A 115,343-nucleotide genomic window follows, 5' to 3' on the forward strand; every position below is an offset into this window, starting at 1 on the left:
GACCGGTAAACTCATACAGACCGGGGCCATCGGTCTGTAAACGAAACTTGTTATGCACGCACCGCTCCGGATTAGGGATCCAAATTCTTGCGGTCCAGACAGTAGTTCCACGCAAAGACCGCCCCGAGGTTTTCGCCGATCCGATCCACCGAAAGCAAGAGACTGCTGCGCTGAGTCGCACCCGCAGGTTCTGTCAGTGAAAAACGAACCGTTTTGCGGCCGGTGGTCGGTGAGCGCGTCTCGCCGCGCGTGATGTAAATGCGCTGGGTGCCCGGCACGCCAAGAACGCTCAGCGCGTAATCACCCGCCGCACACCAGTAATCGCGCGGCGACGCGAATCCGGGCTTGCCCGTCACCTCGAATTCTCCACCCGAAAGAGCCGTCACCGTCAGCCTGTTATCCGCCTGCCAAGCGACGGCCTGTGTCGCAATCAGTGTGAGCGCGGAGACCGCGCCCAAGAAGGACCTATTCATCAGTACGCTCTCCTATCTATCGAAATCGTGAATTGGAAATTCAGTTCCACCTTGGAAAACGATCAAACGGATCGTCCCCATAGCAGTATTGCAGGGCCATTGCCGCCCGCATGTTGTCGCCCACTGCCTTGACCGACATGGTCAGGCGCGGTTCCAGATCGACATTCGGTGGCGGGGTCAACGAAAACTGCACGGCTTTCTTGCCGGGTCTGTTCACGCTGGGACCGATGGCGCCCCAGATATAAATGCGCTGATTGCCCCGCACGCGCAGTTGCGAAATTGCATAGTCGCCTGCCCCGCACCAGTAATCCTGCGCTCCGGAGCCGACAAGGCTGACCACCTCGAACACGCCTTTGGAAACCGGGAAAACCTCGTGCCGGTTCAGGGCCCGCCATGCCGAGCTGGACGCGGGCGCGACGGCAACTGCGGCCCCGACGGCAATCGCTAACAGATGTTTCATATCATGACCTTTCCGCTGGGTTGCCGGACAATCCCTCTATCGAACCGCAGGCAACGTTCAGGATAAAGATGCGCCAGTCGTTTGAAATTTCAACGCTTCGTAATCAACTGAACCATAGCGCAGGCTGCAAATCGCCGGTTTGAGGCATATCAATTACGGCCCTAATCCCCTGATCACATGCGATAAATTCACAGTGATGGGCAGCGTGCTCCAGTGTCGCCAAGCGGTGTTCACGTGAATGAATTTATCGGGGTATCGTCACAGACATCTTGCTTGCCACAAGTGTCGTCGAAGCAAAGAAAAAGGGCGCTCGGGTCAATGACCACCGAGCGCCCTGATCCTGTTTTACTGATCCAGGAAGCTGCGCAGCTTGCGGCTGCGGCTGGGATGTTTCAGCTTGCGCAGGGCCTTGGCTTCGATCTGGCGGATACGTTCGCGCGTCACGCTGAACTGTTGTCCGACCTCTTCCAGCGTGTGGTCTGTGTTCATGCCGATGCCGAAACGCATCCGCAGAACACGTTCCTCGCGCGGGGTGAGCGAGGCCAGAACCCGTGTGGTCGTTTCCTTGAGGTTTTCCTGAATGGCGCTGTCCAAGGGCAGAACGGCATTCTTGTCCTCGATGAAATCACCAAGCTGACTGTCCTCCTCGTCGCCGATGGGCGTTTCAAGGCTGATCGGTTCCTTGGCGATCTTCATCACCTTGCGAACCTTCTCCAACGGCATCTGCAGCTTTTCTGCCAGTTCCTCGGGCGTGGGTTCACGGCCGATTTCATGCAGCATCTGGCGACCGGTGCGGACCAGTTTATTGATCGTTTCGATCATGTGAACCGGGATACGGATGGTGCGCGCCTGATCGGCGATGGACCGGGTGATCGCCTGACGAATCCACCATGTCGCATAGGTCGAAAACTTGTAGCCACGGCGGTATTCGAACTTGTCCACCGCCTTCATCAGACCGATGTTGCCTTCCTGAATGAGATCAAGGAATTGCAAGCCACGGTTCGTGTATTTCTTGGCGATCGAAATCACGAGCCGCAGGTTCGCTTCGACCATTTCCTTCTTGGCCTGACGGGCCTCTTTTTCGCCCTTCTGAACCTGCTGGACGATGCGGCGGAATTCACTGATGTCGAGACCGACATACTGACCCACCTGCGCCATGTCCGAGCGCAGTTCCTCGACCTTGTCGGACGAGCGTTCAATGAACATCTGCCAGCCCCGGCCCGGCTTGTCCGCCATTTCGGACAGCCAGTTCGGGTCAAGTTCACGACCGCGGTATTCGTCGATGAATTCGCGGCGGTTGATGCGGGCCTGGTCGGCCAGCTTGACCATGGAGCTGTCGAGCGACATCACCCGGCGGTTGATGCCATAGAGCTGGTCGATCAGAGCCTCGATCCGGTTGTTGTGCAGGTGCAGTTCATTCACCAGCTCAACGATTTCCGAGCGCAGCGCCTGATAGCGGTCTTCGTCCCCCGAACTGAACGACCCATCCTCGTTCAGGGTTGCCGAAATCCGGCTGTCCTGCATTTCCGACAGTTGGGCGTAATCGTTTGCGATGCGCTCAAGCGTGTTGAGGACCTGATCCTTCAGCGCGGCTTCCATCGCGGCGAGGGACATATTGGCCTGTTCGTCCTCGTCGTCGTCATCATCCTTGGCAATGGGGTTGCCGTCTGCATCCAGCTCCGGAGTATCCTCGGTTTCCGCCTTGGGCTGTGCCTCGACTGCGCCGGGCGCGACGATGGGTTCCTCGACCTCGCCGTCCTCGTCCATCTGGTTGCCGAATGTGGTTTCCAGATCGATCACGTCACGCAGAAGAATATCTTCGCTCAAAAGTTCGTCGCGCCAGATCGTGATCGCCTGGAACGTCAGCGGGCTTTCGCACAGCCCGGCGATCATCGTGTTGCGGCCGGCTTCGATCCGCTTGGCAATCGCGATTTCGCCCTCACGGCTGAGCAGTTCAACACTGCCCATTTCGCGCAGGTACATGCGCACCGGATCATCGGTCCGGTCCAGTTTTTCGGCGCCCGAAGAGGCCAGCGTGACCTCGCGCGCGTCGGACTGGGCCACAACGTCGGTCGAGCCTTTCTGCTCTTCCTCCTCGGCCTCTTCGTCCTCGATGATGTTGATACCCATTTCCGACAGCATCGACATCACGTCTTCGATCTGTTCGGAACTGACCTGATCGGGCGGCAGAACCTGATTCAGCTGGTCATAGGTGATATAGCCCTTTTCACGCGCGTCGCCGATCATCTTCTTGACGGCGGCCTGGCTCATATCCAGCGAAATTTCTGCGTCCTGATCGTCAGGTTTGCGGTCGTCGTTATCTTTGGCGGCCATTAAATGCTCCTGCAGGGTCTTAAGGCGATTCGCGACTCATCCGAATCATTAGCGCGATCTGGTGATTCGGCCACCCGTTTAACCGTTTTTCTTTTGGTTTTCCTTACGAAAGCGCGTCACTGTTGCCGTTTGGCGCGCCCACCTTTTGTAAAGTCGATCGAATCGAGAATCGCCCGACTCTCGTCGACCTGTCGTTTATCCAGCCGCGCTCCGTTGTCGGCGACGACAAATTCCACGTCGTCACTGCCCATATCCCGCTCGGCGCGGATACGTTCCTTGGCGGCGTCGCCCAACCTCCAAGTGTCGGTCTCGTCTATCGCGCCGTCGGGTTGCTGCGCGACCTCTTCCAACTGTTCGACATGTCCCCGGTAGGCGGCAATCCGTTTCAGCCCCAGATCCACCGCGAGGCGGGCACGTTCCACGTCTCCGGGATGCAAAACGCAGGGGCTGATTGCCACATGGCCAATCGCATGCAGGTTTTCAAGGGCGTCGCCCCCCAGCGCTGCCCGTATTTCTTCCGCCAGGGTGTCAGGGGACATCCCACCGTTACGCAGGATCACATCGCGCATGCGCGCAAAGTCAGGATCGGCGCATTCCATCCGCTCGATCCCGGTTTCGAATTCGCTGATCACTTGCGGCGTCGCGATCAAACCCGCCAGGACAATTGCCTCGCGCAGGTGGTTTTCCGTGCGATCGCCGGCGGCGGCCAGCATCGAATTCCTGGTGCCAGGTGTCGCGGGCAGGATGGGTTTGCGGCCCGGCACCCAGGGCGTGCGCGATGATTGACGGCGCGGGTTGAACAGTTGCCAGCGCAGGTTCTTGATTTCCTGACCATAATGGCTGCGGATGCTGGGGTCGCGGATCAGCTTGATCTTTTCGCGCAAAACCTTGTCCAGCGCGGCCTTGCGTTCGGGACTGTCAAAGACCTTGCCGTCGGTTTCACGCTGCCACAACAGGCGCACCATCGGAATGGCCTGATCCAGCAGCTTCTGTACCGCACCCGCCCCCTGGGCGCGGATCAGGTCGTCAGGGTCCAGACCTTCGGGCATCAGCGCAAAGCGCAACGACTGTCCGGCCTCAAGCAACGGCAACGCCAGGTCGATCAGACGCATCGCGGCGCGCAGCCCCGCCGTATCCCCATCCAGCGCGATGATCGGCTCTGGCGCGATCCGCCAGAGCAGCTGCAACTGGTTTTCCGTGATGGCCGTGCCCAAGGGCGCAACCGCTGCCTCGAACCCGCCGCCGTGCAGGGCGATCACATCCATGTACCCTTCGGCAACGATCAGCGGCTTGCCCTTGCCGGCCGCCTCGCGCGCGGGGCCGTGGTTATAGAGGCTGCGACCCTTGTCAAAAAGCTCGGTTTCGGGCGAATTCAGATACTTGGCATTGTCATCGGGGTCCATCGCCCGGCCGCCAAAGGCAATGCAACGCCCCCGCGCATCGCGAATCGGGAACATGATCCGGTTGCGGAACGTGTCATAGGGTTTGCCGCCCTTGCTGGAGGGTTTGGCCAGTCCGGCCCCCAGGATCAGGTCCTCGGCGACATTCTTGCCGCGCAAATGATTCCACAGCCCCTGCCACCCATCCGGGGCAAAGCCGATTTCCCACCGTTCAAGCGTGGATTTGTCCAAGCCACGCCGATCAAGATAGGATCGGGCCGGTCCGGCGGCCCCTGTATTCAGTTGCAGGCGAAAGAACTGAACCGCCTGTTCCATCACCTCGGCCAGCTGCGTCCGCTTGTCGGCCTTTTCCTGTGCACGGGGGTCGCGGGCGGGCATCGGCATGCCGACCTCGCGCGCCAAAATTTCAACCGCCTCCATAAAGCTGACGTTCTCGGTGTCCTTGATGAACCCGATTGCGTCCCCTTTGGCATGACAGCCGAAACAGTAATAGAACCCCTTGCGATCATCGACGTGAAAGCTGGCGGTTTTTTCCTGATGGAACGGGCATGGCGCCCACATGTCGCCCTTGCCCTGATTGGACTTGCGCGTATCCCACATGACTTTTCGCCCCACCACCTGTGACAGGCTGGCACGGCTGCGTAGTTCATCCAGAAATCCGGGCGGAAGGCTCATGCCTTGCTATACCATGCTTGTTGGCGTGAATGCGACCCGACCTATTGGGCCAGACACAATTCTTTCCAGGCGTCTGACAAATCGTTGTTCCGCACGACGCGCATCTTCTTTTCATAGACCCACGGCGCGATCAGCGGAATCGCCGCGTTGTAATTCGCAGGCCAGGTCGGGTTTGTTGCGGCGATGGCCTGTGGTACATCTCGTTCCTTGACCCGGTCCAGTCGCGCCTTTTGGATCGCGGCGACGACATCGGCCTGATAGCCACAGCTTTGTTCCTTGGTTTCCTGTGCCCACACAGGGGTGGCCATAAGGCCGGCAGCAAGGGCAAGGCGAATGATCATGACAGTACTCCGGAATCAGTAAGTTCAGCGCAGAGTTTACCCCCGCGCGCCCACCGCTTCCATGGCCGTTTGCAAATCATGCAACAGTGTTTGCGCCATCGACCGGAACACCATGATCCAGAACGCCTGCGGCCCGACGCGGGTGACCGATGTCATCATGTGCACAAGCTGGGTGCGTGCCGTATGACCCCGTTTGAACACCGAACCGCGCAGGTCAACCGGAACCAGGCGGGCCAGCACCTCCTCGGCCCCAGCCCCTTCAAGGCGGACGATCGCCCAGGCATCGGACTGATCCGTCAGCGCGGCAAACTTCGCCAGACCCGCTTCGGGCTCTGGCCCCACAAGCATCGCCTGCCCCTGGCCAAACCAAATCGCGCGCGCGCCGGAACTGCCGGTCGCGCGGTTTGGGGCGGGAAAGGCCATTCCATGCGCCGCTGTCAATGCATCGCACAGGTTGGCATCGCCGCCCTTGAAGGGTGCAAGCGAGGTCAGCATTCCCGGTGTCTCTTCGCTCAGGGAAAGGGACCCGATCGTGATCGGGAGCAACCCTTCACAGGGCGTTTTTGCGATCAGTTCAGCCACGGACGCGCCCTCCTTCGGGGTCAAACACCACCGGGTCGGTGATCTGACACAGGGTTTCAATGCCGCGCAGATGATCGACCATTTTTACCGTGTCGCCATGACGTTGGCGGCCGTTCTTGAGAAACCCAAGGGCCAGCATATGGCCAAGGGTCGGCGAAAACCCGGCCGAGGTGATGTACCCCAGATCGTTTTCGCGTTCGGGTGCATCGTCGACCTCGAACAGATGCGCGCCAGCGATCACCTGCTTGACGGCCCCCACCGGGCGCAGACCGACCAGCTGTTCACGCTCGGGCCCGCTCAGACCGGGGCGCTCGGACATGGTTTTGCCGATGCAGTCCTTCTTGTCCGACACCATACGGTCCATCCCGATATCAAAGGCTGTGGTCCGCCCGTGAATTTCGCTGTGGGTGATGAATCCCTTTTCAATGCGCAGAACATTCAACGCCTCCATCCCGTAAGGTCCACCGCCCAGCGCCTCGGCCCGGGCGACGAGCAAGCGGAACAGGCTGTCGCCATAGCGGGAGGGCACAGCCAGTTCGTAAGCATGTTCGCCCGAAAACGAGATGCGGAACAGACGGCCGCCGATACCGGACACCGAAACCGGTCCACAGGCCATGAAGGGCCAGTCGGCAGGGTCCAGGGCTTCGTCGAGAAGGCCATCCAGCAATTCCCGCGATTTCGGGCCGGCAATGGCAAACTGTGCCCACTGTTCGGTGACCGAAATGAAACTGACGTCCAGATCCGGGCGCAGGCATTGATGAACGAATTCCATGTGGCGCATCACCTCGCCCGCAGCGGCGGTGGTCGTGGTCATCACGAAATGCTGCGCGCCCAGACGTGCGGTGGTGCCGTCGTCCATCACATGCCCGTCCTCGCGCAGCATCAGACCATAGCGCGCGCGCCCGACCTTGAGCGTGCTGAACGTGTTGCAATAGATGAAATCCAGAAAGACACCGGCATCCGGACCCTGAATGTCGATCTTCCCAAGGGTCGACACATCGCAGATTCCGACAGTGTCGCGCACCATGTTGACCTCACGGTCGCACGATTGCCGCCAGGTGGTTTCGCCGGGCGCTGGGAAATAGCTGGGGCGATACCACAGCCCCGCCTCGATCATCGGCGCACCGCGCTCGACCGAGGCCGTGTGGCTGGTAGTAAACCGTTGCGGCGCGAACCCCTTACCCTGTGCCCCTGCGCCCAGCGCGGCAATGGCTACCGGGCTGTAGGGGGGACGGAAAGTTGTCGTTCCGGTTTCGGGAATGCCCCGCCCGGTCACATCCGCCAGAATGGCAAGGGCGGCGACGTTCGAATTCTTGCCCTGGTCCGTTGCCATGCCTTGCGTCGTATAGCGTTTCATATGCTCGACCGAGCGGAAGTTTTCCGTCGCGGCCTGTTTGACGTCCTTCACGGTGACATCGTTCTGAAAATCAAGCCAGGCGCGCCCCTTGCCCGGCACGGCCCACAGGGGCGACAGGCGATAGGGCGCGTCCTCGGCATTGGGCACCGGAGTTTCCGGGGCCTTTCTCCCCAAATCGTCCAGCGCCGCGATGGCCGCAGCGGCCCCTTCGGCCAGACAGGACGCCGTTGAAAACGCGCCGTTGCATGCGCCTGCAGCCCGCAGTCCGGGCACGGCGCCCGGTGTCGGCACGAAACTGTGGATGTCCTCGCGCCAGGTCGGGCGGCCATTCAGGTGGCAGGTCAGATGCACCGTCGGGTTCCATCCGCCCGACATGGCCAGGCAATCGGTTTGCAGGCGCTCCTCGCCACTGACCGAGCGGATCGTGATGCTTTCAAGGCCTTGCCGCCCGCCGGTGTTGCTGATCTGGGCGCCCTTGTAAATGCGCACCCCCGGACAATCGGGCGCGTCATGGCGGCTGTCAATCAGGGCGGACACGTGCACGCCAGCGGCCTGCAAATCGCGGACTGTCCGATGTGCATCGTCATTGTTGCCAAACACCGTCACGTTGCGCCCTGTCGCAACCCCCCAGCGGTTGAGATATGAGCGCACCGCCCCCGCCGTCATGATGCCGGGGCGGTCGTTGTTGCGAAACGCGATCGGACGTTCCAGGGCACCTGCGGCCAGAATGCTGCGTTTGGCCGCGATCCGCCAAAAGGTTTCCCGCGGTGTTTTGGCCTGCCGCCCGGTGTGATGGCTGACACGCTCCAGCGCGCCATAGGTGCCCTGATCGTAGGCCCCTGTCACGGTTGTGCGGGGCATCAGGCGCACATTTTTCATCGACGCCAGTTCGTCAAGAACCGAGCCGACCCAGACCGGACCGGGCTGGTTGTCGATGTCATGGGTTTCGGCCAACAGCCGCCCGCCCATGCGCGAATCTTCGTCCGCAAGGATCACGTCGGCGCCGGCGCGCCCGGCCACAAGCGCCGCCATCAGACCGGCGGGACCGGCCCCGATAATCAGAAGATCGCAAAACGCATAGGCCCGTTCATAGCGGTCTTCGTTATGCTCACCCGACAGCGCGCCCAGCCCGGCGGCGTGGCGAATGACCGGTTCATAGAGTTTTTCCCAGAAGGCACGGGGCCACATGAAGGTCTTGTAATAGAACCCGGCGCCCAGAAACGGGGCGGCAAGGTCATTGACCGCCACCAGATCAAAGGACAGGTTCGGCCACCGGTTCTGGCTGCGCGCCTCAAGTCCGGTGTAAACCTCTTGAACGGTGGCGCGCACGTTCGGGTCCTGCTGCGCGCCGTTTCCGATGGTGACCAGCGCGTTGGGCTCTTCGCTGCCTGCGGTCAGGATGCCGCGTGGCCTGTGATACTTGAACGACCGCCCCACCATCCGAATGCCATTGGCCAGCAAGGCCGAGGCCAGCGTATCGCCCTTGCACCCAACGTATCGCACGCCGTCAAACGTGAAATGGACCGTTGACTGCCGGTCAATCAGCCCTTTGCCCGCAACCCTCATGTCCGGGCCTCCGACGCCAGTTCAGTGTTCAGGATTTCATGGGTGAGCGTGTTGCGGGTCACGACGATCCACGCGCTGCATCCGCTGTCGTGCTGCCACAGATCCCGCGTGACGCCCGCAGGGTTGTCGCGCAGGTGCAGGTAGCTGTCCCATGCGTCGTCCCCGGCCTCGGGGTCGGGCCTGGTCAATGCGACGGCATCGCCCTTGTAATAAAATTCGCGCCGGTCCCTTTCACCGCATATCGGACAGGTGATCCTCATCTCGCGCGCTCCTGAATTGTCGCCATCGGTACTGTCCTCAGTGCAGGTTGTGCTGGGCGCCGGTGCCCTCTTCGTCCATCAGGCCCACGCCGGTGCGGAACCGGTCAAGGCGGAACCCCTCGGCCACGGGGTGCGGGCGGTCGGTCGCCATCAGATGCGCAAAACAGTTGCCCGATCCCGGCACCGCCTTGAACCCGCCATAACACCATCCGCAATCCAGATAGAGCCCGTCGATCCCGGTCTTGTCGATGATGGGCGATCCATCGGGCGTCATGTCCATGATGCCGCCCCAGCTGCGCAGCACCTTGGCCTTGCCGATCATCGGCATCAGGGTCATGCCCGCTTCCATCACATGTTCGACCATGGGCAGGTTCCCGCGCGCGGCGTAGGAGGAATAGAAATCCAGATCGCCGCCAAAGACCAGACCGCCCTTGTCGGACTGGCTGATATAGAAATGGCCCATGCCGAAGGTGATGACCTGATCGATGCAAGGTTTCAGCCCTTCGGTCACAAAGGCCTGCAACACGTGGGATTCGATGGGCAGGCGCATCCCCGCCATGGCCGCCACCTGACCGGACCGGCCCGCCACCACGATCCCCACCTTTTTCGCGCGGATCGCACCGCGCGTGGTCTGTACGCCCGTCACGGCACCGTTTTCGATGTCGATGCCGGTGACTTCGCAATTCTGAAGCAGATCGACGCCGCGCTGATCGGCCCCCCGGGCAAAGCCCCAGGCCACCGCATCGTGGCGCGCGGTGCCCCCGCGCGGGTGATAGAGCCCGCCATAGATCGGGAAGCGCCCATTGTCGAAATCAAGGAATGGCGCATGTTTGCGAACGCCTTCGCGGTCCAGCAGGATCGCATCGTCGCCCTGGTTGATCATCGCGTTGCCCCGTCGGGCGGCATAGTCGCGCTGGCCATCGGAATGGAACAGGTTGATCACCCCCCGCTGGGAATGCATCACGTTGTAATTGAGGTTCTCTTCCAACCCCTCCCACAGCTTGAGCGAATGGGAATAGAATTCGGAATTGCCGGGCATGGCATAGTTGGCCCGCACGATGGTGGTGTTGCGACCGATATTGCCGCCGCCGATATAGCCCCTTTCCAGAACCGCGATATTGCTCAGCCCGTGCTCGGCGGCCAGGTAATAGGCCGTGGCCAGCCCGTGCCCGCCGCCGCCGATGATCACGATATCATATTCGGCCTTGGGTTCGGGGTCGCGCCAATGCGGCGTCCAGCCACGGTTGCCGGTCAGCCCCTCCTTCAGAACGCGAAGTCCGGAAAAACGCATGATACCCCCAGATCAAAGACAATTGGATAGAACCAAGTCTTTGCAGGAGTAGCAATGGCCAGAGCGCAGACCCCGGCCGATTTCGACACACACTGGTCCGTCCGCGACTGATCCGCGGATCGCAGGACAGTTCGGCACCGATTGTGCCGTTTGCGGATCCTCGCCCCTTGGACCACCCGCGCGACGCAGGCACAGGGGCTGGCGCGCCTTTCCTTACAGCCCCTTGGCCCGATAGCTGGCTGCGACCTTTTCTATACTCACGATATAGGCCGCCGTGCGCAGATCGATGACATCCTCGCGCCCATGCCAGACATCGCGCATCGACTGATAGGCAATGCGCATCGTGTCATCGAGGCCAGAGCGCACAAGCTCCAGTTCGCCGGCACCGCGCAGGTATTTCTGTTTGAAATCCGGGCTCATTGACCAGGCGTCTCCCAGATACTCATCCAGCCGTTCCAATTCAGTGATCACCAGCTGATGGCGGGTCTCTTCCTGACGCCGGCCCATCCTGCCGAACCGAATGTGGCTGAGGTTCTTGACCCATTCGAAATAGGAAACGGTGACCCCACCCGCATTGGCGTACATGTCCGGAATGATGACCGTTCCCCTGGCCCGCAGAGCATCGTCGGCCCCCGCAGTCACCGGGCCATTTGCCGCCTCGATGATCAGCGAGGCCTTGATCCGATCGACGTTGGACATGTTGATCACCCCTTCCAGCGCGGCGGGTATCAGAATGTCGCATTCTTCCTCGAGGACCGCGGCCCCTTCGGCGGCATGGGCCGCATCCGGAAAGCCCGACACGCCGCCATGTGACACGATCCATGCGTGCACCGATTCAACATCCAACCCGTCGGGATTGAACAGCGCACCATCGCGTTCGATGATCCCCGTGATCCTGGCGCCATCTTCTTCGGACAGGAATTTGGCCGCATGGTACCCCACGTTTCCAAGCCCCTGAACAATCACGCGTTTTCCATCCAGACTGCCGCCAAGGCCGGCCTTTTGCAGTCCCTGTTCATCGCGAAAGAATTCCTGCAACGCATATTGCACACCCCGGCCCGTGGCCTCGACCCGGCCAGCGATGCCGCCCGCGTTCAGCGGCTTGCCCGTCACACAGGCCCGCGCGTTGATATCGGTCGTGTTCATCCGCGCGTATTGATCCGCGATCCAGGCCATTTCCCGTTCCCCCGTGCCCATGTCGGGCGCCGGAACGTTCTGGGATGGGTTGATCAGGTCCCGCTTGGCCAGTTCATAGGCAAAGCGACGGGTAATCAGTTCCAATTCGTGTTCGTCGTACTGGCGCGGGTCTATCCGCAACCCGCCTTTTGACCCTCCGAACGGGGCCTCGACCAAAGCGCATTTATACGTCATCAGCGCGGCCAGCGCTTCGACCTCGTCCTGATTGACGCTCATGGCATAGCGGATGCCGCCCTTTACCGGCTCCATATGTTCGGAATGGACAGACCGATAGCCGGTGAACGTCTGGATCTGCCCACGCAGGCGCACGCCGAACCGAACGGTGTAAGTCGCGTTGCAGACGCGGATTTTCTCCTCAAGTCCCGGGGGCAAATCCATTAGGACAACCGCCCTGTTGAACATCAGGTCAACACTCTCCCGGAAACTGGGTTCTGGCTGCTGCGTCATTCCTGGTCCTTTCGCGGGCAAAATTCGACTGCATGGTGCCAAGTCATGGCTTGCAACCTATGACAAGACCTTTGCGGCAGGCCACTTTATTGTGCGAATTTTGTACGAGATGTTAACGAAGTCTTAAGGTTTTACCAAAACCATCGCAGCCTCGGCTTTGTGTCCAGGACGGAAACAACTGCGCAAATTAAGGAAAACCGTGCCGCAATTTGCCTGAAGTACCCACGAATATGAGCGGGTTCTGCCCCATTTCGGTCACGATTGTGGGTGAAATAGAATACATCAAATTGTATCGCAACAGTCGCTCGATTCTTCCGGGCGAAAGAGGTCACAATGTATCCGCGTACCGATCATATTTCGAAATCCAAGCGTCCGTCGCTTCCCCGGCTCCGCTCCGAAACGTCCGGAACCGTTTCGCGGTTTGCGAACAGCGAAGCGGGGTCGCTGACGATTTTCAGCGTTTATGTTCTGGTGATCATCCTCATGGTTGCCGGCATCGGCATCGACCTGATGCGCGTCGAGCGCGACCGGTCGCGGCTGCAGTACACGCTGGACCGTGCGGTTCTTGCGGCTGCAGACCTTGAACAACCTCTTGAGCCGCGCGCGGTGGTTGACGATTACTTCACCAAATCCGGTCTGAGCCAGTATTTGAAAAGCGTCGTTGTCAGCGAGGGTCTCGGCTTTCGCAGCGTCTCCGCCACAGCCCTGGCCGAGGTTCCAACGCAGTTCATGCACATGAACGGTGTTGATTCCCTTGCCGCCCCAGCCGCAGGCACCGCCGAAGAACGCATCGACGGCGTCGAGATTTCCCTGGTGCTGGACGTGTCGGGGTCGATGAACCGGAACTCGCGACTGACCAACCTCAAGGTTGCGGCCAAGGATTTCGTGGATGAAATGGTCGACAACACGGTCGACGGCAAACTGTCGATCTCGATCATCCCCTATGCCACGCAGGTATCCGTGTCGGACGCGATGATGAGCAATTTCAATGTGGCTGGCGAAAACGACTATTCCAATTGCATCAACTTCCAGGCCTCCCACTTCCAGGAAACCGGGATCAGCACCACCGAAGAGCTGGACCGGACCATGCACTTTGACCCGTGGACCCGCAGTTCGGACCAGCGCGACGACGACCCGGTCAAGACCGTGCTCGTCCCGGTTTGTGAAGACGATCCCAAGCGCGAGATCCTGGCGCTGCAGAAAAATCGCACAGTCCTGAAGAACTTCATCGATAACCTCTGGGCGGGTGGCAACACCTCGATCGACGTTGGGATGAAGTGGGGCACCGCCCTTCTGGACCCGGATCTGCGCCCGGTCGTCAATAACCTGATTGCCGCTGGCGAGGCTGATGCCAGTTTCGCGGCGCGTCCGACCGGCTTTACCAGCAACGACGCCCTCAAGATCGTCGTTCTCATGACGGACGGTCAGAACACGTCGCAGTACTATATCGACGACAACTATCGCAGCGGCGACTCCTACGTCTTCTGGAATGACGAGGCCGAGAGATACTCGATCCTCAACCCCAACTCTGGGCTCTATTACTGGCCGCACACCGGCAAATGGTACGATTATGCCTACGGTGAAGAAACAGACAATGGGTGCGAACACGCGTGGGGCAACGCCTATGGCTGCGGCAAACATGACGATCCGGGCGATCCGGTCCGTCTGACCTTTGCCGAGCTTTGGGCCTATACCCCGATGCAAACGAACGTGCGCAACAACTATTCCTGGGACGGAAACGGCTGGAACAACTGGTACTATTCCCCGCGCCGGTCTGTGAATTCCTCGACCAAGAACAACCGTGCGTTTGACATCTGCGACGCCGCCAAGGACGAGGACATCATCGTGTTCACCATCGGCTTTGAGGCCCCCAGCGCCGGCAAGTACGTTCTGCGCAACTGCGCCAGCTCGGACAGCCATTATTATGATGTGAAAGGTCTGGAAATTTCCGAAGCTTTCGCATCGATCGCATCGTCGATCCGCAAACTGAGGCTGACCCAATGACCCGACTTTTTTCACGCGCTTTTGCCCGTTTTCGTCGATCGGATCAGGGCAATGCGACCATCGAATTCGCCATCGTGTTCCCGGCAATTATCATCATCACCCTGTCGGGGATCGAACTGGGCATGATTTCACTGCAGCACGCGATGCTTGAACGGGCGATGGACATTACTGTCCGCGACATCCGCCTGAGCACAGGCACCGCGCCGCAGCACAACGAAATCAAGGACCTGCTGTGCGAACGCACCGGTTTTATCGACAACTGCCGGGACAACATGCTGCTTGAGATGGTCCAGGTGGACCCGCGCAACTGGGCCGGCGTTTCTGCCGACGCAACCTGCACGGACAAATCCGAAGAAGTCGCCCCAAAGACCGAATTCAAGAACGACGCCAAGGAAAATGATCTGATGATCCTGCGCGCCTGCGCCAAGATCGACCCTGTTTTCCCGACCGCCGGTCTGGGCCAGAACGTGGTCAAGGACGGCGCCGGTCAATTCGCACTGGTCTCCATTTCGGCCTTTGTTCAGGAACCGAGGTAACGCCATGCTGATGAATTATATCAAATCCCGGCTGCAATCGTTTTACCGCGATACATCCGGTGTCGTGACTGTTGAATTCGCGCTGGCCATGCCGGTCCTGTTCTGGGCGTTCATGGCATCCTACGTGTTCTTCGACGGCTACCGCCAGAGTGCGATCAACACCAAGGCCGCCTATACGATCAGTGACCTTCTCTCGCGGGAAACCGAAGGCGTCAACGACGCCTATATCGACAGCATGCTGGAACTGGTCAACCTGATGACCCGGACCCCGTCGGACGTTGATATGCGGATTTCCGTTGTCCGTTGGAGCGACAACGACGACCGGTACTATCTGGATTGGTCGGCCAACCGCGGGTTCCCGACCGAGCTGACCGATACAAACATCGGGGATATGGCCTCTCGCCTGCCGGTCATGCCCGATGGCGAGCGCGTCATCCTGGTTGAAACGCGCAACGTGTTCGTGCCGCTTTTCAATGTTGGTCTGGACGATATCAACCTGGACAATTTCGTCTTCACCCGCCCGCGTTTCGTGTCGCAGGTAGCCTGGGAAGAGCCGCCAGACAGCGCAGGCGCCGGGATCGAGGATGAACCCGAAGCATAATGTTTCTACCTCTGGAAACGTGAAAACGGCCCGCTCCCAAGGCGGGCCTTTTCATTTAGTCAGTCCGACACATCCTGTTGGCGCTGCATCAGCATGGCCGAGATGATTTCGGACACCATTTTGGTCTGGGCCGGGGACACCACGCCGCCGATCCCGATCCGCCGACCGATCCGCCACCACAAACCCGGTCGCCATCCGCGGGGGCCGTTGGTTTTCGCTTTGATCAGAAAACCATTTGAAGGTTTGAACGCAAAGACCCCGCGATCCAGAGACTCGATATCGTCGATTTTGACGATGATCTGCCCGCCCCTTTCGCGCAGTTCCGTTTCCGTCAGCTCCAGCGCCGTTTCCGTGGCCCGCCACAAGCGGCTGGCCAGAAATATCGTCGTCGTACCGACGACGAGAAGGAACATCTGCCAGGACAATGCCGGCGAAGACGCCAACGCGACGTAAATGGAAAGCCCGCCAAGGGCCGCCAGCATCACGATCCCGACCCACCGCCGTGCGATCGACGGCTCGATCGTGGCCAAGATTTCTTTGTCCATTGGTCTTTCCCTGCATTGCGCGACGCCGCACTTAGCGTGAATCGACCAGTGCGAACAGCCTAATCTGGTCGCGCGCGCGCCACGATCACCTCGGCGCCGGGTTCTTCGGGTTCGTCATCGACCATTTCTGACGGGAACCCCGGCGCGCGAATGTCCAATCCGGTCGCGTCTTCCAGGCGTCTGATAATGTTCGGGGACAATTCGCGCGGCCCGTATCGCGCGATGCCGTCCTGGAAAATCTCGATCAACAGTGGGTTCAGGTCCAGTGCAACGCCTGCACGGTCGGCGACGCTTTGAAACAGGCCGATATCCTTGGCCACCAGGTCCATCGTGAACGAGATATCCCGACTTCCATTCAGGATAACCTGGCTTTCGGTTTCATGGACGAAACTGGTGCCGGACGAAATGCGGATCGCCTCATAGGCCGTGGCCAAATCCATCCCCGCGCCACTCGCCACGGTCAGCGCCTCGGCGCAGCTGACCAAATTGGCGGTGGCAAGGTAGTTGGTGATGACTTTCAAAATGCTGGCACTTCCCAGATCGCCCGTGTGCAACACCCGGCGCCCCATGATCGTAAGCAGCGGCAATATCCGCTCGAACGTGGCACGATCACAGCCTGCAAAGATGCTGATATTGCCGGTATCGGCGCGATGACAGCCCCCCGAAACCGGGCAATCCACCGCCGCCCCGCCGCGCGCAATGACCTCGCTGCCCAAACGTTTCACTTCGGCCTCGTCCGTTGTGGACATTTCCATCCATATCTTGCCCGGGCCAACATGGGGCAGCATTTCCTGCACCACAGCGTCTGATGCGGCGGGACTGGGCAAACAGGTAATGACCGCATCACAGATCTGCATCATCTCGGCCGGGCTATGGCCATCCTGTGCACCGTTTTCGACAGCCACCTGAACCAGCGTCTGGTCGAGGTCATAGACAGACAGGGCCACCCCGTTGCGCAGCAGACTGCCCGACAGTTTGCCGCCCACATTCCCCAATCCGATAAATCCAACCCGCATCTTTTCCTCCCTGCTAGTCCGCCTTCAGACTTCGCCGCCTGAAACCGCGCGGTCGCCTTCGTTTGCGACATCGACCGTTGAAAATCTACAATCGGCATGAAAGACAAAAAAACTGATTTTATGTGTCTAAAATTAGCTTATCTAATCATCTTGCGCCCTCACAAGATCCCGCGCCGGCCGGAAGAACACGGCAAAAAAATGTCGGATGGAACGCCTCCGACTCGGCTTTGTTTCCTGAATCCGCGTATCAAAGCCTGCAAATCTGAAATTGTTTCCGTAGTGACGCGGAAAAGCGCCGATCTGTACCGGTTTTTGTCTAAATTATAGCGATTCAGCGTCAATCCTTTTACGTTGTATTCATGAGACACTGGAACGAAATGAAACTCTTCAAAACCGCATTCGGACGGCCTCAGGAAGACCGGCTGCCTTTGGCGTTTTCGGAGGAGTTCATGGAAGAGTACGCCGGTGAACTTATCGATGAGAGCCGCGCAGACAGTGCATGGCAGGATGTTCGCAGCGAATCCGACAAGGATTTGCTGGCCTCGGTCCTTGCGCAAACCCACGACCCGGCGGTTGACGAGAACGCCCGAGCCCTGTCAACCGGCATCGCGCCGGCCTATAAGTGCGACGTGGACTGGACCCTGCCGGGGTTTGGCGGAAAATGCCGGGTCACAACCATTTTCGGCGATCTACCGATTGAGGCACTGCGCCGTCGTGACAAGGTCAAAACGATCTCGGGCGCCTTTCGCGAGGTGAAGTGGATCGATGAAATCCGGCTGGATGCCGATTTCATGTCGCGCCATTCCGAAGCGTTCCCCATCTTGATCCGCGCCAAGGCCCTTGATGGCGTTCACCCGGTCAAGGACATGCTGGTGTCGCCCGGACAGGATGTGTGGATGCCGAAAATGACCGGCAAGTCCTGTGCCCAGACGGCGGCGCAACTGGATGGCCAACCCAACATCATGAAAACGCACAAACCCGAAATCACCTATTATCGGTTCCACTGTGGTGAACCGGAAAAGGTGAGTGTCGAAGGTGCATGGTTTTACGTTGCGCCCGAATCCGGCCGCTGAACAAACGCCACCGGAACCCCAACGATTTCCGCGAATGTTCGCCCCGTTTGCGCGGGCGACGGGGCGCATGGAATTTTTGTGCACGCGCGCACATCGGGCGTGTACCTGCGCTTCTAGATTTGCCCCGGAAACCGACTAAATAGCACTCCAACACGTTTTATCGGAGCATATCAAATGTCGATCAGGCCCACCCTTGAAACCCGCAAGGCCACCCCCACCCTCGAAGGGGCAGGCGTCAAGTTGCATCGCGCGTTCGGTTTCCAGGACCCAAGCGAGTTGGACCCATTCCTATTGTTCGACGATTTTCGCAATGAACGGCCCGAGGATTTCATCAAGGGCTTTCCCTGGCATCCGCATCGCGGGATCGAAACCATCACATATGTTCTGGCCGGAACCGTGGAACACGGGGATTCCCTGGGTAACACAGGCAGCCTGGGGGCCGGGGACGTGCAATGGATGACTGCCGGGTCGGGCATCATGCATCAGGAAATGCCGCAAGGAAACGCCCAAGGTCAAATGCACGGGTTTCAATTGTGGGGCAATCTGCCCGCAGCGCAAAAGATGACCGCGCCCCGGTATCAGGACGTTCAGGCCAGGGACATTCCCGAAGTCGTTGATGACGACGGCACACGGGTCAAAGTGATTGTCGGCAGTTTCTGGGGCAAGACAGGCCCGGTCGACGGGATTGCCGCCGATCCACAATATCTCGACGTGTATGTGCCCGCCGGGGTGAAAAAGACATTCAAGATAGATACCTACCGTCGCGCCTTTGCTTATGTGTTCGACGGGACAGCGGCCTTTGCCGATGCCTCGGCCCCGTCCGGCGTGTTGCTTGAGAAAGAGGTCGGCGGCGCCGAGGTAAACATCCGCGATCTGTCCGGTGACAGGACATTGGTGCGGTTCGGCACAGGGGATGAAATTACGGTTCAGGCGGGACCCGAAGGTGTGCGGTTCCTGCTCATATCAGGGGCACCGATCGAAGAACCTGTCGCCTGGCATGGACCAATCGTGATGAACACCCGCGAAGAGCTGATGCAGGCGATGAGCGAACTGCGCAACGGCACGTTCATCAAACCCGCACATTGATCATCGCGTTCAGGCGGCGCTGACCGCTTTGCGCACCATGTCCCAATAGATCGTTTCAACCTCGTCCAGCGACAGGCGACCGCCCGCGCGATACCAGGTGTTGACCCCGTTCAACATGGCGATCACCGCCAGTGTTGCGATCTTGGGATCAGGAACATCAAACACCCCATCGCGCACACCGTTGCGCAGAATCGACTCAAGCGCGTCTTCGTATTTGCGGCGCATCGCTTCGATTTCAGCGAAATTTTCGGGCGTCAGATTGCGAAGTTCCATATAGGCGATGAACACCTCGTCCGAGCGTTCGAGGTGGAAACCGATGTGGAACCGGACAAAATCCTGAAGCTGGTCCAAAGCGCCCTCTGGCACTTCGCGGGCCTCGCGCGCCTCCATCAGTTCGTTCATATGCACCTGCATCAGATTGAACAAAAGGCTCTGCTTGTCCGGGGTGTAATTATAGAGCGCGCCCGCCTGAACCCCGACGTCGCGGGCGATCTGGCGCATCGAGACGGCGGCAAACCCATGGCGCGCGAACAATTTCAACGCAGCCGCGCGAATGCGCGGGCCGGTGATGTCGGAATGCGATCCTGTCGTGCGTGCCATTGACGCAGGCTATCTGAACATGCGTTCATATAAAAGCCCCGCTTGCGCCCGCCCGCGTGACGGGCAACACTGGCCCGGTCCAACTATGGGTTTCGCACGCCATGCCTGTGTCCTCTTTATTTAGATATCGCCGGACCGCCGCTGGCGTAATGATCGTGTTCGCAGCCCTGGCGGGCTGCACGCAAGTCCCGGAAATTGGCGATCGTGTTCCAGTCGGCCTAACAGACGCACCATATCCGGCATTGGTGCCACTGGATGACTCCCTCACCACGCCCCAGGACCTGCGCGGCGCGGCGCAGGAGGTGGAAGAGTCGCTAGCGACACGGGTGCAACGGCTGAAAAGCAAGGCCCTGAACCTGCAAACGCCGGTTGTCGATGAAAAAACTCAAACCCGTATGCAGCAGGGCGTTACGCTGTAACCGGCCCATCTGGCACGTTGCACCGCTGCGCCGAACCCGCTAAGGCACGGCTTGAGCCACAAAAGATCGAGGGACCGCCACATGTCAGCACCTTTGCGCCTGGGAATTGCAGGATTGGGAACGGTTGGCATCGGCGTCGTGCGCATCGTGCGCAAGCACGCCACCCTGCTCCGCGCCCGCACCGGGCGGGACATCCAGATCACCGCTGTCTCGGCACGCGATGCTGGCAAGGACCGGGGCGTGAACCTGTCGCAATACGCCTGGGAACAGGACCCGGTCGCCCTGGCGCGACGCGATGACGTGGATGTATTTGTCGAACTGATGGGCGGCACCGATGGCCCGGCTCTGGAAGCGACGCGCGCCGCGCTGCAATCGGGCAAGGATGTCGTCACCGCGAACAAGGCGATGCTCGCCATCCATGGTCAGGCCCTGGCCGAACAGGCCGAGGCCGACGGCCGCATGATCCGCTTCGAGGCTGCCGTTGCAGGTGGCATCCCGGTGATCAAGGCGCTGACCGAGGGACTGGCGGCAAACGAGATCACCCGCGTCATGGGGGTGATGAACGGCACCTGCAATTACATCCTGACCCGTATGGAAAACGCCGGCCTGCCCTATGAAACCGTGTTTCAGGAGGCCAGCGATCTGGGGTACCTGGAAGCCGATCCAACGCTGGACGTCGGCGGGATCGATGCCGGTCACAAGCTGGCGCTGCTCTCGGCCATTGCCTTTGGCACCCAGCCCGATTTCGACGGGATCGAACTGGAAGGGATCAACCGGATTTCGATCGAGGATATTCGCCAGGCCGCCGACATGGGCTACCGGATCAAGCTGCTTGGCGTGGCCCAGCGGACCGGACGCGGATTGGAACAGCGGATGCAGCCCTGCCTTGTGCCCGCCGACTCGCCCCTGGGCCAGTTGGAAGGCGGCACCAACATGGTCGTGATCGAAGGTGACGCGGTCGAGCAGATCGTTCTGCGCGGACCCGGTGCCGGCGAAGGCCCCACCGCAAGTGCGGTGATGGGCGATGTCTGTGATCTGGCGCGCGGCCTGCGCCTGCCCACGTTCGGCCAGCCGGCAGCAACACTTGCGTCGGTTCCGCGCGCGCAAACCGGATTACCGGCCCCCTATTACCTGCGTGTATCGCTTTTTGACAAACCCGGCGCATTGGCCAAGATCGCGACGATCCTCGGCAATTCGGGCATTTCCATCGACCGGATGCGCCAATACGGACATTCCGAGCAAACCGCGCCGGTTCTGATCGTCACGCATAAAACAACCCGCGCCGCATTGGACGAAGCCCTGAGCGCGATGGAGCGCACGGATGTGGTGGCGTCCAGCCCGGTCGCACTGCGCATCGAAAGCGTGTAAACCTTTCGAAAGAGAATGATTTCCCCAAAAGGAGTGAGGGATGACCAGCAACGTTGAATTCCATGACCGTATGTTGTCGCTGGGCCTGGCCCGTGTCGCGGAACAGGCCGCGCTGGCCTCGGCCTCGCTTGTCGGGCGCGGCGATGAAAAGGCGGCCGATCAGGCCGCCGTCAATGCCATGCGCGAACAACTGAACCTGCTGGACATCAACGGTGTTGTCGTCATCGGCGAAGGCGAACGCGACGAAGCTCCGATGCTTTTCATCGGCGAAGAGGTCGGCACCGGCAAAGGCCCGGGCGTCGATATCGCGCTGGACCCGCTGGAAGGCACCACGCTGACCGCCAAGGACATGCCCAATGCGCTGACCGTAATTGCGATGGGGCCGCGCGGGTCGATGCTGCATGCGCCGGATGTCTACATGGAAAAGCTGGCCATCGGGCCGGGCTATCCGCAGGGGCTGGTGTCGCTGGACATGCCAGTTGCGACCCGGATTTCGGCGCTGGCAACGGAAAAAGGCTGCTCCCCGCGGGATATCACCGTTTGCATCCTTGAGCGTCCGCGCCACGAAGAAATGATTGCAGAGGTCCGCTCGACCGGGGCCTCGATCCGCCTGATCACCGATGGCGACGTGGCCGGTGTCATGCACTGCGCCGAAAGCGCGATCACCGGCATCGACATGTACATGGGCACTGGCGGCGCCCCCGAGGGTGTTCTGGCGGCTGCTGCGCTGAAATGCATGGGCGGCCAAATCGAAGGCCGATTGCTGTTCCGCAATGATGATGAAAAGGGACGTGCCGAAAAGGCCGGGATCGCCGACCTGGACCGCATCTATACCCGCGACGAGATGGTCACGCAGGACGTGATCTTTGCCGCGACAGGTGTCACCGGCGGGACCCTTTTGCCGGGCATCAAACGCGAACCCGGCTGGGTCACCTGCACAACGTTGCTGATGCGCTCGAAAACCGGATCGGTGCGGCGCATGGAATATCGCACCCCGGTCGAATGATGTGGGTTGAACCGGGCCGCCGGTTCACCTTGATATGTAGTAAAGTCTGACCAAGGCTGGGTCCCCGAGGGATCCAGCCTTGTTGCATGGAGCCTGCCACATGGCGTTCTTGGGAGTTGAACAATCGCTGACAGGGCGGCGCTGGATCGGTCCGGCGCTCGAGATCGAACGCGCGGCTCAGGCCATGGTGCAGGAAACCGGCCTGCCCGCACCCGTCTGTCAGGTTCTGGCCCGGCGCGGCGTTCCCAGTAGCGAGGCCACAGCCTTTCTGTCGCCGCAACTGCGCGACCTTCTTCCCGATCCGCGTCTCCTGAAAGACATGGAAAAGGCCGCGGCCCGGTTCCTTGGGGCCGTTCGGCAGCGGGAAAAAATCGCCATCTTCGCGGATTATGACGTGGATGGCGGCAGTTCGGCCGCTCTTTTGATTGTCTGGCTGCGCGAAATCGGGATCGACGCCACCCTTTATGTGCCCGACCGGATCGACGAGGGCTATGGCCCCAACGTTCCGGCCATGCAGGCGCTGGCGGCAGATCACGACCTGATCGTCTGCGTCGATTGCGGAACTCTTTCGCATGAACCGATCGCGGCGGCCAGCGGCGCGGATGTGATTGTTCTGGATCACCATCTGGGGGGCGAAACCCTGCCCCCTGCCCTCGCTGTTGTAAATCCGAACCGGCAGGATGAAACCGGCGATTTGGGCTATCTCTGCGCGGCGGGCGTGGTGTTCCTGATGCTGGTCGAGGTGCGGCGCCAGATGCGCGATGCGGGCGGCGGCACAGGGCCGGACCTGATGGCCCTCCTTGATCTGGTGGCGCTGGCCACCGTGGCTGACGTCGCCCCCCTGATCGGAGCCAATCGCGCCCTTGTGCGCCAGGGTCTGACCATCATGGCGCGCCGTGCCCGTCCCGGATTGGTGGCCTTGGCTGATGTGTCGCGCATGGATACCGCGCCGAGCACCTATCACCTTGGGTTCATGCTCGGCCCGCGCGTTAATGCCGGCGGGCGCATCGGCAAGGCCGATCTGGGCGCACGGCTGTTGTCCACCGCATCGAAATCCGAGGCGGACGCCATTGCCGAGCGCCTTGATCAGTTGAACACGGATCGGCGCGACATCGAAAACGCCGTGCGCGCTGCGGCGATGGATCAGGCCGAGGAACGCGGTACCGACAAACCGCTGGTCTGGGCCGCTGGCGCAGGCTGGCATCCCGGCGTCGTCGGGATCGTCGCCGCGCGGCTGAAAGAAGCCACCAACCGTCCGGCCGTCGTCATCGGGCTTGAGGACGGGATCGGCAAAGGGTCGGGCCGTTCGGTGTCCGGCGTAGATCTGGGCGCGGCGATCCAGCGCCTTGCCTCCGAAGGGCTGCTGCTGAAAGGCGGTGGTCACAAGATGGCCGCAGGCCTGACCGTGGAAGAGGACAAGCTGGAGGCAGCGATGGAACGCCTGTCCGACCTTCTGGCGCGTCAGGGGGCCGGGGATGCTGGACCGGCTGACCTGAAACTGGACGGGGCGCTAATGCCCGGGGCGGCCACACCCCTATTGATCGAACAGATCGAACAGGCCGGCCCCTTTGGTGCGGGTGCGCCTGCACCGCGCTATGCCCTGCCTGACCTGCAAATCCGCCACGCACGACGGGTGGGCGAAAGCCACCTGAAACTTTCCCTCAGCGACGGCATGGGCAGCAAGCTGGACGCGATTGCCTTCGGAGCCTTTGACACCCCGCTGGGTCCACGGCTCAGCGATCATGGCGGGGCGCGGTTCCATTTCGCCGGACGCCTTGAGATCAACAGCTGGGGTGGCCGCCAACAGGTGCAACTGCGTCTCGACGATGCGGCCCCGGCCAATTAGGGCGGACAGAGCCAACTGTGGAATTTCTCTACGCCTCGCGTACTTTTTCACTTGCGCCGCTGTCCGCGATTGCCTAATGAACCGCTCACCAAGAGTGGCCCGTTCGTCTATCGGTTAGGACGCCAGGTTTTCAACCTGGAAAGAGGGGTTCGATTCCCCTACGGGCTGCCACTTTGCCAAATTTTCCTTTAAAAATCAGATACTTGCAGGCAGGGTGGCGGATTAGCCCCCAAGCCAGCCCCCAAGTCTTTTTTAGCCCCCATGTGCAGTTCCCTTTGTTAGGTCTCGGAATCGGCGGGTCAGGTGCTACGGATAAGTGACAGACGTTCCTGCCAACCGGCCACCGTTATAGGTTAGAATCCGGGTCTTCGTCAGAACGTCCGACGGTGAATATTCCGCGACCTGAATAAGCGCCCCGCCTTCGTCATAGGTCAGCGTCCGGCAGCTTCCGTCTTCGTTATTGACGCGCGTCAGCGTGCCCTCTTCATCGTAAACTAGGGCTGCGTCCTGTTCGCGCGGTCGGCTGGCCTGTAGTACCGGCGCAAGCGCCAAGGACAGTTGAACCGATGGTGCCGGGAACTCGATTGATGCTGCGCCGAATGGTGCCAGCGTGACCGCCATGTCGCTTGATGCAGGGGCTAGAGTCAGCGCGCCGCTGCTTTCGGCTGTGAGGAACGTTGTGACGGTCTGGTCGCGCTGTAGAACAGTGGCGACCGCGTCAGGCGGTGACAGGGTCACCCCGGCGGCAAAGTCGCGCGTCAGGGTGACGGTAACCGCCGTTGTTGGTTCAAGCGTTATCATGCGGCCCGCGTCACGTCTGATACCACTTCAAAAGTGACTGTGTCGGTGCTTACAATCTCGCCGCCGGGGGCGGTGAATTGGATATCCATGTCGATATCGCCCAGCGGCCAGTTATCTGTTGATCCTGCGTGCTCTACCTTCACCAGCCCCGCCGATGCGTCCAACCACGTGACGGACAAGTCCGCGACTAGGTTGCCGTTCTTTTGGCGGAGTTGTGACGTAGCGGTCCAGCCGGTGAAGTCGGACTGCGGCACGCCGTTCACGGTAGCGGAAACGTTGCCTGAGAAGGTGAAGGTGTCACCTCGTTTAATTTTCATTTTGGGTCTCCTTAGTTCTGATTTTCTGCGGCCCGGTGGGCCTTCATTGCCGGGGATGTGGCCCCGCTTTGATCGGGTGATTTACTGACGTCGATCATCGCCGCCACCTTGTCCAAGATGCCGCCAAGGGCGTTGACGTCGATGCGCCCCACGGGGGCAGGTTTGGCTGCTTTCTCGGTGGCTAGGCGCGTCTCAAGGTCAATAAGGGACTGGACGTTCTTCACCGTGGCGCTTGCGGTCTTCATGTCACCAGCCGCCATGGCCTTCTGTCTGATTAGATCGTACTGCGCCGCAAACCATGTCACTGTGAGCCACGGGCACGCTTCCGCAAGCTCGGTGCCGTCACCGATGACCGGCGCGAGGGCTTTTCCCTGTAGCTCTTCGATCCGGGCGCGGACTTCGGGGCGCTTAATCAGGTGCGATGCGTGAGACTTGGCATTCGCAGGCTTGTACCCGCAGGCCACGTAAGCATCTTCCTGCCGCGCGTGCGTCCCCTCAGCGATGAAACGGGCGAATTGCTCGTGCTTCGCATTTCCAAGGCGGGCCATGTCAGTTGCCCCCCGCGACTGGTGCCAGCTTGGCGAGATAGATTGCCGCGTCGGTGGCTGGGCCAGCGTTCACTAGTTCGGCGGTGGTGAAACCCCCTTCCAGTTCGATGACGTTTAGCCCGGTCAGCGGGAATAGCTGCCAGCCGATGCGAAGGCCTGCGCCATCCCGGACGCCTTCCGCAATGACGACATGCGGGCCGCGTTCCAGTTCCAGCGGTGCCGATGTACGCCCGCCGCGTTCGATGATTTGAAGCTGTTTCATGTTCGGTTCTTTCTTGCTCGATAGGTGGCGGGGGCTGTTACAAGCCGCCGCGCGGATTCAAGGTGCCTCCGTAGGCCATGCCCTCAGCGAGTCGGGTATCAATCAGGCCTTCCATCGCCTCCACAGTTGCGCGGGCGATGCGGGCGGCGTTCTCTGGGCTATCGTCTCCGCCCTCTACGGTTACGTTGGCGCTGATACCGCCGTTGATGGTCACGCCACCACCTGCGCCGCCGGACATTTCCACTGGCACCTTACGGTTCCGGGACAGCGGAATAACGGCCTCGTTCGGATGCAGCACAGCGGGCATTCCGCCGGACGTGTTGCCGGTGCCTTCCGCATAGGCCGGGATTGCCTGCCATGCCGCCGGGTTGCTGGTGTTGGCAACGCCTTCGTCAAAGCCGAACAATGATCCTAGGAAGCCTAGGATGCCGCCGCCGGATTGAGTTGCGGCGCTGGTGGCCTGCCCTGTGCTGATAGCGGTTGCCATGGTCTGCGCTGCGATGTTGCCCCCGGCGATAATGCCGTTTGTCATCGCAACTGCGGCGGTGTTTCCGCCGATCCCGAATAGCTTGTCGATCCCCAGCCCTGAGACGATCTTGTCCGCCATGGCGTCGGCAAGGCGCGCGCGGACGGTATCGGCGAGGGTCTTGCCGAAGTTCTTGACGTCGCCTTGCAGGGCCGCTGACAAGCCTTGTTTCAGGCCATCTTTCAGGCCATCGGCGGCGGTCTGGCGCAGGCTGGTGTTGTGGGTGTTGACGATCTCTTGCAACTGCTCGTTTGCGGACTGCATGGCGTCGATATTGCGTAGCGCCGCCATCGTGGCTTGATCCACAGCGCCGCCAGATTTCATGTACGCGGCTGCAAAAGCCTCGGCCCCGGCACGGGTCTCAAACAGGCCCTCTTGCAGCGCGCGGAGGGCGACGTTCTGGGCCTGCAAGCTCGCCGTCTCGCGTTCGATTTCGGAAATACGCTCTTTGCGTCCGCCGCCACCTTTCCGGGCGGGCTTGTTCGCCTCGTTCAGGCGCTTGCGTAGCTCTTCCTGCTTCTTGGCCGCTGCGTCCAGTTCGTTAATCGCTTTCCACTCCGCCGCGATCTGGTCGGGGGTGATGATTTGCCCGCGCTCTTTCGCGGTGTCGATCATCGTTTGAAGCTGCACCCGGCGGTTTGCCGCCATCGCGGAAAGGCCTTGGTCAATTTGCAGGTTCAGGGCGCGGTTCTGCGCCTGAATTCCGACGATCTGATCTTGCACACTCTTCCCCATCAATGACAGGGCACCGGGGACGCTGGACAGGTTGGCGAGGAGTCGTGCGGCCTCATCTGCGGCAGTCCCGATGGACGCTGTAAGGCCTCCTGCGGCGCTGCGGGCGTTGTCGGTGGCGTTGGTGTTGCCATCCATCGCGGCGAGTAGCTTTAGCGCAAAATCTTCGGCGCGAATAAGCTGCGCCAGCATCCCACGGGCCGCGCCCTCGGACTTGTCGAGTCCGCCGGTGGTGGATTCCACTTCCTTACGGAGTCGCGTGATAGCTGCGGCCTGTTCTTCGAACGTCCGCGCGTTGCGGATGTTGTCCAGAAGATAGAGGAACGTGCGCGCGCGGTCGTTCGTGGTGTCGAATGCGCGGCGCATTGCGTCAACGTCGCCGGTGAACATGTTGCCGTCGCTGGTAATAGCGTCCCGGATGGATGCCGCTAGGTCCGCGTTCTTGGTTGCGGCCTCGATCTGGGCCACCTTTTGCAGGCGCTCTAGGTGGGCGTCCAGTTCGGCGTTTACCTTGCCGTACTCTTCCCGCATCTGGCGCAGGTTGCCGCCTGCCATGGCGTCTGAGGCGCTGCGCAGTTCGTTCAGGGCGCTGCGGGCGTCAGACAGGGACTCCGAAAAGCTCTTGGTCTCTTCCCGCCCTTTGGTGAACGCTTGGAACAGCGCGGCACCTAGCGCAATCGTCCCGATGGTAATCAGCGAGATGGGATTCAGCATCGAAATGAAGCCGCCCTTCAAGGCGGCTAGGACGCTGCCAGAACCGCCGCCTAGACCGTTCAAGGTCTGCGATAGCTGCGTACCTTGTTGCAGGGCCAGCAACAGCGGAGATTGCCCCGATGCCAGCATGACTCCGATATCGTTGAATTGCGCCACAACGCCCTGCGTTGCCATCGCCATGTGTGCCGAAGACACGCGGACGGACTGGCCGTATTTGTTCATACTGACGACGCCAGACTCCAAGGCCATCGCGGCGCGCTCACGCGCGTCAGCGGCCTGAACGGAAGTCAGAACGCCAGCGGCTTCGGCTTGGTTGATTTCGTGCAATTGCCGCTCGTACAGCTTCGAAGACGCGAACAGCGGGTCATACTTCGATTTCAGGTTATACAGTTCGGCGGAATGCAGCGCGCTTGCCTTTGCCGCTGCCTCAGAAGCGCGGGCCTCAGCCTGTAGGCCTGAAATGGTGCTGCGATAGTCGGCTTTAGCGGACCCAAGTTCAGCCGAATTGCCAGCTTTACCGGCACGGGTTTGCAGGCGCGCCAGTGCAGCGTTGACTCGATCAATGCCGGATGTGTCGCCCATCGCCTCAAACTGGGCGCGCAGCTTGGACGCCTGCCCGGTGGCTGTGGTCATGGCGTTGGTGGTGGCGGTGGCGAGACGCTGGGCCGCTGCCTCGGTGGTCTTGGCGGCGCGGGTGGTGCCTTCAAGCGCGGTCTGGGCACCGCGTCCGGGGCTTACCTGCATCCCCTTTTTCAGGTTCTTAAACGTGCCATCCGTCGCGCGATCAAGGGACTCCACGGCGCGCTTGATTGACGCCATCGCGCCCTTGAACCGTTTCGCGCCAGTTTCGGCGGCGCTGGCATTGATTAGAAGGCGTAGCTCATTGGTCTGTGTGCCACCGCTCATTGGTGAACCTCGTGCAGGTGTGCCCCGGCGCGCGACGGCGGGCAAATTTCATCAATGATCCCGCGCCGCCATGCTGCCATGTAGGCCGATGACTCGTTGTTCTGGAACTCGGTCCGCGTTTCGTACTTGGCCGCGATCTGGCGTAGCTCTTCCTCGGTGAACTTCTTACGGCGCAGGCGCGGCATATGGTCGAACAGGAAGGTCAGGCCACGGCGGTGGATTTCACGGTATTCGGCAGGGAAGCGTTTTGCCATTTCGCCGCGTGAGCGACATTGGCGGGCGCGATCCCGCAGGTTTGCGAGGTGTGGATTCATTTGCTCGATCTCGGGGGAGGTTTCTTATATGTTATAACATAACACAATTGCAGGCGTTTGTCACGCCATGGCGCAGAACGGTCACGATCCCGGCGCGAGTGCAGTCATTACGTAACTGCAAGGCATGGTGCGATTTTTTCACACAATACGGGGGTACTTAGAGCGAATGGGCGGGGGTGCTGCGGTGGGATGGGTCCCCGGCGGCTGCGTAGCTGCATACCTGTAGCATCTGCGGGTAGGCCAGCACTACTGACCCAAATCCCCGGACGGGTCCCGGACGCGTTCTAGAGGGGCACAGAAGGCCGCTAACGCGGCCCTCACCTCAACCACATCAACACCGGACTCAGCGCCTCAGCGCCCCGCAGTGCGGCTGTGGGGTGGTGTGTCAGGTGTCCTAGTCATCCTAGGATGTGCCCCCGTTAGGGGGCTGTGGCGTCGATCCGGGCAAGGAGGTTCTTCACGCTCGTTGCATACCATTTCCCGCCGCGTGGGGTCTTGATGCCTCGGGCGTTTAGCTGGTCTGCGATCTGTCTCAGGCTGATGTGACCCATCGCACGGAGTCCGGCGATTGTGACGTCCAGTGCTGCGGCGTGTTCGTCCGCCATCGCCTTACGGGTCTCTGCGCTCTTCTCAGCTCCGTTGACGCCCCCGAAGGCCTTTGCCCCCTGTGGGTTACCTAGACGCGTTCCACGGGCCTTAGCAGCGGCTAGAGCGGCCTTGGTGCGCTCTGAGATAGCTTCCGCTTCCTGCTGGGCGACAAGGGCCATGATACCCACGGTCAGCTTGTTCGCGTCGGGCATATCAGCCGCCACGAAATCAACCTTGGACTCCTGTAGGTTCAGGAGGAAGGCCGCGTTACGGGATAGACGGTCAAGCTTGGCGATGACCAGACGCGCGCCGGTGATGCTGGCGTGATGGATTGCCGTGTCCAGTTCCGGGCGGTCTTTCTTCCGACCGGATTCAACCTCGGTGTACTCGGCAAGGATGGTGGCTTTGTGCTGGGCCGCGTAAGCGGCAACCGCTGCCCGCTGGGCTTCAAGGCCTAGGCCGCTTGCCCCCTGCCGTTGGGTGGATACTCGATAGTAGGCAACGATTTTCATGGGTAGTTCCCGTAGTGTATAAATAGTCAATTGGTCGTTAGGGCTGCTTATACACTATATCGGCGCGGTTGGTAACGGATAGAGGGTCAGGAACCGGGGCGCATACCTGCCCAAATGAGGCATGATGCATACAATTGTATGCAAGAAAGTTCAGTTGCGAGTTCCGAGACGGGCGGGTGCTGCAACGAGTATCTGAACGCAGTAGCACCAGTCGGTTCTTAGAATTAAGCATGAATCTAGGTGACTAGACCAAAAGGCGCCGCCCCCAACTTTACTATCTTTCAATGTAATCATAACATACCCCTCAATCAAAAGGTTAAGGCAAAATCAAAAGGTTAAGGCAACACGTTGATGAAGTTATTTCCAGCGACAGAGATCAAAGCGCTTTCCGACTGCAAGCACGGCGAGTTTATTTCAGTTCGGGTTCGGGCTGAGTCACATTCGGGATTATGCATACGGGATGAGAACGACAAACCTAAGTTCTTAGTACTCAAGTCGCCGGACCAGAATTTGGTTTTCAGGCTAATCCAGCATGAGAGAGGCGGCGAAGTACTAGCTTACGGCACCGATTGGACGCTATCACCATTTGGCAAGCCTCTTAGTTCGCTGGAAGCGCCAAATACTGTAGGTGCGTTCATCCAGACGCGTGAAGGTCTGTTCATTCTTGGAAGGGAATTGGGGAACTTTGACGACCCGCTACTTTGCAGACTCGATGAACCAGGCGTTTGGGCAACCTTGTCCGTGGCGGCGTCGGGATTCGCCTTTCCATACTGGCGCATACATTACTTCGACGAGAAGCTTGGAAAGCTCCAAAAGCTGGCAGGCAACGATCCAGCACCCGACGAAGAATAGAGAAACAAATAGTCATAGCGCTGCAAAGCCTGCTTTAAACAACTGCAAAGGCTAGCACACGCTCGATCCATGGCAGGAGGCAAAATTGGAAGTAATACAGGTTATCAACCTCGCAGCGTGGTGTGCAGATGTTTTCCCCGATGTCCTAAACGCCTACAACGCGTTAAAGAATAGACTAGACCACAACGCACAGCAGCCGCAAAAAAAGCCGCTGCGAGAGGAGCTTGACGGCCTCACTCATAGACTTGCACGAATGAGATTTGACACGCTGACCAACGAAGAAATTGACCTGCTCGACGACCTTGGCGCGCTTAGCTACCTCGGCCAAAATGGCTTGACGTTCGTAAATCAAACAATCCGCACAAGTGACTTCGATCCGGCATCTGCCTCAAGTGACATTGGCCAAGCCGCGCAAAAGCTCCACGAAACTCTGAGCAAAATTGGGCAAGCACAAGAAAGTCTAAATGCTCTAGGGCTGGACGACGTTGAAAACGATCTCGTTATGCTGGCAAGCCCACTTGTTCGCGTCCGCTTTAAAGACGAAGCATCTATCGACGATGTGCAGCTCCTTAAGAAGTGGACAAGCGACTGGTATGACATTGCTCGCGGCGCAGCTATGTGCGTGGGAGAGACACCACAAGCCGTTCGCGTGGCAGGTGCTAGCAATGGGTCGATCATTGTCACTCTAACAACAATTGCTTCTGTTTCAGTCGTTTTGGCTATCATTGCAAAGAACGCGGGACGTGTCGCACGGGAAGTCCTTAGCATAGCAAACGACATAGAAGACTTTAGGCACAAGCGCCGCTTGAACGATGTGATTGAGACTGAATTGAAGAAGCAGCAAAATGACGTCCAAAATGCGGCTGTCACGGACACGATGAATGAGGTCAAGACCTACCTTTCCAACGCTGTGTCAAATGAAGTTGAAAACGCCCTTAAGAAATCGGTTCAGAAGTACTTTGACTTCTACCAGAAAGGCGGCGACGTGGACTTCATTGCACCTCGAGAAGATCCCGATGAAGAAAACGAGAATACAGAACCCGGAGAAGACCTCGATACGATTAGTGCCTTGGCCGAGGAAAATGGACGTCTCGTTCAAATCGTCAAGGAAGTAAGAGCACAGCAAGCCGAAATTCTCCGCTTAACCCATCACGCCGATGAAGACTGGGAAGAAGACTGACCGAACAGCTACGCACCCAATCGATAGAGGGTGAAGATCGAAACGGCCATCTTCACCATCTTCACCTCATCTTCACCTCATCTTCACCTCGCGAAACCCTTTATTTTCATGGCTAAGATGGCAAAAGGTGAAGATGGTGAAGATGATTTCCAATCTATACGCGTAGAACCCATTATAATTTTCGAACCGGTCGCAAAGACATATGTTCCCTACAGGAGCGAGGAACCCGCTTTTATCTTCACCATCTTCACCCGACACCACTTCCACTATTTTTTTCAGACACTTAACCCCGTGAAGATAGGGGTGAAGATGAGGTGAAGATAGGGTGAAGATGCGCGCTATCTTCACCACCACCGCACCAGAAACGCAGAAGGGCCGCTAACGCGGCCCCTACTGTCTCACTGAACCAGAATCCTGGCGTGCCTGTAAGAGACCCAGTCAGGTGCCTTGCTGGGCCTGTTCTGCCTGCAATTTGCTGTGCAGCATCCGCGCGCGTTGCCCCCTCAGAACGTCGCCGGTCTTTGGGCTGACGATTGAAACCACCTTTCCGGCTTCGTCAAACTTCGCAGTTTCCAGCCCCGCCGCGTTGCCCCCGAAGTTCGCTTTGACGACATTGCCCGCGCCGTCGCCGTCCACCCGTTGCGACTTGGACTCCTTGATAACCCACTGCGTCCCGTCCTTGGTGTGCTTGCCGCGCTCGATCTCGACTTCGAACGGCGCGTCCGTTCCAAGGTGTTCGCCGATGATGAAGACCCGGTCGGCTTGCTGGGCCAGAAAGCGCCCCATGGCTACCGCCTGATATTCGTATTCGGACGCCCCGCCCTTGCGGCGGACTGGCAGTTCGATTTCGTCCGCCATGATAAGCCCAGACAGGGAAACGCCGCTCTTGGCGCTGAATGTCAGCATGCGGTGTCCGCTGGACCACCACGTCGCCAGAAGCTGCTTGATTGGGTCGTCTTCGTCCGACTCCGCGACCAGCGCGTCCCGGTTCGTCTGCCACGTGGTCCAGTTCGGCGCGGCGGCATGAATGATCCCGCCGACGACTCGGACGTACTCGCTATACGCGCCCCAGACCACCGGGGACGCGGGCGGCGGCTTGCCTTTCTGGTACCAGTTCCGCACCAGCACCAAAAGCGCCCAAATCAGCTTGCCCCGGTTCTTCGCGACCCACGCGTCTAGGTCCGGGTGCCGGAAGCCCGTGCGCAGCCCCGGACGTTCCATGCGGGCGTCAAGCCGAACCTTGCTAACCCGCTCGGCAAGTTCCTTCGTCAGCATCGGGTTATTCCCGGTCATGCGGTAAGACTTCCGAACCGGCATGCTGACCATTTCGCTTTGACCAAGGCGGCGACCCTTGAACTTGTCGTCGGTCAGAAGCTTGGCAAGGGCGGGGCTGTCAACGCGTCCCGTGACGTTGTCGAAGATGGCTTCCCGGTCGGCTTCCATCAGGTCCGCGAAGAACCGCTTTTCGCGTTCCTCTTCCCCCTTTGGAAGAACCTGCGTTGACTTGTTGCCGTCGCTAATCAGCTTGGCTTGCATCGCCAGTTGTGACGCGCCCGTCCGTGGGCTGGGCTTGTCGATAAGAGTCATGGGAAGCGGTCCAGCAATCAGCGGGCGGACAAGCTGTTCCAGACACGCGCCGATGAAGTTCAACAGGGACGCGGGCGGCGGGTTGTCCTTGTCGCCGCCAAGGGCTGCGGCTTCCAGTTCGTCGCGGGTCAGCCCGTCGAAGGGATAGTCGCCTAGCCACTCTTGCACCAGCAAGCGGATGGCTTCTTTCAGGTCGTCTTCTGTGACGTTCTGCGGGACCTCAGGGACTACCAAACCGGGCGCAGGCGCAAAGTACAGGTGTTCGCTGGCGTGGTATCCCGGTTCGCAGATCAGCCCGCCGCGCCCGAAAACCGGCGCGCTGGTGATGCCTTCCAGATACGGGACCGGCAATTCATGCGCGCGGGTGTGCAGGTGGCGGACAACCTCTTTCGGGGCAATCTCGGACACGCGCCGCCCTTCCCCGTCGTCCTTGAAAAAGGACAGGCTGGTTTCAAGCTCGCTCGCGAACGTATCGCGGTCCAGCCGGTCGATTGCGACGACACCAGCTTCCGGAAGACGCTTGATGCGCGACACGCCGTCAACGGTTCGGAACAGGACCGGGGCGTCCTTGTTTGCGAACTGGATTCCGATGACGGTATGTTTGACCAGATCAGCGAAGGGCTGGGCCGCGTCAATGTCGGTCGCAGACCGAATGTCAGAAAGCTTTTGCTTGGCCTGCTGACGCAGGCGACCGACCGCCTTAGCCAAGCCGTCAAACCAGCGCGCCCCCAGCCCCAGCGGCTTGCCGCATAGCTGTTTCATTGCGGCTTTCAGCTTGCCTAGGACTGCGTCGTCGTCGGTCGTCTTCAAGACGCCCATATAGATGCAGGCAAGGTCCTTGGCGGTCAGGCTGTCTTTCTCAGCACTCAGACGCGCGACGGCGGCTTCTAGCGATACCTGCGGCGCTGCTTTGATTGCCTTACGGTCGTCTTCCGACCACTTGGCTAGGATCGAGTCTGCGGTGCTCATTGGTCACCGCCTTGAAGCGAAAAGTGCATTCTCTGTCTTCCTTGTCGTAATCGTTGGACACACTTCGACCGCTCCCGGACTGGTTGGTCCTAGGCGCGGCGGATCACTGTTTGGGGTGTCCGGTTTTACATTGTCCCCCACGTCAGCCGGGGGGACTCGCCTATGCGACGGGCGGCGCGGGGTCCTTATTCCCTCGCCACTGGACGTAAGCGCGGCGGCATTCTTGCTAAGCGGGCCGCACCCAAACGCCGGGGCGAGGATTCAGCCATCCCGCCTCTCTGAAGGCTGGGCGTATCGCCAGCCCCATGCCGGTGATCCGGCGGACGTCGCTTTCCGTCATCGTCAGTTCCTCGCCCGGATGGTTCGCAGCGAACATTCCCAGCGCGTCAACTAGGTCGCGCCACGGGTCAAAGAGTGTTCCAAGCGGCGGCATTATTCAGACTCCTTACGAACGCCAGCCGCGTACTCGGAGAAAATGCCGTCTGCGGCGAGGTCCAGCGGCTCAGATCGTGACCACCGGTCACCGATCCCGGCCAAGCTCAGCCCTAGCTTGCGGGCCAGCTTCCGGGCCTCGAAAATGAGGCGCGACTCCTCTTCGTCGTGGTCATGGTCGGACATGTCGCGGCACACCTTCTCGGCACGCTGCCACTTGCGTTGCCGTCCCACGCGCCGCGCCTTCGTTTCAGCGTCTTCGCGGACTAGCTCTACAACGTTCATGTGATCCCCCGCGCCCGATTCATGCGGGCAATCGCGTCTTCGATGGTCTGCGCAACGGACTCGTACCCCACGTCCTTCCGGGCGGCGTCCGGGCGGCGTTGTCCGCGATCAGCTTCCGCAGGCAGGCCAATGCCATGTTGCCGCGCCAGCTTCATGCGAAGATGCAAATTCCGGACGCCTGCCAAGGTCTCCGCTGTTAGCTCGGTGGCCTCAGGATCAGCGCCACCCATCTTGGCGGCTGCAAGGCCCTCGCTGTTGGCGAGGTGGGCGCGAACGGCCTCGCTATTGGCCTTGAGATTGTACAGCGCATTCGACACGTCCATGTCATCGAGTCCGCCGTGGAAGACCGCGTCCCGGACTTGCACAAGGGCGGCAATGTCATCAAGGGGCACATCCATGCCAAATTCGGCGCGGGCGGCGGCGCTGATTTCGTTTGCCACGGTCATGAGCCGCGCGGCCTCTTTCGTGCTCAAATTTTCAATGAGCGATTCCAGCTTCTCAGACATGGGACTCCTCCCCCTTGATTGCGGCGAGTAGCTCGCCGTTGAATTCGTGTAGCTGTTGATTCAGTTCGTTCGCGACCTGTAGCGCCTCGTTTGCCTCGATCAGCGCGGCACCAAGGAACTGGACCTTGTCCGCGTCGGGCATGGCGTCAAATTCTTGTTCAGTCATGTCAGCCCCCGTTCCGGGCTGCGGCCACGGCCTCGAATGCCAGCCGTTCGGCGTGAGATAGCCCGCCCGCCTTGGTCTCGGTCATCGCTGCGGCGATCTGGTCAACGGTGTAGCGGCCTGCGACGGGCTGGACGGTGTCCAGCGCGATTGCCAGTTCCTCGCCGATGTGCATCCCAGCGACTGCGCCGCCGGGGCGGCACTGCGCCAAGATTCCAATGGCGTTGTTGATGGTAAGAAGATTCATTTTGATTGCTCCGATAGGTAGTTAGCTTGCTAGTTTTCGTAGTTCGGCGGGGGTGGCGACACTGACGACATGTGCCGCCATCCATTCGGCCCACCCGTCGCGGGTGGTGGGAAGATCGTCTCGGCGATGGGCGCAAAGGATGTACGCCAGAGGCGCGGGACGCAGCGTCAGCAACGCCAGCGCGCGGCCATGGTCATACAGATGCTGTTTGTTCCAGAGACTGTACGTCGCGCCCTGACCGGCCCACTTACAGATGCGCGCGAAACGTTCCTTTTCGTCATCGGTAAACGTCTCGATCAGCGCCGCAGCGCGGGCGTCAGCGTCATCGCCAAGGGGCGTGCTAGGATCGTCCTTCGATGTATCCAGCGCCACCAGTGCGGCTAGATCGTCACCGTACAGGCCACGCAGGCGGCGCGCCCTGATGGACGGCACGAGGTCCGCAAGGCGCATGTACTGCCACGCCGTCACGCCCTCCGCGCGTTGACGGGGGAGTCCTTTCGTCCAGTTGGTCACCGAGTTTTTTGATACGCCTAGGGCCTCACCCACGGCGCGGGATGTGATGCAATAGGCCACTGCCTTGCCTCTCTTGTTCTATTCTGTCTGTGAGGTGCCAGAGGTTCGGCGCAGCGCGCGTACTGCCATTCCCGGCGGATGGGATTGCGCCACCTGCCTGTTAGGCGGGCTTGCAATTTTTATCTTGACTTCTGTGATTGATTATGAAGCAAGATCGAATCAGAGTCAAGGGGAGGTCACAAAACGGGTCACGAGGAATAGGACACCCCACCGTGGCAGGCCACCCGCTGACGCGGGGACTACCTGTATCGCCGTGGCGGTGCATCCCTGTCCCGATGGGCGGGCGTCTCGCTGTGGCGCTGTATCGCTGCCCACCTACACCCCCGCCCGACGTCTCGCTAGATCGGTGTCTCGGTTGGTCGGTGTCTTGTCGGTGCGGTGGGCGCGGCTTGATGGTGGGCCGCGTTAGCGGCCCATAGTCCCCCACAATGTCAGAGCACAACTAGCCTAGCTATCGTCCACCATGTCCGCGCGCGCCCATTCTAGCACCTCGCGCTTTGTCCGCCCTGTGGACAGTTCGGCGACGTCATCCAGTGCCGCCCGCGCCTTATCCCGGCGGTAACGCGCCTCAGCAAGGCTACGCAGATACGCGCCCCACTCTTCCAGAACTTCCCGGCGTCGGTCTATCTGGTCAGTCCGCAGATACGCGCGCTGGTCGCGATCCCCCCGCCCTTTCATGTGCTGGATGATGTGCTCGCCTAGGTGCCAGTCGATCTTGTAGACGTCATCCGACCAGTTCCTGAACGTTGTCCGCAGTCCGTGGGCAGTGGCAAGGCGTCCGTCTGCGTCTTTCCAGTCGTACTTGTGAAGCCACAGGCGATGCGCGTTGTTTGACAGGTACCCGCTCTTCGATAGCTCGGATTGGAATACGTAGCCATTGTCGCCCCACTTCCGGCGCGCTGTGCGTAGTATGTCGATCATATCCCCCGTCAGGGGGACGCGATAGACGAACTTCCAGTGTTTGACCCGCCCCGCCGGGATGGTCCAAACCTTTTCCTTGAAGTCAAATTCCGACCACTCGGCACTGCTGACGCAGTTCACACGAACCGCGCTCAGCATAAGCAATTTCATGGATAGCCCAACCGCCGTATCGTGCAACGCGCACCACAGCGCCGGGGCGTCCTGCCACGGGACGGACGGATGGTTTTCATGTTTGATGTTCTGTGCGCCTAGCCGGTTCGCAACTCGCGCCATTAGGTCACGGTCGACTCGTGGGTCGTCTACTGACACATAACCGATTACCGCATTGATCCACTGCCTTAGCTTGCGGGTCTTTTCCTGCCCCCAGATAGGTTTCAGGAACTTAATCAGGTCATCCGGCGTCAGGTCCGCAACCGCCTTCCGCCCGACATGCGGGAAGACGTTTATTTCCATCCCGCGAATCCAGTTCGACGGCTTGGCATAGTGCTGGCAGTGCACTTGCCAATATTCCCGCGCCGCGTCATCGAAGGTGATACCCTGACGCCTGACGGCGTCACGTTCCGCGATGGGGTCTTTCCCTTCCGCCTTCAATCCCCGCGCCTTTGCCGCCAGTTCGCGCGCCTTCGAAAGCGGTATCTCCGGGAACTTGCCCAGCCCCATTTCGCGCGCCGCGCCGTTCAGGGTGTACTTGTACAGCCACGACGCGCCGCGCTTCTTCTTATCGAAGTACAGCCCTTCGCCGTCATGGTACTTTTTCGGGGGGAGTCCTTGCAGTTCGGCGGCTTTTAGCTGGCCCATGGCGTCACCTTTCGCTTTCGGGTAATCGAACCCCTAGCCGAAAAGTAGCCCCCAAATCAACCCCCAACTACATGTTGTATAGAGGGAATCCGGGATTTCGTAAGTCATTGTTATTATTGAAGTCGTGAAAGCGGATGTTCTACATTTAGTCCTGTGTGATTCCCCTACGGGCTGCCACTTTTCCCAACAGACTTCGTCTTACGATCTGCACGCCCATGCTGTGCGGTTTTCAGCGCGCTGCAAAGAACCCGTTCAAATCCCGCCTCGTCGGCCCAGACTTGACCAAAGCCAAGTTAACTGGGACGCTCCCGTTCAATTTGGCAAGGCATGCGATCCGCGTTGATCGCGGGAAAACCGCACCGTAAAAAGGGAAACACTGATGGGCCTATACGAACAACTTCAGGAACGCCAAGTGGCGGGCACCCCGGTGCGCGTGGGCGTTGTCGGCGCGGGCAAGTTTGGCACCATGTTTCTGGCACAGGTCCAACGTATTCCGGGCGTCCATGTGGTCGGCGTTGCGGACCTGAGGGTCGATGTCGCGAAATCCAACATGATCTATGCGGGATGGCCGGCAGAGCACCTTGAGGCGTCTTCTATGGACGCCGCCCTTCAATCCGGGGCGACGCATGTCGGGCAGGACGCCATGGCGATGATCAATCACCACGGTATTGATATCGTCATCGAATGCACTGGCAATCCGGTGATCGCCATTGATCATGCATTGGCAGCGTTCGCTGCGGGCAAACACGTCATCTCGGCCACGGTTGAGGCGGACGCTGTCTGTGGTGCAGCGCTGGTTGCACGGGCGAAAGCCGCGGGCGTGATCTATAGCCAGGCTTACGGCGATCAGCCCGCCATGACAGTGGATTTGGTGGATTGGGCGCGGACCTGCGGGTTCGAGGTTGCGGCCGCGGGGCGTGGGCACAAGTGGAAACCGGAATACCGCTTTTCCACACCAGACACGATCTGGGATTATTGGGGTGTAACCGCGGAAAAGGCCGAACGCGGGCGCCTGAACCCAAAGATGTTCAACAGCTTTCTCGACGGCACCAAACCCGCCATCGAAAGTGCCGCAATTTCCAATGCCACCGGATTGAACGCGCCGTCGCATGGGCTGACCTACCCGTCAGGCTCAATCGACGACATCGCAACCTTGATGCGGCCCCGTGATGAGGGCGGCGTATTGGAACAGGCCGGGATGGTCGAGGTGATTTCCAGCATCGCGGACGATGGCTCGATGATCCCGAATGACATCCGCCAGGGCGTGTGGGTCGTGGTAAAAGCCACGTCTGAATATCAGAAAAACTGCTTTGAAGAATACATGGTGTCGACCGACGACAGTGGTCTTTACTATTGCAACTTCAAGCGTTTTCACCTGATCGGTCTGGAACTGGGCCTGAGCGTCGGATCGGTTGGCATCCGCAAGGAGGCGACAGGCGCCAGCAAGGAGTTCCGGTCAGACGTTGTCGCCGTGTCAAAGAAAGACATGAAGGCGGGTGAAATGCTGGATGGCGAAGGCGGCTACTGCGTTGCAGGGCAATTGCGCCCCAGCCGGGTCTCGGTGCCGATGCGCGCCCTGCCGCTGGGCTTGACCGGCGATATCAAGCTGATCCGCGATGTCCCCGTCGACACCATCCTGACCTATGATGATGTCGAAATCGATGAGAGCCTGAACGCCGTGAAATTGCGGCGTGAGTGTGAAGCGATGGTGTAATCCCGGGTCAAATCAAATCGCGATTTCAATGGCCATTTTGATTTCCAGACGAAAAACGCCCGCCATGACGGCGGGCGTTTTCTGTATTTTGTAAGACCGCTTTAATTTCCGGACGGCGCCGGGAACGAAGGAAGCTTTGCAACGCCCCCGCCCTGTTGTCCGCCGCTCATCGCGTCCTGCAACACAGCCACACGATCAGGCGATTGTCCCATCACCGCGGCGCCGGCTGTCGAGGACACGGCATCCAGTGCCAGCGTCATCCATGCGCCCGCCTTCTGCGCATCGGTTTGCGTGGTGCCGAACCCCTCGCGCATATGGTGGCTGACAGCCTCGCCATATCCAAGCTGCCCGGCCGAGCTAAGCATAACGGCCGAGGCCAGCGCCATCTGCGCATCGTCTGTCCGGTATCCAACTCCAAGGCAGACCTTGCCAGCCGAAATCAACTGCGCCATCGGTTGACCCGATTCCTGCAGAAAGGCCGACGTGTCACTGATCACCATGTCAGGGCGTGACGTCGGCAGAGCCTCAAGTTGCGGAGCGATCACCTGGGCCAGGCCACTGCATTGCTCCTCGATCTGGGCGTCCGTCAAATTCGGAATCGTTGCCACGATGGACGTGCTTTCGGCCATCGCATGGGTCCGGGCCAGGCAGAATTGCTCGTTCAGGACAAATTCCGCGTCCGAGACACGTCCGGTCGTCGTGATGCCGCCATTGGCCGCCGTCAGCACGTTGATTTCATTGCAATGCTCATTCACCGATCGGTCGACCTGCCCAAAGGTAAAGGACGGCAGAGCCGCGTTGTCGGCCCGGGCGGCGACCTGTGGCTGGGGCGCAGGTGCTGTCTGTGGCGCGGGGGCTGGTGTGGTCGGTTGCACGGCAGCTGTCGTCGAAATGCCCAACTGTTCATTCCGATAAGTACGCAGCAAACCACCGGGCCCCTGCGTCGCCATGATCTGGTTATAGGGGGCGACATGTGAACTGGCCAAGGCGCGCTGATGGCTACCCAAAAGGAAGTCACGCTCGTAGTCGTCCAGTTGTCCATCAGGCTGGAACCCCATCTGCGCCTGATACTGGGAAATGCCCGCGCGGCTGCGGCGCCCGATCGAGCCGTCAACCGTCCCGACATTGTAGCCGAAATAATTCAGCGCGGTTTGAACCTGGCGGTTCTGCGCCCGCTGTGCGGTATATGCAGCCGAATTTCCGGTCGAACGGCGCACGGTCGTTGTCCGCGTGGTCGTCGCGCGGCGTTGCTTGTTCTTGTTCACTTCGTTGACGATAATCCCGCCCAACAGCATACCACCCAGCAAGGCGGCGCCTTCATCGGCCTGGGCCCGCTCAACCGGCACTATCACCATGCTGGCAGCCACGAACGAAGCACATAGATTTCGTTTAATCATCTCAATACCCTCCGGTACCAAACTCCATCGCGTGCCCTGTCGGATGGCGTTTCACATCGTTTACAAATTGTTTCGTCAGATAGAACATCAGACGAACAAACCTGTGGCGAAAAGTCAAGGTTTCATGCCTGACGCCTGATCACAATGTGATATGCGACAGGGGCGGTTTGCATGCGTGAAACTGGCCGGAATCTGCTTACACGATACGTTTTTCGCCTATCTCAAAACCACCTTGAGCAGGTCGGCGGCATCAATGTCGGGACGGTCCGAATAAATCCCCAGATCCTCCCAGAACCGTTTCAGCATCCGCCCGATCCTGTCCTGCCCGGACAGCGACATTTCCTCGCTCAGCACGTCATAGGCGGATTTGCGCACCTGCAGATCGGTATCACCACTCAGGGTTTCAAGGGTCGCGCGCAGCGACAAAAGCAACGTTGATTGCGTCTGGCGCAATTGGCTGATCTCGGCCACGTGCTTGTCGACCTGGCGTGCGTAAATCGCACTTTTGTTGCCAGCGCGCTGCAGATCGATCAGCATCCGGATGTTCGAAGCCTTGGCAGCGATTTCGGCGGCATTCTTGTCCAACGCCTCGACGAAAACAGCACCGGACAGCAACGTGGCGCGGGCCGATTGCTGCAACGCGGTTTGCGCCCGGTCGCGCGAGCGGCGCAATTCCAGCTTCAGATCGTTCAGAGCATCGCGCCGCCCCGGATCGACCTCGGCCTCGATCAGGCGCGAAAGCCGCGTCATCGGGTCGATGTCGCCTTCGGGGTCATCCCCCTGGGCAAGGGCGCTCCACCGATCGCGTATGGCGCGCAGACGGGCGTCCGACGTGGTGATATGCGTGCCCAGCACCAGACGCATCCCGAATGTGGGCGAGGCAAGCGGCGCACCGGTCGTCACGTCATAGGGCGGATATTCAGTGCGCTGCGCGCTATAGATCTGATCGGCTGTCGACAGGACCGATCCGCCGCGCGTGACGACCCCCCCCACCTGCCCGCCATCACGCCCTCCGGCGTTCAGGCGAAAGGGACCCAGCATCAGTTCCTCGGCATTTCCATAGACGTCAAGCAAACCCAACGGATTGGGCTGGCGCGCCCCGACAGGACCCAGTTTGCCGCGCGACGACCCCGGCGCCTGATGGCGCGCAAAGGATTTCATGTCGCCATCGCCAAAAAAGGTCCGCCCCGGAAACATCGTCGGTTCGATCCGCGCCCCGCCGCGGGTTGCATATTCCCATTCGGTCTCGGTCGGAAGGCGGACATAGGCAGGCACGCCATCGGCCATGGGCAGGGCATCGGGTCGGTTGGCAATCAGCCAGCCGGAATAGGTTTGCGCCGCCTGAACCGCGTCAAACCAGGACAGCCCGCCCTGGGCAATCCGGTCGGTCCGGGTCGGCGCGGCACAATCCCCCTGCAGAGCCCGGAACTGGCCGCGTGTCATTTCGTACCGGGCGATGAAATAATGCGTCGTCTCACCGTGTTCGTCGCCAAAGGGGCCGCGCAGAAATTCGGGGCGCAGATAGTCGGAATACCCGGTGTTTTCGTCCGTCTGCCCCAGCCTTACACGCCGGTCGGCCAGCGGGTCGCCAGCCTCGACCGGAACGGTGACCTTTTGAAAGGCCATCGCCGCCCCGCAAGGCATGGGCAGGATCAAATCCGAAGGCTCGGACTGTGCCGCCGGGTCGAACAGATCGCGCGGCCACTCCTGCGCCGCGGCCCCGATGGCGGCGAGTAACACGGCCAGAGCGGACAGGACGAACAAACGCATTACATAGCCTCGCGCAGAACGCTGGCTGGATCCAGCCGTTGTACGGTCCAGGCGGCGACGCCCGACGCCACAACCACCAAAACCAGAACCGCCGCCGCAATGCCTGCGACCTGCCCCGCCGACAGAATTGCCAGCGGCGCGTCGCCGGGCAAACCGCCGCCGAAAACGGCCGCCGCCGCACGCGCCGCCACAGCATAGAGCAGAAATGACGCCGCAAGCCCCAACAGGGCCGTGACCAGCGCCTGGACAACCGGGAACATCGCCAGCGCCCGACCGGGCACGCCCAGCAGGGCGATTCCCGCCAGCACAGAGCGCTTGCGCGCCACGTCGGACCAGAAGCCCAACACCAGCGCCGCCCCCAGCCCCAGCGCGGCCAGGATCGCCGTACCCGCCAGCGCAAGGTTCAGCTTGCGCCCCAATCCAAGCAGGGATTCCACGTCGCGGGTGCGAGCCGAGGTTCCCAGACCCAACTGTCGTTCGATACGGACCTGCAGCGCGGCAAGATCCTCGAGCCTGCGCGCATAGACGCGCACTCCGGCATAGGCCGCGACGCGCGTGTCCAGATCGCGGGTGCCCTCGATCCCGTACTCCGGCAGGCTGTAGGAGTCATAGAACGCTTCGATCGTGTCCAGCGTGACAAACGGGGCCAGCACCGCACGGCCCGCCGTGGCCGTTTCAGGCAGAACCACCCCGACACGTGCAGGCAGGACCAGTTGCCGGGGACGGTCCTCAGCCTGGCTGATCAGCTGAATCTCCATGTCCGGCCGCAAGTCCAGCTGCGCGGCCAGTTGCGCACTGATCGCAACCTGATCCGGGCCCAGCACTGTCCCCGCAGGGAGGGTTGGATCCCCTGCCCCGGTCGGGATGACAAGCGCCGGCTGCATTCTGCGCCCGTCCTTGGCGCGCACGTTCATATAGTCGAACTGACTGCGCACCTTGGGCGTCAGAAACGCGATCTCGGGCCAGGTGCGCAGCGGCGCCAGGTCACTTTCGCTCAGGGTGGCATTGCCTGCCGTATCGATCTGAAGGTTGGCCGGGTCGGCCAGCATTTCACCGATCAATGCGCTGTAAACCCCGTTCTTGACCCCGAACAAGACCAGCAACGGTACCAGTATGCCAACCATCACGGCCACGTTGCAGACCAGGAAAAACCGGTCGCGGATCAGGTCGCGCCATGCCAGTTGCACGATTAGCATGCGGTGACCTCCAAACGGCTGACGATCTGACCATCCGGCATTACCTCGGGAACAAGATCAAGGCGCGGAATCTCGAACCGCTCCATCCTGTCGATGTCATGCGAGGACAGAATCACACCACATCCCTGATCGCGCGCGGTTTCCAGCAACAGGTTCAGAACGACATCCGCGCTGCCCGGGTCCAGGGCGGCGGTGGGTTCATCTGCAATGACAAAAGGCGGGCGATGCGACAAGGCGCGCGCAATCGCCGTGCGTTGGCGTTGACCGATGGAAAGCGCTCCGGGCATCATCGTCAGAATGTCTGTAAGGCCCAGACGTTCCAGCAGGGCCGCGCTCCAGGCCGGGTCGGGTTTTTCCGCGATGCGCTGTGGCAGAGCAATGTTTTCCGCAACCGACAGAAATGGCATCAGCCCCCCGGTCTGGGGCACGAACCCGAACACCCGGCCGCGCGTGCGGGCCAGTTCGCCCGACCGCGGCCCCGCCGCCCACAATGCGGCAAGGTCCGTCGTCCCGCCATTTTCATGTGTCAGGTCGTATTCGGTTCCCGCATCCGGGGCCCGCAACAGGCCCAGCAGTTCCAGAACCAGCGTCTTGCCCGAACCACTTGCCCCTGTCAGTGCAACCGCCTGCCCGGCGGGCAGGTCGAGTTCGGGGATTTCCAACCGAAAGGCCCTGTCGCCATCGCGCAGGGCGATCTGTCCGGTTCGGATGTGCAGCCCCACCGCCATCAGTGCTCAGGGCAGGACATCGAAGGGCATCGCAAAGACATATTCGCCATCCGGTGCGCCATCATAAAGTGGCGTCCAAACCTGAGGATTAAGCAGCCATTTTCGGTATTGCGTCAGCTTCTGGCGCATCCCGTCCAGTATCTGGCGACGGTTCATCGCGCTTTGCGCCCAGCGATCCTCGGTCGTCAGCATCAACTGGCTTTCATAGGGAAGATCCTCAAGAAATTCCAATGCGCCGCCCAGGGTGTCACTGTCGGTGTTTACCAGCCGGTCAGGGTTCTGCGCCATCCGCGCGACCACGTCGCGCACCTGCGTGAAAAAGGTCGCGGCATCCTCGGCACCGCGGCTCTGCTCACCCAGTGTCAACAGGTTGTCCAGCAAATCCGCCATGGTGGCCATTTCGTTCTTGGTGACAAGAAGCCGCGGTTCGATGGCCAGTTTCGTGGGATCCTCGACCGCCTTTTCCGACACCCACCCTTCGATGACATCAGGTGCATTCGCGCCCTGTTCGCGCCCCAGATAGGCCAGTTGCATCGCCAGACCCAGATTGACCAACTCGGGCCCGGTTTCCTCATCACTGAGCACGCGGGTTTCGTTTCGGGCGACGCGGATGACGTCGGTTAGCGCCGTCACCAGCCGGGTCACAGTTTCACCAAAGGCCTGCGGCGATCCTTTTTCGATCCCGTAATAATAGGTTTCATCGTGAAAACGCGACAGATCGCGGTATTGGTTGGCGGCATAGGCATGCTGCGCCGGCCCGCCCGCGTCCGTCTTGAGATGCAATGTCATGACGGCCACGCCCTTGTCCTGCGCCGTGCGCTGCAATTCCTTGGCCCCGATGGCCGAACGCACATTAGGGTCGCGCGTGTCCTTGGGGCCGGCATCGGTTATCAGGATGACGATCCGCGCATCGAACGGATCGTCGCCGCCCGCCGCCCAATCGGTCAGGTCGATTGCATCCTCGACGCCGGCAAAGCTGTCTTCGTTGAACCCCGGGGAGTCGACCGATGCGACGCGGGTTGCCGCACGAATGGTGGCCACGACGGGCGTCTGATCCTTGCGCCGCTGCAGCGGCAGCAAGGTGCGTGTCCGGTATTCCAGGTCCGGCGCGGCATCGGTGCTGTCACGAAAGGCCACAACACCGAAATGCACGCGGTCCCCGATTTCGGTGCCCTGCAAATCGCGCACCACCTGCTCGACCGCGGCCTGTGTGCGGGCGATATAGGGTTCCATCGACTGGGTAGTGTCAAAGACGAACACGATCCCGGCATCGAATTTTTCCGGTTTCGCGCTGCCCGGTTCCGCCCCCTCGCGCAAGGGAACCGAGGCCACTTTCATCAGTAGATTGTCCTCATAGTTCAAGGGGTGCAGGTCCTGTGCGAAATCAAGGATCGGCATCAGGTAAAGCTGATCGACGATATTGACAAAAACAGACGGCTCGGCGGCAACAATTTCCCGGCTTTCGGGCACCTGACCCGATGCTACCTCGCCCAGTATCTGCGCTTGCATCTCGCGCAGGGATTCATGCTCCATGAGCCAGCGCAACCGCTGCTCCGAACGGAACAGAACCTGGCGTTCACGCCCTGCGCTGTTGGTAAAGGCCGCCACGATGTTCTGTTTCCACTGCACCACCGATCCGGCCTGAACCCACCCTTCGGGACCGGAGGAAATGGAAGGGCCGACCTGATACCAACCCGGCGTCACGCCATAGACGTAAAGCGGCTGAAACGCAGGATAGGCGCGCGTCGACAAACCATCAGGGGCCGCGTAGAGCACCGCACCCGGACGGGTAAGAACGCGCTGATAGACGGTCTTGCGCCCCTCGGCCAGCAAGGGGCGATCGGCCTGTTGCGCCAAGGCAGGCGGTACAGCAATCATGCCAAAAGAAAGGCTGGCCATCACTGCAAGTGATACCAGAGCTTTGCCCCGCATACGCCTAATTTTACTTGCAAAAATCATCAAAAGCCCCCTTGGCCAACGTCGATGCCGACCCTGACAGCCGCGCACAGGTATCGCCCAGACGCGTTTGCGCCGCGTCCGATCCTGCGCTGCTGGCGCGGGCATAATACCCTGCCGCCCGGGCATCGTCAGGATCAAAGGTCAGACCGATCAGTTTTTCGATGCGGGCGTCGAGTTCCGTGCCGTCATACAAGGTCCCGATCAGCAAAAGCGCGTCGGGATCGTCCTGTGCGGCAAAGGATTCGATCACCTCCAGCGCCACATCCGGCGAGACTTCGCGGCCGCAATCGCGCAACGCCGCGCCCGCCTCGGCAAACCCGCCGGGCAGCACGGACAAGGCCGCGAAACTGCATCTTTCCCGTGTCGCCACCGGGGTGCTGTCTGACGGCACCTTGGCCGTCAGAGCATCATCGCGCATCCAGAACCACCAGACCCCGACCGCGATTGCCACCAACAGGATCAGGGCAATCAGCCAGATCCATATGCGAAAGCCCCCAGTCGGCGTGTCAGGATCTTCGGGCAGGTCGGGAACACCGGACTCCGCATGCAATTCGGCCACGGGCGGCTGCACCGCCGGGTGAACGACAGGATCCGGGCGCACCCGCGCGACCGCCTGAATACCGCCCAAAACGGCCGCGCCCGCACGCGGAGGAATGTCATCGGGCCAGGTCGCGGTGTGTTCCACGCCGTTAATGCTCAGGCGCAGAGGGCTGTATTCTTCGATCTTGTTGACGATTTCGGGGCCAATGCGCACCCAATCCGCACCTTCATGGCCATAGACCTTGTAGGGGCCAAAATCGTGCCGTTCCGCTTGCCAGTTCGGGTTGCCAATCGATATTTTTTCGCCGTCGTCCTGACTAGGGGCCAGCCACCGTTCGCCGTAGGCATCGAACACGGCGACCGTCACGCTGTCCTGCGGCAGGCTGCCTTCTGCCAACTCAAGAAAGGCATAACCGCCCGCTGGTTCCTGGGGGTCCGGATGAACCGTCAGTGTCATGCCGGTGCAACCCCGTTGAGCGCACCCAGAATGCGGCCCAGTGCAATGTTCTGTTCGATGTTGATCTCGCCGCCGACGCCGTCCTTTGCGTTAGCTTCAAACACAGCGTCCAGCGCAAAGACCCAATCGCTCCACATCTCTTCGGCCAGATTGCGCGGCTGCGCGGGCAGGTCATCCACCGTGTCCGACGCCGGTGGCCGGGTAAAGATCGCCCGGCTGTCGCCCTCGGGCGTTTGCACCCGGGGGCGTTCGGATTCCGGCAATTCCAGCATCCCCAGGGTCGAGACGAACCGGTTGATGCTTTCGGCCCCCAGAATTGAAGCTGGCTGGGCCTGTTTTTCGACATTCAGCCCGAAATTGATCTTTTCCAGTTCCCGCGCCGTCTTGCGGCTGAGCCCGACGCGGCGCGCCGCATGGATCAGTTCTGTCACCAGATCGGATGAGGTCATGTCCCCGACCCCATAGGCCTGTCGGCGTGCGGGATCGTCACGAAAAGCTTTCAACCTGTCGATCCAGCTTTCCAGCGCGGTTTCGGCCTGAAACTGCTCCAACGTCATGGTGCGGATGTCTTCAGCCGCTCTTTGCGCCGCGGACTGTGGCCGCGCCGGACGCCCGGGCCGTTGCGGCCCCGGTGCTGATACCGGATCAGCCGAGGCTCCGGCCGCACTGACCGCACTGGTGATCCGGACCGAACTGGGCACGCGCGCGATACGCCCTTCAATGTCGTCCTGATCGACCATGAGATCGGCCATCACCGCGCCAAAGCGGTGGCGCGCAAGGGCCTGCTCAAGATCGTCGATGACGCGTGTGGCGGCCGCCTGCTTCTCCGCGATCCGCTGTTCGACATCGTCCGAAACGTAATAGGGGCCGATGGCCCGGACCAAATCGCCCGAGATCTGGTCCAGCTGCACGCGGATCTGGCGCAGCTTGCTGTCCGGCTTGCAGACGCGCGCCAATTGATCGGTCAGGTAGGTGACCCCACCGTCATTCAGGGCCAGTGCCGCGTTCCACGCGGTTTCGGGATCGGCAAAATGGCGCTGCACCGGGTCCGCCGCTAGGCACCCGGCCTTAAGCTCGGCAATGCGGGGCTCTTTTTCCGGGTGCACGCGCAGCTCGCGCTTATTGCCATCGTATTCGATCAACCCTTCGACAAAATAGTTCGGGTTTCGCAGCCAATAGCAGTTGTCGAATGGCTTGCCGGGTGTCCATTCCTCGACCCAACCGTCCTGCCCTCGCCCGAACCGTTCCAGAAGCGAGGCTTTCATGCGCCGCTCAAACCGGCTGCTGGCGCCACCATCGGCCGCGGAATCACCCAGTTGCATATCGAACTTGGTCAGCACAAAGAACAGCACGCAATCGGTTTGCGCGCGCAACTCGGGGCGCGCGCCATGTGTCAGCGCGATCCAGTTATCTACCAGTCCCGGCAGATCGAGCGTTTCCATGTTGCTGCCCGGCACGCAGAGCAACATCGACGTGATTTCCTGATTTTCCACATAGCGGTCAAAGAGATAGGCAACCTTTCCCCGCAGCAGCAATTCGTGAAGGTTCTTGTCGAGATTTTCGAGCGTCTTGTTCAGCGGCTCTTCGAACCGGTTGCGCGCGCCGGGGAAATCCAGCAGATCCGTACGCCCGAACAGGTCTGACGGCTGGGTTTGCATCGGAAAAACCAGTTCCGCCGCCAGCGCACAAAGTTCGGCACGCGGGATCGAGACCGCGCGCCCTGCCGCGGTCTGCACCGTCAGGGGCGGTCCCACATCCGCACCGCGCAATCCGGTCAGGGTTTTCACGTCAATAATCGACTGTTCCCGCGGCACCAGCGCCGACAGGTCCGCAAAAACAACATCCGAGTGGTCCAGTTGCGCCAGTGCCCCGGCCAATTGACGATAAAGATCGCCCAGCGCCGCGTGACCACCCCAGAGGACGGAAAAGAAACCGGCGCGATCCTCGGCCGACAGGCCCGGCGCAATTTCCGCCGCTTCGTCCCAGAATGGTTTCAGCGCCGCCGCATAGGCGCTTTTGCGGAACACGTTTTCCACGTATTCGCCGACCTCGTAGACCTCGTCACTGTCCAGACCGGGGCGCGGAGCCCCACTGCGCGCCTTGTAGGTGTCCAGATGCACTGAAAGGTCATGCGCGTCCGGGGGCACTTCGCTTTCGTCGCCATCGTTGAAAAAGCTGTTGATGACGGTGCGCAGGATATCCGCCTCGCTCAGCAATGTCAGCTTGATGGGAAAACCGTCCGGCGTCGGGTCCTTGCGCATGGTGAACCGGGTGACCAGACCGGTGCTTTCGCCCTCGCCCTCGGGGTTGACCTGGCTGATGTAATCGAGCTGTCCGTCGAAATCACCGACCAGACTGCCCTCGTGCGGGCGGGCCAACACCGACACAAGAAAGGATTTCCCGGCCTGACTGGGGCCAAAAACACTAACCGACATGGGCGTTTTGGCCGAGTGCGCAAGGCGCCGCGCGCGGCGCGCGCCCTTGCGCATCATCTGGGTCAGCGACCGCGCTTCGGCCCCGACCAGTTCGGAGTTTTCCGGGTTTTCAATCCAGTCCAGCGCCTGTTGGGTCAGGTCCGCCACCTCTGTGCAGTCCGCCGCCAGTTTATCTTGGTCTTGCGTGGTCATTGCCTGTGGTCCCTTCACAGCCTGAACAGGCCGGTATCAATCCAGTATTCGTCCTCAAATCCCAGCGTATGCAGCCGTAGCTTCACTTCGCTGGTTTTCATCGCCGTGCCTTCGCTGTCTTCCACCTCGCTCACGCTAAAGGCTTCGCGCATCGCCTCGCGGCGTAAATTGGTTTCCGAGGTTTCCGTTTCCGGGTCCTCGTCAAATTCGGTTCTCTCGAAGGTCACCCGCAAGGGCGCGCGCGCCTCGGCCGAGGGTGTTGCGAAATCCAGCCGATAGAGTGGCGTCGTCGTCCATCGTTCCAGCGGCAACTGGCGTGATCCCAGGTAGATCGGAGTGTACATGGTCAGGCTGGCCAGCATGTCGCTTTCGCTTTTGCGGGCATCCAGGTCGACGTCGGAAAACAGGACACGGTCGGTCGTGATCTGGCCCGATGTGTCCATCTCGCCGATATAGCGCGCCGTGGATTGCATCCGGAAGGCCGAGGTCGTGACCTTGAAATTCGGGATGCGACTTTCGCTCAGGGCGATCAGCATGCCGCCGACGGCAACGGTCGATTTGGGATCACCAATGCGCTGGGTCACCGGATCGCGGAACGGATACCACCGTCCGGTCTTGTAGGCATGCATCGAAATCAGGCGATGGGCCGGCACGGCCATCATCTCCTGGAAAATGGCGCGTACCGCCGGCAGGCGCGACGGGCGCCCGGTCAGAAGAACCACATCGACGCCCAGATGCGCGACCACCTCGGCCATGTTGCCCAGCACCTGTTGGAACACCTCGCGCGCGGCGGCATCGACGTCATCGCGTCCGAAGCTCAGCTCGACATCGGCAAGGCGGAAATCGGGCGCGCCCAGGTTGCGCGCCTCATCCTCGATATAGGACACAAGCGCGTCGGGGATCGCGGGGGATGCATCCTCGTCCCCCCGTACAAGGGGCAGAACGTCGTGCACCGCAAGGGTCAGATGTTCGAATTCCTCGGCCGTTTCACATTCCTTCAGGATCGCGACCGCCACCGGCAGCAGAACCCGCAACGCGAACTGGCGACGCTTCTGAACGCTTTGCTGGTCCAGACCGCCCACATCCCCGGTAAACAATTCGCGCAGCTTTTCCCCGACATAGCGCCCGCCAGCGGCTTCGATCGCGGATTGGAGACCGGGCAGGATGACCGTCGCAATGACCCGCTGCAGCAGTTCATCGCCGGCCACGCGAAACCCTTCGCGGAAGGTCTGACTGGGGTGCAGAACGCGCCCCGCCTCACCCCAATAGGTCGTCACCATCAAATCGGTGGTCCCGCCGCCAATGTCGATACAGGCCAGCCTGAGCGACGGTTCAGCCGCCCCGCCGGGCAGTTGCGCGCGCGGTTGTCCCTTGAGCGACAGGAACCGGTCGATCCGCCCGTCGAATTTCTGTGTCAGTTCGGAATAGAGATAGACCAGTTGCGTACAGCTCGCCTCGTCCCATTCCACGATCAGTTCCGGCATCCGGGAAATCGCGCTTTCACCGTCCTGCAGCCCCATCATCGTCCAGACCAGTGTCAGCGCGCCCTTGGCCTTGGATCGGATAATGGCCTGTTCCTGCGCCGTGGTTGCCGTGGGCAGGGTCAGGATGATCCGGTCCAGACGTCGGGGCAATTCCGATTGCGCGCGTCGGGCGCGCCCGGCAGGCGCGTTCACCTGCGTCAATGCATGAGCAAAGATTTCCGCCAGCATGAACCCGAACAACGAGGAGCGCGCAAAGCGCGGCCGGATCGCCTGGGTCAGCGGAGTCTTGCCGCGCGGGCGCAGCTTGGCCGCCTCGTCCGCCTTGACCTGTTCCAGAACATCGCCCGCCTCGTTCAGGTGGCGCATCGCGGCACGCAGGGATTTGGGCAAGGTGTTCGGATCGTTGTGATGATGGAACCGCCAGTCCTGCTGCATCGGGGTGTCGTCCCAAAGGTACCGTTTGGGGCTTGACAGGCCCGAGGCGGTTTCGGTGCCCTCTTCTCCGGCCACAAGGCGCAGCGCCTCGGGACCCATGCGCACGATACTGGGCCATAGAAACGCATTCCTGCGTCCCGAACGGCTGGCAAACCGTTCATCGCCCATCCTGAGTTCGGCAAATTCCACGCGGCTTTCGAACAGGCCGGAATACTGGAACTCGGGCCGCGACAGGTCGCGCACCTCAAGCGGATAGGACCGGGCCAGATCCAGCCGCGTTTCGCCGGGGAAGCGTTCGATCAGGATGCCGCAGGTGCGCGAATTGCCCACATCCAGCACCAGCTCGACCTCGACCGGGGTCACGCCTTCGCGTCTGCTGACAGTGTTGGCGAGGCGGATTTTGGGAATACTGACCGCGTTGTCGATCAGCCGGAGAAAGGCCAGATACCGCGCCCAATGCTCGAATTTATGGGCCAGCGTGTCATGGCTGATCTTGCGACCGGGGCGTTCGGCGCGCTTGTAGGCCATGAACATGTCATCCAGCCAGTCCGACACCCATTTCTGCAGGTCCAGCATTTCACCGTCGCTGCCGGTTTCAAGGCGACGCAGGAACCAGTCCATCCGCTCGGGATCGGATACAAAGCGGAAATCGCGCGGTTTCTCGGCGTCCGCCCGGTCCGGCGTGAGATATTGCAAGGGCTGTTGCCCGTCGCTCAGCGCCGTGTCCAGGGCCAGTTGCACCCGGTGGGTATGGCCGGTCTCGGGATCAGGGTCGTCCAGTTCGACAACCCGCATCCGCGCCCAGGCCGACGGGCCGGGGTCAAACCGCTCTTCTCCGCCCGGGCCGCGATCGTTCTTGATCCGCAGGACCGGCACAGGCACCCATTTGGATAGAAACGGTTCAAGTGCGGCGATAGATCGGACGGAATACTCATCGTCATCGGGGCGCGCGCCCGCCTCGACCACCGCATCGCTGTCCGGATCGCCGGTCAGCGGCAGCAGCGCCCATTCTTCGGCTGCATCGGTGCCCCCGACAACCCGTTCGATGAAGCGCGCGCTTTTCAGTTCGAGCGCATCCAGGGCAAAGCCGAAATCCAGCATCTGAGTGCCCGAATACGGCACCAGGGAAATTTCATCACGCCAATCGACCAGCTGAGCCAGATGTTCAGATTGCTGCATTATGCCTACCTTGAAATGCTGATGTTGGTAATCCACTCATTCTTTCCGTTCCCCACCTTACCCGTATAGCTTTGCGAAGGTCCATCACGGCGCAGAACATGCAGCGTGACGGGTTTTTCGCCCTCGGTGCGTTCACTGCGCAGATGCGCGCGCACCTTGTAGACACCCGTGGGGGCCTGATCGAACACAATATTTTCGACCGGATCTGTGATCGCCTCGGCGCGGACTACATTGGCGTCCAGATCGTAGGTGCCGTTGCAATCACCCTTGTTCTTGTAGGACACGGTCACCCCCGTCGGACAGGTCACGTAAAGATCGATATCGTCCACCGTGGACCATTCCAGCGTGAAGTTCAGATCGCCCCGCCTGGCTCCGCGTTCAGTGATCCGCTTGGCAACCGCGGCGCGATCGGTCTCGTCCGGTGCGGCGTTGCCTTCCTTTTCCGGCTGGGCCGGCGCGGCATCGGGCGGCGCCGGGATCACCGGCACCACGGCGCGGCACAGGCGGTTGGTCAGCGCCAGATCATGTTCCAGGCGAACGATCTCATCGCTAATCCGCTGTTTTTCGGTCAGAACCGCACTGGGGCCCTGATCTGGCTGCTGGCAAAAGATCAGGCGTCCCTGATTTATCCCGCAAGGGGCAATCAGCACATAGAGAATGGCCGCCAGCAGCGCCGCCAACAGCAGCCATCCCAGCAGGATCAGCCACCACCAAAAACGGCTCGCCCCACCGGTCCGTTCGGATGCACCGGGTTGGGTCGCCGCGATGCCGCCGGGACGGGGCACCATGGCCGTCAGAACCCCGCGCACTGCCCGCTGTTCATCGCGCAGCCAGGCCCAGTGCACCAGGACCGGGAGAAGTGCGCCCGCCGCATCGCGCAGGCCGAAAACCATCGCTTCGTCCGGGACTTCGATGGCATGGTCCAAGGCCTCGCCCAACCGCTGGTCTTCGCTGGAGTCACTTTCCCGCAGCTGATCAGCCGCAGAACGAATGTCAGCGATCAATCGGCCCAATCTGTCCCGCAATTGATCCTGATCGGGTTCAGGCAGGTCTGGCAACGCCGTGGCCTGACCTTTCTGACCTGCATACCAATCAATCTTGTCCCCATGCGGGGCGGCGACAGGCTCTGCGAAGATGGCCGCATGGGCGGGGCTCAGCAGCCGCTCCACCGCGCTGGTCACAAGCTCATAGGACCGCTGCGCCGCCGTGCCCAGCGGCTGCAACCCTTCCGAGGATGTGGTGACCAGAAATGCGTCTTGCATGGCGGTAAGCAGTCCTATTCCGATGCCGGTTTGGGCTGTGGGTCCGGCGCAGGCGCATCCGGGCGCAAGACCACCGGCGCGCATGGGTCAGTGGCAACAGTGGGCGCGGCCGGTGTCCCCTCAAGAAAGCGCATCAAATCACCGCTGGAGAGCGCAAAGCCACGGTTTTGCATCCGGCCTGTCCGCACAAAGGAATTCACCCCCACGAGGCGGCCGCACATATCCACGAGAGGACCGCCCGAATTGCCCCGCGACAGGGGCGCGGAGTGCATCAGAACATTCGTTTCCGGCCCCAGTTTCTGTTCGGTGTTCACGGTGCCGTCGGTCACGGTCACATCCGGCACAGCCGACACATCGCCCGATTTCAGGGCCGCAAAACCTACATCCATCTCAAGCACATCACCGGGGTATCCGGCCGCAACGACATTGCTCAGCTTCAGCGACGTGTCAGACAGATGCACGATAAAGGCAGGCAGATCGGGTGCATCGACTTCCAGCAGGGCAAAGTCGCCACCCGTCTGTTCCAGCGGTCCCTGGGTCTTGAGAACCTTCGCGCGGAGTGGCGCGTCCAGCGCATTGCCCGCGACCAGGATCTGGCCGCCTTCGCCCAGCGCCTTTTCAACCACATGATGGTTCGTGACGATCAACCCCGGGCCGATGATCAGGCCCGAACCGGTTGAGATCTCGCCCCCCGCGCCGGCCAGAACCAGAACCGTGCGCTGTTCGATCAGGTCAAGCAACGTCGTCTCGCCCTCAGCGCCATCCGGGACCGCCACGCGGCTCGACCGGCTGGGTAGCAAGGCGTCGGGGACGGCCGTGGCCCGGGTCTCGGGCGCAACGCCCGGCTCGGGCGGGGTCAGCCCTTCGGGTGTCAGCCCGTCGGGCAGGATCAGTTGCCCGTCGTCCCTGCACACCGCACTTTCCAGCGCCACCTGCAATTGGTCCCTGCGGGCACGCAAAGCATCGTTCTCGGCCTGCGCCGCACTGAGTGCGGCGGCGTCGGTTACCACAGCGGGCCGACTGCTGAACGGAAACAGGCGATTGCCCGGCATCAGCAACCACGCCAACGCCGCCCCCGCCAACAGCAAGAGAAGGACCAGAGGCATCCATGTCAGCGCCGTGATCACACGCTGCGGCGCCGGATAGGGACCCGGTGAAGGGGGCGCCGACACAGGGGCGGCACTCGGTGCGGCCGGGTGCGCATCCGGCGCCGGGGCCGCCGCGCCCAAAGGCAGAAACCGACCCAGGGTCGCCGCATAGTGCGCCGGGCGCGCCGCCGCCGAGGCGCCCTTACCGCCGGGCATCAGCCCCCAGTTCACGATGACAGGTCGATCCCCGACGACTGCGACGTCGCCCTGTCCCATCACGCTCAGCGCGCCCTGGGCCAGTCCAGCGCTTGCCGGGTCATCCGCCAATGCCCGCAAAGGGCGCAGATGATCCGCAAGATAGCGCTCGGCACGGTCCTTTTCGCCGGGCGGCAACTGTTCAAGCGGGCGTGCCTCCCCCGCGATCGGGGTGTACCACGACACGGTTGGCGGTGCCTCGTCATTGCCGCGGCTGATCAGCGGCTCGGCAAAAAGATCGGCCACTTCGGGGCCAGCACGCTCGGCCAGCATCGCACGCAGGGCACTGTACTGTTCCAGAACGGGTTGGCCGCCGGCCTCGACAAAGTCATCGTTCGCGACGCGGATTTTCGACAGGAAATGGTCAGCCATATCCGTTATCTCCCTGCCCGGCGCAGCGTTGCCCTGCCCCGGCCATTGATTTCAGGTTGATAGGTATCACAGGTTGCAGTCCCGCGCGCATTCAGCGAACAGGTGATGTCGCGCCGGAAAATCTCGGACCCGTTGGAACATTGCAGATTGCCCGGCTCGCGCATGCTCAACCGGCCTGATCCCAGCCGCCCGGTCAGACGCCCCTCGCAGCGCACGCCGTTGGTGGCGCGCATGACCTCGCGGCCATTGCCCTTGGCGTCAAAGCAGATTTGCCAATACCGGAAGCGGGTGATCTTGCCACTGCGAATGTCGCGCACGTCATAATTCGAAGACAGTTCCCAGCACCCTTTCATCACCGAGATGTCGTTTTTCTTGAACGCATCCGGGGGCAGCCCGCTTGGAGTTTTGGGTTTGGGCGGTTTCGCGGGTGGCGGAGGCGGGGGTGGAGGGGGCGGCGGCGGCGGTTCGGCCTTGCAGGCCAGCAGCGCAAGGTCGCGTTCCAGCTGGATGATCTGTTGATCCAGATCGTCGTTGGCCGCCCATGTCGCCGCAAGCGCGCCCCTTGTTTCCAAGGTCTCTTCGGTTTCACACGCCGATAACACCGTACCTGTCAGCGGCAGACGCACGCCACAGGATTGCAGGAGCAGATAGGCACACACCGCAATCACCAGCACAAGCATCAACGCTGAAACAGTGATCGCAAGCCGCATGGCACCCATTCAACACTTCGACCGGCCCAGTCATTGCGCATCGGTCCGCGCAGGGGCAAATGGTCTGATTTCTAATGGGTTAACCCTATGCCGCACTGCTAAAGTGCCGCAAGGGCCGTGTTATGCCGATTGGCGCTTGCCCGCCCATGGCGCCCGGCCGGAATCAGTCGCTACATCCAGACCTGACAGGCGGGTCACCTCAGCGGCGCGGATGTACCATTTCGCTCTGATCCCGGCATCCAGGCGGGACGAGAATTTCCTGCCGCTCCATCTTCCATGTCCGGGACATAGAATTTGTGAGTGCCACGCCCTGCATTCTTGGCCGCATAGAGCGCCAGATCCGCCTGATGCAGCAAGGCTGCCGCTTCGATCCCTTCCGGTTGGTGCGATATCGTTGTCCCCACGCTGGCCGATATCCGGCACGTCTGGCCATTATAGGGGGTTGGCTCTTCGAACCGGCGGATCAGCGATTGGGCGATGTTGTTCAATCGAGCGCTGTCGACCAGCCGATCAAAGATCAACACGAACTCGTCGCCGCCGACGCGGGCAATGGTATCGGTGTCGCGGGTCTCCTCGATCATGATCCGCGCAACTTTCTGCAAAACGTGATCCCCGGCGGCATGGCCCATGGTGTCATTTACCTGTTTGAAATGGTCCAGATCCAGATGCATCAGGGCAAACGGCCCCTTTCCGCCGATCAGCCGCGCCAAAACGTGATCCATCGCGCGCCGGTTCTTGAGCCCGGTCAGGGTATCGGTAAAGGCCTGCTCCTCGGCGGCGATCATCGCGCCTTGCAGGCGCTGGTTCAACTTGCGTGAGGCATCCATAGCAGCGGATTTCGCTTCGACGAGGTAAAGCAATTCAATGGTCAGGTCGGTCGCGGAAAAGTCGGAACTGCTCAGCGCATAGTCGCGCACCGCATCCAGGACCGAAATTCCGAAAGACAGGTTTACGATGGCTCCTTTCCCGTCAGAGAGCGGGATCAGAATACCTTTGAGCCCGGTCGTCGGCGCATCCCGGAACTGCAGGTGCAGCCTGGTTCCGGAGTTTTCCAGGAGCACCTGCATCGAATTAACGGCGCGCGGGCGCTTTAACGCGAAAAGTTCCAGAAACAGTTGTCCCTGCATCGGCGTATCCGGGCGCAGTTTCTGTAGCGTGGGGCCGACTTTCAGGATCCGCCCTGTTGGATCCAGAAGAACAGACATCGGACACATCCGCTCCAGTACATCGGCCATTTCTTCTATTGAAATCATCCGGCCCGCGCCCCCAGTTCAAAGCTGCGCCCCGCGGCAAAGGCGGATTCGATCAATGCGATCGAAATCACGTCACTGCCTTCGCGCCGGCCACGGTGTTCCAGCATGACCAATGCCCCGTAATCATCTGCCATCGCGCGCAGAACCCCCATCATCACATGGGAATAGCCGGGCAACCCGGTTTGACAGGACAGGCTGAACAGGCCCGGCGCACGTTCTCTCAGCTCAAGTTGCGGCAAATGCAGATCGTCCACGGCAAGGCGTACGCGGTCAGGCAGATCATCGAGGGAATGCAGGAATTCGACATAGGTCACCCCACCAAATCGCAGCAACCGGCGCAGAGCTTCAACCTCGGGATTGGACACCAGGAAAGTCCCCAAATCCTCCAGAATTTCGTCTTGCGGACGGTTCAGATCGGCGCAGACCGCTGCCAGCAAACGCAGAGACATCTCATCGTCATAAAGAAGCATCGGCTCGAAATCGGAAACGTCCACTTCGGCTACACGCGTCACACGCCTCCATCGGTCCGCGCCGTAGGTGTGGCAAAAAAAGGATTGCAGTGCCCTGTTGATCAGTCCGTGCATATTCGCGCCTTTGGTGGTCTGCTGGCACTTTGCAGATCAGGTCTTAAAAAAGACCAAACACGAAAAATTTTAGGGAACTTCCCGCCGCAGACCTAACCCGGCGGCGGGCCTCATGACTGCCCGCGGCAGGCCAGCTCAGAAATCGGTTGGCGCGCCGCCCTCTTCCTTGCGCCGGGCGACAAATGCAGCCAGCTCTTCGCGGATCGCCTCGTCCATATGGGGCGCCTCGAACCCATCGATGATCTGATGGAAAATGTGATGCGCGCGCTCGGGCGTCCAGACGGCCCCTGCCGCCTCCCATGCCTCGTAATTGCGCCAATCACTGAGAAAGGGCTGATAAAACGCGGTGGTGTATCGTTCCTGCGTGTGCTCGATCCCAAAGAAATGGCCCTGGTTGCCGACCTGTTTGATGGCGTCCAGCGCGATATCGTCGGCGGATGTGGCAAAGGTCTGGGGGTCCATATAGCGTTGAATTTGCTGAAGAACCTCACAATCCATGATGAATTTCTCGGGGCTGGCGATCAGTCCTCCTTCCAGCCATCCCGCCGCGTGATAGACCATGTTGGTACCCGATTGCACGGCGGCCCAGAGGCTGTTGGAGGTTTCCCACATCGCCTGCCCGTCCGGAACGTTCGCCGCACAAACGCCCGAAGACCGCATCGGCAGCCCATAGAACCGCGCCAATTGCCCGGTCATCTGTGTGGCACGCATGTATTCTGGCGTCCCAAAGGCGGGGGCGCCCGATTTCATATCGACATTCGACGTGAAGGTGCCGATCGCGCAGGGGCATCCGGGTGCAACGTACTGGAACAACGCGATGGCACAGAGCGCTTCGGCAATGGATTGCGCCACGGCCCCGGCCATGGTGACAGGGGCCATTGCCCCGGCCAGCGTGAAGGGCGTGACCACAACCGCCTGCCCCCGCCGCACCATCCGCAGACAGCCGTCGATCATGGGAAAGTCGTGTTTCAGCGGCGAGGTCGAGTTGATGTTGGTGTACATCCGGGGCGTTGCTTCGAATTCCTCATGTGTCAGCCCGCCCGCGATGCGCACCATTTCCATGACGTCTTCGACACGCTCTTTGCCCAGCGAATAGGCGTGCATGACCTTGTCGGTCAGGGTCAGCTTGTCATAGAGCACGTCCAGATGGCGGACGCTGGCGTGAATATCGACGGGTTCAACCGGATAGCCGCCGGCAAAATGGATGCAGTTGAAATACTGGGTCAGTTTGAGAAGGTTGGCGCACATCTCGCGTGTGCCGGGAACCTTTCGGCCAATCGACATATCCCAGTAATTCGGCGGTGAAGAGACGTTGCCAAACAGGATATGCCTGTCGCCGACCGTCAGCTTGCGATCCGGATTTCGCGGCGTGAGGGTGAAGCTGCTGGGCGCCTTTGCGACCATTTCCATGACGAAATCGCGGTCCATGCGGACCACATCGCCCGTCACCGAACATCCTGCCTTACGCAGGATTTCCAGCGCCTCGGGGTTGAGAAAGGCAATGCCGATCTCCTCCAGAATGCGCATCGCCCCGTCGTGGATGGCCTGAACACCCGCGTCGTCCAGCGGTTCGATCGGCCGGTCAATGTTTACGGGTACCCGCCAGGGCATCTGGTCGATGACGGCTCCGCCCCTGCGGGCCGCATTGCCTGCCCGGCCTCCGCCACGTCGTTTCCGGGTTTGCGTTTCAGCCATGTCATCCTCCAAGGGTCTTGACTGTCAGCAAGCCCCAGACCGGAGGGATACGCCGCTCTGATTGCGACACGAACTGTCGCATTCCTTGGGAAATTTTCAAAACAGCAGAGGGCCAGGCCGCCCACCGGGTTCCGGCTCCTTCGTCAGGTGCGGCCAAGCCAGCCGGGTATGTGACCGATGTCCGGCAGCACCACATCGGCAAAAGGCATCAGGTCCTCGGGGCCGGCCATGCCTGTCAAAACGCCGACCGTGCGCATGCCCGCCGCCCGCCCGGCACGCAGGTCATGAGTGCTGTCACCCACCATGGCAACACGACCGGGCTCCAGACCTATCTGGCGTGAAAACGCCAGCAACTGGCCCGGCTCAGGTTTGGCCCCATGTCCGCTGTCGCATCCGGCAACGAAATCGAAGAAGTCCCGCACACCCGCGCGATCCAGATGCGCAAGGGCGGGTTCCTCGGCGTCATTCGTGGCGACCCCCAGACGCAGCCCCAAGGCGCGCAATCCATCCAGAAACGGCACCAGCGGGACGGCCTCGATCTGGGGCGCCGAAACCGCCTCTTCGATCAGCAGGGTCATCAGAGCCTCGCGCGACACCGTCGGGAAATGCGGCACCAGCGCCTCGGCAACCTCATCCGGCGTTCCGGCAATGACCACGCTGTCCCGGGTGAATTTTCTGCTTTCGAGATCGAAGCCGATGTGATGCCCGACAGTCGTGGCCCGGGGGCGATCGCCCCCGGTCGCGCGCAACAGAAAGGCCTGCGCCCAGGATTCCCACGTCGCTCCGAATTGAAACAGCGTGCCGTCCTTGTCGAACAGCACGGCTTCGATTTCATTGGAAAATCTCTGGTCTTTTGTCATGTCCAGTGCACCTGTCCGCCGCCCGGCAGCGCCGCGCGCGCCTGCATGAGATGATCGTAGGGGATGGAATGATTGTCACAAAAGGCAATGACCCAGGCATCGTCCATCAGCAGGAAGTCAAGAACAGACCCCAGGAACTCCGGCTCCCCCGCGCGGGTGCGCAGATCCTGTTCCGACGCGCCGGTTGCGCCCAGGAAAACCGGCAAAAGGTCATCATTGGGGATCAGCCACGCCAGCGCCTTCAACGCCAGAGTTTCGGCTTTTTCTGCGGAAATCGACAATTCATTGACCTTTTCGAAAGGGCGGAAAGGGTTTGTTAATGACTCTCATAAAGACTTTGAGACAAAGTTAAAGCAACTGTCGAAAGGCGTTCCAGTGCAGGGCACCATTCTGATAATAGACGGGATGGCAACAAACCGGATCATGCTGAAGGTACAGCTGTCCGCAGCCTATTATCACGTCGTTCAGGCCGAAGGGATGCAAGGTATCATGCCCCTGGTCGAGCGATGTCAACCCGATCTGATCCTGGTGGCGATGTCGCTGCCGGATGGCGGTGCGATTCGTCTTCACCGGGTTCTCCAACAGTCTGAAACGACCTCCCAGATTCCGGTGATTGCCATTGCCCCACAGAATGATCGCGCCGCCTTGCTGATGGCGCTGTCGGCGGGGATCGACGATGTTCTGATCCAGCCGGTGGACGATCTGATCCTGCAGGCCCGCATTCGCAGCCTGATCCGGTCGCGCAGCAGTGCCGAGGATTTGCGCCTGCGCGATGGGGCTTCTCAGGCACTTGGGTTTTCCGAACCCGCGGCCAGTTTGGTCGCACCGGCCCAGATCGCCCTTGTTGCGCGGGACGTCCTGACCGCCACGCGGTGGCGCGCGCAATTGCAGGACCGTATCCCCCACCAGATGCACGTCCACCGGATGGATGACATCCATGCACTTATGGCCGACCCGGTGGCCGATGCCTTTGTTGTCGAAGTCACCGGAAATTCCGATCAGGCCGGATTGCGCCTGACCGCGGATCTGCATGCACGCAGCGCCACTAGAAACGCCCCCGTGATTGCGGTGACCGACCCGCCCAATGCCACACGCGCGGCAGAGGCGCTGGACCGCGGCGCACATGATGTGATGCCCAACGGGTTTTGCGCCGAGGAACTGGCGTTGCGCCTGTGGTCCCAACTGCGTCACAAGGCCAGTTCGGACCGGTTGCGCGCCTCGGTGCGCGACGGGTTGCGCGCCGCTATTCTTGATCCCATGACGGGGCTCTACAACCGGCGCTATGCCCTGCCCCACCTTGAAAAGGTCGTGCGGCAATCCCGGGCAAGTGACCGTCCCTTTGCGGTGATGCTGGTCGATCTTGATCATTTCAAGCGGATCAATGACCGCTACGGTCACCCGTCGGGCGATGCCGTTCTGACAGAAACCGCGTTGCGGTTGCGCAGCCAACTGCGCCCGGCGGACATGATCGCGCGTATGGGCGGGGAAGAGTTTATGATCGTCATGCCCGATACCACCCGGGAACATGCGATCCGTTCGGCCGACAGATTGTGCCGTCAGATCAACAGTCGCCCGTTCCGGACCCCGCATATCAATCAACCGATCAGCCTGACCATTTCCATTGGCGTCGTCGTTGGCGGGGCAAGCCACGGTAATCTGCCTGACGGAGAAAACTGTGCCGCCGCTCTGATCGGTCAGGCCGATCGCGCCCTGTACGAGGCCAAGGGCAGTGGCCGCAATCAGTTCACCCTCACACAGGACGCGGCCTGACCGCGCCCTAATTGCGCCACCAGCGCCGTTTCTGACGCGACTGCCCTGACATGGCCTGCTCGATACGGTCCGCATAGGCATTGCGATCCTGCGCACTCATATCAGCGACACGGGCCAGCCAGTCATCCTGGGTCGCCGCCAGCCAGGTCGATCTTCGGTTCAGCTGTTGCCCGACAACCCGCGACAGCGCATCGGGATCAAAAGGCTGTGCACGCAGCGCCTGAATGACGGCTTGCGCTTCGCTGGCGCGGCGACCGCCATTGATTTCGCGGTGCGACCGCATGGATGAAAACAGCGCGCGCCGGTCCTCGCGCGGCATTTCACGAAACAGCGCCGCGCCGACCGAGGGTTGAGGTGGTTTGCGATCCGGCCCGCCAAAGCGCATAGCCGCCCCCACGAACAGGCCAACGAACAACAGGTTCAGCGCCAGCGACCCGCCAAACAGAAGCCGCATCCACAGACGACGGCGGGGTTTTGTGTCCGGTTCCATGCTCATTTATCCCTCCTCGACCTGCGCCAGAACGCTGCTCAGATCATCCGCGCTCAGCAAATCCAGATCCGCCTGGGTTCCAAAAACCATTTGCACCGGGTCGGGCATGATGTCGGGCGGCGCGATCCCCATCCAGAGACCCGTGGCGCAGGCTGCCGCCAGCCCACCCATGCCGTACCAGCCGCCCAATGCCTCGCGCAGTTGCGCGAACCAGGTCTGGCGCGCGCGCGGCGGACGGGGCGCGCGCGATTGCGCCTGCACCCGTGCGGCATCCGCCAGAATCCGATTGCTCAGCCCGGCCGGCATCTCGGCCGCATCCCGTCTGGCGGCTTGAAACAAGCTGTCCAAATCCCGATTGTTCTCAGCCATCCGCATACCCCAGTTCTTCCCGCCGCTCTGCCAAAAGAGAGGCCAATGCACGTTTTCCCCGGGCTGTCAGACTTTCGACAGCCTCGGTGCTTATGTCCATGATCCCGGCGATTTCCGGGTTGGACAGGTCTTCGATGTGGCGCAGGATCACGGCCTGACGCTGACGGTCCGGCAATTGCATCAAGGCCGCCTGTAGGGCATCGGCCCGCGTGCGATCCTGCAATTGCTCCGGCGCACTCAACGCCGGGTCAGGCGGGTCAGGCACATCGTCCAGCCGAGCCATGCCGCCATGCCGCCGCCGCTTCGTATCCAGACACAGGTTCATGGTCACCCGGTACAACCATGTACTGACCTTGGCCCTGCCCGGTTCCCAATTGGGGGCCATGCGCCACAGCCGCATCATCGACTCCTGCGCGATGTCTTCGGCTTCGGCCCGGTCGCCCAGCATTCGAAGAGCCAGCGCAAAACTGCGGGGCGCAAGCCGCCCGGTCAGTATTCCGGCCGCATGCGGGTCACCGGCCGCAAACCGGGCCAGAACCGCGTCGTCATCTTCGTTTTGCGTCTCAGCCATCAAATGCAGGGAACCGCGGCACAGCCGGTAGTATCGTCATTGTGCAACGGTCCCCTCCATTTCATCAGTTCTTGGGCGCGCCGCGTCTCATGCCCCAGCCGCGGCCATGTCTGTGATGACGGCCCATCTGATCAAATTCCTCTTTCGAGATCGAGCCATTGCCATCCTCGTCGGCGAACTGGAACATGCGACCCGGGCGTGGAGGCTGCGGCATCTCTTCGGCTGTGAGGGCGCCATCGCCATCCGCGTCGAACCGGTCCAGCATCGCGTCTACCCGTTGTTCCATACGGGCCTGCGCCGCGGCAATCATTTCATCCTTGGTGATCTTGCCGTCTCCGTCGCCATCCGCCCGGGAAAACCGGGATTGCCGATGGGCTGCCATTTCGGCCGGTGTGATTTCACCGTCCTTGTCGGCATCCAGAGAGTCAAACGTAGGAGGCGCGCCGTACATGCCAAACCCATGCTCACCTCTCATGCCATAACCGGGTCCGGCAGCATAAACTGCGGTTGCAGCAATGGCCGAGGTGGCAACCAGAATACCAGCGATCAATGTCGTGCATTTCATGTCGGTTCATTCCTGTGTTTCAGGCGGCCCTGTGCCGCCCACCATGATCATAAAACGCAGCGCAACGAAACTTCCGTCGCGGATTTCGCAATTTTTTCAAATCTGTTTTGCGACATCGCGACGCAAGGACGATGACAACCCTTTCGCACAGGGGCTTTCCACCCCATTTTGTGAGTTCAAACGCGCAACATCATGGCCTTTTTTCAATGACCACAACTGATACAGTGACACCCGATGAACGTCCGATCTGGTCTGCCTTGGGTAAAGGCTGGCGTCGCAAGTGCCCGAATTGCGGCAGCGGCCCGCTGCTCAAGAATTATCTGACGGTCAATGATACCTGCAAGGTATGCCGTGAGGAGCTGCACCATCATCGCGCCGACGATGGCCCGGCCTATCTGACCATTTTGATTGTCGGACACCTGATGGCGCCCCTGTTGCATTATGTCTTTGTCACGTGGCGGCCTGAGCCTTTGACTCTGTTCACGATTTTCTCTGTTGGCTGCGTCGGTCTCTCGCTCTACCTTCTGCCCAGATTGAAAGGGGCCATTGTCGGGTATCAGTGGTCCAAACAAATGTATGGGTTCGGGGATTCGACCTGAACGCCCCAAGTGTGAGGCTTCATGAGCATCGATAAATCCGCCGTTCGCAACGCCTCGACAGTCATCGTTTTGCGTGACCGCCATGACGATCCGTCAATCCTGATGGGTCAGCGAGGGGCCAAGGCCGCTTTCATGCCGAACAAATTCGTCTTTCCCGGCGGAGCTGTTGATCCTGACGATGCGCATGTACCGCTGTCCTGCCCGCTGCCTGATCCCTGTCATACGCGTCTGGCCGATGAATCGCCCGAGGGCATGCAGCATGCGCTTGCCGCTGCAGCCGTTCGTGAGTTGTGGGAAGAAACAGGCCTGATCCTGGGCGAGCCTGGCGATTGGCCCGACACACCACCGGCGGATTGGGAAACATTTGCATCAACCGGGCATGTTCCCTCGGCTTCAGCGCTGCAATTCGTATTTCGCGCGCTCACCCCGCCGGGACGCCCACGCCGGTTCGATGCGCGGTTCTTTCTTGTGGACGCGGCCCATATTCAGGGTGATCTGGATGATTTCACCCATGCCTCGGATGAACTGTCACATCTGCAATGGATCAAACTTTCGGATGCGCGCGGCTTTGATCTGCCTTTCATCACCGAGGTCGTTCTGGCCGAGGTCGAAGGCCGTGTGACCGATCAAACCCCGCCTGACAGCGTGCCCTATTTCCGCAACAATGATGAGGCGAGCCTGTTCCTGCGTCTGCGCGGACATCCGATGCCGGGCGACTGATCCGTCAGATCGCCAGGATCAACAGGATGATCGACAGCCCCAAAAGGCCCATCCCGGCGATTTCGCGCCCGGTGATCTTTTCGCGGAAAAACAGCACCGATGCCATAAGGCTGAGGATCAGTTCCACCTGCCCGAGCGCCTTGACATAGGCCGCATTCTGCAAGGTGAAGGCCAAAAACCAGCAGAACGACCCGCCCATGCTGGTCAATCCGACCCAAACGGCGACTTTGCGAATATCCCAGACCGCGCGCAATTCACCCTTTTCGCGCAGGGCCAGCCAGATCGCCATCGCGATGGTCTGCATCGTTGTGACCGCCGCCAGGGTGATCCCGGCCCGCAGAACCGGCTCTAACGCCCCCAGTTCCAGCGATGCGCCGCGATAACTGACCGCCGAAAAGGCGAACAGAACCCCCGACCCCAACCCGAGGCCCGAGGCGCGGTTAGTCAGGTGCCTCCACCAGGCGCCGGTATCACCAGGCGTGCGTGACAACAGCAAAACGGCAAACAGACCGATCAGAATGGCCGCGAACGCGCCCCAGCTGACGCCTTCGCCCAAGATCACCAACCCCACCAATGCGGTCTGGATCACCTCGGTTTTCTTGAAGGTGATGCCCACGGCAAAATTGCGTTGTTTGAACAGCAGGACAACACAGACCGTCGCAAGTATCTGGGACAGTCCGCCAATGGCGGCGAAGGTCCAGAACCGGGGCGACAGGTCGGGCACGGATCGACCGGACACTGCCAGATAAACGGCCACAACCGCCACGATCAGCGGCGCGGAATAGGCAAAACGCGCAAAGGTCGCCCCGCCCGCGCTCAGGGTACCGGTGCTCAGGGTTTTTTGCAGCATGAACCGCAACGTCTGAAACACGGCGGCCGCAAGGGTAACAGGAATCCAGAGGCTCATGCCGCCCTATAGACCCAATGTCATCGCCGCGGCCAGAGCGGATGTGGCACCGGATCCTTTGCGCGCCACAGATACTGCGCAAATACCTGGGCGTAGGAGCGATAGAAATAGCCTTGATTGATACTTAGAAAGCGTGCCTTTCCTTCACGATAAAGGCGCGGCAACTGATACCACGGCACGCCGGGGTGCATGTGATGCACAACATGCAGGTTGTTGTTCAGAAACAGCAGCGCCAACGGGCCGCGATCTTCGACAATGACGGTCCGCCCGCGCACTTTTTCATGTGCCTGATGCTCCAGAAACGTGCGGATCCGCAGTAGGGCCAACGCAATGTAACAGGCACCCAGATAGTGCCAGAGGCTCATGGGCGACAGGGCAACGATCCAGAGAACCACACCACAGCCGGCAAAATGCATCCCCCACGCGGCCCAAACCCGGCGGTCCCCGCCCCGGGCCAGCCGCCATTCGTCCCGCAGAAAAAGGGCCATCCCCAGAACCGGCCCGATAAGGATGCGCCCGGCCAGCGTGTTGTTTGCGCGAAACAGCCGTTGTTTCCATTCCGGCATTTCCGGCCACACGGCCGGATCCAGATAATTTGTTTCGGGATCATCATAGGGGTCGGTCAGATTGGAATCGCGGTGGTGCGCCAGATGCTGATCGCGGAACCGGCAATAGGGCACCGCCAGTCCGATGGGCAGGCGCATCAGCATTTCGTTGGCAAACTGGTTGCGGAACGGATGGCCGTGGATCACCTCATGCGTCAGCGATCCGTGAAAGGCAATCAGGACACCGGCTATGGCAACGGCCGCCATGGGCATGACGGCAGACAGCCAGAACACCGCCCCCAGCCAAAGCGCATAACATCCCGCGATCAAAGAGAAAGTGACCCATTCGATTTGTTGCACGCGGTCGTTTCGCGCCGCGTTTGGTAGTGCTGACATTCACGCTCCCACCGTAACAAGCATACTGCCAGAGACCACACTCACGTTTTTGTTACAATTTCGCTTATAGTAAACAAATCTAAGCAAATATGATATTTATCACCACATGCCCGATAAAATCGACAAACGTCTCAGGGCCGAACAGCTTCGCACGCGGCTGGACCGGGCCATGCAACAGACCGGCACTACGCAAAGCGCACTGGCCCGCCAGATCGGCGTAGACCGGTCGACCATTTCACAACTTCTGACCGATCAGGGCGCGCGCCTGCCCAATGCGCATGTGGTGGGGTCCTGCGCCTCGGCCCTTGGGGTGTCGGCGGATTGGTTGTTGTCCCTGTCTGACAGGCCCGAAAGCGCGGCGGAACTCCTCGCCAGCAGCCTGAGCCTGACCGAGGCCCCGCGCGCCTTGGTCGACGAACGTATCTTCGAGTGGCATCAGGAGGCTGCGGGGTACAAGATCCGCCATGTGCCTGCCGCCCTGCCCGACATGCTGAAAACCCGTGCCCTGCTGGAATGGGAATACAGCCCCCATCTGGGCCGCACCGCAGATCAGGCCATCGGCGCGTCCGAGGACCGATTGCATTGGATGCGCAATGCGGGGTCGGATTACGAAATCGCCCTGCCTTATTACGAACTCCAGAGCTTTGCTGAAGGCACCGGGTATTACGCGGGCCTGCCCGCGCAACTCCGTCGCAACCAGATTGACCACTTTCTGAACTTGTGTGATCAGCTTTATCCGCGCCTGCGCATCTACCTGTTTGACGCCAAACGCCTTTATTCCGCACCCATCACCCTTTTTGGCCCGCTGCTTTGCGTGTTCTACGCGGGTGGGCATTACATGGCGTTTCGCGACAAGGACCGGATCGAAACCTTCAGCCGCCATTTCGATACGCTGGTGCGGGAGTCCGACCTTTCCGCACGTGATCTGCCGGGGCATTTGCGCCGGTTGCGCGAAGACGTGAAATAATCTTTCGGAATGACCTATTCCCAAGCCCGGCATCGACGGGCTGCGGAACGGCAATGCACGACAGCCACTCAACCTAAACCTTGGGGTCCGGGTTCACCGTGTGCCCGTCTACGGCGATCACCTGCCCCGATACCATCCGCGCGCCGTCCGAGGCGAGGAACACGGCCATGTCCGCAATGTCGTGGGCACTGACGAAACGCCCCAGCGATGTGCCGCTGGCGTAACCGTCATACACCTGATCGCGGGTCATGCCCTTGGCGGCGGCTTCGCGGTTCAGAACCCCCTCCATCCGGGGGCCTTCGACCGCGCCCGGGCAAATTGCGTTCGCGCGCACGCCAAAGGGGCCCAGTTCCATCGCCAGGGTCTTCATCAACGCGATCACCGCCCATTTCGCCGCCGCATAGGGGGCCCGGTTGGGGTATCCGTATTGACCGGCGGTCGAGGAGGTCAGCAGCATCACCCCCGATTTCTGTGCCTTCATCAGGGGGGCGGTGTGTTTCGCGGCCAGAAACGCACCCTCAAGATTGACGGAAATGCAGTTACGCCAATCGCTTAGCGATATATCTTCAACTTTTGCCGTAGGTCCGGGAACGCCCGCATTTGCGCACAGCACGTCCAACCCGCCCCAATCGCGGGTGACATCCGCGATCATTCCGGCGATGACATCCTCATCCGACACATCCCCTTGGGTCTTGCGCCAATCGTCCGGGCAATCGGCCAGGGCCGCCGCGTCCAGATCGGCCACCCAGACCGCGGCGCCCGTGTCGGCAAACCGCTGCGCCATCGCACGCCCGATGCCGGACGCGCCCGCCGTTATCAGAACCCGCCGGGTCATCCCGGCGCCCGGATCGCCCGGCCCGCCCCTTCGGGATAGGGCAATCCAGCCTGCGCAGCGCTCAGCAGTTCCAATGCTGCGGCGACATCGGCGCCCGGATCGCACGGGCGGCGGGTTTCAAGGCTGACATGCAACAGGAAATGTTCCCCCGTGGCCAGCAGCCGCGCGCCCTCGTACATGGAATGGAAAAGGTGCAGTTTCTTGCCCTGTCCCAGCAACATCTGGGTACGCACCGTGATCCTGGCCCCGGCGTGCGCCTCGTCCACATGCCGGATATGGGTTTCGGCGGTGAAATAGCTGCTGCCCCTGGCGATATAGTCGGCATCGCACCCGATCATCTCCATGAACCGGTCCGTCGCCTGTGCAAAGGCATCCAGATACCGGGATTCGGTCATGTGGCCGTTGTAATCGGTCCAATCCAGCGGCACGGCCCGGTCCAGCGTGACGATGGGCTGCGAAGGGTCCGCCACATCCGCGGCCCGCGCGGCCAGAACCGTCCCCGATTTCAGTGCCTGATCATGCGCCCTCAGGAGCGCCCCGGCGCCCCAATCCTGACCTTTCAGCGCGCGCATCATCGCCACCAGGTTGTTGTCGCGAATGCGCTCCAGCTCGCGAATGGAATAGGCGCCCGATTGTTCATCGGACTGATCCGCGATCAGGTCGACCAGTTCATCGGTAAACTCCGGCACATCCATCAGTTTGGTCCAGGGCCATTTCAAGCAAGGCCCGAACTGGGCCATGAAATGTTTCATCCCCGCCTCGCCGCCCGCCACGCGATAGGTTTCAAACAGTCCCATCTGCGCCCAGCGGATGCCGAACCCATAGCGGATCGCATTGTCGATTTCCTCGGTCGTGGCGATCCCGTCCTTGACCAGCCACAGCGCCTCTCGCCAGACGGCTTCAAGAAACCGGTCGGCGATATGGGCATCGATTTCCTTGCGCACGCGCAAGGGGTAAAGACCCAGAGAGATCAGCATGTCGCTGGCCCTGTCCATCATGCCGGCGTCGCTTTCCGGCGTGCCCACCACCTCGATCAGCGGCAGCAGGTACACCGGGTTGAACGGGTGGGCGACGATGATCTGGCCGGGCCGCGCCGCGCCGTTTTGAAGTTCGCTGGGCTTGAACCCGGATGTGGACGACCCGATCACTGCGTCCGGGGCACATGCGTCCTGAATGGCGGCAAAGGTGCGGTGTTTCAGATCCAGCCGCTCTGGCACGCTCTCCTGTATCCACACGGCCCCGGCGACCGCCTCGGAAATTTCGCCGTGAAAGCTCAGAGTGCCCTCGTCGGGCAATGCCACGTCGCTCAGCCCCGGCAAAGACCTGCGCGCATTGCTCAGCACGTCGCCGATCTTGCGCTCGGCTTCGGGGTCGGGGTCGAACACCCGGACGTCCCACCCGTTCAACAGAAAGCGGGCGGCCCATCCGCCGCCGATCACACCGCCGCCGATGATGGCTGCTGTCTTGGTCATGTCATGCTCCGATTTTCAACAAGACCCCGCACCGGTTTTCAGTCCTGAACCGGTGTTAGGTTGGCCAGATCGTACCCCGACCATTCCAGAATACCGCGCGCGGCCTTGAGCCGGTCGGGCGGCGTGGCGTTGTGCCCTCGCTCCATGATCCAGCCAAATGCACCGGACGGGACGCCCACGACGGCGGTTCGATACCCTTCGTCCACCCAAAGAACCCAATGTTCGATTTGCTTGCGCCCGCGCGTCATGACAAACCTGCCCGGTCCGATGATCGTGGCCTTGTCGGATTGCGTCATGGTCTTGCATGCCCCGTCATCGCAAAGGCGGCGCTGATGGCGCACCAGCCAGTTGCTATCGGCCTGTGTACTGACGGTAAACTGTTCTGGCGAGGCTGCGTTCGGATCGCCCGCCTTGGCAAAGCGGGACACAACATGCCAAGTCCCGTCAAACCGCTGCGCCTCGAAGCGGCTGGTGGCGCCAATCGGGCCGGGTTCGGTGCGAAACCCCGTTTCCGGCGTGCAGGCAGCCAGGACCGCCAAGGCGGCGACACCAGCCAGACGAGCCAAATACCCTGGCATGTCGGATATCATGCCCGCCCCGGCGCCCGCTTGACCAGTCCCAGTTTCGCACGCACCTCATCCGGTTTGACCACCCGTGCACCCATGTTCTCGATGATCGTCCCGGCGCGTTCCACCAGTTGCCAGTTTTCCGCCAGTACGCCCTTGTCCAGCCACAGGTTATCCTCAAGCCCGACGCGTACGTTGCCGCCCGCCAGGACCGATGCGGCGACATAGGCCATCTGGTTGCGCCCCAGCGCAAAGGCCGAGAATGTCCAATCGTCCGGCACGTTGTTCACCATGGCCATGAAGGTGTTCAGATCATCCGGCGCGCCCCAGGGCACGCCCATGCACAGCTGAACCAGAGCCGGGCCATTCAACACGCCATCGGCAACCAGTTGTTTGGCATACCACAGATGCCCGGTGTCAAAGGCCTCGATCTCGGGCATCACGCCCAATTCGGTCATCATGCCGCCCATTGCAGTCAACATGCCGGGCGTGTTGGTCATGACGTAATCGGATTCGGCAAAATTCATCGTGCCGCAATCCAGCGTGCAAATCTCCGGAAGGCATTCGGCCACATGGGCCACCCGTTCGGTTGCGCCGATCATGTCGGTCCCGTTGGACAGCGGCAGCGGCTGTTCCGTCGGGCCGAATACCATGTCGCCGCCCATGCCCGCCGTCAGGTTCAGCACCACATCCGTGTCGCTGTCGCGCACCCGGTCGGTCAGTTCGCGGTAAAGCTCTAGATCACGGCTCGGCGCGCCTGTGTCCGGGTCACGCACATGGCAATGCACCACCGCCGCCCCCGCCTTGGCGGCGGCAATCGCGCTCTCGGCGATCTGCTTGGGGGATCGGGGCACATGCGGGCTGCGGTCCTGCGTGGCGCCTGATCCGGTCACGGCACAGGTGATGAAAACCTCCCGGTTCATGGTAAGTGGCATGTCCCGCTCCTTTTGCGAATTTCTGCGCACAGAATGACGGCGCTTGGCGGAGACAACTTCACCTGATACGCAATCAAGTTGATGAAGTCCGCAAAAAACATACTGACGCGCTCGGACAGTCCCTTAACCACCGCCGTTCTGGTGCTGGACAATTGCAACACCTTGTCCTTTGCCGCAGGCGTTGACCCGATGCGGGCGGCCAACCGGCTCTCGGCGCGGACATTGTTTCGCTGGAGTTACGTCACCCCGTCCGGGCGCCCCGCGACCCTGACCAGCGGCCTCACCGTGCCCGGCGCGCCCATTGCGCGGCTTGAGCGGTGTGATCTTCTTTTGGTGATTGCCGGGTTCGGGATCGACCAGCAGGCAACCCCGGCCCTGCTGGCCAGCCTGCGGCGCATCGCCGGAACCGGGGCAACCATTGCCGGCATCGATGGTGGACCCTGGCTGATGGCGCGGGCGGGGCTACTCGACAATCACCGCGCCAGCCCCCACTGGGAGGATCTCGACCGCTTCGCCACGGAGTTTCCAGCCGTCACCACCCTGCGCGACAGGTTTCACATCAACGGCGCCCGGATGACCAGCGGCGGGGCAACTCCCGCGATCGACATGATGCTACACCTAATCGGCACCCGGTATGGCACCGGGTTGGCGGGCCGGGTCGCCGGGGCGTTCATCTATGACAGCCCCCCCGATCCCGCCCGCGCGCAGCGACGCATCGGTGCACAGCCGAGCCATTCCACCCTGACCGCGCGGGCCAGCGCGCTGATGCAAGACACCATCGACACCCCCCTGCCTATTCCGGCCCTCGCGCGCCAGATCGGCACCAGCGCGCGCACATTGCAGGCCCAGTTCCAGGCCCGGCTGCGCGTCTCCCCGCAGGCGCATTACCTGACATTGCGCCTCGAAGAAGCGTTTCGACTGGTGCGGGATACGGATATGCCGCTGACCGATGTGGCGCTGGCAACCGGCTTTGCATCGCAATCGGCCTTCGCTCGCGCCTTTCGCGCCACCCACGGACAGGCCGCGCGCAGCCTGCGCAATGACAGGCAAAGCGTTGCTTCATCTTGCTGAATAAACTCCCGCCGGAGGCTCCCGCAGGCTCAACCCGCGCCCACGGCAGATCAAACTCAGTATGGCATCGGATGGGCGCGGTGCGCGGTGTCGATCTCGACCATGACCTCATCCGACAGGGTCACATCGACCGACCCCAATACCACCTCAAGCTGGTCCATCCGGGTCGCGCCAAATATGGCCGAGGTCATGAACGGTCTCGTGCGACACCAGGCCAGCGCCATGTGCACCGGGTCCAGATCGTGCCGGCGTGCGATGTCCAGATAGGCGCCGACGGCCTCGAACACCCGGTCCGTGATGCGCCCGCCCATGCCCGGCACCAGCGATTTGCGGGACCCTTCGGGAACCGCGCCGCCCTGATATTTGCCGGTCAGCAACCCGGCCGCCAGCGGCGAGAACGCGATCAGACCGACATCCTCGTTCACGCTCAGCTCGGCCATGTCGGTGTCATAGAGGCGGCAGAGCAGCGAATATTCGTTCTGCATCGTCACCACGCGCGGCCAGCCGCGATTCTCGGACACACGCAGCCACTGCGCCGTGCCCCATGCGCTTTCGTTGGACAGGCCGAAATGGCGGATGTTGCCCTTGTCGACCTGCTTTTGCAGCGCCTCCAGCGTGTCTTCGATATGGGCGAGTGTCTCGGCCCGGTTCTGCCCCGAAGGATCATAGGTCCAGTTCTTGCGGAACATATAGCTGCCCCGGTTGGGCCAGTGGAACTGATAGAGATCGATGTAATCCGTCTGCAACCGGCGCAGCGATCCTTCGACCGTGTCGGGGATGCTTCCGGAGGTGATGGGGGCGCCGTCACGCACGGCGGCCAGCCCCTCGCCTGAGTGTTTGGTGGCCAGGATGACATCGCCGCGCCGCGCCGGGTTGGCGGCGTTCCATGTGCCAATGATCTCTTCGGTGCGCCCGATTGTGTCCTTGCTGACCGGGTTCACCGGGTACATCTCGGCGGTGTCGACGAAATTGATCCCGGCCTCCAGCGCCCGGTCGATCTGGGCGTGGCCTTCGGTCTCAGATGTCTGCGTGCCAAAGGTCATCGTTCCAAGGCACAGTTCCGAAACGGTCAGGCCCGTCCGGCCCAGAGGGTTCATTTTCATTGGATTTTCCTTGCGTCAGCGTTGGACGAACCCTAGCGGGGCATTCATGAAAGGCAAACCGAAAGCGCATGTTTTTCTTGAGAACAGAATAGGAACATATATATTTGCCCGCATGACGACTCATCTGCTCAAACCAACTGCAAAACGCAAAATGCCCAGCCTGTCGCTGCACCCCGATGTGCCGCTGGCGCTGGCCCGTGTGCACGAGGCTTGCGGCCCGGCGCGGCGCAGCTTTGCCATGTGGGTGGCCGGTCAGATGCAGGGGCCGGTGCTGTGGATTTCCCCGGCCTGGGAAAGTGACCGGCTGAACCCCGATGGCATGACCGCCTTTGCCGATCCGGCGCGGTTCCTGTTTGTCACCCCCAAACGGGGCGAAGATCTGTTGTGGTGCATGGAGGAATCACTGCGGTCGGGCGCGGTGCCGCTGGTGGTGGCCGACCTGCCCGCTACGCCGGGGCTGACCCCGGTGCGCCGCCTGCATCTGGCGGGCGGACAGGGTGCGGATCTGGGCGGGATCGCGCCGCTGGGCCTGTTACTGACGCCGGGGGATGGTGGCGCGCCGGGGGTCGAGAGCCGCTGGTACATGGCCCCCGCGCATAAGGGCACCGACCGGCGCTGGATGATCGAGCGGCGCCGCGCCCGGACCCTGCCCCCCAAACGCTGGATCGCCAGCCAGACCGCCCCGCGCGCCGGGCTGACCCTTGCCCCGGCCCCGGACGGGACGTGACCGCGCAGCGCAATTGCCCGCCCGCGCCGTACCACATATTCAAAAATCAACACGTAGGACAAAACTGCCCTATATTGGAGATGTAGGGAGATACCCCATGGCCAACATGAACCGCCGCACCACGCTGACCGCACTGGCCAGCCTAGCCTTGTGCCCCACGGCCCTGGCCGCTGCGCGCACAAGATACACCCTTGATACTCGCGCCTCCCAGGTTGGATTTCGCTTTATCCTGAACGGGGCACAGCAGAAAGGCACCATGCCCGTGCGCAGTGCCGATATCCGCATCGCTCCCGACGATCTGGCCGCGTCCCAGGTTGATGTCAGCGTGAATGTCGCCGGGGCGCGTACGCCCTTCATCTTTGCCACCAAGGCACTGATCGGTCCCGATGTTCTGGATGCGGCGCGGTTTCCGGTCATCCGGTTCGTGTCCGAACGGGTTGAGCTGGCTTCTGACGGCCGCCTGTCCGGCGGCGCGCGCCTGCATGGGCGGCTGACCCTGCGTGGAAACACACGGCCCATCACGCTGGATGCAAACCTGTACCGCCCGCAAGGCACTGACCCCAATGACCTCAGCCAGCTTCAAATACGGCTGTCCGGTCAGGTCAGCCGATCCGCATTTGGCGCGTCGGGATATGCCAATCTTGTCGCCGACCGGGTCGATCTGGACATCAGCGCCGTGATCCGCGCCGCCTGAGCCCGCAAACATGGCCAAGAACGACACCAAAGGTCGATAAACCACAAGCGTTCGCGCCAAAGGCACGCGATCTGGGGCTATGCGTGTCCTGATCACATTTACCGCCCTCTTTCTGTCGGTGCTGTTGCTGCAACTTTCGACCGGCGGGGTTGGCCCGCTTGATGCGCTGTCGGGGCTGAAACTTGAATTTACCAAGGCACAGATCGGCCTGTTGGGGTCGGCCCATTTCCTGGGGTTTTTCATTGGCTGCTGGTGGGCCCCGCGCCTGATGGGCAGCGTCGGGCACAGCCGAGCCTTTGCCGCCTTTACCGCCACCGGCGCCATCGGGCTGCTGTCCCATATGCTTGTGATCGACGCCTATGCCTGGGCGGTGATGCGGGTGGCATCGGGGCTGTGCGTGGCGGGGTGCTACACGGTGATCGAGGCGTGGCTGCAGGACAAGGTGACCAATGAAACGCGCGGACGCACGATGGGCATTTACCGCGTTGTGGACATGAGCGGGTCGCTGGTCGCCCAACTTCTCATCGGTGTTCTCAGCCCGGCGAGCTATGTCTCCTACAACTTGCTGGCCATCCTGTGTTGTGCCGCGCTTTTGCCGCTGACCCTGACAAATGCACCGCAGCCGGACACGCCGGATGCCCCGCGTTTGCGCCCGATGCTGGCGGTTACACGGTCCCCGCTTGCGGCGGCAGGCGTTGTTGTCGCGGCGCTGTCGTCGGCCTCGTTCCGCATGATCGGGCCGGTTTACGGGCAGGAGGTCGGGCTTGGCACCGGGCAGATCGCGTGGTTTCTGGCCGCCTTCGTGCTGGGCGGGGCCCTGGCACAATTTCCCGTCGGATGGCTGGCCGACAAATACGACCGGCGCTGGGTGCTGATCTGGCTGTCGGTCGCGGCGATCTTCAGTTCGGCCATAACGGTCGGGGCACAGGGCACCGGCACCAATGGTGTCATGGCCAGCGCGTTTCTGTTCGGATTGACCACCTTTCCGATCTATTCGGTCGCCGCGGCCCATGCCCACGATTTCGCCGACAGTTCCGAACGCGTCGAACTGTCGGCCGCGCTGATGTTCTTTTTCGCGCTCGGGGCCATTGCCGCGCCCTACCTCGCCTCGGCACTGATTGCCGCCTATGGCCCGGCCGCAATGTTCGCCCTGATCGCGGCAGGTCACCTGGTATTGGTTGTGTTCGGCCTGACCCGCATGCGGGTGCGTCCGACGCGGACGTCGCGGACCCCCTATCTCTATGCGCCGCGCACCTCGTTCATCATCGGGCGTCTGACCGGACGCAGCCGTGATTCATCCGATAAGGACTGACAGCAAAACCCGCGCGGTTCCCGACCAATTGATTGCGCGCGAATGCGAAACAATCACCATACGACGGCTGCATTGATCCCCGTTTCACGGCGAAATTTTATCTTTTCTTATCAATCCTTTCGCATCGCGGCGTTTCCATTTGAATTATGTTCAGAATGCGGCACAACCATCGCTGAAAATTGCAGCCAAAAAATGGGCATCCTATGACAAAATCATTTCTCGCATCCGCCGTATTGGCCCTCGGCCTCGCATCCCAGGCCAACGCGTCTCCTGTTCAATGGTCGGTCGCTGATGGCGGCAACGATCACTGGTACGAAGTCGTCTGGCTGGGCATCGGTCAGATCACCTGGGACACGGCCAATTCTTCGGCCACTTCTTCGTCGCACCAGGGCGAAACCGGCTATCTCGCCACGATCACCAGCGCCGCCGAGCAGGCATTTCTCAACACGCTGAATCATGCCTTCACGCTGGCAAACGGTCATAACAGCTATTACGTGACGGCGTGGCTGGGCGCGACAGACCTTCAGCAGGAAGGATCGTTCCAGTGGGTCACCGGCGAGGCGTTCAGCTATTCCAACTGGAACGCGGGTGAGCCCAACGATTATTATGGCGAAGACTACCTGCAAGGCTGGTGGAGCGGCGACAAGTGGAACGACTGCGACGGCGGGTGTGGCACACACAAATACGTTGTCGAATACAACGCGGCCCCCGCGCCTGTTCCTGTGCCCGCATCGCTGCCGCTGGCCGCTGCCGGTCTGGGCCTGATGGGTCTGTTTGGGCGTCGCCGCAAAGCCTCCTGAACGACCGGACACGACTGAATGCACACGCCGTCCCGGCCTTGGGGCGGCGTGTTTCGTTTGCACGGCCTTTGCCTGCCCCAATCGCAACAGGGTACATTCCGGCGCTGGTCCTCGCGCCATCCTTGCGATAAACGAAAGGCCAATCGAGCAGGGGCGCATCATGGCACGCATTCTCATCACTTCGGCCATTCCGTATATCAACGGTATCAAACATCTGGGCAATCTGATCGGCTCGCAGTTGCCGGCGGATCTTTATGCGCGCTATCTGCGCGGACGCGGAAACGAGGTGATGTTCCTTTGCGCCACGGATGAACATGGCACCCCTGCCGAACTGGCTGCGGCCAAGGCTGGAAAACCGGTCGCCGACTACTGTGCTGAAATGCACGAAGTTCAGGCCGAAATCGCCCAACGTTTCGGGCTCAGCTTTGACTATTTCGGCCGGTCCTCCAGCCCGCAGAACCATGCGCTGACGCAGCATTTCGCCGGCAAGCTCGCCGAAAACGGCCTGATCCGCGAAGTGGTTGAAAAACAGGTCTATTCCAACGCCGATGGCCGGTTTTTGCCCGATCGATATATCGAAGGCACCTGCCCCAACTGCGGCTATGACAAGGCGCGCGGCGACCAGTGCGAAAACTGCACCAAACAGCTGGACCCGACCGACCTGATCGAACCGCGCAGCGCCATTTCGGGGTCAACCGACCTTGAGGTGCGCGAAACCAAGCACCTGTACCTGTGCCAGTCCAAACTGCGCGACGATCTGGAAAAATGGATCGACAGCAAGACCGACTGGCCCATCTTGACCACTTCGATCGCCAAGAAATGGCTGAACGATGGCGACGGGCTGCAGGACCGCGGGATCACCCGCGATCTGGACTGGGGTATTCCGGTCAAGAAAGGCACCGAGGACTGGCCCGGAATGGAGGGCAAGGTTTTCTATGTCTGGTTCGACGCGCCCATCGAATACATCGCCTGTGCCAAGGAATGGGCCGATGCCGCAGGCCGGCCCGATGCGGATTGGGAACGCTGGTGGCGGACCGACAAGGGCGCCGATGACGTGCGGTATGTCCAGTTCATGGGCAAGGACAACGTCCCGTTCCATACCCTGTCCTTCCCGGCCACCATTCTGGGGTCGGGCGAGCCGTGGAAGATGGTCGACCATCTGAAATCCTTCAACTACCTGAACTATGACGGCGGCCAGTTCTCGACCAGCCAGGGCCGCGGCGTGTTCATGGATCAGGCGCTGGAAATCCTGCCCGCCGATTACTGGCGCTGGTGGCTGCTGTCCCACGCACCCGAAAGCAGCGACAGCGAATTTACCTGGGACAACTTCCAGACCTCGGTGAACAAGGATCTGGCCGATGTTCTGGGCAACTTTGTCAGCCGTATCACCAAGTTCTGCCGTTCCAAGTTTGGCGAAATCGTCCCCGACGGCGGTACACCGGGCGAGGCCGAAGCCACCCTGATTGCCGACCTGACCACCCGCATCCGCGCCTACGAGGGACATATGGAGGCGATGGAGGTGCGCAAATCGGCACAGGAACTGCGGGCGATCTGGGTGCTGGGCAATGAATACCTGCAAAGCGCCGCGCCTTGGTCGACTTTCAAGGAAAACCCGGACCAGGCGGCCATGCAGGTGCGTTTGGGGCTGAACCTGATCCGTCTTTACGCTGTGCTGAGCGCCCCGTTCATTCCGACCGCGTCTGCCGACATGCTGGCCGCAATGCATACGGATGACACCGCCTGGCCCGATGACGTGGCAGCGGCGCTCGAAAGCCTAGCCGCTGGTCACGCCTTTAGCGTGCCCGACGTTCTGTTCGCCAAGATCACGGACGAGCAGCGCGAAGACTGGCAGGAGCGGTTTTCCGGGGTGCGCGACTGACCGGGTCGCGCCCTATTCGGCCAGTCCGATCATCAGCATCCAGCGCACGCCACCCAGGGGCAGTTCCCGGGCGTGCACAACGGTAAGTCCGGCGGCGATCAAGCGCTCGCGATGATTATGCGAGAACGAGTTTTCGTACCCGAAGACGAATGAGTCCGGCTGGGTAGCGAGATCGTGGTCCGGGGCGACCGGTTCGACCAGAACCACAGTCGCCGGACGGTGCGCCACCAGTGCCTGCAGCAAACGGTCGACATTTGCCTGCGTAAGATATTCCAGCACGCCGCCATTTGAGAGCAGGATGGTCCCCGGTTCCGGGTTGGCCGTCAGCCACTCACAGGCCTCGGCCTCGACAAACGCCAGCCGCGTATCGGCCTGCATCGCGCGCGCGGTGCGCTCAATCACGGCCGCGTTGATATCCAGCCCGATGAACCGTTCGACCATCGGCAGGTGATCCGCGCAATATTCAAGCACCTGGCCGTCCCCGCACCCGATCTCGACCATGCGCGGGAACGACAGGCCCGACGCGCCGATCTGGCGGGCCAGTTCACTGATAACGCCGGCATGCTCGGCCTCGAACAGGTCGAAGCGATGCGCATTGTGGTTTTCATGGAACCGGTCACCGGTCTTGCCTTTCCAAAAGGCCGCCAGCGCGGTTTCGATCCGCCCTTCGTCGCCCTGCGACTTGGCCCGCTGCAATCGCGCCTGGACGATGGCCCGTTTCAGCCGGGGTGCCCGGTCTGTATTGCGGTTGGCGTCAATTTCGCGCCCCAACACGGGCATCAGAATTTCCGCCCCGCGGCCAACGACGTATTTCAAGGTGTCTTTCAACTGGCTCACGTGTCCCACTCCTCGGGTCGGGTTTGCGCATATGCCACGCAACAGATTGCGCTCGGGTGTTGCAGGGAAACGAATTCCAACTGCGCGTCACCCACCGTCGGGCATGAATATCCGACCGGTACGCCACCGCGCAGAGACAGGCCAATCTGGCGCGGCGGCAGGCTCAGCCCCTGACCCGACAGCTTCATCCGCGCCTCTTTTGCGGTCCAGAACTGAAAAAAACGGTGGGCCTTGTCCGCGTCGTTCAGCCCGGTCAGAGCGGTCCGTTCCTCCTCGATCAGAACCGCGCGCGCCAGCCCATCCAGATCGCGCCGGAATGCCCCACCCCGATCAGTCAGTTCCAGGTCAATGCCGACCGAGCCGGTACCTGACAGACCAAGGACCGCCAGCCCACCGCTGTGGGACAGGTTGAAATCGAACGGTGCGCCCGGAACGAACGGTTTGCCCCCGCTGCGGGAAGCAATCTCGACCTCCTGCGGGGCTAGGTTCAGCGCCTCGCCTAGGTGCCGACGCAAAAATCCGCGTGCCCGTGCAAACCGGGCGCCATCCCGGTCAAACACGAACCGCTCCATGCGCTCAGTCTCCTGCGCGTTGAGCAGGTCACAGGCCCTATCCAGAGGGATGTCATCGTCGCTGTCCAGCCGACAGGCGCTGATCGAAATCAACGGCTGGCCGGACAAGGCGCGCTCCTGCATCATGATTTGGCGTCCGCCCTCGCGATCCGTTGCTCAAAGAATTCCGCCAACTCGGTCGCGCGCGGGCCCTGCACCATATCCAGATGGTCGGTGTCGATCAGAATGCATTCAAGGCGCGACGGGGTAATCACCCGGCTCCAGCCCAGTTGCGGGTGATCGCGCAGCAACAGTTTGGCGCGCATTCCGATGGGTTTGGACAGGACAAGGCTGGCATCGCCGTCGTAATGGCCACCCTCGTATTTGCGTGCGGCGCGGAACCACGCGGCGGTGGCCGCCTGACTGCGGGTTTCGATCGGTCGAAAACGGCTCATCACGCTTTGCAACCGCCCGCGGTAGAGTTTGCTGGCCAGTTTGGCGCCAATCCTTTCGCGCAAATGCTCGAACCCGTAGTCGCGCAATTGCTCCCATTCGTCGCGCAACCGCTGCATCGGCGTCAGTTTCAGTGGCATCGCAAACGGGTCATCGCCGCCAGCGCTTTTCGCGAACCCGGGGGCAAAGGTATCGAGCAGGATCAGTTCGGAAACTGTCTGCCCCGCCGCGCTCAGCTGGCGCGCCATTTCAAAGGCCGTCAGCGCACCGGCGGAATAGCCCGCCAGAAGATAGGGGCCAACGGCCTGATGCTTCCGCAGATACTGGATATGTTCCGCGGCAATTTCCTCGATCGTGTCGCGCGGTGTGTGGTCCAGAATGCCCCGCGACTGGAACCCGATCAGCGGGCGATGCTGTCCCACCGCGCGGCCCAGATCGGCAAGGTTGTTCACGTTGCCGCCCGCACCACCTACGATGAACAGCGGACGTATATTGCCCTCGGGACCGGGGTGGATCACGATCGAGGTATCCCATGGCGCATCCGGTCCGGTGGCCGCGCCCTGCGCGGGGCCGGACTTCTGGTCGATCACCTCGGCAAGATCGCGAATGTTGGGATGGGTGAACAGAACCGAAATCGGCATGTCCACATGGAACTGACGTGCGATCCGGTCAAACAGGCGCACCGCCATCAGGGAATGGCCCCCAAGGTCGAAAAAGCTCTGTTCGACCGAATTTACCGGCACCTGCAGGATATCCGACCACAGGGCGACCAGTTGTTTTTCCGTGGCCGTTTCCGCAGTCGCACTTTTGACGGTTTCAGTGGTCTCGGCCGCGATCTGCAACAGCGCATCACGGTTCAGCTTGCCATTGGCCGTGGTGGGCAGCTCGGGCAGGCACAACACACGGGACGGCACCATATGGCGCGGCAGGTCATCGCGCAGGATTTTCTTGAGCCGCGCGGGTGTCAGGGACGCGTCGGTGCAAACCGCAAAGGCGATCAGGCGCACACTGTCTCCGACCGGTTCACAGACCACCGCGGCCATGCCGACGCCGTCGATTTCCGACAGCGCGGCCTCGATCTCGCCCGGTTCGATCCGGAAGCCGCGGATCTTGACCTGACCGTCGCGCCGCCCCAGGTATTCAATCGTGCCGTCGTCCAGCTTTCGGCAGATGTCCCCGGTCTTGTAATACCGCGCACCGTCGGTTTCCTGGACGAAACTGGCCTGGGTCAGCTCCTCCTGGTTCCAGTATCCAATGGCCAACCCGTCCCCCGCGACCACCAGTTCCCCCGGTATGCCGGGCGGAACGGGTTGCAGCCGCGCATCGACGATGATCGCCTGGGTATGGGCGATAGGCGTTCCGATCGGCACCGATTTCGCATGTGGGTCGAGATCCCGCGGAATGCGATAACAGCAACTGAACGTGGTGTTCTCGGTCGGCCCATAGCCGTTGATCAGCGTGGTATCGGGCAGCGCGGCGAAGGCCCGGATTACATGCGGAACGCTCAGCGCCTCGCCGCCTGTCAGCAACTCGTCGATGCCGTTCAGGATCTCGGGGTTTTCATCGACAATCGCATTGAACAGCGCCGCGGTCAGCCAAAGGGTGGTGACATTGGAGCGTGCGAACATCTCCCCCAGGCGGGACAGTTCCGGCAGGCCCGTGCCCGGAACGATCGCCAGCGTGCCGCCGTTCAACAGCGCGCCCCAGGTTTCAAAGGTCGAGGCGTCAAAACTGGTCGGGGCCAGTTGCGCGATCACCCGGCTATCATCAAGGCGGGCGTAATCGGTCTCAAGCACAAGCCGCGCAATGGCGCGATGGGGCACGACCACGCCCTTGGGCGTTCCGGTCGACCCGGACGTATACATGATATACGCCGGATCGCTGCCCCCCACGGCAACCACCTTCGCACTGGCAACATCGCTTACCTCACGATCCATCTCCAATACGCTCACCCCGCAATCCGCCGGGGCCAGATCGCTTTGTGACAGGATGGCTTTGGCCCCGCTGTCGCTGAGCAGGAATTGAACCCGCGCGGCCGGTGTCGACGGATCGATCGGCACAAAGATCGCGCCGCGTTTCAAAACCGCCAGAATGGCGACGATGAAATCGACCGACCGTGGCAACATGACCGCGACGCTATCGCCCTTGCCCACGCCTTCGGCTGCAAGGCGGGCGGCCCAGGTATCCGACAGGCTGTCCAGCTCCGCATAGCTGAGGCCATCGCCCTCAGACCCATCCGCGAGAATCACCGCCGGTTTGTTACCATGCGCTTTGACCATCAGGGCAAACCGGTCAATCACCGAGGCATCGCGCCGATAATCACCGGTTCCGGTTTCGGCCGACATGGCGGCACCGGTGTCCGGTTCGGCCTCCAGCAGTTTCAGATCGCCAACCGGCACCTCGGGTGTGGTCGCCCCGGCAGACAGCAATCGCAGGTATTCGCCCATCCGGCGCTCAATGGTGGACTGGTCGAACAGGGCCCGGTTGAACGTGCACTGCAATTCGACATCCGATCCGGTTTCAACAAAGTTCAGGAACAAGTCGAGGTTTTCATAGGCCCGCCCGACCGACCCCGCCTCGACCCCGAAATCTGCAAATTCCATCGCTTTGGCCGACGGGTCGAGGTTGACCCCGATCGATACCAGCGGCGCCCAGTCCGCATCGCGGCTGGGTCGGATTTCCTGCACAAAGGACACGAAATCGAAATTCTGATGCTCAAGCGCATCCAGAACCGACGCGCCGATGCCCTTGAGATGCGCGCCGAACCCCTGTTCAAGGTCCGTGGACAGGCGCAACGGCAGGAAGTTCACGCAATGGCCGACAAGGCTACCGCCGCCGAGCAGCGGTTGCCCCGCCGCCGAAAACCCGATGGGGTTGTCGGCAACGCCGGTGATCCGCGTGACATAGGCCGCAAAGCCCCCGATGAGCGAGGCAAACAGGGTCGTCCCGCTTTTCAGCGCCACGCGGCGCAACCCGTCGACAAGGTCGCGGGGAAGTTGGATTTCGATCCGCTTGGCCGAGTAATCGCGATCCTTGGGCCGGGGCCGGTCGCTTGGGAAATCAATGCGCGGGAAGGTGCTCCCATAGAGGTCCAACCAGTAATCGCGCGCCTCCTTGCGGGTTTCCTTCTGTTCGGGATCGCGCTGGAAAAAGACAAAATCGCTCAGCTGCTGGGTTGGCTCCAGCGGGTTTTCGGCCCCCGCCTTGTGCGCGGCATAGAGTTTGCCCAGATCGCGCAACAGAACGCCACAGGACCAGCCATCGGCAATCACGTGATGCACGGTAAGAAGGAAGAAATGCTTGTCATCCGTCAATCGCAGCAACTTGGCACGCACCAGCGGTCCGTTGACCAGATCAAAGGGTGTTTTCACCTCGCTCTGGCGGGCGCCTTCAATGGCTGCCGCCTGTCTTTGCGGGCACAGATCACGCAGGTCGTGCTGCTCCAGCGGCACGTCGATCTCGGGCAGGATGGTCTGAGTCAGACCTTCACGGTCCGGCACGCTACGCAGTGCCTCGTGCCGCGCGCCCAAATCATTCAGCGCCGCCTGCATCATGGCGGCGTCCATATCGCCCTTAAATTTCAACGTGCTGCACAAGTTATAGGAACAGGAGGCCTCGGTGCTGAATTGCGACGAGATCCAGATTTCCTGCTGCCCGATGGCCATCGGGATGATCCGCTTTGCTTCGGGGTCGCGCCCGTCCAGCAATCCGACATGGACCAGCGCCTTGAGGCTATCCTCAAAGGCCTGAACGACCCGCGCGTAATCTTCGTCGCTATGGGCGGTGGTCAGGAATATGGGGCGCCCTTCATAGGTCATGATCCCGCGATTGCGCAGGTGGAAGAACAAGAGATCGGCGTTTTCCTGATGCTCGGTAAAGGTCAGGCGCAGGACCGAGGCGAACTGTTCAACTTTGATCGGCACACTCAGCCGGTCTATGATCGCGTTCAGGTCGGCGGCCAGCTTGGCCCCGCGGGCGTTCAGCCCCTCCTGCAAGGCGGGCCCTTGGCTTTTCATATGCTCCAGCGTGGCCTTGGTTGCGGCCAGGGCCATTGGATGGCGCACGAATGTCCCGGCAAACCACGTCATGTCCGATGTGGGAACCGAGTCATCGCCGAACTGCCAGGACCCACCGTCCAGAGTATCCATGTATTCCGGCTTGCCCGCGACGATACCGATGGGCAACCCGCCCCCGGCCACCTTGCCATAGGTGGCGATATCCGCCCGCACGTCGAAAATGGCCTGCGCGCCGCCCGGATGGCTGCGGAAACCGGTGACGATTTCATCAAACAGCAACGGAATACCCAGTTCTTCGGTCAGCTTGCGCAGCTGGTGCAGATACTCGCGCGGCTGATAATCCGGATTTCGGCTGCGCACCGGTTCGACCAGAACCAGCGCGATTTCATCCGCCTGTTCGCGGATCACGTTGAACGCATCGTCATCGCCATAATCCAGAATGATCGTGTTCTGGATCGCTTCGGCCGGAATGCCCGGAGCACTGGGCAGGGTTGTCTTGCGACTGCCCTCGCCCGCACCGCGCACCTGCATTTCATCGAAAATGCCGTGATAGTGGCCGTCAAACTTGGCCACCTTGGATTTGCCCGTATAGGTCCGCGCCATGCGCACTGCGGCCAGAACCGCCTCGGAGCCGGTGTTGCAAAAGGCCACCCGCTCCATGCCGGTCATGTCGGAAACCAGTTCCGCCACCTCGCCGGCCAGAACCGATTGCGGGCCGATTGCCAGCGATTTTTCAAGTTGCCCGCGCACCGCATCCACCACAAATTGCGGTTGATGGCCGAACATGGTCACACCGTACCCGCCGACAAGGTCAATGTATTCGTTACCGTCAATATCCCAGACCTTGGACCCTTTGGCCTTGTCCGACAGAATGGGATAGACCATTTCCTTCCAACGGGATTTGAAGCCCTGAACGGTGCGTGGATCGGCAAGAACCTTGCGTGATTTCTGGGTCGACTCCTTGGCCTTTGGTGTGCGCGCATTGGTGCTGGCGATCAGCGCATCGATGTGATCTTCCTGTTCGGGCGTCAGATCGCGAGACACGGTCTTTTTCACGGTCGGACGGCCCGGGCTGTCTGATTCCAGAATCTTGGCCGCACCTGATCCCTTGGTCGTTGGCGCCGATGGGGCCGCCACGGCGCCGATCACCGTGTCCTCGGGCAGGGTCGCGTCCAGATGTTCCGCCAAAAGGTCCAGACCCGGTGTCGTTTCCAGCAACTGCCGGGTTGTCATGCGCACCTTGAACGCTTTTTTGAACGCCGCGTTGGCCTGTGTCAGGAACAGGGAGTCAAAGCCCAGTTCGAGGAATGTAGCGTATTCGTCGATCTGATCGGCGGGCAGGCCGCTGAGCTGCGAAATGATCGCCTTGAGCTGTGCCATGATCCGTTCACGCCGCGACAGGGGCGTTGCGTCGGCATCGGGCGTGGCCACCGCGTCGGCGGTGACATCCACCGCTTCGGTCTGGACCGGGGCGCTGTCGCCGCTATCGGCAAAGGGTACCGCATCAATCCAGGCGCGTTTGCGTTCGAACGGGTATGTGGGCAGTGAGACCTTGCGCCGGGCCGACGATGACGTGGCGCGCCAGTCAGCGGTTCCGCCGGCCATCCAGTACCGGCCCAGGGCGCCCAATAAAAATGTGTCATCCGCGACAGTTTCCTGGGGATGGCGCAGGGTTGCGAACACCTCGTGCCCGGCCCCGCGCGCGGGGTGCTGACGGGCAAAACTGCTCAGCGTCTGGCCGGGCCCGATTTCCATGAAGATACGCTCGGGGTCTTCCAAAAGACGCTCGATCCCGTCCGAGAACCGCACCGTGCCGCGCAGGTGGCGCACCCAATAGTCAGGGTCGGTCGCCTCGTCATCGGTGATCCAGTCGCCGGTCACATTGGACAGGAACGGAATTTGCGGCGCGTTCAGGGTTGACTTGCGCACCTGATCGCCAAACTCTTTCAGGATCGGCTCGACCATGGTGGAATGGGCGGCCACGTTGATATGAACGCGGCGGGTTTCGATCCCTTCGCCCGCCAGCGTTTCGGCCAAGGCTTCGATCGCTTTGACCGGACCGGCGATCACGCATTGATCGGGGCGATTTATGGCCGCCACGGACAACTCCGGGGTCAGGTGGGGTGTGACGTCCTTTTCCGGGCGCGGCACACTCAGCATCGATCCGGCATCCAGCGTTTCGAACAGGCGTCCGCGACACAGGACGATGTCCATCGCATCCTGCATCGACATGACACCGGACACGCAGGCCGCAGAGTATTCGCCCATACTGTGCCCGATCATCGCCGCCGGGGACACGCCCCAGGACAGCCACAACTGCGCCATGGCGTATTCGACGGCAAACAGCGCAGGCAGCGCGGTGGAGGGGTTTTCCAGCGTATTTTCGGTGTCTTTGATCAGTTCGATCAGCGACGTGCCGGTTTGGGCCTCAAAATGCGCGTTGCAGGCATCCATCGCCGTGCGGAACGCGGGCCATGCATCATAGAGCCCCTCCGCCATGCCCGCGTATTGCGCGCCTCCGCCCGGGAACAGGAAGGCCACCGGTGGCGCATCGGCCACCAGCCCCGTGCGCAATAGATCGCGCGGGTGCTGCGCGCGCAGTTTTTCAATAGCGTCGGACCGGTTCTCGCACAGGACGGCCAGACGTTTTTCGAACCGGCGCCGCCCGGCGCGCAGGGTATGGGCCACATCGCCCATGTGGGCGTCATCATTGCGCTCCAGCCAATCGGCCAGATCATTGCACCGCTTGGCCAACGCCGTATCGGTGCGCGAAGAAACCACCAGCAGGTGCGGCCCTTTTGCGGGCTCCGAAGCTGGCTGAACCGGGGCTTCTTCCACCAGAAGGTGTGCGTTGGTGCCGCCCAGACCGAACGAGCTGATCCCGGCCCGGCGCGGGGCATCCCCGCGCGGCCAGGGCTGGGCCTTGTCCACCACGTAAAAGGGCGAGGACTCAAAGGCGATCCGCGGATTTGGAGTCGTGTAATTCAGGCTGGGCGGGATCACTTCGTTTTTCAGCGCCAGCGCTGTCTTGATCAGACCGGCCGCAGTCGCGCCGGCGTCAAGGTGGCCGATATTGGTCTTGACCGAGCCGAGCGCGCATCTCCTCTCGCCCGTGCCCGAACGGGCAAAGGCACGGGTCAGCCCCTCGACCTCGATCGGGTCGCCCAGGATGGTGCCGGTGCCATGCGCCTCGATCAGGGATACGCTGTCGGCGTCGATCCCGGCCTTTTCATGGGTTTCAGCGATGACCTCCGCCTGCCCCGTCACGCTGGGCGCTGTGAAACCGGCCTTCATCTCGCCGTCGTTGTTGATCGCCGAGGCGATCATCACCGCATAGATGTTGTCTCCATCGGCCAGCGCGTCGTCCAGCCGTTTCAGCGCAACCATTGCTGCGCCGCTGCCGCGAACCATGCCCTTGGCCTCGGCATCGAAGGCGCGGAGAAACCCGTCCGGGGCCAGGGGGCCACCATCGACAAAGTGATATCCGGCCCGATTTGGCACCAGCACCTTTGCTCCGCCCGCCAACGCCATGTCACATTCGCCGCGCCGCAGGCTTTCGGCGGCAAGGTGGATGGCGACACCGGATGTCGAACAGGCGGTCTGCACCGTCATCGCCGGACCGCGCAGGCCCAGGCGGAAGGCAATGTGCGTGCTGGGAAAATCACGTTCATTCCCGATCAGCATGTTGTAGTCGGCCGCCGTGTCGCGCAGCGCCTTGTGGCTCATCAGGTTGTTCAGCAGATAGGCATTGCGCCCGACCCCAGCGAAGACACCCACCCGGTCCGAGGACTGACGCGGATCGCAGCCTGCATCCTCAAGCGCCGACCAGGCCGTTTCCAGCAGGATCCGCTGTTGCGGGTCCATCAACTGCGCCTCGCGCGGGGTAAATCCGAAAAAGGCCGCATCGAACCCTTCGGCATCCTCCAGCGGAAAGGCCGCCGCGACATAATCGGGGTCGTCCAGCAACGCCGGGTCTTCGCCGACGGCAATCAGGTCTTCGCGTGTAATCTCGATCCGGCCCGACCGTCCCGCGACCAGCATGTCCCAGAAGGCAGGGATGTCCTGCGCCCCGGCAAACCGCCCGCCAAGCCCGACAATGGCGATCCGGTCATCCGCTGCCACGGCCGTTTTCCGGGTTGTCTTTTGCGTCTGGTCATCGGCCGCGGGCTGTTCCAGAACGCGAACGATGTTTTCCACCGTGGGCGCATCGAAAAACGCCGCCACGCTGAGTTTGTGTCCAGTTTCGCGGCGCAACTGTTCAAGAAACCGCATCGCCATCAGCGATGTGCCCCCCAGTTCAAAGAACCGGTCATTTCTTCCCACCTTGTCGATCCCGATCAGATCGCTCCATGCCCCTGCAACGAACCGCTCCAGCATGCCCCGGGGCGCGACATAGGCCTGTTCCAGCGATGGGCGCGCGGCGCGTTTCACTTTCAACGCGGCACGGTCCAGCTTGCCGATCACGGTCAGCGGCAATTTCTCAAGCGGCGTAAGCGAGGACGGCACCATGTATTTGGGCAGACGGTCCTTCATATACGCGAGCAACGTCGCGGCATCGGGCGCATCGCGCCCCTCCTCGGGGACAAACCACGCGTCGATCCGGGCTACTCCGCCGTCGGGAGCATCCCCCGTCACGGCGGCATTGCGCACGTCCGGGTGCGATTTCAGGACATTTTCAATCTCGCCCAGTTCGATCCGATGACCAGCGATTTTGACCTGAGTGTCCTTGCGCCCGATATATTCAATGTTTCCATCACAGAGCATGCGCACCAGATCACCGGTGCAGTAATACCGCCCGCCGGGGGCCTTGTCGCAGGTGACAAACCGTTCCTCGGTCATGTCGGGGCGGTTGTGGTAACCGATGGCTAGACCATCCCCGGCAATTGCCAGCTCCCCGATCTGCCCTTCACCCAGCGGCGTCAGGGCGTCATCCAGAACCGCCACCGCCGTGTTTTCGATCGGTCGCCCAATCGGGATCGACCCAATATCGTCAGGCAGATCGCGCGGAATGCGATAACAGCAGGCAAAGGTCGTGGTTTCGGTCGGTCCATACCCGTTGACGATATTGGCCGGAATTGCGCCCAGCGCCTTGCGGATGTGATCCACCGAAAGGGCCTCGCCGCCGACCAGCAACTCGTCCAGCCCGGACAGGATGCCAGAGTCTGCGTCGATAATCGAATTGAACAGCGAACTGGTCAGCCACAGGGTGTTGATCCGCTCTTGTGCCAGCACGCTGCGCAGATTGTCGAAATCCGGCAACCCGACATCGGGATAGATGACACAGGTTCCGCCGTTCAGGAGCGTGCCCCAGATTTCGAATGTGGCCGCATCGAAGGACACCGGCGCCATCTGCAATATGCGCCGATCCGGCCCGAAGGCCGTATAGGTCGCCCCCTTTGTCAACCGCAGAACGGCGCGGTGCGGGGTGACGACGCCCTTGGGCGTGCCGGTCGACCCCGAGGTATAGATGATATAGGCCGGGTCCTCGGGCGCGGGCGCGGGCAGATCGACCTCCGCCTCCGGGGCGGCACCATCCAATGGCACAAAGGTCAGGTCATTGGTGGCCAGCCCGGTGTCCAGCCCCTCGGACACAACGACCACGCGGCTTCCGCTGTCTTCAAGCATGAATTCAAGCCGGCGTTGCGGATAGGACAGGTCAAGCGGCACATAGGCGGCGCCCGCCTTGAGAATGCCCAGCATGGCAACCACGATGTCGAAATCGCGCCGCGTGGCAAAGGCCACCCTGTCGCCCGGACGTACCCCGGATGATATCAGCCTTTGGGCCAGGGCATCGGACTGCTGCGCCAGTTCCACATAGCTCAGCCCCGCATCCTGTGCACTGTTTGAGCGGCCAATGCTGAGCGCGCAGGCATCCGGCCTCTCGGCGACCGCCAGCGCAAACTGTTCCGTGATCGAGGACATTGCAGGGTATTCAACCGAATTGATTGCCCAGCCCAGAAAATGTCCTTGTTCTTCAATTCTCATTCCGTCACCAATAGTCACTTTTTAGAGTACGTCCGGCCCTAGGGCTGCTTAAAAAATCTGAGGGCCGCTTCAGTCCAGCCGCAGTATGGGCACAATTCTGCAGAACTTTTGGAGCAAGGCAATTAACTTCAGGCAAGTGCCTCCGAAACACCGTGAACCTGGACGCAATAATTTACATAATTCAGCATTTGTGCCACTTCGTAGTCAATTGGAATGTTCGACTGGCGTGATTCCGGGTTCATGTTGCCACACAAGCTCGATTCATGGAGAACAGGGCAATCAGTTTGATCCGGATGAGTTGCATTGATTGATTTCGAAAACCTGCGCCGGGGGTGGTCCCTGTTGGACACGTCCGAAAAACGGGCCGCGCGCTGGGTACTCTTCCTCGGGCTGCTGGCCGCATTGGCCTCGGCCCTGATGGTGGGGTCCGTTTTCCCGTTTCTAACAGTCATTGCACGCCCTGAGGCGATCAGCGAAAATGCCACCTTGTCATGGGTGTATAATCGTTTCGGGTTTTCGTCGGCCTATGATTTCGCCGTCGCCCTCGGGGGCGTTTCGCTGTTGATCATCGTCTTGGCCAATGCGATCATGGTGCTCGACAGCTACTTCTTTGAGCGGTTTTCGGCGTTACGCACCCATTCGCTCAGCCAGCGGTTGCTGGGACGATATCTGGAGCAGCCGTACGAGTTTTTCCTGACCGTGCACTCAGACATGATGTCGACCAAGGTTCTGACCGAGGTCGAACATCTGGTCGAACTGTTCTATCGCCCGGCGGCCCGGCTCTGGACATCGACGCTGTCTAGTATAGCCATAGGCGTCTTGCTGATCCAGGTAAATGCACGTGTGGCGGTTATGGCATTTCTGATCATCGGCGGGGCCTACATTGTCGTCTTCCTGCTCAGCCGGATGATTTTCAAGAAACTGGGCGAACAGCGCGCCCAGTCCAACGAGGAACGGTTCCGTATCACCAAAGAGGCGCTGGGCGGGATCAAGGGGATCAAGGTTCTGGGACGTGAGCGGGTCTACCTCGAGCGGTTTGTCGGCCCGTCGCGTGCAGTCGCCCAGGCAACGGCCCTGGCGCGCCATATTTCGATCCTGCCGCGCTTTGTCATCCAGGCCATCACCTTTGGCGGCGTCATTATCGTGCTGCTGATCCTGATGGATGCCACCTGGTTCGCGCCCAACGACAAATCCCTGGGCGACCTGGTGCCGCTGATGGGGGTCTTTGCCTTTGCCGGACAGCGTCTGATCCCGACCATGCAGATGCTGTTCACCTCGACCACCGAACTGCAATATAGCAAGGCCTTCGTTGACCGGGTCTATGACGAATTTGCGCGCCTGAAGGACACCAGCGGCCTGCCTGTCGAACTTGTCCCGCAGATGGGGCTGACCAATGAATTGCGGCTGAGCGATGTCACCTATTCCTATCCCAATGCGGAACGCCCGGGCCTGAACGGAATCGACCTGACGATCCATGCAGGGGAAAGCATCGGCATCGTCGGGACCACAGGGGCCGGCAAGACAACCCTCGTCGATCTGATCCTGTGCCTGCTGCGCCCGAATTCCGGAACAATATCGGTGGACGGCACCGAACTCACGGATGCCAACCTGCGCAACTGGCAAAGTTCAATTGGCTATGTCCCGCAGGACATCTTTCTGGCGGATGCCTCGATTGCCGAAAACATCGCTTTGGGCGTGCCCAAATCCAAAATCGACATGGCGCGCCTGGAACGGTCCGCCGCCATTGCCCGGCTGGACAGATTTGTTCAGACCGAATTGGCCAACGGGTATGACACCGAAATCGGTGAACGCGGCGTGCGTTTATCGGGCGGTCAGCGCCAGCGCATTGGTTTGGCCCGCGCCCTGTATCACGACACCGACCTGTTTGTGTTCGACGAGGCGACAAGTGCCCTGGACAACCAGACCGAACAGGAAGTGATGGCCGCCCTTCAGGCGCTGTCCGGCAGGAAAACCCTGCTCATCGTGGCCCACAGGCTGAGCACGATCAAATTCTGCGACCGGATCATTGTCATGGACCAGGGCCACATCGACGCAATCGACCGGTTCGATGCGCTGGCCGAAAACAACGCGATCCTCAAGACGCTACTCGCCGCAGGCGAAGGCACATCGGAAAAAACAGGCTGAGCACTGACGGCTCAGTCTTTCAAGGCGAATTCGCGCAACGCGTCCCGGTTGATCTCGATCCCCAGCCCCGGCCCGTCGGGGATGCGCACAACGCCCTTTTCATGTTCGATAGGGGTTTGGATGATGGCCTGCCGGAACGGGTTTGGGGTGCGGTCGAATTCAAGGATCGGATCGATTGCGCCGCGCCGGGGTGGATCGGGCAGCAAGGCGGCCATGAACTGAAGGCTGGCGGCGATTTGAATGGCGGTTCCCCAGACATGCGGCACCAGACGCACTCCGTGCAGCGCGGCCATATCGGCGACACGGCGCATTTCGGTAAAGCCGCCCGTGCCGCACAGATCGGGTTGGGCGATGTCGATCACCCGCGTTTCCAGCGGTTCCTTGAACCCGAACCGTCCGTGCCAGGTTTCGCCGCCGGCCACCGGGATCGGCTGGCCGTTTTTGACTGCGCGATAAGCGCCCAGCTGTTCGGGAATGACCGGCTCCTCGAACCAGTCGATATCATATTCGGCGGCCGCATTGCCAAGGCGGATCGCCTCAAGCACGTCATAGCCGTGGTTGGCATCGATCATCAGCCGCGCGTCAGGGCCGATCGCCTCACGCACCGCGCGGATCACGGTCAGGTCCTCGGTCACGCCGAAGCCGATCTTGATCTTGACCGCATGGAACCCGGCCGCCACATGGCCCGCGCATTCGGCGGCGTTATCGGTGACCCGGTCCACCCCGTCCCGGCGGAACGACCCGGTGGCGTAGGCGCGCACGGTTTCCCGCAACCGCCCGCCCAGCAGGACCGACACCGAAACGCCGAACGCCTTGCCCTTGATATCCCACAGAGCGATGTCGATGCCCGACAATGCGGTGACCGCCAAACCGCGCTGACCCTGATCGCGGAATAGGTTATAAAGTTCCTGCCACAGGATTTCCGTATCCAGCGGATTGCGCCCGATCAGATGCGGCGCATAGGCCTGAACGATGGCCGCATTCGGCAGCGCCGGTCCCAGGCACTCACCCCACCCCACCGTGCCGTCATCACAGCGAATTTCGACCAGAATATGCTGACGGCGCGTGAACCGCATCGAGGCGCTTTCGAACGCCGTTTCAAGCGGATGGTCGAGAATATGCGTATCAACTGCGATAATTTTCATGGCTCAGCCCACCCGGTGTGTCAGAGGTTCGCGGCCTTTTCTATCAGGTCGGCCAGCATTTGTGTTTCTTCTTCGGTGAGGTCCGACAAAGGCGTACGCACGGGACCGGCATCAAACCCGGCCAGCCGGACACCGGCCTTGATGGCCGATACGGCATATCCCTTTTGCCGGTCGCGGATCGTCATGAACGGATAGAAAAATTCCTTGAGGATGAATTCGCACCGCGCACGATCGCCGCCCCGCAAGGCGCGATAGAAATCCAGCGCTAGGTCGGGAACAAAGTTGAAAACCGCCGAGGAATAGGTCGTGAATCCCGCGCCGAGATAAGCTTCGGCAAAGAGTTCTGCGGTGGGCATGCCCCCCAGATAGGTCAGCCGGTCACCCATGCGCGCGGTGATCTGACGGACCAGCGCAATATCACCCGACCCGTCCTTGAACCCGATCAGATTCGGGCAGGTATCGCACAGCCGCTCAAGCGTGTCGGGCCGCAGGATAGCGTTGTCGCGGTTATAGACCATGACGCCGATCCTGACCGCGTCACAGACCGCTTTGACATGGGCGAACATCCCCTCCTGCGGGGCGTCGATCAGGTAATGGGGCAACAACAACAATCCATCCGCCCCTGCCGCTTCGGCGGCCTGCGCGATTTCAACGGCGATGCGGGTGCCATAGCCGCATCCCGCAACGATGGGCGTCGCGCCTGCGGCCTCTTTTGCCGTGCTTACGATGGACGGGATTTCATCCTGCGAGAGCGAAAAGAATTCGCCCGTGCCGCCGGCCGCGAAAAGGACGCTTGCGTCGTAGCCTGACAGCCAGCCGATATGGTCGCGATATGGCGCGGGGTTGAATGCACCGGAGTGATCGAAGGCCGTCACCGGAAACGACAGAAGACCTGCACCAAGCGCGGCTTTGACTTCCTGGGGATCCATCATCGTCTGTTCCTTTTCGCTGAAACCGGATTCATCGCGTTACTAATATCGAGGCCGAACGGGCAGTCAACACTTGTATGATAAGTTGACTATTTACGGCGCAACAACTGCCGATACCGCCGCTGCGCACCCTGTAGATGGCAGCGCATCGCGGCGCGCGCGCCCTCCTCGTCCCGCGCTGAAATCGCATCCGCAATTTGCCGGTGTTCGCCCTGCAACATGGCCAGATATTCGGGATCCATCGCCTCGCCTGCCCCCTTGTGTAGCCGGTCCCGGGGGATGGCGGCGCGGCCAAGCATTTCCAGAAACTCACCAAACCGCGGGTTGTTCGACGCCCCGGCAATCGCAACATGAAAGGCAAGGTCCGCCGCGCCCGTGGCACCCCCGTCTAAAAGCGCGCGCTCAAAGGCATCCAGCCGTTCGTAAATGGCATCTTCCTGAGCGGGCGAGCGCCGGACAGCTGCCAAGGCGGCGGCCTCGACCTCAATCGCCGTGCGCAGCTCCAGCATTTCAATGATCGAAGAAATGCTATCATAATCAATATTTTGGAACGGATTGGACCCCGGCGGCACACTGGCAAGGACAAACACCCCCGCGCCTTGGCGCGCCTCGACCAGACCATCGGCGCGCAGCGATGCAATCGCCTCGCGCACAACGGTCCTCGACACGCCATATTGCACCGTCAGCGCAGCCTCGCTTGGCAACTTCTCACCAATCGCGATCTCACCCGCAGCGATTGCGTCGCGCAATGCTTTTGCCAGACCAGCGACAAGGGTGGGCCTGTTTTGCGGGCGCTCCTTGGCGCGATTTCGGGTCTCGTGCTGGACCACGCCGGCACCTCCGTTCACATCCGATCGGTCAGCCGGGATCGGGTTCCACCAGCTGAATGTCAAGGGTTGAGACCCCGACACATTAAGAGTAGAAGCAACTTATCATACATGTTGGACGCAGTGCGAGAAGATTTCCACCTTGCGGCCAATGATTTCGACAGGAGCGCCCGATGCTGAAAAAGCTGCTGATCACCGGGGCCGCCGGCGGGCTGGGCCAGATCGCCCGGGCCGGTTTGACGGATATTGCCGAAACCCTGCGGCTAAGTGACATCGCCGACATGGCCCCCGCCGGTCCGGACATGGCCCCCGCCGGTCCGAACGAAGAGATTGTGCAGTGCGATCTGGGCGAGGCCGCCGCGGTCGACGCGCTGGTCAAAGGGTGCGACGGCATTCTGCATCTGGGCGGGATTTCGACCGAGAACACTTTCGAGCGCATCCTGAACGCCAATATCGTCGGTTTGCACAACCTTTACGAAGCCGCGCGCAAACATGGTCATCCGCGCATTTTCTTTGCCAGTTCCAACCATGTCGTCGGATTTTACCGGCAGGACGAATGGATCGACGGCAGCGCCGCTCATAAACCCGACAGCTGGTATGGGGTATCCAAATCCTATGGCGAGGCGGTGGCCCTGATGTATTTCCACAAATTCGGACAGGAAACCGCGATGGTGCGCATCGGGTCCTGCCTTGCGGAACCTGCCGATCATCGCATGCTGGCCACATGGCTGGCCCCCGAAGATTTCCTGAGCCTCTGTGCCCGCGTGTACGAGGCCCCGCGACTGGGCTGCCCGGTGATCTATGGCGTGTCGGACAATGACGCCAAATGGTGGGACAACGGGGCAGCCTCATATTTGGGTTGGCGCCCGAAGCACAGTTCGGCACAATTCGCCCGGAAAATGGCGGAAACCGTGCCCATCCCCGAAACGGATGACCCCGTATCAATGTGGCAGGGGGGAAAGTTCACCTCTGGCCCAATCATCAAGGAATAGACAATGCTGACAGGAAAACATTTGATTGCAGGCGACTGGGTTGCAGGGACATTGACCTTCCGGTCCGATCCCGCCCATGGCGAGGCGCATGATTTCGCGGTCGGCACGCCCGACCTGGTTGATCAGGCCTGCCAGGCAGCCGAAGAGTCGTTCTGGGATTTCAGCCAGACAACGCGCGCCCAGCGCGCCGCGCTGCTGAATGCGATTGCCGACGAGATCGACGCGCGCGGCGATGAGATCACGACCATCGGCTGTCAGGAAACCGGCCTGCCCGAGGCCCGGTTGATTGGCGAGCGCGGGCGCACATGCGGCCAGCTGCGCCTGTTTGCTGACCACATCCTTGAGGGCGCCTATCTGGATCGCCGCTACGACAAGGCCCTGCCGGATCGCGACCCCCTGCCCCGCCCCGATATCCGCATGATGCAGCGCCCCATCGGGCCGGTTGCGGTCTTTGGCGCCTCGAACTTTCCACTGGCGTTTTCGGTGGCCGGCGGTGATACGGCGGCCGCGCTGGCAGCCGGGTGCCCCGTGGTCGTCAAAGGCCACTCGGCGCATCCGGGCACCGGCGAAATCGTCGCTCAGGCCATCGTCGCCGCCGTCACCAAATGCGACATGCCGAAGGGCATCTTCAGCCTGATCCAGGGCGGCAAACGCGATGTGGGCCAGTCCCTTGTGCAGCATCCGCTGATCAAGGCCGTCGGCTTTACCGGCAGCCTTGCCGGTGGCCGCGCCTTGTTCGATCTTTGTGCGGCGCGCCCCGAACCCATCCCGTTCTTTGGCGAACTGGGGTCGGTCAACCCGATGTTCCTGTTGCCCAACGCAATGCGCGCCCGCGGCGACGAGATTGCCAAGGGATGGGCCGGGTCCCTGACCATGGGCGCCGGTCAGTTCTGTACCAACCCCGGGATCTGCGTGGTTCTTGAAGGGCCCGAGGCCGACACATTTGCCGAAACCGCCCGTGCGGCCCTGTCCGAGGTCGGCAAGCAGGTGATGCTGACCGACGGCATCGCCCATGCCTATCGGGATGGAGTCGAAAAAATATCGGGCGGTCCAGGTGTGCAGGATCTGCTGACCACGATGTGCGATCAGCGCGACGCGACGCCCTATCTGTTCCGCACCACCGGCGAAACCTGGCTGAACAACCACGCCCTGTCCGAAGAGGTGTTCGGCCCCCTCGGTCTGATCGTTGTGGCCCGCGACATGGACGAAATGTACCTGATCGCCAAAAGCCTGCAGGGGCAGCTGACCTGCACGCTCCATCTCGATGACGCGGACGCCGACGCCGGTCGCCGCCTGATGCCGGTACTGGAACGCAAGGCCGGGCGCGTGCTGGCGAACGGATTTCCGACGGGTGTCGAAGTCTGCGATGCGATGGTCCACGGCGGGCCTTACCCTGCCTCGACCAACTTTGGCGCGACATCGGTGGGCACGCTTTCGATCCGCCGGTTCCTGCGGCCCGTCAGCTATCAGAACATCCCGGCCAGCCTGCTGCCCGAAGACCTCGACATGTAAAATCCGCAAGATGACGTTGCACAAACGCGGCCCCGATCCGGGGCCGCGTTTATGTTCGAGGCTTACAAAAGTTTGCGAATACGGCTGACCGCCTCAAGGATGTTTTCGGTCGAATTCGCGTAGGAAAACCGCAGGAACCCTTCGCCCCAGGCCCCAAAGGATGTACCGGCCACGGTTGCGACCCCCGCCTCGTCCAAAAACCTGTCCTGCGCCTGTTTCGCGGTCAGGCCCGTGCCTTCGATATTCGGGAAGGCATAAAACGCCCCGCCCGCATCGGGGCAGCGCACGCCGGGCAGGCTGTTCAGTTCGCGCACGATGACCTCGCGGCGCTTGTCGAACTCGGCGACCATGTCGCGCACCGCGTCCTGCGGTCCGTTCAGGGCTTCGATCCCGGCAAACTGGGTTGCCGCGTTCACGCAGGAATGATCGTTGATGCACAGGCGCGTGACGTGATCGACGGCCGCATCGGGCCAGACCGCGTATCCCAGACGCCAGCCGGTCATCGCATAGGTCTTGGACCAGCCATCCAGCATGATCAGCCGGTCGCGGATTTCGGGATATTGCAGCAGGCTGACATGGTCGCGCCCGCCATAAAGCATGTTGGAATAGATCTCGTCCGACATCAGCGCCACATCGGGATGATCCATCAATCCGGCCACCAGCTTGTCGATCTCTTCCTTTGGCGTTACGCCGCCCGTCGGGTTGGCAGGGCTGTTGATGATGATCAGGCGGGTGCGGTCGGTGATCTGCGACAGGACCTCTTCGGCGGAGAAGGCAAACCCGTTTTCTTCCTTCAGCGCGATCGGAACCGGCGTTGCCCCCGAATATTTGATCACGGATTCATAGATTGGAAAGCCGGGGTTGGGATACATGATCTCTGCCCCCGGCTGCCCGAACATGAGAACGGCAAAGAACATGGTGGGCTTGCCGCCCGGAACGACGACCACGTTGTCCGGGTTCACCTCGACCCCGTGACGGCGGTTCAGGTCGGCGGCCACCGCCTCGCGCAGGGCGGGCAGACCGTTGGCGGGCGTGTACCCGTGATGCCCGTCACGCAGCGCCTTGATCCCGGCCTCGACGATGTTATCAGGCGTTTTGAAATCCGGCTGGCCAATGCCAAGGTTGATGATGTCCTTGCCCTGCGCCGCCAGTTGCTGGGCGCGGGCCAGAACGACAAAGGCGGATTCAGTTCCCAGTCGGGACAGGCTGTCGGCAAAGATCATTCGGGGTCTTCCTTTGTGCTGTTCCCACCGGTTTGCCGCGTCCGGCACCGGGGCGAATGGTTTGTCTGCGGCAAGCGGTCATGCTTCCAACAACCGTTTCTGGTCTTTCCGCATCTCGAAGATATCAAGATCGTCTTTAATCTCCACGTCGTCCAGCGTCACCACCTGATCGCGTTTCACGGGGCGTTTGAGGGTGACGTTATGGGCCAGCCCGATCGGCAGCGCATCAACGGCAGATGCTTTGGTCGCCGGAATAGCCTTGGCCCAGACCTTGAACCCGCCCTCGCCGTCCAGAACGTCGCCGGCGGCGAAATCGCCCTTGGCCGTCGCGACCGCATCGGCGCGATACCGGGTCGATGATCCGGTCGGCTCACCGCGCAGAACCGCCGACAGGACCGAAACGCTGGTTTCAAGCCCGATCAGGTGAAAGGGGCGCCACATGGACCCGTACCATCCCGATTTATCCGTCAGAAGGCCGTATTGCTGAAAACAGTCCCGGGTATAGGCGTTGGGCGCGCGGAACGTCACGAACATGCCGTACTGGATATTGTTGAGAACGACGCGTCCGTCGGGTTCGCGGCTGGCGGCGATATCGACCAGACCGGGTTTGGACAGTTGCCCGCCGTCGGATTGAGGTTTGAACACATTCGCCAAGTCCTGCAGGCCCGCCGGGTGAAAGGCAAGTCCATCGTCGGGGCAATCCAGCCCCGTCGCATTCGCAACAGCCGCCATTTCGATGGCCGCCTTGGTTCCGTCGGTGAAGGAGTTGTACATTTTCGGGTTGAAATCCCCTGCGGCGACTTCTTCCTCGCTCCACCCGAAATAGCCCCAGACCGTGTCCGGTGTCGAATAGCGGTAGGATGGGGCAAAGTTCATCCCCTTGCCCGCCGCGACCAGTTCAAAGCCACAGGAATGGACCCAATCGACCAACTCGCAAATCGCGGCAGGCTGGTCCCCGTAGGCCATGGAATAGACAACGCCCTGCTGCCTGGCCCGTTCGGCCAGGATGGGCCCACACAGCACGTCCGCCTCCACGTTCACCATGATCACATGTTTGCCGCTGTCGATGGCCGACGCCGCGTGCCGAATACCCGCAATCGGGTGTCCGGTAGCCTCGATAATGCATTCGATATCGGCGCAGTTGAACAGGTGGGTCGAATCCTCGGTCACATGGGTCCTGCCGGCGGTCACGGCCTCGGACAGGGACGATGCCGAAAAGCGGTCCGCCTCCCATCCGACGCGTTCCAGCGAGTCCTGCGCCTTGGCAACGTCAAGGTCGGCAATCCCCACGATATGATAGCCGGGGATGGTTTTCGCCTGCGCCAGGATCATCGAGCCGAATTTGCCGGCCCCGATCAGTCCGATGCGCACCGGATTGCCGGCGTTGTGGCGGGCCGCCAGCTTGGAGGAAAGGTTCATGTGAAAATTCTCCCTGAAACTTTCCGCTCAATCTAAGGCTGCGATCAGGTGCGCTCCATCATTATCTGCCCATTTACATTTAAGTAAAACTAAACAGCCCTTTAAGAATGATTTCTTGCCAAGCCCCCGCTCAGATGATGTTTTGCGCCAACCGTTTTGGGCGAAAAACGTACACGCTTATGTGGGAGACCCGGTTTGAAAACCTCAGCAGACAGTGCACTTTCGAACGTCAGCCTCGCACGACGGGCCTGGCAGATTCGGCGCAATGCCCTGCGCATGGGCGAAGTTCAGGGCCAGGGCTATATCGGTCAGGCACTAGGCGTGGCGGACGTTCTGGCCGTCACCTATTTCCACGCGTTGAGCTATCGCGCCGAGGACCCCGAGTGGGAAGGCCGCGACCGGTTTTACCTGTCCATCGGACATTATGCGATCGCGCTGTATTCGGCGATGATCGAGGCTGGCATTCTGCCTGAAAACGAACTTGAAACCTATGGCATGGACGATTCACGCATGCCGATGTCGGGCATGGCGGCCTATACGCCGGGGATGGAAATCACCGGTGGGTCGCTCGGTCATGGTCTGGGCATTGCTGTGGGTGCGGCATTGGGGCTGAAGCGCAAGAAAAACCCGGCCTTCATCTATAACATGTTGTCCGATGGCGAGTTGGGCGAAGGGTCAACCTGGGAGGCGGTCATGTCCGCCGTCCAGTGGAAGCTGGACAACCTGATCGCCATTGTCGATTTCAACAATCAGCAGGCCGATGGCCCCACGACACAGGCGCTGTCGCGCACACCCGACATTGATCGATGGACCGCATTTGGCTGGTACGCGCAAGAGGTCGACGGCAATGACATCGATGCGGTGGAGCAGGCGTTTGACGCGGCGCGCACCTGTCCCGACGAAAAACCGCGGGTGATCATCTGCAATACCAAGATGTGCAAGGGAATTCCGTTCCTGGAAGAACGGGACATCACCCACTTTATCCGGGTCGAGCCCGACGAATGGCAAAAGGCGCTGAACATTCTGGACGAGGAGATGCCACAATGAGCCACGAAGCCACCGCAGGACCCATGTCGCGTCGCAAGTCCAAGTACGCCCCACGCGGAACCGACACCCCCGATGGCGAACGCGTCGCAACATCGGCCATGATCGCATCGCTGGATTCCGAAGGGCGCGATACGATTGATGCACCTTTTGGCCACGCTCTGTGCAATCTGGCCAAAACCCGCGAGGATATCGTCGGCCTGACGGCGGACCTGTCGAAATACACCGACCTGCACGTGTTTTCCAAGGCATATCCGGATCGGTTCTATCAAATGGGCATGGCCGAACAGGTGATGATCTCGGCCGCGGCCGGGCTGGCGCGCGAAGGGTTCACGCCGTTTGCCACCACCTACGCGGTGTTCGCGTCGCGCCGGGCCTATGATTTCATCATCATGGCCATCGCCGAGGAAAACCTGCCGGTCAAGATCGTCTGTGCCCTGCCCGGCCTGACCACCGGCTATGGCCCCAGCCACCAGGCGACCGAGGATCTGGCGATCTTTCGCGGAATGCCGAACCTGACGATTGTCGATCCCTGCGATGCCACCGACATCGAACAGGCCACCGCAGCCATCGCCGACCACCCCGGTCCGGTCTACATGCGCCTTTTGCGCGGCAAGGTCGCCAATGTCCTGGGTGAATACGATTACAAATTCGAACTGGGCAAGGCGAAGCTTTTGCATGGTGGCAATGATGTTCTGTTCATCTCAAGCGGGCTGATGACGATGCGTGTGATCGATGCCGCCAAACGGTTGAAACAGGACGGCGTCGATTGTGCGGTCCTCCATTGCCCGACGATCAAACCGCTCGACCTCGAAACCATCAAGGCCGAGGCCGCCAGAAAGGGACGCCTTGTCGTCACCGCCGAGAACCACAGCGTCGTCGGCGGATTGGGCGAGGCTGTCGCAGCCGGGCTGATGCGCGCGGGCGTGCACGTCCCATTCCGCCAGATCGGTCTTCCGGATGAATTCCTCGATGCCGGCGCGTTACCGACATTGCACGATCAATACGGCCTCTCTGTCGACGCCGTGACCGCCCAAGTCAAAGCCTGGCTGGATAGCTGAGGCCCGATCCGCACACACAGGGGTAGGATATGAAACTTCTCAAAGACAAAACCGCCATCATCACCGGCGCGGCAAGCGCGCGCGGATTGGGCAAGGCCACCGCCCGACTGTTCGCCAAACACGGTGCGCGCGTCGCGATTCTGGATCTCGACAGCAATCAGGCCGTCGCGGCGGCATCGGACCTCCCGGGCGAGGGACATCTGGGGTTGTCCTGCAACGTCACGGACAGGAAAGCCTGCGAAGAAGCCGCACACATCGCGACCGAGTTGTTCGGCCAGATCGATATTCTGGTCAATAACGCGGGCATCACCCAGCCCCTGAAAACCATGGATATCGCGCCGGAAAACTATGACGCCGTTCTCGACGTCAACCTGCGCGGGACCTTGTACATGAGCCAGTCGGTCATCCCGCACATGCGCGACCGCAAGACCGGCAAGATCGTCAACCTGTCCTCGGTTTCGGCCCAGCGTGGCGGCGGCATTTTCGGCGGGCCGCATTATTCGGCGGCCAAGGCTGGCATTTTGGGTCTGACCAAGGCGATGGCTCGCGAACTGGCACCCGATGGGATCCGCGTCAACGCGATCTGCCCGGGGTTCATCGCGACCGACATCACCGCCGGCAAGCTGACCCCGGACATGAAGGAAATGATCCTCGAAGGCATCCCAATGGGCCGCGCCGGAGAAGCGTCCGATGTGGCAGGATGTGCCTTGTTCCTGGCATCGGACCTGTCGGCCTATGTCACCGGATCCGAGCTGGACGTGAACGGCGGATCGCTGATCCACTAGGCCGGCAGGCTGAAAATGTCTCTTTGCGCCCGGGCGTCAAAAGCAGCAAAACGGACACGCGGCGCCCTTACCCGGTGCCGCGTGTCAGTTCACGATCCACGTCTATTTCATCGATGCTCATGCCATGCAGGCGGGTGATCTGTTCCACCGATTTCCGATGTGCCTCGGCTTGCCCCTCAAGCCAGTTCAGGAACAGGCGCACGGCGCGGCGGTTCAGATACCGCGGCGGGCAGATCACCCAATAGGCATCGAAACCGACAATCGGCAGTCCCGGCGTGACCGGCACCAGATTGCCCTTGGACACCTCGGCCTGCGCCAGCGCCAGCGATTCCAGAACCACACCGGCCCCATCGAGGGCAAGCTGAAGCGACATGGACGAGCGATCCATCAGAATGCTTTTGCGGTTCGCGCCCGTCGAAATCCCATTTCGATACAGCCAGTAATCCCACTGGCACATGGCGCGTGCGCTGTCGATCAGGCGGGCCCTGTCAAAAACCTCGTCCAAAGTTTCGGCAGATTGAAGCCCGCGCAGATAGTCCGGGTTGCACAGGGGCAGAACGTGATCCTTCACCACCGGTTGCACATAGTACCCCGACCAGTGCCCCGCCCCATAGCGGATATCGAGGTCCATCACCTCGCGGTCGAAATCGGTCGGGTCCGGGGCCGCATCGACACGCAGATCCCAATCGGGATGGGTTCTGACGAACCCCGACAGGCGCGGCCCAAGCCAGCGCACCCCGAAACTGGGCGTCACGCGCAGATTAAGACGGCGCGTTTCGTGGGTTTTGCCAAGATTGCTGCGCACTTCCTGCAACATGCGCAGGGCCGTTGAACTGGTCTGGAAAAGCTGTTCGCCCTCAAGTGTCAGGCTCAGTTGCCGACCATCGCGGCGAAACAGCTTGATCCCCATCTGCTGTTCCAACAGCTTGATCTGCTGGCTCACGGCCGAGGGGGACACCGACAGTTCCTCGGCCGCACGGCTGAGCGAGCCGCGCCGCGCGACAGCTTCGAAATACACAAAGGCATTGAGGTTCAGATTGCGTGACATGCGATCCGCCCTGGGACCAAGGGGACCAGAGCCGCGGTGCTGCGCGGCTCTGGCCCGGGGCTGTGATTATTCAGCGGCAACCGTTTCCTGCCGCTGCTCACCCAGTTTTTCGACACGGACGACCATGACATCGCCCGGTTTGAGAAAGCGTTGCGGGGACATGCCAAGGCCCACGCCCGACGGTGTGCCCGTGGCGATCAGGTCGCCGGGCAGAAGTTTCATGAACTGGCTCATGTAAGACACGATTTCGCGGACCGAAAAGATCATGTCGCTAGTGTTGGAGTTCTGAACGGTTTCCCCGTTCAGATCGAGACTGACCTTCAGCGCCTGCGGATCACCGACCTCATCCGCAGTCACAAGCCAGGGACCGGCCGGTCCGAATGTCGGGGCTGACTTGCCCTTGATCCACTGGCCGCCCTTCTCAATCTGGAATTCGCGTTCGGACACGTCGTTGATCGTGCAATAGCCGGCAACGTAATCCAACGCATCCTCTTTTGAGACATAGGACGCTTCCCGCCCGATCACCACGCCCAGTTCAACCTCCCAGTCCGACTTGGTTGAATTGCGCGGGATGATGACCGGATCGTATGGGCCCGACAGCGACGACGAGGCCTTGGAAAACAGGATCGGTTCGCTTGGCGCGGGCATGCCGCTTTCTTCTGCGTGTTTGGCATAGTTCAGACCGATGCAGTAGAAGTTGGGAACCGAAGCGACGCAGCTTCCGATCCGGCCCGGTTCGGCCACGACCGGCAGGCTGTCCGCGTCGATCGCGCGGAGCGCATTCAGCGCCTCGATCGAGACAGTTTGCCCGGCAAAATCGTCCACGTGGCCCGACAGATCCCGCACCTGACCGTTGTCGTCCAGCAATCCGGGCTTTTCCTGCCCCGCGGGGCCGAATCTCAGTAGTTTCATGTGGTTTTTTCCTAAGTTTTCTTTGGATTTTCAGATCAGCCCGATGTCACTTCGGCCTTGTCTTCGCTTTCGAAGAATTCTTCGACATTTATCAACAGATGTTCAAGATGATCGTCCAGCGCCGCCTGGGTGGCGGCCACGTCGCGGGCCTCGATACTGCGGATGATGGCCTCGTGCTGGCGCAGCACACGATCGCGGGAGCGTTTTTTCATCGCCGACAGGAACCGGGCCCGCCACAGGCGCGCGAGATAGGACATATGGGTCTCGGCCAGCGCCTCGTTATGGGATGCCTTGGCGATCGCGATATGAAAATTCATGTCCGCCTCGAACCGCTCCACATCATCCAGCTTGTCGTAGTTTTCCGCCAGATACCGCTCGCTCTTGCGAATTTCGGCAATTTCCTTGTCCGAAGCGCGCAGGCAGGCCAGCTTACCCGACAGCATCTCGAGCGCACTCAGGACGTCGATCGAATTGGACACCTCGGCAAGGCTGGGCTGGGCGACGATCGGGCTGCGCGCGGGGCGCAATTGTACCAGACCCTCCTTGGCCAGAATGCGAATCGCTTCTCGCATCGGCGTGCGGCTCACCCCAAGGTCCGACGCATTGTCGCGTTCTTTGATGGAAGCACCGGGTTGAAGCTTGCCCTGCAAAATGTCCCGGCGGAGTTGTTGGGCAATTTGCTCGGGTAGATTCTGTTCCGCCATTCTTTTGCCTTCTACTCTATTTTGCAGGGCCTTAGCACGTCATCGGCGCGATGTGCAAAACGCCTCCGCCAAATGAGGCTTCCTGATTTCGGGCATGCCAAAAGGAATTTTTCCTAAATTTGGTATACCAAAACTCGTTGATTGTCGAGCCGCCGTTTGGTAGCGTCCGGCAGGATGGTATACCATCTCTCAATGTGCGCTGGAGGGCGTGCGGAACACGAAGGCGGGTATTAGCCGCCTAGGGAGGAAATATAATGAAACTGACCTCAATTCTCACCACCGCTGCGGCGGCCGCGATGATGGCCGGCACGGCGATGGCCCAGGATGTTACCCTGCGCATCCAGACACATTATGCGACCGAGCACCCGACCGGCAAAATGCTGGCAAACTGGGTCGACGACGTCCAGACAATGTCAGGCGGCGCGATCGCGATCGAGATGTTCTATTCGTCGTCGGTTGTGGCAACGACCGAAACCTTCGACGCGGCCATCAACGGCATCGTTGACTGCGATGCGACCGGTGGTGCCTACCAGACCGGCAAGAACCCCGCCTTCCAGTTCGTCGGCGACATCATGGGCGGCTATGACACACCGTGGCAGCAGTATAGCTGGCTCTATTACGGTGGCGGCTACGACGCAGCTCAAGAGCTCTACAATGCTCAGAACATGCAGCTCATCGGCTGGGCCATCTACGGTCAGGAATCCTTCTCCTCCTCCAAGCCGCTGGCCGGCCCCGAGGACCTGAAAGGTTGGAAGTTCCGCTCCCCGCCGGGCATGGAAACCGAGATCTTCGAAAAAATGGGCGCGTCGCCCATCGTGATGGATTTCACCGAAATCTTCACCGCGCTGGAGACCGGTATCATCGACGGTGCCGATGCATCGGGCCTGGCCAACAACGTGGGCCTGGGTCTTTATGACATCGTGAAACACGCCACCTACCCCGGCTTTCATTCGATGCCGTCAGACCACCTGGCATGTAACAAGGACGTCTGGGACGGTCTGACCGAAACTCAGCGCCGTATCATCGAAACCGCATGGCAGAAACTCTCCTTCCAAATCGCGATGGCGAACGAGAAGGCCAACACCGAAGCTGCCGCTGCTCTGCAAGAGCAAGGTGTGACGCTCTATGCATGGTCGGCTGAAGACCGCAAAGCGTTCCGCGTCGCAGCCCAGGCTGCATGGGACGACTGGGCGACCCGTAGCCCGGAAGCCGGCGCGCTGGTGGAGAGCCACAAGACCTATCTGCGTCAGCTTGGCCTGATCAATTAATCAGAACGCATCGCACCGAAATCGGTGCGATTGCTTGAGATAAGAGGCGGGCGTCCTGCGTGGTGCCCGCCTCCACACAAACCAAAAACACAAAAATCATCAGGGCCGAACGAAGGCCCGACATCTTCGAGGGAGGATGGGGAATGGAGCATGAAAGCGTTTGGCTTGGGTCGCTTCGTAAGCCGGTTCGACAGGCAGCAGTGGCATTCACGGGGCTGACCCTCGTGATTTATGCATGGCTCGTACTCAACAATTTAATATCCGACGACGCGATCGGCATGCATGAAATGATCCGTCCGACCGGTCGTCCCATGGTCTGGGCGATGTTGATTTCGCTCGCCGGATCGATCCTGTTCGTCTCATTGTACCTGTCGGATTTCATTGGCTCGATCGAAGACAAGCCCGACGGCTTTTTCGATACGCTGTCGCTGGTGACCTCGCGGATCGCGATGATTTTGGTCGTCTTTGTGGTCATCGTCATGTTCTACGAGGTGGTGTCGCGCTATGTCTTTTCGCGCCCGACCTTGTGGGCCAACGAATTGTCACTGTGGATCGCGGCCTTCGTCTTCCTGTTCGCCGGGCAATACGCCATGCAGCAACGCAGTCATATCCGCATCTACGTGATCTATGACATGATGCCCCGTTGGATGCAGAAAACCTCGGACGTGATCTCGGTCGTGCTGATCCTGGGCTTTGCCTTTGCGCTGGTCTGGGGCGGCTATCTGGACGCCAAGACCCGCATGTTGCGCATGGAGACGTTCGGCACCGCATGGGATCCGCCCATTCCCGGCGTCGTTAAACCCGCCATCCTGATCATCATCGTTCTGGTGGCGATCCAGTCGCTGTCGAACCTGATCGCCGATTGGAACAAGGCGCCCGAACATCATTCGCCCCTGGATGATATCGACGAAGCGGAAATCGAGCATATCCGCCACACGTTGGAGGACAAGAAATAATGGTCGATATCGGCACACTCAGCCTTATCGTGCTGGCCGGCATGTTCATCCTGCTGGCCATCGGTATGCCCCTTGGCTTTGCCTCGGCCTTTCTGGCCGTGGTGACGCTCATCCTGAAATTCGATTTCGACATCCTGTTCAACACCTTCGGACGCGGGCCGTTCTCGGTTCTGGGTCAGGCGGTCTATCGGCAAATGACGAATTACGTCCTGATTTCGGTGCCTCTCTTCATATTCATGGCGACCTTGCTTGAACGCTCGGGCATCGCGCGCGACATGTATACGTCGTTGAACACCTGGCTCAGCCGCACGCGCGGCGGCATCGCCATCGTGACGTCGATCATGGCCGTCATCATGGCCGCCATGTCTGGCATCATTGGCGGCGAAGTGGTTCTGCTGGGCCTGATCGCCCTGCCGCAGATGCTGCGCCTTGGGTATAATCAGAACCTTGCCATCGGCACCATCTGCGCCTCCGGGTCGCTGGGAACGATGATTCCGCCGTCCATCGTGCTGATTTTCTATGGGCTGGTCACTGAAACGTCGATCAAGGCACTGTTCACCGCGTCCTTTCTGCCGGGGTTCATGCTGGCGTCGTTCTTCATCCTTTACATCGTGATCCGGACCAACCTGAACCCTTCCCTGGCCCCTCTTCCCGAAGAGGATCCGAACGATCCCAAGGGCAAGGAAAAGCTGCTGCGCTTTCTGGGTTTCCTGGCGCGGTTCTCGCTCTGGATCCTGGGCGTTCTGTTCCTGCGCGCGGTGTTCTTTACCGTCACCGGAGAAAACGCGGTGGTCGAAGGCACCGACCCGATCGTTCTGGGAATGGTGTCGGACATTCCCTATATCATCGGCGGCTTCCTGATCTCGCTGGCGGTCATGTTTCTGATGGTCGGCAAGGAACGCACCGCCGAAGGGTGGGAGATGGGCAAGGGCCTGATTGCCCCGACCGTCGTCATCGGCGTGGTTCTGGGCTCTATCTACATGGGCATCACCGGCATCACCGAAGCGGCCGGGATGGGCGTTGTCGCCGTGTTCGTGATCAGCGTCATCCGACGCGAAATGTCCTTTGATATCATCTGGGACAGCCTGATGCGCACGCTCAAGTCCACCGGGACGATCATCTGGGTGACGATTGGCGCGGCCTCGCTTGCGGCGGCCTATACGCTGGCAGGTGGTCCGACCTATGTGGCCAACATGATCATTGCCGCCGACCTGCCGACGATGGGGATCATCCTTGTGATGATGCTGATCTTCCTGGTGATGGGCATGTTCATGGACTGGGTCGGCATCGTTTTGCTGATCATGCCGGTGTTCCTGCCGATCGTTCTGAAACTGCCGGTGGAAGAGATCGGGTTGCTGGGCGAACTGGAACGGCGCCACGTGGCCATCTGGTTCGGCGTGGTGTTCTGTATGAACATGCAGGTCAGTTTCCTGTCGCCCCCCTTTGGCCCCGCGGCGTTCTACCTGAAGTCCGTGGCTCCGCCGCATATTTCGCTGACGGATATCTTCCGCGGGTTTCTGCCGTTCATCGCACTTCAGCTTTCGGCGCTGGCGGTGTTGTTGATCTGGCCGCCGATCGTGACCCTGTTCCTGAAGTAACAGGCGCAACATGCGTCGGGGCGGCCTCTTCTGCCCGCCCCGACACCCCAAAAATGCTCTTGGAGGGTTCCCCATGCTAACCCAGGACCAGATTGAACAGTTCAATCGCGACGGATATCTGGTGGTGCCGGACCTGCTGCCCGGTTACATCCTTGACGCGGTCAAGGCCGAGTATGCCGACCTGCTCGATACGCTCTATGATGGATGGCAGGCACAGGGGCTTTTGCCCGCTGCAGACAACATGGATTTCTGGGACAAGCTGCTGCTCAGCTATCGCGACGGGTGCGACTGGTTCCAGCCGATGGATATTTCCCTGCCCGGGGGTGAGATCGAACCCGATACCCCGTTCCACTTTGGCCCTGCCGTATTCGACATGCTGACCGCGCCCCGCTTGCTGGACGTGGTCGAGCAACTGATCGGGCCGGAAATCACATCCAACCCCATTCAGCACGTCCGCCTGAAACCTCCGTCCGATACATTGGCGAGCGATGAAACCCGCGCCCATATCACCGCCACGGACTGGCACCAGGATCAGGGCGTGACCCTGGACGAGGCGGACGAGACAAAGATGATCACCGTCTGGCTTGCGATCAGCGATGCAACGGTTGAGAACGGATGCCTTCAGGTGGTGCCGGGCAAGCCCCGAATGCTGCCTCATTGCCCCAGGACCCAACTTGGGATTGCGGATGGCTTTATCGATGAAACGCAGGCCATCCCGCTGCCGGTCAAGGCGGGCGGCGCAGTGATCTTTCACCCGCTTACGCCGCACGGGTCGCTGGTCAATCACTCCGGGCATTTTCGCTGGTCTTTCGACATTCGGTACAACGCGACGGGCCAGCCGACCGGTCGGTCCCATTTCCCGGAATTTGTCGCCCGGTCACGCGCCAACCCGGACAGCGTGCTTGCCGACTGGACCGTCTGGCGCGACACTTGGGTGAAAGCGCGCGCAATTCTGTCCGGCCAAGACCATATTCCCCTGCATCGCTGGGACCAAGGCAGCCCGATCTGCGCATGAGGCACTGAAATGAGAACCGTTCGATTGTCCGAGGCCGACAATGTCGTGACCGCCACAACCGCCCTACACATCGGCGACGAAGGCTGTGTCGATGCCATTCCGCGCGGCCACAAGATGGCGACCGAGGCCATCGCCAAGGGCCAGCCGGTCCGCAAATATGCGCAGCTGATCGGCTATGCCGCGCAGGACATCGCCAAGGGCGCGCATGTGCACACTCATAACCTCGAATTCCGCAACGTGGACACGGAATACGAATTTTCCACCAACCTGCGCCCGGCCACCCCGGCCACATCGCAAGACACGTTCATGGGGTACCGGCGCGCCTCGGGGCGCGTTGGTACGCGCAACTACATCGCCGTTCTGACCTCGGTCAACTGCTCGGCCACCGCCGCGCGGATGATCGCGGAGCATTTCACCGATGACAGGCTTGCCGCCTATCCCAATGTCGATGGCGTCGTCGCCTTTGTGCACGGCACCGGCTGCGCCATGGGCGGGGATGGTACCGGGTTCGAGGTTCTCCAGCGCACCCTCTGGGGGTACGCCCGCAACCCGAATGTGGGCGGCGTTCTGATGGCCGGTCTTGGCTGCGAGATGATGCAGATCGACTGGCTGATCGAGGCCTACGGCCTGACACCCGGCCCGCTGTTTCAGACCATGAACATCCAGGATGTCGGCGGGCTGCGCCGCACTATCGATCTGGGCATCAAAAAGATCGAGGCGATGCTGCCCCTGGTCAACCAGGCCCGGCGCGAGGAATGCCCGGCCTCGGACCTCATGGTTGCGCTGCAGTGCGGCGGATCGGACGCCTGGTCAGGGATCACCGCCAACCCGGCGGTAGGGTATG

At 61.1% G+C, this 115,343-nt stretch carries 100 protein-coding genes and 1 tRNA gene (2 of these 101 only partly in view); 34 read left to right on the forward strand and 67 right to left on the reverse strand.

The genetic code is table 11. From position 1 onward, the window contains the following. The 11 genes from ACXYMO_RS04585 to ACXYMO_RS04635 form a co-directional block, all read right to left on the reverse strand. On the reverse strand, positions 1–58 hold the 5' portion of the coding sequence (locus ACXYMO_RS04585; protein WP_458877474.1) for a secondary thiamine-phosphate synthase enzyme YjbQ. The gene continues 368 nt to the left of window position 1, outside the view; the window shows 58 of its 426 coding nt (coding positions 1–58); its start codon is at positions 56–58; its stop codon lies off the left edge, out of view. Between the two features lie 13 nt (positions 59–71). Next, the gene (locus tag ACXYMO_RS04590) at positions 72–473 is read right to left on the reverse strand and encodes a hypothetical protein (protein ID WP_458877475.1); all 402 of its coding nucleotides are present in this window, start codon (positions 471–473) and stop codon (positions 72–74) included. A gap of 40 nt (positions 474–513) precedes the next feature. Then, complete coding sequence (locus ACXYMO_RS04595; RefSeq protein ID WP_458877476.1) at positions 514–933, reverse strand: hypothetical protein; 420 nt, start codon at positions 931–933, stop codon at positions 514–516. Positions 934–1,278: 345 nt separating this feature from the next. Next, the gene (gene rpoD / locus ACXYMO_RS04600; RefSeq protein WP_458877477.1) at positions 1,279–3,267 is read right to left on the reverse strand and encodes an RNA polymerase sigma factor RpoD; all 1,989 of its coding nucleotides are present in this window, start codon (positions 3,265–3,267) and stop codon (positions 1,279–1,281) included. A 116-nt stretch (positions 3,268–3,383) separates the two neighbouring features. Further along, complete coding sequence (dnaG, locus tag ACXYMO_RS04605) at positions 3,384–5,342, reverse strand: DNA primase (RefSeq protein ID WP_458877478.1); 1,959 nt, start codon at positions 5,340–5,342, stop codon at positions 3,384–3,386. Between the two features lie 41 nt (positions 5,343–5,383). Beyond that, positions 5,384–5,680 carry a hypothetical protein gene (locus ACXYMO_RS04610; RefSeq protein WP_458877888.1) on the reverse strand — a complete coding sequence of 99 codons (297 nt, stop codon included), beginning with the start codon at positions 5,678–5,680 and terminating at the stop codon, positions 5,384–5,386. Between the two features lie 39 nt (positions 5,681–5,719). Continuing rightward, on the reverse strand, positions 5,720–6,265 hold the full coding sequence (locus tag ACXYMO_RS04615) for a sarcosine oxidase subunit gamma (protein WP_458877479.1): 546 nt from the start codon (positions 6,263–6,265) through the stop codon (positions 5,720–5,722). Then, positions 6,258–9,188 (reverse strand): sarcosine oxidase subunit alpha family protein, encoded by a 2,931-nt coding sequence (locus tag ACXYMO_RS04620; RefSeq protein WP_458877480.1) that lies wholly within the window; start codon positions 9,186–9,188, stop codon positions 6,258–6,260. The genes ACXYMO_RS04615 and ACXYMO_RS04620 overlap by 8 nt, the downstream gene beginning before the upstream one ends. Next, on the reverse strand, positions 9,185–9,448 hold the full coding sequence (locus ACXYMO_RS04625; RefSeq protein ID WP_458877481.1) for a sarcosine oxidase subunit delta: 264 nt from the start codon (positions 9,446–9,448) through the stop codon (positions 9,185–9,187). The genes ACXYMO_RS04620 and ACXYMO_RS04625 overlap by 4 nt, the downstream gene beginning before the upstream one ends. 37 nt (positions 9,449–9,485) lie before the next feature. Continuing rightward, the gene (locus ACXYMO_RS04630) at positions 9,486–10,739 is read right to left on the reverse strand and encodes a sarcosine oxidase subunit beta family protein (protein WP_458877482.1); all 1,254 of its coding nucleotides are present in this window, start codon (positions 10,737–10,739) and stop codon (positions 9,486–9,488) included. A 213-nt stretch (positions 10,740–10,952) separates the two neighbouring features. After that, a complete protein-coding gene (locus ACXYMO_RS04635; protein WP_458877483.1) occupies positions 10,953–12,383 on the reverse strand; it encodes a Glu/Leu/Phe/Val family dehydrogenase in 1,431 nt (476 codons plus the stop codon). 333 nt (positions 12,384–12,716) lie between these two features. On the opposite strand from ACXYMO_RS04635, the gene ACXYMO_RS04640 reads away from it, so the two are divergent. Genes ACXYMO_RS04640 through ACXYMO_RS04650 form a run of 3 tightly spaced genes read left to right on the forward strand, consistent with a single transcriptional unit; the run spans position 12,717 to position 15,524 of the window. After that, positions 12,717–14,387 (forward strand): pilus assembly protein TadG-related protein, encoded by a 1,671-nt coding sequence (locus ACXYMO_RS04640; RefSeq protein ID WP_458877484.1) that lies wholly within the window; start codon positions 12,717–12,719, stop codon positions 14,385–14,387. Then, positions 14,384–14,923: a TadE/TadG family type IV pilus assembly protein gene (locus tag ACXYMO_RS04645; protein ID WP_458877485.1), complete on the forward strand. Its 540-nt coding sequence runs from the start codon at positions 14,384–14,386 to the stop codon at positions 14,921–14,923. The genes ACXYMO_RS04640 and ACXYMO_RS04645 overlap by 4 nt, the downstream gene beginning before the upstream one ends. 4 nt (positions 14,924–14,927) lie before the next feature. Next, positions 14,928–15,524 carry a TadE/TadG family type IV pilus assembly protein gene (locus tag ACXYMO_RS04650; RefSeq protein WP_458877486.1) on the forward strand — a complete coding sequence of 199 codons (597 nt, stop codon included), beginning with the start codon at positions 14,928–14,930 and terminating at the stop codon, positions 15,522–15,524. Positions 15,525–15,583: 59 nt separating this feature from the next. Here the strand turns inward: ACXYMO_RS04650 and ACXYMO_RS04655 are convergent, their stop codons facing one another. Beyond that, positions 15,584–16,069 carry a hypothetical protein gene (locus ACXYMO_RS04655; protein WP_458877487.1) on the reverse strand — a complete coding sequence of 162 codons (486 nt, stop codon included), beginning with the start codon at positions 16,067–16,069 and terminating at the stop codon, positions 15,584–15,586. 59 nt (positions 16,070–16,128) lie between these two features. Continuing rightward, positions 16,129–17,085 (reverse strand): NAD(P)-dependent oxidoreductase, encoded by a 957-nt coding sequence (locus ACXYMO_RS04660; RefSeq protein WP_458877488.1) that lies wholly within the window; start codon positions 17,083–17,085, stop codon positions 16,129–16,131. Between the two features lie 377 nt (positions 17,086–17,462). On the opposite strand from ACXYMO_RS04660, the gene ACXYMO_RS04665 reads away from it, so the two are divergent. Both ACXYMO_RS04665 and ACXYMO_RS04670 read left to right on the forward strand, forming a co-directional pair. Next, positions 17,463–18,158 carry a Hint domain-containing protein gene (locus ACXYMO_RS04665; RefSeq protein ID WP_458877489.1) on the forward strand — a complete coding sequence of 232 codons (696 nt, stop codon included), beginning with the start codon at positions 17,463–17,465 and terminating at the stop codon, positions 18,156–18,158. Between the two features lie 174 nt (positions 18,159–18,332). Beyond that, the gene (locus ACXYMO_RS04670; RefSeq protein WP_458877490.1) at positions 18,333–19,244 is read left to right on the forward strand and encodes a pirin family protein; all 912 of its coding nucleotides are present in this window, start codon (positions 18,333–18,335) and stop codon (positions 19,242–19,244) included. A gap of 9 nt (positions 19,245–19,253) precedes the next feature. On the opposite strand, the gene ACXYMO_RS04675 is transcribed toward ACXYMO_RS04670, so the two are convergent. Then, positions 19,254–19,844, reverse strand: coding sequence for a TetR/AcrR family transcriptional regulator (locus ACXYMO_RS04675; RefSeq protein ID WP_458877491.1), 591 nt, complete (start codon positions 19,842–19,844; stop codon positions 19,254–19,256). Positions 19,845–19,993: 149 nt separating this feature from the next. Here ACXYMO_RS04675 and ACXYMO_RS04680 point away from each other — a divergent pair, with 149 nt between their 5' ends. The 5 genes from ACXYMO_RS04680 (at position 19,994) to ACXYMO_RS04700 (ending at position 24,654) form a co-directional block, all read left to right on the forward strand. After that, positions 19,994–20,263, forward strand: coding sequence for a hypothetical protein (locus ACXYMO_RS04680; protein WP_458877492.1), 270 nt, complete (start codon positions 19,994–19,996; stop codon positions 20,261–20,263). 81 nt (positions 20,264–20,344) lie between these two features. Then, positions 20,345–21,631: a homoserine dehydrogenase gene (locus ACXYMO_RS04685; protein WP_458877493.1), complete on the forward strand. Its 1,287-nt coding sequence runs from the start codon at positions 20,345–20,347 to the stop codon at positions 21,629–21,631. Positions 21,632–21,671: 40 nt separating this feature from the next. Next, the gene (gene glpX, locus ACXYMO_RS04690; RefSeq protein ID WP_458877494.1) at positions 21,672–22,637 is read left to right on the forward strand and encodes a class II fructose-bisphosphatase; all 966 of its coding nucleotides are present in this window, start codon (positions 21,672–21,674) and stop codon (positions 22,635–22,637) included. Between the two features lie 100 nt (positions 22,638–22,737). Then, entirely contained in the window at positions 22,738–24,483 is a 1,746-nt protein-coding gene (gene recJ / locus ACXYMO_RS04695) for a single-stranded-DNA-specific exonuclease RecJ (protein ID WP_458877495.1), read from the forward strand. A 96-nt stretch (positions 24,484–24,579) separates the two neighbouring features. Next, a tRNA-Glu gene (locus tag ACXYMO_RS04700) sits at positions 24,580–24,654 on the forward strand. A gap of 135 nt (positions 24,655–24,789) precedes the next feature. Here ACXYMO_RS04700 and ACXYMO_RS04705 read toward each other — a convergent pair. The 7 genes from ACXYMO_RS04705 to ACXYMO_RS04735 form a co-directional block, all read right to left on the reverse strand. Next, on the reverse strand, positions 24,790–25,284 hold the full coding sequence (locus tag ACXYMO_RS04705; RefSeq protein WP_458877496.1) for a hypothetical protein: 495 nt from the start codon (positions 25,282–25,284) through the stop codon (positions 24,790–24,792). Then, a complete protein-coding gene (locus ACXYMO_RS04710; protein ID WP_458877497.1) occupies positions 25,281–25,601 on the reverse strand; it encodes a hypothetical protein in 321 nt (106 codons plus the stop codon). The genes ACXYMO_RS04705 and ACXYMO_RS04710 overlap by 4 nt, the downstream gene beginning before the upstream one ends. A gap of 11 nt (positions 25,602–25,612) precedes the next feature. After that, the gene (locus ACXYMO_RS04715; RefSeq protein WP_458877498.1) at positions 25,613–26,149 is read right to left on the reverse strand and encodes a terminase small subunit; all 537 of its coding nucleotides are present in this window, start codon (positions 26,147–26,149) and stop codon (positions 25,613–25,615) included. A gap of 1 nt (position 26,150) precedes the next feature. After that, on the reverse strand, positions 26,151–26,411 hold the full coding sequence (locus tag ACXYMO_RS04720) for a hypothetical protein (protein ID WP_458877499.1): 261 nt from the start codon (positions 26,409–26,411) through the stop codon (positions 26,151–26,153). Positions 26,412–26,448: 37 nt separating this feature from the next. Further along, entirely contained in the window at positions 26,449–29,289 is a 2,841-nt protein-coding gene (locus ACXYMO_RS04725; RefSeq protein WP_458877500.1) for a phage tail length tape measure family protein, read from the reverse strand. Further along, complete coding sequence (locus tag ACXYMO_RS04730) at positions 29,286–29,543, reverse strand: hypothetical protein (protein WP_458877501.1); 258 nt, start codon at positions 29,541–29,543, stop codon at positions 29,286–29,288. Before ACXYMO_RS04730 ends, ACXYMO_RS04725 begins: the two co-directional genes overlap by 4 nt. Before the next feature lie 479 nt (positions 29,544–30,022). Further along, a complete protein-coding gene (locus tag ACXYMO_RS04735; RefSeq protein ID WP_458877502.1) occupies positions 30,023–30,703 on the reverse strand; it encodes a recombinase family protein in 681 nt (226 codons plus the stop codon). 351 nt (positions 30,704–31,054) lie between these two features. On the opposite strand from ACXYMO_RS04735, the gene ACXYMO_RS04740 reads away from it, so the two are divergent. Together ACXYMO_RS04740 and ACXYMO_RS04745 are read left to right on the forward strand one after the other, a co-directional pair. Further along, on the forward strand, positions 31,055–31,555 hold the full coding sequence (locus ACXYMO_RS04740; protein WP_458877503.1) for a hypothetical protein: 501 nt from the start codon (positions 31,055–31,057) through the stop codon (positions 31,553–31,555). Positions 31,556–31,640: 85 nt separating this feature from the next. Further along, the gene (locus ACXYMO_RS04745) at positions 31,641–32,735 is read left to right on the forward strand and encodes a hypothetical protein (protein WP_458877504.1); all 1,095 of its coding nucleotides are present in this window, start codon (positions 31,641–31,643) and stop codon (positions 32,733–32,735) included. 438 nt (positions 32,736–33,173) lie between these two features. Here the strand turns inward: ACXYMO_RS04745 and ACXYMO_RS04750 are convergent, their stop codons facing one another. The 8 genes from ACXYMO_RS04750 to ACXYMO_RS04785 all read right to left on the reverse strand — a co-directional run bounded on the left by ACXYMO_RS04750 (position 33,174) and on the right by ACXYMO_RS04785 (position 39,216). Next, the gene (locus ACXYMO_RS04750; protein ID WP_458877505.1) at positions 33,174–35,291 is read right to left on the reverse strand and encodes a hypothetical protein; all 2,118 of its coding nucleotides are present in this window, start codon (positions 35,289–35,291) and stop codon (positions 33,174–33,176) included. Positions 35,292–35,517: 226 nt separating this feature from the next. Then, positions 35,518–35,724 (reverse strand): hypothetical protein, encoded by a 207-nt coding sequence (locus ACXYMO_RS04755; RefSeq protein ID WP_458877506.1) that lies wholly within the window; start codon positions 35,722–35,724, stop codon positions 35,518–35,520. Next, positions 35,724–36,008: a hypothetical protein gene (locus ACXYMO_RS04760; protein ID WP_458877508.1), complete on the reverse strand. Its 285-nt coding sequence runs from the start codon at positions 36,006–36,008 to the stop codon at positions 35,724–35,726. Before ACXYMO_RS04760 ends, ACXYMO_RS04755 begins: the two co-directional genes overlap by 1 nt. Then, complete coding sequence (locus ACXYMO_RS04765) at positions 36,005–36,514, reverse strand: hypothetical protein (RefSeq protein WP_458877509.1); 510 nt, start codon at positions 36,512–36,514, stop codon at positions 36,005–36,007. Before ACXYMO_RS04765 ends, ACXYMO_RS04760 begins: the two co-directional genes overlap by 4 nt. After that, positions 36,507–36,680 (reverse strand): hypothetical protein, encoded by a 174-nt coding sequence (locus ACXYMO_RS04770; RefSeq protein WP_458877510.1) that lies wholly within the window; start codon positions 36,678–36,680, stop codon positions 36,507–36,509. Before ACXYMO_RS04770 ends, ACXYMO_RS04765 begins: the two co-directional genes overlap by 8 nt. A gap of 1 nt (position 36,681) precedes the next feature. Then, the gene (locus ACXYMO_RS04775) at positions 36,682–36,924 is read right to left on the reverse strand and encodes a hypothetical protein (protein ID WP_458877511.1); all 243 of its coding nucleotides are present in this window, start codon (positions 36,922–36,924) and stop codon (positions 36,682–36,684) included. A gap of 21 nt (positions 36,925–36,945) precedes the next feature. Next, a complete protein-coding gene (locus ACXYMO_RS04780) occupies positions 36,946–37,392 on the reverse strand; it encodes a hypothetical protein (protein ID WP_458877512.1) in 447 nt (148 codons plus the stop codon). A gap of 552 nt (positions 37,393–37,944) precedes the next feature. Next, positions 37,945–39,216 carry a tyrosine-type recombinase/integrase gene (locus ACXYMO_RS04785; protein ID WP_458877513.1) on the reverse strand — a complete coding sequence of 424 codons (1,272 nt, stop codon included), beginning with the start codon at positions 39,214–39,216 and terminating at the stop codon, positions 37,945–37,947. 379 nt (positions 39,217–39,595) lie between these two features. Here ACXYMO_RS04785 and ACXYMO_RS04790 point away from each other — a divergent pair, with 379 nt between their 5' ends. Beyond that, positions 39,596–40,930 carry an NAD(P)H-dependent oxidoreductase gene (locus tag ACXYMO_RS04790; RefSeq protein ID WP_458877514.1) on the forward strand — a complete coding sequence of 445 codons (1,335 nt, stop codon included), beginning with the start codon at positions 39,596–39,598 and terminating at the stop codon, positions 40,928–40,930. A 101-nt stretch (positions 40,931–41,031) separates the two neighbouring features. Here ACXYMO_RS04790 and ACXYMO_RS04795 read toward each other — a convergent pair whose 3' ends face one another. From ACXYMO_RS04795 to ACXYMO_RS04870, 16 genes are all read right to left on the reverse strand, one after another. Beyond that, positions 41,032–42,297 carry a peptidoglycan-binding domain-containing protein gene (locus tag ACXYMO_RS04795; RefSeq protein WP_458877515.1) on the reverse strand — a complete coding sequence of 422 codons (1,266 nt, stop codon included), beginning with the start codon at positions 42,295–42,297 and terminating at the stop codon, positions 41,032–41,034. Between the two features lie 246 nt (positions 42,298–42,543). Beyond that, complete coding sequence (locus tag ACXYMO_RS04800; protein WP_458877516.1) at positions 42,544–44,097, reverse strand: formylglycine-generating enzyme family protein; 1,554 nt, start codon at positions 44,095–44,097, stop codon at positions 42,544–42,546. Then, positions 44,097–45,293 (reverse strand): ABC transporter permease, encoded by a 1,197-nt coding sequence (locus tag ACXYMO_RS04805; protein ID WP_458877517.1) that lies wholly within the window; start codon positions 45,291–45,293, stop codon positions 44,097–44,099. Before ACXYMO_RS04805 ends, ACXYMO_RS04800 begins: the two co-directional genes overlap by 1 nt. After that, entirely contained in the window at positions 45,287–46,021 is a 735-nt protein-coding gene (locus tag ACXYMO_RS04810) for an ABC transporter ATP-binding protein (RefSeq protein WP_458877518.1), read from the reverse strand. The genes ACXYMO_RS04805 and ACXYMO_RS04810 overlap by 7 nt, the downstream gene beginning before the upstream one ends. Before the next feature lie 6 nt (positions 46,022–46,027). Continuing rightward, complete coding sequence (locus ACXYMO_RS04815) at positions 46,028–47,899, reverse strand: vWA domain-containing protein (RefSeq protein WP_458877519.1); 1,872 nt, start codon at positions 47,897–47,899, stop codon at positions 46,028–46,030. Between the two features lie 64 nt (positions 47,900–47,963). Beyond that, a complete protein-coding gene (locus tag ACXYMO_RS04820; RefSeq protein ID WP_458877520.1) occupies positions 47,964–48,977 on the reverse strand; it encodes a hypothetical protein in 1,014 nt (337 codons plus the stop codon). Then, positions 48,974–51,604, reverse strand: coding sequence for a virulence factor SrfC family protein (locus ACXYMO_RS04825; RefSeq protein ID WP_458877521.1), 2,631 nt, complete (start codon positions 51,602–51,604; stop codon positions 48,974–48,976). Before ACXYMO_RS04825 ends, ACXYMO_RS04820 begins: the two co-directional genes overlap by 4 nt. Before the next feature lie 14 nt (positions 51,605–51,618). After that, a complete protein-coding gene (locus ACXYMO_RS04830) occupies positions 51,619–54,702 on the reverse strand; it encodes a virulence factor SrfB (protein ID WP_458877522.1) in 3,084 nt (1,027 codons plus the stop codon). Between the two features lie 5 nt (positions 54,703–54,707). Then, positions 54,708–55,964: a hypothetical protein gene (locus ACXYMO_RS04835; protein WP_458877523.1), complete on the reverse strand. Its 1,257-nt coding sequence runs from the start codon at positions 55,962–55,964 to the stop codon at positions 54,708–54,710. 14 nt (positions 55,965–55,978) lie between these two features. After that, positions 55,979–57,679 carry a S1C family serine protease gene (locus ACXYMO_RS04840; RefSeq protein WP_458877524.1) on the reverse strand — a complete coding sequence of 567 codons (1,701 nt, stop codon included), beginning with the start codon at positions 57,677–57,679 and terminating at the stop codon, positions 55,979–55,981. A gap of 5 nt (positions 57,680–57,684) precedes the next feature. Next, on the reverse strand, positions 57,685–58,389 hold the full coding sequence (locus ACXYMO_RS04845; protein WP_458877525.1) for a hypothetical protein: 705 nt from the start codon (positions 58,387–58,389) through the stop codon (positions 57,685–57,687). Between the two features lie 194 nt (positions 58,390–58,583). Continuing rightward, on the reverse strand, positions 58,584–59,642 hold the full coding sequence (locus ACXYMO_RS04850; protein WP_458877526.1) for a diguanylate cyclase domain-containing protein: 1,059 nt from the start codon (positions 59,640–59,642) through the stop codon (positions 58,584–58,586). Continuing rightward, positions 59,639–60,226, reverse strand: a complete 588-nt coding sequence (locus ACXYMO_RS04855; protein ID WP_458877527.1) for a heme NO-binding domain-containing protein — start codon at positions 60,224–60,226, stop codon at positions 59,639–59,641. Before ACXYMO_RS04855 ends, ACXYMO_RS04850 begins: the two co-directional genes overlap by 4 nt. A gap of 135 nt (positions 60,227–60,361) precedes the next feature. Next, positions 60,362–61,921 (reverse strand): trimethylamine methyltransferase family protein, encoded by a 1,560-nt coding sequence (locus tag ACXYMO_RS04860; RefSeq protein WP_458877528.1) that lies wholly within the window; start codon positions 61,919–61,921, stop codon positions 60,362–60,364. Positions 61,922–62,064: 143 nt separating this feature from the next. Further along, on the reverse strand, positions 62,065–62,781 hold the full coding sequence (locus ACXYMO_RS04865; protein ID WP_458877529.1) for an HAD family hydrolase: 717 nt from the start codon (positions 62,779–62,781) through the stop codon (positions 62,065–62,067). Next, positions 62,778–63,062, reverse strand: coding sequence for a DUF3572 domain-containing protein (locus ACXYMO_RS04870; protein ID WP_458877530.1), 285 nt, complete (start codon positions 63,060–63,062; stop codon positions 62,778–62,780). The genes ACXYMO_RS04865 and ACXYMO_RS04870 overlap by 4 nt, the downstream gene beginning before the upstream one ends. Positions 63,063–63,156: 94 nt before the next feature. Between ACXYMO_RS04870 and ACXYMO_RS04875 the strand changes: the two genes are divergently transcribed. After that, positions 63,157–64,551 (forward strand): diguanylate cyclase, encoded by a 1,395-nt coding sequence (locus ACXYMO_RS04875; RefSeq protein WP_458877531.1) that lies wholly within the window; start codon positions 63,157–63,159, stop codon positions 64,549–64,551. A gap of 7 nt (positions 64,552–64,558) precedes the next feature. On the opposite strand, the gene ACXYMO_RS04880 is transcribed toward ACXYMO_RS04875, so the two are convergent. The 4 genes from ACXYMO_RS04880 to ACXYMO_RS04895 form a co-directional block, all read right to left on the reverse strand. Continuing rightward, complete coding sequence (locus ACXYMO_RS04880) at positions 64,559–65,047, reverse strand: periplasmic heavy metal sensor (RefSeq protein ID WP_458877532.1); 489 nt, start codon at positions 65,045–65,047, stop codon at positions 64,559–64,561. After that, the gene (locus tag ACXYMO_RS04885) at positions 65,048–65,410 is read right to left on the reverse strand and encodes a hypothetical protein (protein ID WP_458877533.1); all 363 of its coding nucleotides are present in this window, start codon (positions 65,408–65,410) and stop codon (positions 65,048–65,050) included. It lies immediately after the preceding gene. Then, positions 65,403–65,981 carry an RNA polymerase sigma factor gene (locus ACXYMO_RS04890; RefSeq protein WP_458877534.1) on the reverse strand — a complete coding sequence of 193 codons (579 nt, stop codon included), beginning with the start codon at positions 65,979–65,981 and terminating at the stop codon, positions 65,403–65,405. Before ACXYMO_RS04890 ends, ACXYMO_RS04885 begins: the two co-directional genes overlap by 8 nt. 64 nt (positions 65,982–66,045) lie before the next feature. After that, positions 66,046–66,546, reverse strand: a complete 501-nt coding sequence (locus ACXYMO_RS04895) for an EF-hand domain-containing protein (RefSeq protein WP_458877535.1) — start codon at positions 66,544–66,546, stop codon at positions 66,046–66,048. A 206-nt stretch (positions 66,547–66,752) separates the two neighbouring features. Between ACXYMO_RS04895 and ACXYMO_RS04900 the strand changes: the two genes are divergently transcribed. Beyond that, on the forward strand, positions 66,753–67,145 hold the full coding sequence (locus tag ACXYMO_RS04900; RefSeq protein ID WP_458877889.1) for a DUF983 domain-containing protein: 393 nt from the start codon (positions 66,753–66,755) through the stop codon (positions 67,143–67,145). A gap of 21 nt (positions 67,146–67,166) precedes the next feature. Further along, positions 67,167–67,865, forward strand: coding sequence for an NUDIX hydrolase (locus ACXYMO_RS04905; RefSeq protein ID WP_458877536.1), 699 nt, complete (start codon positions 67,167–67,169; stop codon positions 67,863–67,865). Between the two features lie 4 nt (positions 67,866–67,869). On the opposite strand, the gene ACXYMO_RS04910 is transcribed toward ACXYMO_RS04905, so the two are convergent. Beyond that, entirely contained in the window at positions 67,870–68,772 is a 903-nt protein-coding gene (locus ACXYMO_RS04910; protein WP_458877537.1) for an EamA family transporter, read from the reverse strand. 20 nt (positions 68,773–68,792) lie between these two features. After that, positions 68,793–69,713 (reverse strand): fatty acid desaturase, encoded by a 921-nt coding sequence (locus tag ACXYMO_RS04915; RefSeq protein ID WP_458877538.1) that lies wholly within the window; start codon positions 69,711–69,713, stop codon positions 68,793–68,795. A gap of 106 nt (positions 69,714–69,819) precedes the next feature. Here ACXYMO_RS04915 and ACXYMO_RS04920 point away from each other — a divergent pair, with 106 nt between their 5' ends. Further along, positions 69,820–70,680, forward strand: a complete 861-nt coding sequence (locus ACXYMO_RS04920) for a helix-turn-helix domain-containing protein (RefSeq protein WP_458877539.1) — start codon at positions 69,820–69,822, stop codon at positions 70,678–70,680. Positions 70,681–70,753: 73 nt separating this feature from the next. On the opposite strand, the gene ACXYMO_RS04925 is transcribed toward ACXYMO_RS04920, so the two are convergent. Genes ACXYMO_RS04925 through ACXYMO_RS04940 form a run of 4 tightly spaced genes read right to left on the reverse strand, consistent with a single transcriptional unit; the run spans position 70,754 to position 74,488 of the window. Further along, positions 70,754–71,515 (reverse strand): SDR family oxidoreductase, encoded by a 762-nt coding sequence (locus ACXYMO_RS04925; RefSeq protein WP_458877540.1) that lies wholly within the window; start codon positions 71,513–71,515, stop codon positions 70,754–70,756. Continuing rightward, the gene (locus tag ACXYMO_RS04930; protein WP_458877541.1) at positions 71,512–72,987 is read right to left on the reverse strand and encodes a carnitine 3-dehydrogenase; all 1,476 of its coding nucleotides are present in this window, start codon (positions 72,985–72,987) and stop codon (positions 71,512–71,514) included. Before ACXYMO_RS04930 ends, ACXYMO_RS04925 begins: the two co-directional genes overlap by 4 nt. Positions 72,988–73,025: 38 nt before the next feature. Further along, positions 73,026–73,565, reverse strand: coding sequence for a lipocalin family protein (locus ACXYMO_RS04935; RefSeq protein ID WP_458877542.1), 540 nt, complete (start codon positions 73,563–73,565; stop codon positions 73,026–73,028). A gap of 8 nt (positions 73,566–73,573) precedes the next feature. Continuing rightward, positions 73,574–74,488: a beta-keto acid cleavage family enzyme gene (locus tag ACXYMO_RS04940; RefSeq protein ID WP_458877543.1), complete on the reverse strand. Its 915-nt coding sequence runs from the start codon at positions 74,486–74,488 to the stop codon at positions 73,574–73,576. 81 nt (positions 74,489–74,569) lie between these two features. Between ACXYMO_RS04940 and ACXYMO_RS04945 the strand changes: the two genes are divergently transcribed. Further along, complete coding sequence (locus tag ACXYMO_RS04945; RefSeq protein WP_458877544.1) at positions 74,570–75,559, forward strand: GlxA family transcriptional regulator; 990 nt, start codon at positions 74,570–74,572, stop codon at positions 75,557–75,559. A 56-nt stretch (positions 75,560–75,615) separates the two neighbouring features. Here the strand turns inward: ACXYMO_RS04945 and ACXYMO_RS04950 are convergent, their stop codons facing one another. Beyond that, complete coding sequence (locus ACXYMO_RS04950) at positions 75,616–76,662, reverse strand: aldo/keto reductase (RefSeq protein ID WP_458877545.1); 1,047 nt, start codon at positions 76,660–76,662, stop codon at positions 75,616–75,618. Positions 76,663–76,774: 112 nt separating this feature from the next. Between ACXYMO_RS04950 and ACXYMO_RS04955 the strand changes: the two genes are divergently transcribed. The 5 genes from ACXYMO_RS04955 (at position 76,775) to metG (ending at position 82,074) form a co-directional block, all read left to right on the forward strand. Further along, complete coding sequence (locus ACXYMO_RS04955; protein WP_458877546.1) at positions 76,775–77,389, forward strand: ImuA family protein; 615 nt, start codon at positions 76,775–76,777, stop codon at positions 77,387–77,389. Positions 77,390–77,486: 97 nt separating this feature from the next. Beyond that, the gene (locus ACXYMO_RS04960) at positions 77,487–78,083 is read left to right on the forward strand and encodes a YceI family protein (protein ID WP_458877547.1); all 597 of its coding nucleotides are present in this window, start codon (positions 77,487–77,489) and stop codon (positions 78,081–78,083) included. A gap of 79 nt (positions 78,084–78,162) precedes the next feature. Beyond that, a complete protein-coding gene (locus ACXYMO_RS04965) occupies positions 78,163–79,395 on the forward strand; it encodes an MFS transporter (protein ID WP_458877548.1) in 1,233 nt (410 codons plus the stop codon). Between the two features lie 203 nt (positions 79,396–79,598). Further along, positions 79,599–80,195 (forward strand): lectin-like protein, encoded by a 597-nt coding sequence (locus ACXYMO_RS04970; RefSeq protein ID WP_458877549.1) that lies wholly within the window; start codon positions 79,599–79,601, stop codon positions 80,193–80,195. Between the two features lie 160 nt (positions 80,196–80,355). After that, the gene (metG, locus tag ACXYMO_RS04975; RefSeq protein ID WP_458877550.1) at positions 80,356–82,074 is read left to right on the forward strand and encodes a methionine--tRNA ligase; all 1,719 of its coding nucleotides are present in this window, start codon (positions 80,356–80,358) and stop codon (positions 82,072–82,074) included. 12 nt (positions 82,075–82,086) lie between these two features. On the opposite strand, the gene ACXYMO_RS04980 is transcribed toward metG, so the two are convergent. The 3 genes from ACXYMO_RS04980 to ACXYMO_RS04990 are packed head-to-tail and all read right to left on the reverse strand — an operon-like array spanning position 82,087 to position 93,916. Next, on the reverse strand, positions 82,087–82,911 hold the full coding sequence (locus ACXYMO_RS04980; RefSeq protein ID WP_458877551.1) for a methyltransferase domain-containing protein: 825 nt from the start codon (positions 82,909–82,911) through the stop codon (positions 82,087–82,089). After that, complete coding sequence (locus ACXYMO_RS04985) at positions 82,908–83,609, reverse strand: 4'-phosphopantetheinyl transferase family protein (protein ID WP_458877552.1); 702 nt, start codon at positions 83,607–83,609, stop codon at positions 82,908–82,910. The genes ACXYMO_RS04980 and ACXYMO_RS04985 overlap by 4 nt, the downstream gene beginning before the upstream one ends. Further along, positions 83,606–93,916, reverse strand: coding sequence for an amino acid adenylation domain-containing protein (locus tag ACXYMO_RS04990; protein WP_458877553.1), 10,311 nt, complete (start codon positions 93,914–93,916; stop codon positions 83,606–83,608). Before ACXYMO_RS04990 ends, ACXYMO_RS04985 begins: the two co-directional genes overlap by 4 nt. A 303-nt stretch (positions 93,917–94,219) precedes the next feature. On the opposite strand from ACXYMO_RS04990, the gene ACXYMO_RS04995 reads away from it, so the two are divergent. Next, positions 94,220–96,061 carry an ABC transporter ATP-binding protein gene (locus ACXYMO_RS04995; protein WP_458877554.1) on the forward strand — a complete coding sequence of 614 codons (1,842 nt, stop codon included), beginning with the start codon at positions 94,220–94,222 and terminating at the stop codon, positions 96,059–96,061. Between the two features lie 11 nt (positions 96,062–96,072). Here ACXYMO_RS04995 and ACXYMO_RS05000 read toward each other — a convergent pair whose 3' ends face one another. The 3 genes from ACXYMO_RS05000 to ACXYMO_RS05010 form a co-directional block, all read right to left on the reverse strand. Next, a complete protein-coding gene (locus ACXYMO_RS05000) occupies positions 96,073–97,206 on the reverse strand; it encodes a mandelate racemase/muconate lactonizing enzyme family protein (protein WP_458877555.1) in 1,134 nt (377 codons plus the stop codon). A gap of 20 nt (positions 97,207–97,226) precedes the next feature. Beyond that, complete coding sequence (gene kdgD / locus ACXYMO_RS05005; RefSeq protein ID WP_458877890.1) at positions 97,227–98,135, reverse strand: 5-dehydro-4-deoxyglucarate dehydratase; 909 nt, start codon at positions 98,133–98,135, stop codon at positions 97,227–97,229. An 89-nt stretch (positions 98,136–98,224) separates the two neighbouring features. Then, on the reverse strand, positions 98,225–99,028 hold the full coding sequence (locus tag ACXYMO_RS05010) for a FadR/GntR family transcriptional regulator (RefSeq protein WP_458877556.1): 804 nt from the start codon (positions 99,026–99,028) through the stop codon (positions 98,225–98,227). A gap of 107 nt (positions 99,029–99,135) precedes the next feature. Here ACXYMO_RS05010 and ACXYMO_RS05015 point away from each other — a divergent pair, with 107 nt between their 5' ends. Continuing rightward, positions 99,136–99,954, forward strand: a complete 819-nt coding sequence (locus ACXYMO_RS05015; RefSeq protein ID WP_458877557.1) for an NAD-dependent epimerase/dehydratase family protein — start codon at positions 99,136–99,138, stop codon at positions 99,952–99,954. Positions 99,955–99,957: 3 nt separating this feature from the next. Next, the gene (locus ACXYMO_RS05020; RefSeq protein ID WP_458877558.1) at positions 99,958–101,466 is read left to right on the forward strand and encodes an aldehyde dehydrogenase (NADP(+)); all 1,509 of its coding nucleotides are present in this window, start codon (positions 99,958–99,960) and stop codon (positions 101,464–101,466) included. 62 nt (positions 101,467–101,528) lie between these two features. Here ACXYMO_RS05020 and ACXYMO_RS05025 read toward each other — a convergent pair whose 3' ends face one another. Together ACXYMO_RS05025 and ACXYMO_RS05030 are read right to left on the reverse strand one after the other, a co-directional pair. After that, positions 101,529–102,689 carry a pyridoxal phosphate-dependent aminotransferase gene (locus ACXYMO_RS05025; protein WP_458877559.1) on the reverse strand — a complete coding sequence of 387 codons (1,161 nt, stop codon included), beginning with the start codon at positions 102,687–102,689 and terminating at the stop codon, positions 101,529–101,531. A 78-nt stretch (positions 102,690–102,767) separates the two neighbouring features. Further along, positions 102,768–104,108 carry an NAD(P)H-dependent oxidoreductase gene (locus ACXYMO_RS05030; protein ID WP_458877560.1) on the reverse strand — a complete coding sequence of 447 codons (1,341 nt, stop codon included), beginning with the start codon at positions 104,106–104,108 and terminating at the stop codon, positions 102,768–102,770. A gap of 276 nt (positions 104,109–104,384) precedes the next feature. Here ACXYMO_RS05030 and ACXYMO_RS05035 point away from each other — a divergent pair, with 276 nt between their 5' ends. The 3 genes from ACXYMO_RS05035 to ACXYMO_RS05045 are packed head-to-tail and all read left to right on the forward strand — an operon-like array spanning position 104,385 to position 106,998. After that, on the forward strand, positions 104,385–105,155 hold the full coding sequence (locus ACXYMO_RS05035; RefSeq protein ID WP_458877891.1) for a transketolase: 771 nt from the start codon (positions 104,385–104,387) through the stop codon (positions 105,153–105,155). After that, positions 105,152–106,213: a transketolase family protein gene (locus ACXYMO_RS05040; protein WP_458877561.1), complete on the forward strand. Its 1,062-nt coding sequence runs from the start codon at positions 105,152–105,154 to the stop codon at positions 106,211–106,213. Before ACXYMO_RS05035 ends, ACXYMO_RS05040 begins: the two co-directional genes overlap by 4 nt. 29 nt (positions 106,214–106,242) lie before the next feature. Further along, positions 106,243–106,998 (forward strand): SDR family NAD(P)-dependent oxidoreductase, encoded by a 756-nt coding sequence (locus tag ACXYMO_RS05045; protein WP_458877562.1) that lies wholly within the window; start codon positions 106,243–106,245, stop codon positions 106,996–106,998. A gap of 67 nt (positions 106,999–107,065) precedes the next feature. Here the strand turns inward: ACXYMO_RS05045 and ACXYMO_RS05050 are convergent, their stop codons facing one another. The 3 genes from ACXYMO_RS05050 to ACXYMO_RS05060 all read right to left on the reverse strand — a co-directional run bounded on the left by ACXYMO_RS05050 (position 107,066) and on the right by ACXYMO_RS05060 (position 109,662). Next, positions 107,066–108,046 (reverse strand): LysR family transcriptional regulator, encoded by a 981-nt coding sequence (locus ACXYMO_RS05050; RefSeq protein ID WP_458877563.1) that lies wholly within the window; start codon positions 108,044–108,046, stop codon positions 107,066–107,068. Between the two features lie 66 nt (positions 108,047–108,112). Further along, positions 108,113–108,958 (reverse strand): fumarylacetoacetate hydrolase family protein, encoded by an 846-nt coding sequence (locus ACXYMO_RS05055; RefSeq protein ID WP_458877564.1) that lies wholly within the window; start codon positions 108,956–108,958, stop codon positions 108,113–108,115. 35 nt (positions 108,959–108,993) lie between these two features. Next, positions 108,994–109,662: a GntR family transcriptional regulator gene (locus ACXYMO_RS05060; RefSeq protein WP_458877565.1), complete on the reverse strand. Its 669-nt coding sequence runs from the start codon at positions 109,660–109,662 to the stop codon at positions 108,994–108,996. A 254-nt stretch (positions 109,663–109,916) separates the two neighbouring features. Here ACXYMO_RS05060 and ACXYMO_RS05065 point away from each other — a divergent pair, with 254 nt between their 5' ends. From ACXYMO_RS05065 to ACXYMO_RS05085, 5 genes are all read left to right on the forward strand, one after another. Continuing rightward, positions 109,917–110,930, forward strand: coding sequence for a TRAP transporter substrate-binding protein (locus ACXYMO_RS05065; protein WP_458877566.1), 1,014 nt, complete (start codon positions 109,917–109,919; stop codon positions 110,928–110,930). A gap of 287 nt (positions 110,931–111,217) precedes the next feature. Then, positions 111,218–111,886 (forward strand): TRAP transporter small permease subunit, encoded by a 669-nt coding sequence (locus tag ACXYMO_RS05070; protein ID WP_458877567.1) that lies wholly within the window; start codon positions 111,218–111,220, stop codon positions 111,884–111,886. Continuing rightward, positions 111,886–113,484 (forward strand): TRAP transporter large permease, encoded by a 1,599-nt coding sequence (locus tag ACXYMO_RS05075; protein ID WP_458877568.1) that lies wholly within the window; start codon positions 111,886–111,888, stop codon positions 113,482–113,484. The genes ACXYMO_RS05070 and ACXYMO_RS05075 overlap by 1 nt, the downstream gene beginning before the upstream one ends. Positions 113,485–113,557: 73 nt before the next feature. After that, on the forward strand, positions 113,558–114,499 hold the full coding sequence (locus ACXYMO_RS05080) for a phytanoyl-CoA dioxygenase family protein (protein WP_458877569.1): 942 nt from the start codon (positions 113,558–113,560) through the stop codon (positions 114,497–114,499). A gap of 9 nt (positions 114,500–114,508) precedes the next feature. After that, positions 114,509–115,343: the 5' portion of a UxaA family hydrolase gene (locus ACXYMO_RS05085; RefSeq protein ID WP_458877570.1), read on the forward strand. The gene runs 656 nt beyond the window's last position; only the first 835 of its 1,491 coding nucleotides appear in the window; it begins with the start codon at positions 114,509–114,511; its stop codon lies off the right edge, out of view.

Source organism: Arenibacterium sp. CAU 1754 (assembly GCF_054482635.1).

Excerpts from the sequence above, each read along its gene's own strand:
- ACXYMO_RS04635 (WP_458877483.1), bottom strand. The coding sequence starts at position 12,383 with ATGACGCAGCAGCCAGAACCCAGTTTCCGGGAGAGTGTTGACCTGATG.
- kdgD (WP_458877890.1), bottom strand. The coding sequence starts at position 98,135 with ATGGATCCCCAGGAAGTCAAAGCCGCGCTTGGTGCAGGTCTTCTGTCG.
- ACXYMO_RS05050 (WP_458877563.1), bottom strand. The coding sequence starts at position 108,046 with ATGTCACGCAATCTGAACCTCAATGCCTTTGTGTATTTCGAAGCTGTC.
- ACXYMO_RS04670 (WP_458877490.1), top strand. The coding sequence starts at position 18,333 with ATGTCGATCAGGCCCACCCTTGAAACCCGCAAGGCCACCCCCACCCTC.
- ACXYMO_RS04815 (WP_458877519.1), bottom strand. The coding sequence starts at position 47,899 with ATGATTGCTGTACCGCCTGCCTTGGCGCAACAGGCCGATCGCCCCTTG.
- metG (WP_458877550.1), top strand. The coding sequence starts at position 80,356 with ATGGCACGCATTCTCATCACTTCGGCCATTCCGTATATCAACGGTATC.
- ACXYMO_RS04660 (WP_458877488.1), bottom strand. The coding sequence starts at position 17,085 with ATGCGGGTTGGATTTATCGGATTGGGGAATGTGGGCGGCAAACTGTCG.
- ACXYMO_RS04905 (WP_458877536.1), top strand. The coding sequence starts at position 67,167 with ATGAGCATCGATAAATCCGCCGTTCGCAACGCCTCGACAGTCATCGTT.
- ACXYMO_RS04885 (WP_458877533.1), bottom strand. The coding sequence starts at position 65,410 with ATGGCTGAGAACAATCGGGATTTGGACAGCTTGTTTCAAGCCGCCAGA.
- ACXYMO_RS04940 (WP_458877543.1), bottom strand. The coding sequence starts at position 74,488 with ATGCCACTTACCATGAACCGGGAGGTTTTCATCACCTGTGCCGTGACC.
- ACXYMO_RS04850 (WP_458877526.1), bottom strand. The coding sequence starts at position 59,642 with ATGATTTCAATAGAAGAAATGGCCGATGTACTGGAGCGGATGTGTCCG.
- ACXYMO_RS04970 (WP_458877549.1), top strand. The coding sequence starts at position 79,599 with ATGACAAAATCATTTCTCGCATCCGCCGTATTGGCCCTCGGCCTCGCA.
- ACXYMO_RS04710 (WP_458877497.1), bottom strand. The coding sequence starts at position 25,601 with ATGAAAATTAAACGAGGTGACACCTTCACCTTCTCAGGCAACGTTTCC.
- ACXYMO_RS04595 (WP_458877476.1), bottom strand. The coding sequence starts at position 933 with ATGAAACATCTGTTAGCGATTGCCGTCGGGGCCGCAGTTGCCGTCGCG.
- ACXYMO_RS05000 (WP_458877555.1), bottom strand. The coding sequence starts at position 97,206 with ATGAAAATTATCGCAGTTGATACGCATATTCTCGACCATCCGCTTGAA.
- ACXYMO_RS05070 (WP_458877567.1), top strand. The coding sequence starts at position 111,218 with ATGATCCGTCCGACCGGTCGTCCCATGGTCTGGGCGATGTTGATTTCG.
- ACXYMO_RS04810 (WP_458877518.1), bottom strand. The coding sequence starts at position 46,021 with ATGGCGGTGGGGCTGCACATCCGAACCGGACAGATCGCCCTGCGCGAT.
- ACXYMO_RS04590 (WP_458877475.1), bottom strand. The coding sequence starts at position 473 with ATGAATAGGTCCTTCTTGGGCGCGGTCTCCGCGCTCACACTGATTGCG.
- ACXYMO_RS05075 (WP_458877568.1), top strand. The coding sequence starts at position 111,886 with ATGGTCGATATCGGCACACTCAGCCTTATCGTGCTGGCCGGCATGTTC.
- ACXYMO_RS04730 (WP_458877501.1), bottom strand. The coding sequence starts at position 29,543 with ATGGCAAAACGCTTCCCTGCCGAATACCGTGAAATCCACCGCCGTGGC.
- ACXYMO_RS04720 (WP_458877499.1), bottom strand. The coding sequence starts at position 26,411 with ATGAAACAGCTTCAAATCATCGAACGCGGCGGGCGTACATCGGCACCG.
- ACXYMO_RS04895 (WP_458877535.1), bottom strand. The coding sequence starts at position 66,546 with ATGAAATGCACGACATTGATCGCTGGTATTCTGGTTGCCACCTCGGCC.
- ACXYMO_RS05065 (WP_458877566.1), top strand. The coding sequence starts at position 109,917 with ATGAAACTGACCTCAATTCTCACCACCGCTGCGGCGGCCGCGATGATG.
- ACXYMO_RS04760 (WP_458877508.1), bottom strand. The coding sequence starts at position 36,008 with ATGAACGTTGTAGAGCTAGTCCGCGAAGACGCTGAAACGAAGGCGCGG.
- ACXYMO_RS05020 (WP_458877558.1), top strand. The coding sequence starts at position 99,958 with ATGCTGACAGGAAAACATTTGATTGCAGGCGACTGGGTTGCAGGGACA.
- ACXYMO_RS04930 (WP_458877541.1), bottom strand. The coding sequence starts at position 72,987 with ATGACCAAGACAGCAGCCATCATCGGCGGCGGTGTGATCGGCGGCGGA.
- recJ (WP_458877495.1), top strand. The coding sequence starts at position 22,738 with ATGGCGTTCTTGGGAGTTGAACAATCGCTGACAGGGCGGCGCTGGATC.
- ACXYMO_RS04955 (WP_458877546.1), top strand. The coding sequence starts at position 76,775 with ATGACGACTCATCTGCTCAAACCAACTGCAAAACGCAAAATGCCCAGC.
- ACXYMO_RS04835 (WP_458877523.1), bottom strand. The coding sequence starts at position 55,964 with ATGCAAGACGCATTTCTGGTCACCACATCCTCGGAAGGGTTGCAGCCG.
- ACXYMO_RS04890 (WP_458877534.1), bottom strand. The coding sequence starts at position 65,981 with ATGGCTGAGACGCAAAACGAAGATGACGACGCGGTTCTGGCCCGGTTT.
- ACXYMO_RS04985 (WP_458877552.1), bottom strand. The coding sequence starts at position 83,609 with ATGATGCAGGAGCGCGCCTTGTCCGGCCAGCCGTTGATTTCGATCAGC.
- ACXYMO_RS04845 (WP_458877525.1), bottom strand. The coding sequence starts at position 58,389 with ATGCGGCTTGCGATCACTGTTTCAGCGTTGATGCTTGTGCTGGTGATT.
- ACXYMO_RS04965 (WP_458877548.1), top strand. The coding sequence starts at position 78,163 with ATGCGTGTCCTGATCACATTTACCGCCCTCTTTCTGTCGGTGCTGTTG.
- ACXYMO_RS05055 (WP_458877564.1), bottom strand. The coding sequence starts at position 108,958 with ATGAAACTACTGAGATTCGGCCCCGCGGGGCAGGAAAAGCCCGGATTG.
- ACXYMO_RS05080 (WP_458877569.1), top strand. The coding sequence starts at position 113,558 with ATGCTAACCCAGGACCAGATTGAACAGTTCAATCGCGACGGATATCTG.
- ACXYMO_RS04910 (WP_458877537.1), bottom strand. The coding sequence starts at position 68,772 with ATGAGCCTCTGGATTCCTGTTACCCTTGCGGCCGCCGTGTTTCAGACG.
- ACXYMO_RS04800 (WP_458877516.1), bottom strand. The coding sequence starts at position 44,097 with ATGCGTTTGTTCGTCCTGTCCGCTCTGGCCGTGTTACTCGCCGCCATC.
- ACXYMO_RS04625 (WP_458877481.1), bottom strand. The coding sequence starts at position 9,448 with ATGAGGATCACCTGTCCGATATGCGGTGAAAGGGACCGGCGCGAATTT.
- ACXYMO_RS05015 (WP_458877557.1), top strand. The coding sequence starts at position 99,136 with ATGCTGAAAAAGCTGCTGATCACCGGGGCCGCCGGCGGGCTGGGCCAG.
- ACXYMO_RS04630 (WP_458877482.1), bottom strand. The coding sequence starts at position 10,739 with ATGCGTTTTTCCGGACTTCGCGTTCTGAAGGAGGGGCTGACCGGCAAC.
- ACXYMO_RS04770 (WP_458877510.1), bottom strand. The coding sequence starts at position 36,680 with ATGACTGAACAAGAATTTGACGCCATGCCCGACGCGGACAAGGTCCAG.
- ACXYMO_RS04620 (WP_458877480.1), bottom strand. The coding sequence starts at position 9,188 with ATGAGGGTTGCGGGCAAAGGGCTGATTGACCGGCAGTCAACGGTCCAT.
- ACXYMO_RS04790 (WP_458877514.1), top strand. The coding sequence starts at position 39,596 with ATGGGCCTATACGAACAACTTCAGGAACGCCAAGTGGCGGGCACCCCG.
- ACXYMO_RS04825 (WP_458877521.1), bottom strand. The coding sequence starts at position 51,604 with ATGACCACGCAAGACCAAGATAAACTGGCGGCGGACTGCACAGAGGTG.
- ACXYMO_RS04655 (WP_458877487.1), bottom strand. The coding sequence starts at position 16,069 with ATGGACAAAGAAATCTTGGCCACGATCGAGCCGTCGATCGCACGGCGG.
- ACXYMO_RS04640 (WP_458877484.1), top strand. The coding sequence starts at position 12,717 with ATGTATCCGCGTACCGATCATATTTCGAAATCCAAGCGTCCGTCGCTT.
- ACXYMO_RS04840 (WP_458877524.1), bottom strand. The coding sequence starts at position 57,679 with ATGGCTGACCATTTCCTGTCGAAAATCCGCGTCGCGAACGATGACTTT.
- ACXYMO_RS04775 (WP_458877511.1), bottom strand. The coding sequence starts at position 36,924 with ATGAATCTTCTTACCATCAACAACGCCATTGGAATCTTGGCGCAGTGC.
- ACXYMO_RS04950 (WP_458877545.1), bottom strand. The coding sequence starts at position 76,662 with ATGAAAATGAACCCTCTGGGCCGGACGGGCCTGACCGTTTCGGAACTG.
- ACXYMO_RS04680 (WP_458877492.1), top strand. The coding sequence starts at position 19,994 with ATGATCGTGTTCGCAGCCCTGGCGGGCTGCACGCAAGTCCCGGAAATT.
- ACXYMO_RS04990 (WP_458877553.1), bottom strand. The coding sequence starts at position 93,916 with ATGAGAATTGAAGAACAAGGACATTTTCTGGGCTGGGCAATCAATTCG.
- ACXYMO_RS04820 (WP_458877520.1), bottom strand. The coding sequence starts at position 48,977 with ATGACACTGACGGTTCATCCGGACCCCCAGGAACCAGCGGGCGGTTAT.
- ACXYMO_RS04945 (WP_458877544.1), top strand. The coding sequence starts at position 74,570 with ATGAAGTCCGCAAAAAACATACTGACGCGCTCGGACAGTCCCTTAACC.
- ACXYMO_RS04915 (WP_458877538.1), bottom strand. The coding sequence starts at position 69,713 with ATGTCAGCACTACCAAACGCGGCGCGAAACGACCGCGTGCAACAAATC.
- ACXYMO_RS04650 (WP_458877486.1), top strand. The coding sequence starts at position 14,928 with ATGCTGATGAATTATATCAAATCCCGGCTGCAATCGTTTTACCGCGAT.
- ACXYMO_RS04740 (WP_458877503.1), top strand. The coding sequence starts at position 31,055 with ATGAAGTTATTTCCAGCGACAGAGATCAAAGCGCTTTCCGACTGCAAG.
- ACXYMO_RS04880 (WP_458877532.1), bottom strand. The coding sequence starts at position 65,047 with ATGAGCATGGAACCGGACACAAAACCCCGCCGTCGTCTGTGGATGCGG.
- ACXYMO_RS05030 (WP_458877560.1), bottom strand. The coding sequence starts at position 104,108 with ATGAACCTTTCCTCCAAGCTGGCGGCCCGCCACAACGCCGGCAATCCG.
- ACXYMO_RS04645 (WP_458877485.1), top strand. The coding sequence starts at position 14,384 with ATGACCCGACTTTTTTCACGCGCTTTTGCCCGTTTTCGTCGATCGGAT.
- ACXYMO_RS04805 (WP_458877517.1), bottom strand. The coding sequence starts at position 45,293 with ATGCTAATCGTGCAACTGGCATGGCGCGACCTGATCCGCGACCGGTTT.
- ACXYMO_RS04725 (WP_458877500.1), bottom strand. The coding sequence starts at position 29,289 with ATGAGCGGTGGCACACAGACCAATGAGCTACGCCTTCTAATCAATGCC.
- ACXYMO_RS04705 (WP_458877496.1), bottom strand. The coding sequence starts at position 25,284 with ATGATAACGCTTGAACCAACAACGGCGGTTACCGTCACCCTGACGCGC.
- ACXYMO_RS04685 (WP_458877493.1), top strand. The coding sequence starts at position 20,345 with ATGTCAGCACCTTTGCGCCTGGGAATTGCAGGATTGGGAACGGTTGGC.
- ACXYMO_RS04715 (WP_458877498.1), bottom strand. The coding sequence starts at position 26,149 with ATGGCCCGCCTTGGAAATGCGAAGCACGAGCAATTCGCCCGTTTCATC.
- ACXYMO_RS04925 (WP_458877540.1), bottom strand. The coding sequence starts at position 71,515 with ATGACCCGGCGGGTTCTGATAACGGCGGGCGCGTCCGGCATCGGGCGT.
- ACXYMO_RS05025 (WP_458877559.1), bottom strand. The coding sequence starts at position 102,689 with ATGATCTTTGCCGACAGCCTGTCCCGACTGGGAACTGAATCCGCCTTT.
- ACXYMO_RS04960 (WP_458877547.1), top strand. The coding sequence starts at position 77,487 with ATGGCCAACATGAACCGCCGCACCACGCTGACCGCACTGGCCAGCCTA.
- ACXYMO_RS04935 (WP_458877542.1), bottom strand. The coding sequence starts at position 73,565 with ATGCCAGGGTATTTGGCTCGTCTGGCTGGTGTCGCCGCCTTGGCGGTC.
- ACXYMO_RS04865 (WP_458877529.1), bottom strand. The coding sequence starts at position 62,781 with ATGACAAAAGACCAGAGATTTTCCAATGAAATCGAAGCCGTGCTGTTC.
- ACXYMO_RS05040 (WP_458877561.1), top strand. The coding sequence starts at position 105,152 with ATGAGCCACGAAGCCACCGCAGGACCCATGTCGCGTCGCAAGTCCAAG.
- ACXYMO_RS04785 (WP_458877513.1), bottom strand. The coding sequence starts at position 39,216 with ATGGGCCAGCTAAAAGCCGCCGAACTGCAAGGACTCCCCCCGAAAAAG.
- ACXYMO_RS04765 (WP_458877509.1), bottom strand. The coding sequence starts at position 36,514 with ATGTCTGAGAAGCTGGAATCGCTCATTGAAAATTTGAGCACGAAAGAG.
- ACXYMO_RS04855 (WP_458877527.1), bottom strand. The coding sequence starts at position 60,226 with ATGCACGGACTGATCAACAGGGCACTGCAATCCTTTTTTTGCCACACC.
- ACXYMO_RS05060 (WP_458877565.1), bottom strand. The coding sequence starts at position 109,662 with ATGGCGGAACAGAATCTACCCGAGCAAATTGCCCAACAACTCCGCCGG.
- ACXYMO_RS05045 (WP_458877562.1), top strand. The coding sequence starts at position 106,243 with ATGAAACTTCTCAAAGACAAAACCGCCATCATCACCGGCGCGGCAAGC.
- glpX (WP_458877494.1), top strand. The coding sequence starts at position 21,672 with ATGACCAGCAACGTTGAATTCCATGACCGTATGTTGTCGCTGGGCCTG.
- ACXYMO_RS04750 (WP_458877505.1), bottom strand. The coding sequence starts at position 35,291 with ATGAGCACCGCAGACTCGATCCTAGCCAAGTGGTCGGAAGACGACCGT.
- ACXYMO_RS04920 (WP_458877539.1), top strand. The coding sequence starts at position 69,820 with ATGCCCGATAAAATCGACAAACGTCTCAGGGCCGAACAGCTTCGCACG.
- ACXYMO_RS04735 (WP_458877502.1), bottom strand. The coding sequence starts at position 30,703 with ATGAAAATCGTTGCCTACTATCGAGTATCCACCCAACGGCAGGGGGCA.
- ACXYMO_RS04755 (WP_458877506.1), bottom strand. The coding sequence starts at position 35,724 with ATGCCGCCGCTTGGAACACTCTTTGACCCGTGGCGCGACCTAGTTGAC.
- ACXYMO_RS05035 (WP_458877891.1), top strand. The coding sequence starts at position 104,385 with ATGGGCGAAGTTCAGGGCCAGGGCTATATCGGTCAGGCACTAGGCGTG.
- ACXYMO_RS04900 (WP_458877889.1), top strand. The coding sequence starts at position 66,753 with ATGACCACAACTGATACAGTGACACCCGATGAACGTCCGATCTGGTCT.
- ACXYMO_RS04860 (WP_458877528.1), bottom strand. The coding sequence starts at position 61,921 with ATGGCTGAAACGCAAACCCGGAAACGACGTGGCGGAGGCCGGGCAGGC.
- ACXYMO_RS04830 (WP_458877522.1), bottom strand. The coding sequence starts at position 54,702 with ATGCAGCAATCTGAACATCTGGCTCAGCTGGTCGATTGGCGTGATGAA.
- dnaG (WP_458877478.1), bottom strand. The coding sequence starts at position 5,342 with ATGAGCCTTCCGCCCGGATTTCTGGATGAACTACGCAGCCGTGCCAGC.
- ACXYMO_RS04675 (WP_458877491.1), bottom strand. The coding sequence starts at position 19,844 with ATGGCACGCACGACAGGATCGCATTCCGACATCACCGGCCCGCGCATT.
- ACXYMO_RS04665 (WP_458877489.1), top strand. The coding sequence starts at position 17,463 with ATGAAACTCTTCAAAACCGCATTCGGACGGCCTCAGGAAGACCGGCTG.
- rpoD (WP_458877477.1), bottom strand. The coding sequence starts at position 3,267 with ATGGCCGCCAAAGATAACGACGACCGCAAACCTGACGATCAGGACGCA.